Annotated in this window: 108 protein-coding genes, 3 tRNA genes and 2 pseudogenes (1 of these 113 only partly in view); 63 read left to right on the top strand and 50 right to left on the bottom strand. The window is 68.1% G+C overall.

The genetic code is table 11. The annotated features are described in order from the left end of the window. The 3 genes from AB0M36_RS18915 to eccB all read left to right on the top strand — a co-directional run. Nucleotides 1–970: the 3' portion of a PLP-dependent aminotransferase family protein gene (locus tag AB0M36_RS18915; RefSeq protein ID WP_364159071.1), read on the top strand. Its footprint begins 125 nt before the window's first position; 970 of the gene's 1,095 nt are visible here — the last part of the coding sequence; the start codon falls outside the window, past its left edge; its stop codon occupies nt 968–970. A 302-nt stretch (nt 971–1,272) separates the two neighbouring features. Then, nucleotides 1,273–2,415 carry a magnesium and cobalt transport protein CorA gene (locus tag AB0M36_RS18910; protein ID WP_364159068.1) on the top strand — a complete coding sequence of 381 codons (1,143 nt, stop codon included), beginning with the start codon at nt 1,273–1,275 and terminating at the stop codon, nt 2,413–2,415. 50 nt (nt 2,416–2,465) lie between these two features. After that, on the top strand, nt 2,466–3,914 hold the full coding sequence (eccB, locus tag AB0M36_RS18905; protein ID WP_364159065.1) for a type VII secretion protein EccB: 1,449 nt from the start codon (nt 2,466–2,468) through the stop codon (nt 3,912–3,914). A 70-nt stretch (nt 3,915–3,984) separates the two neighbouring features. On the opposite strand, the gene AB0M36_RS18900 is transcribed toward eccB, so the two are convergent. Further along, entirely contained in the window at nt 3,985–4,638 is a 654-nt protein-coding gene (locus AB0M36_RS18900) for a hypothetical protein (protein ID WP_364159062.1), read from the bottom strand. A gap of 162 nt (nt 4,639–4,800) precedes the next feature. On the opposite strand from AB0M36_RS18900, the gene AB0M36_RS18895 reads away from it, so the two are divergent. Together AB0M36_RS18895 and AB0M36_RS18890 are read left to right on the top strand one after the other, a co-directional pair. Continuing rightward, the gene (locus tag AB0M36_RS18895) at nt 4,801–5,331 is read left to right on the top strand and encodes a peptidylprolyl isomerase (RefSeq protein ID WP_364159059.1); all 531 of its coding nucleotides are present in this window, start codon (nt 4,801–4,803) and stop codon (nt 5,329–5,331) included. Between the two features lie 27 nt (nt 5,332–5,358). Then, nucleotides 5,359–6,273: a rhomboid family intramembrane serine protease gene (locus AB0M36_RS18890; RefSeq protein WP_364159056.1), complete on the top strand. Its 915-nt coding sequence runs from the start codon at nt 5,359–5,361 to the stop codon at nt 6,271–6,273. Here the strand turns inward: AB0M36_RS18890 and AB0M36_RS18885 are convergent. Continuing rightward, entirely contained in the window at nt 6,262–6,693 is a 432-nt protein-coding gene (locus AB0M36_RS18885; protein WP_364159053.1) for a PH domain-containing protein, read from the bottom strand. The genes AB0M36_RS18890 and AB0M36_RS18885 overlap by 12 nt on opposite strands. A 27-nt stretch (nt 6,694–6,720) precedes the next feature. Here AB0M36_RS18885 and AB0M36_RS18880 point away from each other — a divergent pair, with 27 nt between their 5' ends. Together AB0M36_RS18880 and AB0M36_RS18875 are read left to right on the top strand one after the other, a co-directional pair. Beyond that, nucleotides 6,721–7,851, top strand: coding sequence for an acetyl-CoA C-acyltransferase (locus tag AB0M36_RS18880; protein ID WP_364159050.1), 1,131 nt, complete (start codon nt 6,721–6,723; stop codon nt 7,849–7,851). A 57-nt stretch (nt 7,852–7,908) separates the two neighbouring features. Continuing rightward, complete coding sequence (locus AB0M36_RS18875; protein WP_364159048.1) at nt 7,909–8,355, top strand: hypothetical protein; 447 nt, start codon at nt 7,909–7,911, stop codon at nt 8,353–8,355. Between the two features lie 21 nt (nt 8,356–8,376). Here AB0M36_RS18875 and dgt read toward each other — a convergent pair whose 3' ends face one another. The 4 genes from dgt to AB0M36_RS18855 form a co-directional block, all read right to left on the bottom strand. Next, the gene (gene dgt, locus AB0M36_RS18870; RefSeq protein WP_364159046.1) at nt 8,377–9,807 is read right to left on the bottom strand and encodes a dGTP triphosphohydrolase; all 1,431 of its coding nucleotides are present in this window, start codon (nt 9,805–9,807) and stop codon (nt 8,377–8,379) included. Between the two features lie 11 nt (nt 9,808–9,818). Then, nucleotides 9,819–10,088, bottom strand: a complete 270-nt coding sequence (locus tag AB0M36_RS18865; RefSeq protein WP_364159044.1) for a hypothetical protein — start codon at nt 10,086–10,088, stop codon at nt 9,819–9,821. Nucleotides 10,089–10,236: 148 nt separating this feature from the next. Further along, on the bottom strand, nt 10,237–11,112 hold the full coding sequence (locus AB0M36_RS18860; protein WP_364159041.1) for a transketolase: 876 nt from the start codon (nt 11,110–11,112) through the stop codon (nt 10,237–10,239). A 2-nt stretch (nt 11,113–11,114) separates the two neighbouring features. Further along, nucleotides 11,115–11,801 carry a transketolase gene (locus tag AB0M36_RS18855; RefSeq protein WP_364159039.1) on the bottom strand — a complete coding sequence of 229 codons (687 nt, stop codon included), beginning with the start codon at nt 11,799–11,801 and terminating at the stop codon, nt 11,115–11,117. Between the two features lie 49 nt (nt 11,802–11,850). Between AB0M36_RS18855 and soxR the strand changes: the two genes are divergently transcribed. The 3 genes from soxR (at nt 11,851) to AB0M36_RS18840 (ending at nt 15,264) form a co-directional block, all read left to right on the top strand. Then, a complete protein-coding gene (gene soxR, locus AB0M36_RS18850) occupies nt 11,851–12,288 on the top strand; it encodes a redox-sensitive transcriptional activator SoxR (protein ID WP_364159037.1) in 438 nt (145 codons plus the stop codon). Nucleotides 12,289–12,582: 294 nt separating this feature from the next. Further along, complete coding sequence (locus AB0M36_RS18845; RefSeq protein WP_364159035.1) at nt 12,583–12,996, top strand: hypothetical protein; 414 nt, start codon at nt 12,583–12,585, stop codon at nt 12,994–12,996. A gap of 60 nt (nt 12,997–13,056) precedes the next feature. Further along, nucleotides 13,057–15,264, top strand: coding sequence for a molybdopterin oxidoreductase family protein (locus tag AB0M36_RS18840; RefSeq protein ID WP_364159032.1), 2,208 nt, complete (start codon nt 13,057–13,059; stop codon nt 15,262–15,264). A 103-nt stretch (nt 15,265–15,367) separates the two neighbouring features. On the opposite strand, the gene AB0M36_RS18835 is transcribed toward AB0M36_RS18840, so the two are convergent. Next, complete coding sequence (locus tag AB0M36_RS18835) at nt 15,368–15,571, bottom strand: cold-shock protein (RefSeq protein WP_360417608.1); 204 nt, start codon at nt 15,569–15,571, stop codon at nt 15,368–15,370. Between the two features lie 263 nt (nt 15,572–15,834). On the opposite strand from AB0M36_RS18835, the gene AB0M36_RS18830 reads away from it, so the two are divergent. After that, complete coding sequence (locus AB0M36_RS18830; RefSeq protein WP_364159030.1) at nt 15,835–17,409, top strand: hypothetical protein; 1,575 nt, start codon at nt 15,835–15,837, stop codon at nt 17,407–17,409. Between the two features lie 70 nt (nt 17,410–17,479). On the opposite strand, the gene AB0M36_RS18825 is transcribed toward AB0M36_RS18830, so the two are convergent. The 4 genes from AB0M36_RS18825 to AB0M36_RS18810 form a co-directional block, all read right to left on the bottom strand. Continuing rightward, nucleotides 17,480–17,989, bottom strand: coding sequence for a hypothetical protein (locus tag AB0M36_RS18825; RefSeq protein WP_364159027.1), 510 nt, complete (start codon nt 17,987–17,989; stop codon nt 17,480–17,482). A 307-nt stretch (nt 17,990–18,296) separates the two neighbouring features. Beyond that, a complete protein-coding gene (locus AB0M36_RS18820; RefSeq protein WP_364159024.1) occupies nt 18,297–18,716 on the bottom strand; it encodes a hypothetical protein in 420 nt (139 codons plus the stop codon). 130 nt (nt 18,717–18,846) lie between these two features. Then, nucleotides 18,847–19,395, bottom strand: a complete 549-nt coding sequence (locus tag AB0M36_RS18815; RefSeq protein WP_364159022.1) for a hypothetical protein — start codon at nt 19,393–19,395, stop codon at nt 18,847–18,849. Between the two features lie 26 nt (nt 19,396–19,421). Further along, nucleotides 19,422–22,790: a VWA domain-containing protein gene (locus AB0M36_RS18810; RefSeq protein WP_364159019.1), complete on the bottom strand. Its 3,369-nt coding sequence runs from the start codon at nt 22,788–22,790 to the stop codon at nt 19,422–19,424. Between the two features lie 235 nt (nt 22,791–23,025). Between AB0M36_RS18810 and AB0M36_RS18805 the strand changes: the two are divergent. The 3 genes and pseudogenes from AB0M36_RS18805 to AB0M36_RS18795 all read left to right on the top strand — a co-directional run. Then, nucleotides 23,026–23,214 (top strand): annotated as a pseudogene (locus AB0M36_RS18805) (integrase); the annotation flags it as partial. Between the two features lie 1,247 nt (nt 23,215–24,461). Next, entirely contained in the window at nt 24,462–25,448 is a 987-nt protein-coding gene (locus tag AB0M36_RS18800) for an ATP-binding protein (RefSeq protein ID WP_364159016.1), read from the top strand. A 62-nt stretch (nt 25,449–25,510) separates the two neighbouring features. Beyond that, nucleotides 25,511–25,885, top strand: a complete 375-nt coding sequence (locus AB0M36_RS18795) for an STAS domain-containing protein (protein WP_364159013.1) — start codon at nt 25,511–25,513, stop codon at nt 25,883–25,885. A 138-nt stretch (nt 25,886–26,023) separates the two neighbouring features. Here the strand turns inward: AB0M36_RS18795 and AB0M36_RS18790 are convergent, their stop codons facing one another. Both AB0M36_RS18790 and AB0M36_RS18785 read right to left on the bottom strand, forming a co-directional pair. After that, nucleotides 26,024–26,602, bottom strand: coding sequence for a hypothetical protein (locus AB0M36_RS18790; RefSeq protein WP_364159010.1), 579 nt, complete (start codon nt 26,600–26,602; stop codon nt 26,024–26,026). A 309-nt stretch (nt 26,603–26,911) separates the two neighbouring features. After that, complete coding sequence (locus AB0M36_RS18785; protein ID WP_364159007.1) at nt 26,912–27,148, bottom strand: hypothetical protein; 237 nt, start codon at nt 27,146–27,148, stop codon at nt 26,912–26,914. Nucleotides 27,149–27,241: 93 nt separating this feature from the next. Here AB0M36_RS18785 and AB0M36_RS18780 point away from each other — a divergent pair, with 93 nt between their 5' ends. After that, complete coding sequence (locus AB0M36_RS18780; protein ID WP_364159004.1) at nt 27,242–27,505, top strand: GntR family transcriptional regulator; 264 nt, start codon at nt 27,242–27,244, stop codon at nt 27,503–27,505. Here AB0M36_RS18780 and AB0M36_RS18775 read toward each other — a convergent pair. After that, nucleotides 27,491–28,213: an HAD family phosphatase gene (locus AB0M36_RS18775; protein WP_364159001.1), complete on the bottom strand. Its 723-nt coding sequence runs from the start codon at nt 28,211–28,213 to the stop codon at nt 27,491–27,493. The two genes, AB0M36_RS18780 and AB0M36_RS18775, sit on opposite strands and share 15 nt — an antisense overlap. Continuing rightward, nucleotides 28,210–29,076 (bottom strand): GntR family transcriptional regulator, encoded by an 867-nt coding sequence (locus tag AB0M36_RS18770; protein ID WP_364158998.1) that lies wholly within the window; start codon nt 29,074–29,076, stop codon nt 28,210–28,212. The genes AB0M36_RS18775 and AB0M36_RS18770 overlap by 4 nt, the downstream gene beginning before the upstream one ends. Before the next feature lie 344 nt (nt 29,077–29,420). Between AB0M36_RS18770 and AB0M36_RS18765 the strand changes: the two are divergent. The 11 genes and pseudogenes from AB0M36_RS18765 to AB0M36_RS18715 all read left to right on the top strand — a co-directional run. Next, nucleotides 29,421–29,639 (top strand): annotated as a pseudogene (locus AB0M36_RS18765) (DUF6284 family protein); the annotation flags it as partial. Between the two features lie 146 nt (nt 29,640–29,785). Next, on the top strand, nt 29,786–29,929 hold the full coding sequence (locus AB0M36_RS18760) for a hypothetical protein (protein ID WP_364159679.1): 144 nt from the start codon (nt 29,786–29,788) through the stop codon (nt 29,927–29,929). Nucleotides 29,930–29,937: 8 nt separating this feature from the next. Continuing rightward, nucleotides 29,938–30,693 carry a DUF2637 domain-containing protein gene (locus AB0M36_RS18755; RefSeq protein ID WP_364158995.1) on the top strand — a complete coding sequence of 252 codons (756 nt, stop codon included), beginning with the start codon at nt 29,938–29,940 and terminating at the stop codon, nt 30,691–30,693. A gap of 22 nt (nt 30,694–30,715) precedes the next feature. Beyond that, on the top strand, nt 30,716–30,988 hold the full coding sequence (locus tag AB0M36_RS18750; RefSeq protein WP_364158992.1) for a hypothetical protein: 273 nt from the start codon (nt 30,716–30,718) through the stop codon (nt 30,986–30,988). A gap of 101 nt (nt 30,989–31,089) precedes the next feature. After that, nucleotides 31,090–31,554, top strand: coding sequence for a DUF3307 domain-containing protein (locus tag AB0M36_RS18745; protein WP_364158989.1), 465 nt, complete (start codon nt 31,090–31,092; stop codon nt 31,552–31,554). An 18-nt stretch (nt 31,555–31,572) separates the two neighbouring features. Continuing rightward, complete coding sequence (locus tag AB0M36_RS18740) at nt 31,573–33,735, top strand: cell division protein FtsK (RefSeq protein ID WP_364158986.1); 2,163 nt, start codon at nt 31,573–31,575, stop codon at nt 33,733–33,735. A gap of 138 nt (nt 33,736–33,873) precedes the next feature. Further along, complete coding sequence (locus tag AB0M36_RS18735; protein ID WP_364158983.1) at nt 33,874–34,161, top strand: hypothetical protein; 288 nt, start codon at nt 33,874–33,876, stop codon at nt 34,159–34,161. An 11-nt stretch (nt 34,162–34,172) separates the two neighbouring features. Beyond that, entirely contained in the window at nt 34,173–34,499 is a 327-nt protein-coding gene (locus AB0M36_RS18730) for a hypothetical protein (RefSeq protein WP_364159625.1), read from the top strand. A gap of 36 nt (nt 34,500–34,535) precedes the next feature. Then, nucleotides 34,536–36,491, top strand: a complete 1,956-nt coding sequence (locus tag AB0M36_RS18725; protein WP_364158980.1) for a DUF3987 domain-containing protein — start codon at nt 34,536–34,538, stop codon at nt 36,489–36,491. A 315-nt stretch (nt 36,492–36,806) separates the two neighbouring features. Then, the gene (locus AB0M36_RS18720; protein WP_364158977.1) at nt 36,807–36,995 is read left to right on the top strand and encodes an excisionase; all 189 of its coding nucleotides are present in this window, start codon (nt 36,807–36,809) and stop codon (nt 36,993–36,995) included. Next, nucleotides 36,992–38,392: an integrase gene (locus AB0M36_RS18715; RefSeq protein WP_364158974.1), complete on the top strand. Its 1,401-nt coding sequence runs from the start codon at nt 36,992–36,994 to the stop codon at nt 38,390–38,392. The genes AB0M36_RS18720 and AB0M36_RS18715 overlap by 4 nt, the downstream gene beginning before the upstream one ends. Nucleotides 38,393–38,539: 147 nt before the next feature. Here the strand turns inward: AB0M36_RS18715 and AB0M36_RS18710 are convergent. Next, nucleotides 38,540–38,627: transfer RNA gene (locus AB0M36_RS18710), tRNA-Ser, on the bottom strand. Between the two features lie 130 nt (nt 38,628–38,757). Between AB0M36_RS18710 and AB0M36_RS18705 the strand changes: the two genes are divergently transcribed. Beyond that, complete coding sequence (locus AB0M36_RS18705; protein WP_364158971.1) at nt 38,758–39,732, top strand: NAD(P)H-quinone oxidoreductase; 975 nt, start codon at nt 38,758–38,760, stop codon at nt 39,730–39,732. A gap of 50 nt (nt 39,733–39,782) precedes the next feature. Here the strand turns inward: AB0M36_RS18705 and AB0M36_RS18700 are convergent, their stop codons facing one another. Next, a complete protein-coding gene (locus AB0M36_RS18700) occupies nt 39,783–40,484 on the bottom strand; it encodes a hypothetical protein (RefSeq protein WP_364158968.1) in 702 nt (233 codons plus the stop codon). Between the two features lie 472 nt (nt 40,485–40,956). On the opposite strand from AB0M36_RS18700, the gene AB0M36_RS18695 reads away from it, so the two are divergent. Beyond that, entirely contained in the window at nt 40,957–41,490 is a 534-nt protein-coding gene (locus AB0M36_RS18695) for an NAD(P)H-dependent oxidoreductase (protein WP_364158965.1), read from the top strand. A gap of 4 nt (nt 41,491–41,494) precedes the next feature. Here AB0M36_RS18695 and AB0M36_RS18690 read toward each other — a convergent pair whose 3' ends face one another. Next, nucleotides 41,495–42,598 carry an acyl-CoA dehydrogenase family protein gene (locus tag AB0M36_RS18690; protein ID WP_364158962.1) on the bottom strand — a complete coding sequence of 368 codons (1,104 nt, stop codon included), beginning with the start codon at nt 42,596–42,598 and terminating at the stop codon, nt 41,495–41,497. A 158-nt stretch (nt 42,599–42,756) separates the two neighbouring features. On the opposite strand from AB0M36_RS18690, the gene AB0M36_RS18685 reads away from it, so the two are divergent. Together AB0M36_RS18685 and AB0M36_RS18680 are read left to right on the top strand one after the other, a co-directional pair. Next, entirely contained in the window at nt 42,757–43,833 is a 1,077-nt protein-coding gene (locus AB0M36_RS18685) for an NlpC/P60 family protein (RefSeq protein WP_364158959.1), read from the top strand. 42 nt (nt 43,834–43,875) lie between these two features. Further along, nucleotides 43,876–44,532: a GNAT family protein gene (locus AB0M36_RS18680; protein ID WP_364158956.1), complete on the top strand. Its 657-nt coding sequence runs from the start codon at nt 43,876–43,878 to the stop codon at nt 44,530–44,532. Nucleotides 44,533–44,540: 8 nt separating this feature from the next. On the opposite strand, the gene AB0M36_RS18675 is transcribed toward AB0M36_RS18680, so the two are convergent. Further along, a complete protein-coding gene (locus AB0M36_RS18675; RefSeq protein ID WP_364158953.1) occupies nt 44,541–45,701 on the bottom strand; it encodes an ATP-binding protein in 1,161 nt (386 codons plus the stop codon). Between the two features lie 336 nt (nt 45,702–46,037). On the opposite strand from AB0M36_RS18675, the gene AB0M36_RS18670 reads away from it, so the two are divergent. Next, nucleotides 46,038–46,568, top strand: a complete 531-nt coding sequence (locus AB0M36_RS18670; protein WP_364158950.1) for a YbhB/YbcL family Raf kinase inhibitor-like protein — start codon at nt 46,038–46,040, stop codon at nt 46,566–46,568. A 75-nt stretch (nt 46,569–46,643) separates the two neighbouring features. Here AB0M36_RS18670 and AB0M36_RS18665 read toward each other — a convergent pair whose 3' ends face one another. After that, nucleotides 46,644–47,357: a class I SAM-dependent methyltransferase gene (locus AB0M36_RS18665; RefSeq protein ID WP_364158947.1), complete on the bottom strand. Its 714-nt coding sequence runs from the start codon at nt 47,355–47,357 to the stop codon at nt 46,644–46,646. A gap of 665 nt (nt 47,358–48,022) precedes the next feature. Between AB0M36_RS18665 and AB0M36_RS18660 the strand changes: the two genes are divergently transcribed. Further along, nucleotides 48,023–49,588 carry a hypothetical protein gene (locus AB0M36_RS18660; RefSeq protein ID WP_364158944.1) on the top strand — a complete coding sequence of 522 codons (1,566 nt, stop codon included), beginning with the start codon at nt 48,023–48,025 and terminating at the stop codon, nt 49,586–49,588. A gap of 55 nt (nt 49,589–49,643) precedes the next feature. On the opposite strand, the gene AB0M36_RS18655 is transcribed toward AB0M36_RS18660, so the two are convergent. Beyond that, nucleotides 49,644–50,366, bottom strand: a complete 723-nt coding sequence (locus AB0M36_RS18655) for a hypothetical protein (protein WP_364158941.1) — start codon at nt 50,364–50,366, stop codon at nt 49,644–49,646. A gap of 374 nt (nt 50,367–50,740) precedes the next feature. Here AB0M36_RS18655 and AB0M36_RS18650 point away from each other — a divergent pair, with 374 nt between their 5' ends. Beyond that, on the top strand, nt 50,741–52,798 hold the full coding sequence (locus AB0M36_RS18650; protein ID WP_364158938.1) for a peptide deformylase: 2,058 nt from the start codon (nt 50,741–50,743) through the stop codon (nt 52,796–52,798). Between the two features lie 2 nt (nt 52,799–52,800). On the opposite strand, the gene AB0M36_RS18645 is transcribed toward AB0M36_RS18650, so the two are convergent. After that, entirely contained in the window at nt 52,801–53,913 is a 1,113-nt protein-coding gene (locus tag AB0M36_RS18645) for a globin domain-containing protein (protein WP_364158935.1), read from the bottom strand. A gap of 856 nt (nt 53,914–54,769) precedes the next feature. After that, nucleotides 54,770–56,998 carry a hypothetical protein gene (locus tag AB0M36_RS18640; protein ID WP_364158932.1) on the bottom strand — a complete coding sequence of 743 codons (2,229 nt, stop codon included), beginning with the start codon at nt 56,996–56,998 and terminating at the stop codon, nt 54,770–54,772. Between the two features lie 140 nt (nt 56,999–57,138). On the opposite strand from AB0M36_RS18640, the gene AB0M36_RS18635 reads away from it, so the two are divergent. Together AB0M36_RS18635 and AB0M36_RS18630 are read left to right on the top strand one after the other, a co-directional pair. Continuing rightward, nucleotides 57,139–57,229 (top strand) — tRNA-Ser (locus AB0M36_RS18635). A gap of 36 nt (nt 57,230–57,265) precedes the next feature. After that, nucleotides 57,266–57,338 (top strand) — tRNA-Arg (locus AB0M36_RS18630). Between the two features lie 907 nt (nt 57,339–58,245). Here the strand turns inward: AB0M36_RS18630 and AB0M36_RS18625 are convergent. From AB0M36_RS18625 to AB0M36_RS18605, 5 genes are all read right to left on the bottom strand, one after another. Beyond that, nucleotides 58,246–58,386: a hypothetical protein gene (locus tag AB0M36_RS18625; RefSeq protein WP_364159677.1), complete on the bottom strand. Its 141-nt coding sequence runs from the start codon at nt 58,384–58,386 to the stop codon at nt 58,246–58,248. After that, the gene (locus AB0M36_RS18620; RefSeq protein ID WP_364158930.1) at nt 58,349–58,699 is read right to left on the bottom strand and encodes an NUDIX domain-containing protein; all 351 of its coding nucleotides are present in this window, start codon (nt 58,697–58,699) and stop codon (nt 58,349–58,351) included. The genes AB0M36_RS18625 and AB0M36_RS18620 overlap by 38 nt, the downstream gene beginning before the upstream one ends. A gap of 90 nt (nt 58,700–58,789) precedes the next feature. Beyond that, nucleotides 58,790–59,437: a hypothetical protein gene (locus tag AB0M36_RS18615; RefSeq protein ID WP_364158927.1), complete on the bottom strand. Its 648-nt coding sequence runs from the start codon at nt 59,435–59,437 to the stop codon at nt 58,790–58,792. 1 nt (nt 59,438) lies between these two features. Next, nucleotides 59,439–60,137, bottom strand: coding sequence for a hypothetical protein (locus tag AB0M36_RS18610; RefSeq protein WP_364158924.1), 699 nt, complete (start codon nt 60,135–60,137; stop codon nt 59,439–59,441). A 66-nt stretch (nt 60,138–60,203) separates the two neighbouring features. Beyond that, on the bottom strand, nt 60,204–61,013 hold the full coding sequence (locus tag AB0M36_RS18605; protein WP_364158922.1) for a GAF domain-containing protein: 810 nt from the start codon (nt 61,011–61,013) through the stop codon (nt 60,204–60,206). 142 nt (nt 61,014–61,155) lie between these two features. Between AB0M36_RS18605 and AB0M36_RS18600 the strand changes: the two genes are divergently transcribed. Beyond that, nucleotides 61,156–61,443: a hypothetical protein gene (locus tag AB0M36_RS18600; protein WP_364158919.1), complete on the top strand. Its 288-nt coding sequence runs from the start codon at nt 61,156–61,158 to the stop codon at nt 61,441–61,443. A gap of 9 nt (nt 61,444–61,452) precedes the next feature. Further along, nucleotides 61,453–62,097 (top strand): carbonic anhydrase, encoded by a 645-nt coding sequence (locus AB0M36_RS18595; RefSeq protein WP_364158917.1) that lies wholly within the window; start codon nt 61,453–61,455, stop codon nt 62,095–62,097. A 130-nt stretch (nt 62,098–62,227) separates the two neighbouring features. Here AB0M36_RS18595 and AB0M36_RS18590 read toward each other — a convergent pair whose 3' ends face one another. Further along, nucleotides 62,228–62,503: a histone-like nucleoid-structuring protein Lsr2 gene (locus tag AB0M36_RS18590; protein WP_364158915.1), complete on the bottom strand. Its 276-nt coding sequence runs from the start codon at nt 62,501–62,503 to the stop codon at nt 62,228–62,230. Here AB0M36_RS18590 and AB0M36_RS18585 point away from each other — a divergent pair. Next, a complete protein-coding gene (locus tag AB0M36_RS18585; RefSeq protein ID WP_364159675.1) occupies nt 62,460–62,648 on the top strand; it encodes a hypothetical protein in 189 nt (62 codons plus the stop codon). The two genes, AB0M36_RS18590 and AB0M36_RS18585, sit on opposite strands and share 44 nt — an antisense overlap. Before the next feature lie 134 nt (nt 62,649–62,782). Here the strand turns inward: AB0M36_RS18585 and AB0M36_RS18580 are convergent, their stop codons facing one another. Further along, a complete protein-coding gene (locus AB0M36_RS18580; protein ID WP_364158913.1) occupies nt 62,783–64,321 on the bottom strand; it encodes a GGDEF domain-containing protein in 1,539 nt (512 codons plus the stop codon). 579 nt (nt 64,322–64,900) lie between these two features. Beyond that, nucleotides 64,901–65,278 carry a response regulator gene (locus AB0M36_RS18575; protein ID WP_364158910.1) on the bottom strand — a complete coding sequence of 126 codons (378 nt, stop codon included), beginning with the start codon at nt 65,276–65,278 and terminating at the stop codon, nt 64,901–64,903. Between the two features lie 461 nt (nt 65,279–65,739). Between AB0M36_RS18575 and AB0M36_RS18570 the strand changes: the two genes are divergently transcribed. Further along, nucleotides 65,740–67,356, top strand: a complete 1,617-nt coding sequence (locus AB0M36_RS18570) for a methyl-accepting chemotaxis protein (protein WP_364158907.1) — start codon at nt 65,740–65,742, stop codon at nt 67,354–67,356. 163 nt (nt 67,357–67,519) lie between these two features. Here AB0M36_RS18570 and AB0M36_RS18565 read toward each other — a convergent pair whose 3' ends face one another. Together AB0M36_RS18565 and AB0M36_RS18560 are read right to left on the bottom strand one after the other, a co-directional pair. Further along, nucleotides 67,520–67,837 carry an ATP-binding protein gene (locus AB0M36_RS18565; protein WP_364159624.1) on the bottom strand — a complete coding sequence of 106 codons (318 nt, stop codon included), beginning with the start codon at nt 67,835–67,837 and terminating at the stop codon, nt 67,520–67,522. Then, on the bottom strand, nt 67,731–69,152 hold the full coding sequence (locus AB0M36_RS18560) for a histidine kinase dimerization/phospho-acceptor domain-containing protein (protein WP_364158904.1): 1,422 nt from the start codon (nt 69,150–69,152) through the stop codon (nt 67,731–67,733). The genes AB0M36_RS18565 and AB0M36_RS18560 overlap by 107 nt, the downstream gene beginning before the upstream one ends. A gap of 566 nt (nt 69,153–69,718) precedes the next feature. On the opposite strand from AB0M36_RS18560, the gene AB0M36_RS18555 reads away from it, so the two are divergent. Both AB0M36_RS18555 and AB0M36_RS18550 read left to right on the top strand, forming a co-directional pair. Then, nucleotides 69,719–70,174, top strand: a complete 456-nt coding sequence (locus AB0M36_RS18555) for a response regulator (protein WP_364158902.1) — start codon at nt 69,719–69,721, stop codon at nt 70,172–70,174. Nucleotides 70,175–70,723: 549 nt separating this feature from the next. Next, the gene (locus AB0M36_RS18550; protein WP_364158899.1) at nt 70,724–70,996 is read left to right on the top strand and encodes a hypothetical protein; all 273 of its coding nucleotides are present in this window, start codon (nt 70,724–70,726) and stop codon (nt 70,994–70,996) included. A 405-nt stretch (nt 70,997–71,401) separates the two neighbouring features. Here AB0M36_RS18550 and AB0M36_RS18545 read toward each other — a convergent pair whose 3' ends face one another. Continuing rightward, entirely contained in the window at nt 71,402–71,836 is a 435-nt protein-coding gene (locus AB0M36_RS18545; RefSeq protein WP_364158896.1) for an ATP-binding protein, read from the bottom strand. 265 nt (nt 71,837–72,101) lie between these two features. Here AB0M36_RS18545 and AB0M36_RS18540 point away from each other — a divergent pair, with 265 nt between their 5' ends. Then, nucleotides 72,102–74,120, top strand: coding sequence for a SpoIIE family protein phosphatase (locus tag AB0M36_RS18540; RefSeq protein WP_364158894.1), 2,019 nt, complete (start codon nt 72,102–72,104; stop codon nt 74,118–74,120). Nucleotides 74,121–74,589: 469 nt separating this feature from the next. On the opposite strand, the gene AB0M36_RS18535 is transcribed toward AB0M36_RS18540, so the two are convergent. The 3 genes from AB0M36_RS18535 to AB0M36_RS18525 form a co-directional block, all read right to left on the bottom strand. Further along, complete coding sequence (locus AB0M36_RS18535) at nt 74,590–75,594, bottom strand: anti-sigma factor RsbA family regulatory protein (RefSeq protein WP_364158892.1); 1,005 nt, start codon at nt 75,592–75,594, stop codon at nt 74,590–74,592. Then, entirely contained in the window at nt 75,591–76,442 is an 852-nt protein-coding gene (locus AB0M36_RS18530) for an MEDS domain-containing protein (protein ID WP_364158889.1), read from the bottom strand. The genes AB0M36_RS18535 and AB0M36_RS18530 overlap by 4 nt, the downstream gene beginning before the upstream one ends. 641 nt (nt 76,443–77,083) lie before the next feature. Further along, nucleotides 77,084–79,378 carry a bifunctional diguanylate cyclase/phosphodiesterase gene (locus AB0M36_RS18525; RefSeq protein WP_364158886.1) on the bottom strand — a complete coding sequence of 765 codons (2,295 nt, stop codon included), beginning with the start codon at nt 79,376–79,378 and terminating at the stop codon, nt 77,084–77,086. Nucleotides 79,379–79,627: 249 nt separating this feature from the next. Here AB0M36_RS18525 and AB0M36_RS18520 point away from each other — a divergent pair, with 249 nt between their 5' ends. From AB0M36_RS18520 to AB0M36_RS18505, 4 genes are all read left to right on the top strand, one after another. After that, nucleotides 79,628–79,825 carry a hypothetical protein gene (locus AB0M36_RS18520; RefSeq protein ID WP_364158885.1) on the top strand — a complete coding sequence of 66 codons (198 nt, stop codon included), beginning with the start codon at nt 79,628–79,630 and terminating at the stop codon, nt 79,823–79,825. 697 nt (nt 79,826–80,522) lie between these two features. Beyond that, on the top strand, nt 80,523–80,711 hold the full coding sequence (locus AB0M36_RS18515; RefSeq protein WP_364158883.1) for a hypothetical protein: 189 nt from the start codon (nt 80,523–80,525) through the stop codon (nt 80,709–80,711). A 268-nt stretch (nt 80,712–80,979) separates the two neighbouring features. Continuing rightward, nucleotides 80,980–81,882: an MEDS domain-containing protein gene (locus tag AB0M36_RS18510; RefSeq protein ID WP_364158882.1), complete on the top strand. Its 903-nt coding sequence runs from the start codon at nt 80,980–80,982 to the stop codon at nt 81,880–81,882. Further along, the gene (locus AB0M36_RS18505) at nt 81,879–82,853 is read left to right on the top strand and encodes a sensor histidine kinase (protein WP_364158880.1); all 975 of its coding nucleotides are present in this window, start codon (nt 81,879–81,881) and stop codon (nt 82,851–82,853) included. Before AB0M36_RS18510 ends, AB0M36_RS18505 begins: the two co-directional genes overlap by 4 nt. A 14-nt stretch (nt 82,854–82,867) precedes the next feature. Here AB0M36_RS18505 and AB0M36_RS18500 read toward each other — a convergent pair whose 3' ends face one another. From AB0M36_RS18500 to AB0M36_RS18475, 6 genes are all read right to left on the bottom strand, one after another. After that, nucleotides 82,868–83,734, bottom strand: coding sequence for an aminoglycoside phosphotransferase family protein (locus AB0M36_RS18500; protein WP_364158877.1), 867 nt, complete (start codon nt 83,732–83,734; stop codon nt 82,868–82,870). Nucleotides 83,735–83,818: 84 nt separating this feature from the next. Beyond that, nucleotides 83,819–84,097 (bottom strand): hypothetical protein, encoded by a 279-nt coding sequence (locus AB0M36_RS18495; RefSeq protein WP_364158874.1) that lies wholly within the window; start codon nt 84,095–84,097, stop codon nt 83,819–83,821. A 248-nt stretch (nt 84,098–84,345) separates the two neighbouring features. Continuing rightward, a complete protein-coding gene (locus tag AB0M36_RS18490; protein ID WP_364159622.1) occupies nt 84,346–84,930 on the bottom strand; it encodes a 2'-5' RNA ligase family protein in 585 nt (194 codons plus the stop codon). Nucleotides 84,931–85,100: 170 nt separating this feature from the next. After that, the gene (locus AB0M36_RS18485) at nt 85,101–86,540 is read right to left on the bottom strand and encodes a helix-turn-helix transcriptional regulator (RefSeq protein ID WP_364158871.1); all 1,440 of its coding nucleotides are present in this window, start codon (nt 86,538–86,540) and stop codon (nt 85,101–85,103) included. 1 nt (nt 86,541) lies between these two features. Further along, nucleotides 86,542–87,465 carry an SUMF1/EgtB/PvdO family nonheme iron enzyme gene (locus tag AB0M36_RS18480; RefSeq protein WP_364158868.1) on the bottom strand — a complete coding sequence of 308 codons (924 nt, stop codon included), beginning with the start codon at nt 87,463–87,465 and terminating at the stop codon, nt 86,542–86,544. A gap of 46 nt (nt 87,466–87,511) precedes the next feature. Then, the gene (locus tag AB0M36_RS18475) at nt 87,512–88,282 is read right to left on the bottom strand and encodes an aminotransferase class IV family protein (protein ID WP_364158865.1); all 771 of its coding nucleotides are present in this window, start codon (nt 88,280–88,282) and stop codon (nt 87,512–87,514) included. A 386-nt stretch (nt 88,283–88,668) separates the two neighbouring features. On the opposite strand from AB0M36_RS18475, the gene AB0M36_RS18470 reads away from it, so the two are divergent. Both AB0M36_RS18470 and AB0M36_RS18465 read left to right on the top strand, forming a co-directional pair. After that, complete coding sequence (locus AB0M36_RS18470; protein WP_364158862.1) at nt 88,669–90,117, top strand: APC family permease; 1,449 nt, start codon at nt 88,669–88,671, stop codon at nt 90,115–90,117. Next, entirely contained in the window at nt 90,110–90,433 is a 324-nt protein-coding gene (locus AB0M36_RS18465; protein WP_364158859.1) for a hypothetical protein, read from the top strand. The genes AB0M36_RS18470 and AB0M36_RS18465 overlap by 8 nt, the downstream gene beginning before the upstream one ends. Before the next feature lies 1 nt (nt 90,434). Here AB0M36_RS18465 and AB0M36_RS18460 read toward each other — a convergent pair whose 3' ends face one another. Genes AB0M36_RS18460 through AB0M36_RS18450 form a run of 3 tightly spaced genes read right to left on the bottom strand, consistent with a single transcriptional unit; the run spans nt 90,435 to nt 94,550 of the window. Beyond that, nucleotides 90,435–90,983: a hypothetical protein gene (locus AB0M36_RS18460; RefSeq protein WP_364158856.1), complete on the bottom strand. Its 549-nt coding sequence runs from the start codon at nt 90,981–90,983 to the stop codon at nt 90,435–90,437. Between the two features lie 7 nt (nt 90,984–90,990). Beyond that, the gene (locus AB0M36_RS18455) at nt 90,991–93,417 is read right to left on the bottom strand and encodes a site-specific integrase (protein ID WP_364158853.1); all 2,427 of its coding nucleotides are present in this window, start codon (nt 93,415–93,417) and stop codon (nt 90,991–90,993) included. After that, nucleotides 93,414–94,550: a tyrosine-type recombinase/integrase gene (locus tag AB0M36_RS18450; protein WP_364158850.1), complete on the bottom strand. Its 1,137-nt coding sequence runs from the start codon at nt 94,548–94,550 to the stop codon at nt 93,414–93,416. The genes AB0M36_RS18455 and AB0M36_RS18450 overlap by 4 nt, the downstream gene beginning before the upstream one ends. A gap of 54 nt (nt 94,551–94,604) precedes the next feature. Between AB0M36_RS18450 and AB0M36_RS18445 the strand changes: the two genes are divergently transcribed. The 14 genes from AB0M36_RS18445 to AB0M36_RS18380 all read left to right on the top strand — a co-directional run bounded on the left by AB0M36_RS18445 (nt 94,605) and on the right by AB0M36_RS18380 (nt 107,098). Then, nucleotides 94,605–95,513: an acetamidase/formamidase family protein gene (locus AB0M36_RS18445; protein ID WP_364158847.1), complete on the top strand. Its 909-nt coding sequence runs from the start codon at nt 94,605–94,607 to the stop codon at nt 95,511–95,513. Next, entirely contained in the window at nt 95,513–96,175 is a 663-nt protein-coding gene (locus tag AB0M36_RS18440; RefSeq protein ID WP_364158844.1) for a GPP34 family phosphoprotein, read from the top strand. The genes AB0M36_RS18445 and AB0M36_RS18440 overlap by 1 nt, the downstream gene beginning before the upstream one ends. A gap of 107 nt (nt 96,176–96,282) precedes the next feature. Continuing rightward, nucleotides 96,283–97,395: a hypothetical protein gene (locus tag AB0M36_RS18435; RefSeq protein WP_364158841.1), complete on the top strand. Its 1,113-nt coding sequence runs from the start codon at nt 96,283–96,285 to the stop codon at nt 97,393–97,395. Then, nucleotides 97,392–99,479: a hypothetical protein gene (locus AB0M36_RS18430; RefSeq protein ID WP_364158839.1), complete on the top strand. Its 2,088-nt coding sequence runs from the start codon at nt 97,392–97,394 to the stop codon at nt 99,477–99,479. The genes AB0M36_RS18435 and AB0M36_RS18430 overlap by 4 nt, the downstream gene beginning before the upstream one ends. Next, nucleotides 99,472–100,518 (top strand): enolase C-terminal domain-like protein, encoded by a 1,047-nt coding sequence (locus AB0M36_RS18425; RefSeq protein WP_364158836.1) that lies wholly within the window; start codon nt 99,472–99,474, stop codon nt 100,516–100,518. Before AB0M36_RS18430 ends, AB0M36_RS18425 begins: the two co-directional genes overlap by 8 nt. Further along, complete coding sequence (locus tag AB0M36_RS18420; RefSeq protein WP_364158833.1) at nt 100,518–100,973, top strand: hypothetical protein; 456 nt, start codon at nt 100,518–100,520, stop codon at nt 100,971–100,973. The genes AB0M36_RS18425 and AB0M36_RS18420 overlap by 1 nt, the downstream gene beginning before the upstream one ends. After that, the gene (locus tag AB0M36_RS18415) at nt 100,970–101,650 is read left to right on the top strand and encodes an HAD-IA family hydrolase (protein ID WP_364158831.1); all 681 of its coding nucleotides are present in this window, start codon (nt 100,970–100,972) and stop codon (nt 101,648–101,650) included. The genes AB0M36_RS18420 and AB0M36_RS18415 overlap by 4 nt, the downstream gene beginning before the upstream one ends. After that, nucleotides 101,647–102,432: a class I SAM-dependent methyltransferase gene (locus AB0M36_RS18410; protein ID WP_364158828.1), complete on the top strand. Its 786-nt coding sequence runs from the start codon at nt 101,647–101,649 to the stop codon at nt 102,430–102,432. Before AB0M36_RS18415 ends, AB0M36_RS18410 begins: the two co-directional genes overlap by 4 nt. After that, nucleotides 102,429–103,208, top strand: a complete 780-nt coding sequence (locus tag AB0M36_RS18405) for a creatininase family protein (protein WP_364158825.1) — start codon at nt 102,429–102,431, stop codon at nt 103,206–103,208. Before AB0M36_RS18410 ends, AB0M36_RS18405 begins: the two co-directional genes overlap by 4 nt. Nucleotides 103,209–103,231: 23 nt before the next feature. Then, a complete protein-coding gene (locus tag AB0M36_RS18400; protein ID WP_364158823.1) occupies nt 103,232–103,987 on the top strand; it encodes a phytanoyl-CoA dioxygenase family protein in 756 nt (251 codons plus the stop codon). 44 nt (nt 103,988–104,031) lie between these two features. After that, nucleotides 104,032–104,661 carry a Sua5/YciO/YrdC/YwlC family protein gene (locus AB0M36_RS18395; RefSeq protein ID WP_364158820.1) on the top strand — a complete coding sequence of 210 codons (630 nt, stop codon included), beginning with the start codon at nt 104,032–104,034 and terminating at the stop codon, nt 104,659–104,661. Nucleotides 104,662–105,251: 590 nt separating this feature from the next. After that, entirely contained in the window at nt 105,252–105,500 is a 249-nt protein-coding gene (locus AB0M36_RS18390; protein WP_364158817.1) for a hypothetical protein, read from the top strand. A gap of 12 nt (nt 105,501–105,512) precedes the next feature. Continuing rightward, a complete protein-coding gene (gene fxlM / locus AB0M36_RS18385; protein WP_364158814.1) occupies nt 105,513–106,502 on the top strand; it encodes a methyltransferase, FxLD system in 990 nt (329 codons plus the stop codon). Continuing rightward, the gene (locus tag AB0M36_RS18380; protein ID WP_364158811.1) at nt 106,499–107,098 is read left to right on the top strand and encodes an AAA family ATPase; all 600 of its coding nucleotides are present in this window, start codon (nt 106,499–106,501) and stop codon (nt 107,096–107,098) included. The genes fxlM and AB0M36_RS18380 overlap by 4 nt, the downstream gene beginning before the upstream one ends. Before the next feature lie 314 nt (nt 107,099–107,412). On the opposite strand, the gene AB0M36_RS18375 is transcribed toward AB0M36_RS18380, so the two are convergent. Then, entirely contained in the window at nt 107,413–107,748 is a 336-nt protein-coding gene (locus AB0M36_RS18375) for a hypothetical protein (RefSeq protein WP_364158809.1), read from the bottom strand. A gap of 378 nt (nt 107,749–108,126) precedes the next feature. On the opposite strand from AB0M36_RS18375, the gene AB0M36_RS18370 reads away from it, so the two are divergent. Then, nucleotides 108,127–108,468: a pyrophosphatase gene (locus AB0M36_RS18370; RefSeq protein WP_364158807.1), complete on the top strand. Its 342-nt coding sequence runs from the start codon at nt 108,127–108,129 to the stop codon at nt 108,466–108,468. A 33-nt stretch (nt 108,469–108,501) separates the two neighbouring features. Here AB0M36_RS18370 and AB0M36_RS18365 read toward each other — a convergent pair whose 3' ends face one another. The 3 genes from AB0M36_RS18365 to AB0M36_RS18355 all read right to left on the bottom strand — a co-directional run bounded on the left by AB0M36_RS18365 (nt 108,502) and on the right by AB0M36_RS18355 (nt 112,335). Then, a complete protein-coding gene (locus tag AB0M36_RS18365; RefSeq protein WP_364158804.1) occupies nt 108,502–108,939 on the bottom strand; it encodes a hypothetical protein in 438 nt (145 codons plus the stop codon). After that, nucleotides 108,923–110,977 (bottom strand): site-specific integrase, encoded by a 2,055-nt coding sequence (locus AB0M36_RS18360; RefSeq protein ID WP_364158801.1) that lies wholly within the window; start codon nt 110,975–110,977, stop codon nt 108,923–108,925. Before AB0M36_RS18360 ends, AB0M36_RS18365 begins: the two co-directional genes overlap by 17 nt. 260 nt (nt 110,978–111,237) lie before the next feature. Beyond that, complete coding sequence (locus tag AB0M36_RS18355) at nt 111,238–112,335, bottom strand: tyrosine-type recombinase/integrase (protein WP_364158798.1); 1,098 nt, start codon at nt 112,333–112,335, stop codon at nt 111,238–111,240. Between the last annotated feature and the right edge of the window lie 261 nt (nt 112,336–112,596).

Genomic DNA, 112,596 nt, shown 5'->3' with positions numbered 1-112,596 from the left:
CGGCACGTCCGTCGGTTACGTTCCGCTGCGCAAGTGGATCGCGGAGAAGCACGGTGTCTCCCCCGAGCAGGTCATTGTCACCAACGGTTCGTTGCAGGCGGACGCGTTCCTCTTCAACCACCTGGTCCAGGCCGGCGACGACGTGATCGTCGAGAAGCCCACGTACGACCGCACTCTGCTGAACCTGCAGAACCTGGGTGGCAAGGTGCACCAGGTGACCATCCAGCCGGACGGCATCGACGTGGACGAGCTGCGCGGCCTGCTGGAGAACGGCCTGCGCCCGAAGCTCGCGCACATCATCCCGAACTACCAAAACCCGGCGGGTGTCACTCTTTCGCTGGAAAAGCGGCGGGCGCTGCTCGCTCTCGCCGCCGAGTACGGCTTCGTGATCTTCGAGGACGACCCGTACGTCGACATCCGCTTCCGGGGCGAGGCGCTGCCGTCGATGCTGTCGATGGACGAGAACGCCTTGGTCGTGCACGCGTCGAGCTTCACCAAGACCGTGTGCCCGGGCGTCCGCGTCGGCTACCTCGTCGGTCCGGCCGCGCTCATCGACGCGATCGCCAAGAAGGCCACCAACCTCTACATCTCCCCCGGCATGGTGTCCGAGGCGATCGTGCACCAGTTCTGCGTCTCGGGCGACATCGACCGCTCGGTCCAGACCGTGAGCGCGGCTCTCGCGGAGCGGGCGCAGGTGCTGGCCGCCTCGATCCGTACGCACATCCCCGGCGCGACCTTCACCGAGCCGGACGGCGGCTACTTCCTCTGGGTGGATCTGCCGGAGGACGTGGACGTGGACAAGCTGTTCCCGGCGGCCATGAAGAAGGGTGTGGCCATCGTCAAGGGCAGCGACTTCCTGCTCGACGGCGGTAAGCACTCGGTGCGCCTGGCCTTCTCCGCGGTGACCGTCGACCAGATCGATGAGGGTGTCCGGCGACTGGCCGAGGCGATCGCCGCGGTCCGCGCCTGATACCTGCCCGACTGTCGGATTTCTGACAGTTGGGGGTTCACGCCGGTTCCGGGTTTCCCCCGGGACCGGCGTTCGGCTCACAATGCTTGCGGCGTCAAGCTCGTGAGCCTGCGATGCGACGCGATGACCTCAACCCCGCCCCCCGGTGCCGGGCGGGCCGCTCGCACCCTCACCCCCCGGAATGCGGCCGGTCCGCCCGGCGCCACCTTGCCCCTGCCCCCGGGGGATGTGCGCCCCCTGCGGCGTAACCTCGGGCGGGCCCGCCACCGAGGTGCGGGCAAGGCACCCTGGGGGAGGCAGTCATGAGCGAGAGCAACCTGCGCCGTACTCGGACGAACGGCGGGAACAGGTCGCTGTCGCGGGCGTGGGCCGCACCCGTCAGGGCGATGAACCGGTTCCTCGGCACCGCCGACGAGCCGATTTCGACCCCCGGCGAGCAATTTCACGGCAGCGCGGTGGTCGACTGCGGCGTCTACGTCGACGGCCGGCGGGAGCCCGGCGAGTTCAGCCCGGACGAGGCTCTGCGCGAGGCGTGCGACCGCGACAACGCCTTCGTCTGGCTCGGGCTGCACGAGCCCTCACAGGCCGAGATGTCCGCGATCGCCCGCACCTACAACCTGCACGAGCTCGCCGTCGAAGACGCGGTCAAGGCCGAGCAGCGGCCCAAGCTGGAGCAGTTCGGCTCCGTGCACTTCCTCGTGCTGCGCACCGCGCGCTACGTGCCGCACGGCGAGCTCACCGAGACGTCGCAGGTCGTGGAGACCGGCCAGATGATGATCTTCGTCGGGGACCGCTTCGTGATCACTGTCCGCCATGGCGACGCCACGCGGCTCGCGCCGGTCCGTGCCGACATGGAGGCGCGGGGTGACCTGCTCGCTCAGGGGCCTTGGGCGGTCGCGTACGCGGTCACCGACCGGGTCGTGGACGCGTACGTCGCGGTCGCCGACCAGGTGGAGGCGGACCTCGACACCCTCGAGGAGGGCGCGTTCTCGCGGGACGCGGGCAGCCCGGTGCAGGCGATCTACCAGATGAAGCGCGAGATCGTGGAGTTCCGCCGGGCGGTGGTTCCGCTGCAGCGCCCGCTCGCGACCATCACCGCGCCGCAGAGCCGGCTGGTGCCCAAGGAGATCCGGCGCTACTTCCGGGACGTTCAGGACCATCTGACGCGTACGGTCGAACAGGTCTCCTCCTATGACGACCTGCTGAACTCGATTCTTCAGGCGCGCCTGGCACAGGTGACCGTCGACCAGAACAACGACATGCGCAAGATCGCCGCCTGGGCCGGTATGTCCGCCATCTGGACCGCGTTCGCCGGCATCTACGGGATGAACTTCGAGCACATGCCCGAGCTGACCTGGCAGTACGGCTATCCGGCCGTGATCTCGCTGATGTTGCTGATCTCCGTCCTGCTCTACCGGGCCTTCCGCCGCAACGGTTGGTTGTAGGCGGTGCCCGGCCTCTAGAGTGGCGAGGTCACCGCGGGGAGGGAAGTCGCGTGCCGTCTCGGCAGGATCAGCTGCACTCGTACCAGTACACGCAGCAGCGGGTGGTGGCGGCGCTGGTCACCCACGACCCCGATCCGCACCGCTCACCGCTGCGCCGGGCCGGCACCACCGTGCTGGTCGGCATCGTCGTGGCCGCGCTCGCGCTCGGTGGCGCCGCCGTCTACGGCCTGGTCACGGGGCGCAGCACGGTCGAGCCGAGGGACGAGTCCGTGGTCTTCCTCGAGAAGGGCACCGGCGCGCGCTACGTCTATCTCAAGTCCGACGACAAGCTGCATCCGGTGCTCAACTACACGTCCGGGCTGCTGATCGCCAATTCCCAGACCCCCGCGCTGACGAACGCCTCCCGAGCGAGCCTCGCCAAGGTCCCCCTCGGGGAACCGCTGGGCATTCCGGACGCGCCCGACTCCCTGCCGCCCGCCAAGGACGGCCTGCTCAAGAGCCTCTGGACGGTGTGTTCCCAGGCGCCGCAGCCGGCGACGGGCGCTGTGCCGCAGAGCGTGCTCTCGATCGGAGCGGGCGTCGCCGGCGGCACCGAGCTGCCCGTGCCCCGGGCCGACACCCCGCCCGACGAGTTGCGCGGCCTGCTGGTCACCGACCCCTCCGACCGCACGTTCCTGGTCTACAACAACAAGCGCTTCCTCGTCCCGGCCGAGCGGCTCCAGCAGACGCGGGTCTGGTTCCGCTGGAACCAGGCGGCCCTGTCGGTCGCCCCGGCCTGGATCAACGCCGTCCCGATCGGGCCCGACCTCAGGCCGCCGGCGATCGCCAACCTCGGCGACCGCTCCGGGACGTTGCCCGATTTCCGGGTCGGACAGGTACTGCGCATCGGGAGCGAGGACAACGCTGTCGCCCAGTGGGGCGTGGTGCTCGCCGACGGCGTGGCCGACCTCACCGACGTGCAGGCCAGCCTGATGCAGGCCGAGCCCGGAGCGCCCGCCGCCCGCGAGGTATCCACCACCGACTACGGCAACATGGCCCGTTCCCGGACCCAGCTCGTCCCGGCCGCGAACGCGGCCGGGCTGCCGCCCGCCGTGCCGGTGCTGCTCAACGGCCCGGACAGCGTCTGCCTGACCTACGACGGCGCCGCGAACGGCAGCGTCGGTATTCGGATCGGCCCGACTCTGCCCCCGGGCGCCGCGGTCGCGGGTGAGCCCGCTGTGCCGGGCGGCGTCCGGGTCGATCGGGTGCACGTGCCGCGCGGCAAGGGCGCGGTGGTTGCCTCCGCCGCCTCGCCGAGCGCTCCGGCCGGCAGTGGCACGGTCAGCATCATCACCGACACCGGCCGTAGTTACCCGCTGGCCGGTCGCGACGTGCTGGCCAAGCTCGGGTACGGCGGGGTCCAGCCGCAGACGGTTCCGGGCCAGCTGGTCGCCCTGCTGCCGCAGGGTCCCTCCCTCGATCCGGTCCGCGCCCGTGAGGCCAACGCCGAGAACCCCTGATCGCCACGAAGAACGGCGGGCGAACTCCCGTGCCGGGGAGTCCGCCCGCCGTACGTAGCGAACCGAGGGGTCAGTTCTTGCTGTTGGGCAACGGGTCGCCGCCGGCCGCCGGCGACGGCTTCGCACCCACGCCACCCACGGCCGGGGTCGAGCTGCCGGCCGGTGTCACGAAGCCGGACGGGCCGGCCAGGTCGCCGGGCTCGAACGCCGCGTCGTCGGCGCCGGTCGTGCTGCTCATCGGGCGGGTCGGGTCGTACTCGTCCCACTGGTCGGTGCGGCGCTTACGCATCACGTAGGCACCCGCCGCGCCGATCGCCGCGCCGGCCAGCGCGAGCTTCACGAGCCTGCCGCCCGTGCTGCTCTTCTTGCGGCCGACCGCCTTGCTGGCACGCTTCTCCAGCTTCTTGGCGTTCTTCCTGCTCGACTTGGCGGCCTTCTTGTTGGCCTTGGCCGACTTCTTGCCCACCTGCTTGGCGTTGTCGCTCGCGGCGGCCACCAGCGGCCCGAGCGTCGCGATAGCGCTGTCCCAGCCGCTGGTCGCCGCGCCCTTCGCCTTGCTGGCCGCGGGCTGCACGCGGTCACGCGCGGCCGCGATCCTGGGCCCCACGGTTGCGCTGGTCTCCTGGGCGGCGAGCGAGGCCGCACGCTTGAAGTGATCAACGCTCTGGCCGAGCTCGCTCTTCATCTTCGCGTTGCGGTTCTTCCGTCGCATCGTTGCGAACACCAGTGCACCTCCTGTGGTTCCATCCCGGGTCCATGCTGCCCTCTTGGGTACCCCCGCGCACCCGGTTCTGACACATGCGGCAGGATCCGAACTGCAAAGAACTGTCCAGCGCCGGTCCCTACGACAGCGGACCGGCGACCGCGACACCCGTTAGGAGTACCCGTGGCTGAGAAGCTTTACGCCACCCTGCACACCAACCACGGCCCGATCCGGCTCCAGCTCTTCCCGGACCACGCGCCGGCCACCGTGCGCAACTTCGTGGAGCTCGCGGAGGGCACCAAGGAGTACACGGACCCGCGTACCGGCCAGAAGGGCAGCGGCCCGTACTACGACGGGACCATCTCGCACCGGGTCATCGCCAACTTCATGGTCCAGATGGGCGACCCGACCGGCACCGGCCGCGGCGGCCCCGGCTTCCAGTTCGCCGACGAGTTCCACCCGGAGCTGCGGTTCGACCGCCCGTACCTGCTCGCGATGGCGAACGCCGGCCCGGGTACGAACGGCTCGCAGTTCTTCATCACGGTCAGCCCGACCCCCCACCTCGACCGGCGGCACACCATCTTCGGCCAGGTCGCCGACGACGAGTCCGCCAAGGTCGTGGACTCGATCGCGACCACCCCGACCGGCCCCGGCGACCGCCCCCGCGAGGACGTCGTCATCGAGCGCGTCGAGATCAATCGCGTCGAGGGCTGATAGCCCCTCCCGGGTACCTTTGAGCTCATGAGTGAGTCTCCGGTGACGGTTCCGGTCTGCTACCGACACCCGTCAAAGGAGACGTACGTCCGGTGCACCCGCTGTGAGCGGCCGATCTGCCCGGACTGCATGACCGAGGCCTCGGTAGGCCACCAGTGCCCGGAGTGCGTCGCCCAGGGGCGGCGCACCCAGCGGTCGGCCCGCACCGCCTTCGGCGGCAGCGTGGCCGGCCGCGACGGCACGGCCACCAAGGTCCTCATCGGCATCAACGTCTTCGTGATGATCGCCTCCATCGCGACCGGAGGCGCGAGCGCCATCGCCGGCGGCGCCTGGGGTGGACTCCTCGGCAGCGGCACCCCGCTGACGGTCTTCGGCGCGGTGCTCGGTGTGGACGCCTATGGCCCGGCCGGTGAGGTCGCCCTGCACGGCATCGCCGGCAACGGCGAGTGGTATCGCCTGGTCACGGCCATGTTCCTGCACTACGGCGTGCTGCACCTGCTGCTCAACATGGCCGCGTTGTGGACCCTCGGCGGCCTCCTCGAAGAGCAGCTCGGCCGGTTGCGCTTCGTCGGTCTCTACCTACTCGCCGGTCTGGGCGGCAACGTCGCGGCCTACGTCTTCTCGTTGCCCTACGCGCAGACGGCGGGCGCGTCCACCGCGGTCTTCGGCCTGATGGCGGCCACCTTCGTGCTGTTCAAGCGGCTCAACCGGAGCTTGAATTCGATCCTTCCGGTGATCGTCATCAACGTGATCTTCACGTTCACGGTCAGCAATGTCTCGATCCCGGGCCACCTCGGCGGCATGCTGGTGGGCGGTCTCGTCGCGGCGATCCTCGCGTACGCCCCGCGGGAGAAGCGCAATCTCATCCAGGGCGTGGGCCTCGGCGCGGTGTTCGTGCTGCTGTTGGCGATCGCGATCCTCCGCACGCTGTCACTGGTGTAGCGAGGCCCGCAGGTCGTCGAGGGCCTGTGCCACTTCCTCGGGATCCGTGCCCAACTCCCGCGCGCTGAACAGAAGCAGGCTCTCGCCCGCGTCGATCTCCAGCAGCTCGTTGCGGATGCCGCGGCGTTCGCGGCGGTCCACCCGTACCCGTTCGATCCGCGCCCAGGGCAGGTGACGCCGCGTCGCGAAGCCGGTGACCACGGTGATGCCGGCCGCGTCCGCCGCCAGGCGGACCGGGCGGACCAGGTCCCGGACCGCCCAGGTGATCAGGCCGAGCGCGGCCAGACCCGCCAGCACCCACTGCACCGGATCGTGGCGGCCGAAGGCGATCGCCAGGACGATCACCGCCGTCGCGGCGAGCAGCTTGGTGGCGGGCAGGGCGGGCTTCATGCGCCACTCGAGAGGTGCCATGGTCACCATATTGCAGTGTCGCGTAACGTCGGCGGTATGCGAGATGCGGTGATCGTCGGAGCGGTGCGGACGCCGGTGGGTCGACGAAACGGCGGGCTTTCCGCCGTCCATCCGGTCGATCTCTCGGCGGGGGTGTTGCGGTCGCTCGGCGAGCGGTCGGGCCTCGACCCGGCGGACGTCGAGGACGTGTTCTGGGGATGCGTTTCCCAGTCCGGCGAGCAGTCGTGGAACATCGGGCGCAACGCCGTGCTCGCGGCCGGCTGGCCCGAGTCCGTGCCCGCCACGACCATGGACCGGCAGTGCGGCTCGAGCCAGCAGGCGCTGCACTTCGCGGCCGCGACCGTGCTGTCCGGGCAGGCCGACCTGGTCGTCGCCGGCGGTGTCGAGTCGATGAGCCGGGTGCCGATGGGTTCGAGCGCCGCGGGTGCGGACCCCTACGGCGAGGCGCTCAAGGAGCGTTACGGCAACGCCGGCTTCAACCAGGGCGTCGGCGCCGAGATGATGGCCGAGCGCTGGGGCCTCTCCCGGCAGCAGCTCGACGAGTACGCGATGGCCAGCCACGCCGCCGCGGCCAAGGCGCAGGACGCGGGCCTGTTCGACGCCGAGGTCACCGCCGTCGGTGACGCGACGCGTGACGAGGGCATCCGTCGCGACACCACGCTCGAGAAGCTCGCCGGGCTGAAGACCCCGTTCAAGGCCGACGGGGTCGTCACGGCCGGGTCCTCCTCGCAGATCTCCGACGGCGCCGCCGCGCTCGCCGTCACCACCTCACGGTGGGCGGCCGCGCACGGCCTGCGGCCGCTGGCGCGGATCCACACCGCCGTCGTCGCCGCCGCCGATCCGGTGATCATGCTGACGGCGCCCATCCCGGCCACCGCGAAGGCGCTCGCCAAGTCGGGGCTCACCCTCGCCGAGATCGGTGTGTACGAGGTGAACGAGGCGTTCGCCCCCGTGCCCCTGGCCTGGCTGGCGGAGACCGGCGCCGACGCGTCGCGGCTCAACCCGCGCGGCGGGGCGATCGCCCTCGGCCATCCGCTCGGCGCGTCCGGCGCCCGGATCATGACGACGATGCTGCACCACATGCGGGAGAACGGCGTCCGCTACGGCCTGCAGACCATGTGCGAGGGCGGCGGAATGGCGAACGCCACGGTGGTCGAGATTCTGTAATTAGATATTCATCGTGACGGCCCCGCGCCTTCCCCCTCCCGTCACCGTTAAACGCACATGGACGTGTTTTCCCGTACGTTCCTTCCCGCGGCGGCCGAGGCCGGAGTCGCCATCCCCACCGTGAGCCGGCACATGCCGATCTTCCGCCGTTGTGTGGAGCCGGACGACGCCACGGTGCTGGTCACCCGGTGCGTCAACCCGGACCGGCCGCTGGCCGGCGACTTCCTGCTCCTGCTGACCTACCGCCGGCTGGTGATCACCCAGGAGACCCGGGTCCTGCACCGGCTGCGGCTGCACCTCAACGCGAACCTGCGCCACCTGAGCGACGTGACCTGGAACCCGGACCTGCGGCAGTCCGCCGTCGAGGTCGCCGCGACCGCGGTGGACGGCGTCCGCGAACGGTTCCGGATGCGCCTCGGCGAACCGGACCGGGTCTGGCACTTCGACGCGCTGCTCAAGCACGTCTTCCGCGAGCGCCGCCCGGGTCTCCCCGCGGCAGCTTGACGTGGACCTCGGCCTGTCTCGTCAGGTGGCCGCACCGGCTCCGACAACCGCGGACGAATAAGACTGGCTCAGTGTTCGCGCCTGTTTGTCGGTGAGCGTGCAGATGTAGTCGATGATCCGCCGTAAACGCTCTTTCGGTGCATCGTCGATGACGGGAATGCTGCTCACCATGCGCTGCAGTCTCTTGGGAGGCGGGATCGGGCCGCCCTCGAGGGCCTCCCTCAGCTTCCTGGCGAGAATCTTGACGCATTCGGCACCCTGGGCACCGTCGTCCTGGACGAGAGGAGTGTCGATCACTTCTTTCTTGGTGATGGCCTTCAGGATCTGGATGATCGTCCAAGGTTTCACATCCAGCCCGATCAGGGGCCCACCCGGCCAGTACGGTTGCTCGGGGTTGTTCACGGGGAAGTCGACGTCCGCGATGAATTTGCCGATGTGGCCCGCGCAGGCATGTTTGGTCTTGCCGACCCGCGCGGGATCGCTGACGTCGGCCCGCGTGACGCGCTGGATGATCCCTTCGGCCTCGATGACGGCCTCGTCGAAGTCCGCGCTGAACGGGAACTCGCCGTACTTGTTCCCCAGGTCGGTCCTGACCTCTGCCAGGAAGTCGGAACCGTCCGCGAGAAGCGCCAGAATCCTATCCTGCGGGAGCAGGCCCGCCAGATGGAAGTCCTCCAGATCATGGAAGGCGTAGGAGATGTCGTCGGCGATATCCATGATGGATGCTTCGAGCGTCTGCTGCTCTGGCGGATAGTCATCCGGCAGGAACCCACGGCTGAAATCGAGAACGTCCTCTTCGGAGTTGTAGGCGTTGAACTTCTTCCACTGCTTGCCGCTGCCACGGCGAATCCACGGATATTTGATGATCGCCGCGAGCGTTGCCCGGGTGAGATCCATCCCAGGCTTGCTGGAAACCGCCTCCATCCGGCTCACGATGCGCAACGACTGCGCGTTTCCCTCGAACCCGTCGGTCAATCCGAACTCGGTGCGGGCCAACTCGTCGAGGGCCGTCTCGGCCGCATGCCCGAAAGGGGGGTGCCCCAGGTCGTGCGCCAGGCCCGCCACGGCGGCGACGTCGGCATCCAGGCCGCCGAACCGGAGGATGAGCTCGTGGCGCCTGCCGAAATTATCGCCCTCGGGCGAGATGAGGCGGATAGCGATGGACCTGGCGACCTGGGCCACTCGCAGGGAATGGGTCATGCGGTTGTTGACGAGACTGTCGGGATCCAGGTAGCTGTGCGGATCCTCCCGATCGGGGCTGATGACCTGGGTAACCCCACCGAGCCTCATCCAGCACTCCGCGCTCAACATCCTCTCCAGGTCCAGTCGTGCACCCCGTCTGAACGGGTCGCGACCATCGCCGGCGGAATGATGTTGGCGTTCCTCGCGCCGGATGCGCTGCGGATCGGATGGGATCAGCTGAGTGGGCGTCGCCCAGCTGTACTCGCTCACAGCCGGGCCCGTCACGACCGCCGAAGGGTCACCCAGGCGCCGCCGCCAGGCTCGATCTTGCCGTCCTGCTCCAGGACGCTGATGCCGTCAGCGGTCTCGTCCGGGAAGAAGCCGAGTTTCTTCATGGCGTCGCTGAGATCTCGCACCATGACTCTTCCCGCCGCATCGCGGACAAACGTCAGTATCGCGTCGGAAAGGTCGGTGCCTGTCGCCGTAGCCATGTCGTTCCCCCCGCGGATGTTCCGCACGATGGCGGAGAAGCTGGAATCCTCGTCGACCACCAGATCCTCTTCCTATGCTTGCACCGAGCTCCACGGCTATCTGCCTTATCGACACCTGTACGTTTACGGTGCTCCGCGCCGGTAGCGATACGGTGGCAACGCGGTGGCCATCAGGTCGTGACGCCTTGCGCCGGCGTCAGGCGAGCACTCAGCGCCGACCGAGGAAGGCGTTGATCGACGCGCGCAGGCCCGCCGGGTCGAGGCCGTGCCAGCGGGCGTGGTCGGCCGGCGTGCCGTAGCGCCGCTCCTCGGTCCGGCTCACCCCCAGATGCAATTCCCGATGGGGTACGGCGGACAGCGCCGCCGAAACGACCCGGCTGGACGTCCCGGCGAGGTACGGCTCCACGACGACGATCTCCTCCGTGACCAGTTCCCGCAGCCGGTTGGTGTCGAGCGGTCGCGGCGTGTTGGTGTAGGCGATCGTCACGTCGAGCCCGGTGTCGAGGACGGCGTCGAGCATCGGTCCGACCGCCAGCACCACCGCGCCGCCCGCCGGACCGCGCCGGATCACCTTGAGGTCCGTCCCCGGGTATGCGAGCCGGTTCTGCTGCGACGACAGCCGGACATACACCCGGTCGTCATGTCGCGCCGCGGCCTGGAGCAGGCCCGGCACCTCGTCCGGGTGACCGGGTACGTGCACCGTCCAGTCCTCGAGGGTGTCGAGCAGCGCGACGTCGCCCGGCGACTGATGGGTGTAGCCCTCGGCCGACGCGTCGTACGAGGCGCCGATGCTGACCAGCACCGCACCGACGTCCTGGTGGCCGAGGTCGAGCTTGATCTGCTCGTACGCCCGGTCGACGACGAACGGCGCGTACGAGTGCACGTACGGCCGCATGCCGGTGAGCGCGAGCCCGCCCGCGACGCCGGTCATCAGCTGCTCTCGAATCCCCACGTTGATCACCCGGTCGGGATGCCGCCGCATCGCCGGTGCGAAGGCGCTGGCGGAGATGTCGGCCAGGACGACGGCGGTCCGGGGGTCCGCCTCGAGGAGTGCGGTCGTGGTGGCGACGAACGTCTCGCGCATGGTCAGTTTCCCTTCGGCTCGACGGAGGCGATGACGACGTGCGGTCGGTGCCGCCGTGCGGCCCAACGCAGCGCGACCTCCAACGCGTCGCGGTCGTGTCCGTCCACGGCGGACACCTCCCAGCCGACGAAGTGGCTCGCGATGCCGCCCGGCCAGCCGTGGGTGGCGGACCGGTTGTCGATGACGATCGCGGTCAGGCTCAGCCCGATCGCCGCCGCGTACGCGATGGCCTCGTGGTTGGATCCCTCGTCCAGTTCGGCGTCGCCGAGGAGCACGAACGTGCGCGCTTCGTCGTACCCCTGAGCTCGCAGGCCCAGCGCGGTGCCGACGGCGAGCCCGAGACCGTGACCCAGCGACCCGGTCCCGATCTCCACTCCCGGGATCAGCACCCGGTCGGGGTGGTGGCCGAGCCGGCTCGTGCTGCTGGCGAGGTCGTCGAGCCATTCGACGGGGATGAAACCCTTGGCGGCGAGGACGGCGTAGTAGGCGGCGGGGCCGTGGCCCTTGGAGAGCAGGAAGCGGTCGCGGTCGGGCTCGTCGGCGGTCTCGGGTGAGATGCGCAGGACGCGGTCGTAGAGCACCCACAGCACGTCGAGCGTCGAGTACGCGCTGGGTGCGTGCTTGCGGTCGCCGGTGATTCTCGTCAGCAGCGGTCCGAGCGGATCTGGCCTTACGGCTGTCGCGGTCATACCCCGTACCCTGCAACTTGAAGTTGACTTGAACTCAAGGAAGGTGTCTGTGGAGCTGCTCACCATCGGCGACATGGCGGCCCGCAGCGGCGTGGCTCCGTCGGCCCTGCGCTACTACGAGCGGGAGGGCCTGATCCGCTCGACCCGCACGGGCGGCAACCAGCGGCGGTACGAACGCCACGAACTGCGCCGGGTGGCGTTCATCAAGATCGCGCAGCAGGTGGGTGTTTCCCTCGAGGAGATCCGCGGGGCGCTGGCCGCGCTGCCGGAGAACCGGACGCCCACCAAGGCGGACTGGGCACGGCTGTCCGCGCGATGGCGACGCAAGCTCGAGGACCGCATCGCGGTGATGCAACGGCTACGCGACGAGCTCACCGGGTGCATCGGGTGTGGCTGCCTGTCGTTGCAGCGCTGCAAACTCATCAATCCACAGGACCAACTCGCCGAGCGCGGCGAAGGGCCCCAAATGATCATCAATCCGCCCTGACCGCGGGCCATTCGGGCACCCTTGGCCGGGCATCCGGACCTCAAACACCCTCCAACCAACCTCCCCTTGGCGTGGCGAACCACCATGCACCCGAGGCCGGCGGGCGCGCCGCCCGGGTCAAAGGAGAGGCCAATGCACCACGCCGGACGCCCGGCAGGCAGCTGTGCGGCGTTCGTGGGAGTCCTGCTCGCCCTGCAAGCCTGCGATGGGCGAGCGCCTCTCACCGCGCCTTCATCCTCGCCGTCTCCCATCTCCTTGGAAGGGGGGTCGGACGTCTTCCGTGGCGACCGTGAGGTGCGGTTGCTCCCCGTCGGGAGTTCGAACACGCTGGCGGTCGGCGAATCCGGCTGGATCGAACTCTCCGATACCTTCGACGACCGCACCCTGTTCGTCCTCACCAAGACCCGAGACGACCGCTACCGGATCCGGACGGCACGCCCCCACACGGGCGGCGAAGCGTCGTGCGTCGAGGTGGGTAAGGCCGGGGCCGTCAAGGCGGTGACCTGCGACTCCGCCAAGAACAACCAGGAATTCGAGATCCGCCGGTCAGGCCCGGCCGCATACACCATCCGTACGGGCAAAGACCTGTTCCTGACGCAGAGCCTGGCGAGCGGGGTGCGGGCGATCCCGGTGCGCACCGGCGAGCCGGGCAAAGAGGCATTGTTCCTATTGCCCGATCAAGGCAGGGCATCCGCGCCCGGTCCGTGATGTGATACTCCGGTTGGCAACCGAGGGCCGCCCGGCGGCGGCCGAAAGGCGGGTGGCTCCGTGACCGACGACCCGACCCGAACGGCGTACCGGACCTGCCCGCTGTGTGAGGCCGCCTGCGGCCTGGAACTCACCGTGACCGACGACCGGATCGTCTCCGCGCGCGGCGACCAGCAGCACGTCTTCAGCCACGGCTTCATCTGTCCCAAAGGAGCCACCCTCGGGCAGCTGCTCGCCGACCCGGACCGGTTGCGCCGTCCCCTGGTGCGGCGCGGCGGCCGCCACGTCGAGGTCGACTGGGACGAGGCGTTCGAGGCGGTCGAGGCGGGGCTGCGCCCGATCCTCGAGCGGCACGGCCGCGACGCCGTCGCGCTGTACCTCGGCAATCCCAACGTCCACACCATGGCGGGTGGCCTCTACCTCACGCCGCTGCTGCGTGCCGTCGGCAGCCGCAACATCTTCTCCGCCAGCACCGTCGACCAGATGCCCAAACACGTGTCGAGCGGATACCTCTTCGGCAGCCCGTTCGCGATACCGGTGCCCGACCTCGACCGCACGGACCTGCTGCTGATGCTCGGGGCCAACCCGTGGGAATCCAACGGCAGCCTCGCCACCGCGGCCGACTTCCCCGGCCGGCTCAAGGCGATCCAGGCCCGCGGTGGCCGGTTCGTGGTGGTCGACCCCCGGCGTACGCGGACGGCCGAGCACGCCGACGAGCACCTCTTCATCCGGCCGGGCACCGACGCATACCTGCTCTTCGGGATCGTCCACACGCTGTTCGCCGAGGGGCTGACCGACCTCGGCCGGCTCGCCGACCACGTGACGGGGGTCGAGGAGGTGCGTGAGCTGGCCCGCCCCTTCTCCCCCGAGGAGGTGACCGCCGCCTGCGCCGTACCGGCGGACCGCATCCGTGGCCTCGCGCGGGAGCTCGCGGCCGCGCCCACGGCGGCGGTGTACGGCCGGATCGGCACCTGCACGGTCGAGTTCGGCACGCTCACCAGCTGGCTCGTCGACGTCGTCAACGTGCTCACCGGCAACCTCGACCGCCCGGGCGGGGCCATGTTCCCGCTCGCCGCCCACCTGCGCGCGGCCAGAGGGCCGGGCGGCAAGGGCTTCAGAACCGGGCGATGGCACAGCCGGGTCCGCGGCCTGCCCGAGGTCAGGGGCGAGCTGCCGGTCGCCACCCTCGCCGACGAGATCGAGACGCCCGGCGACGGGCAGGTCCGGGCGTTCGTCACCGTGGCCGGCAACCCCGTGCTGTCGACGCCGAACAGCGGCCGGCTCGACCGCGCGCTCGGCGCACTCGACTTCATGGTGAGCGTCGACCCGTACCTCAACGAGACGACCCGGCACGCCGACGTCGTACTGCCGCCCACCGACGCCGCCCGCAAGGGCCACTACGACTTCTCGTTCCTGGGACTCGCGGTGCGCAACTTCGCGGCGTACTCGCCGCCGGTGCTCCCACCCGATCCGGCCGACATGGACGAGTGCGACATCCTTGCCCGGCTCACGCTCATCTTCTCCGACGGCAAAACCGCTGATCTTGCCGAATTTCACGAACGGCTGCTGGGGGAGGCGCTGCGCAAGGCGGCATCCACAGACCTCCGCGAGCTTGTGGACGGAGACCACCCGGCCGAGCGCCTGCTGGACGTCGCGCTCCGCACCGGCGCGTACGGAGACCAGTTCGGTGCCCGGCCCGACGGCCTGTCACTCGCCCGGCTCCTGGCCAACCCGCACGGCATCGACCTGGGCCCCCTCCAGCCGAGAATCCCGGAACTGCTCCAAACCCCGAGCGGCACGATCGAGCTGTGCGCCCCACCCATCGCCGCCGACGTGGAACGCCTCCGCACCGCCCTGCACCGCCAGCCCGAAGACCTAGTCCTCGTCGGCCGCCGCCACCTGCGCTCCAACAACAGCTGGATGCACAACGTCCCGGCACTGGTGAAAGGCCGGGACAGGTGCACGCTCCACATGCACCCGCGGGACGCGCTCCGGCTCGACATCAACAACGGCGACCAGGCGACGGTGATGTCGAAAGCCGGCACGGTGGCGGCCAGCGTCGAGGTCACCGACAAGGTGATGCCGGGAGTCGTGAGCCTGCCGCACGGCTGGGGACACGGGGTGGCGGGCACCCGCCTCTCGGTCGCGGCGGAGCGGCCGGGGGTGAACAGCAACGTGCTGACCGACGAGTTCGCGACCGATCCCCTCTCGGGAAACAGCGTGCTGAACGGCATCCCGGTCGAGGTCAAGGCGGCCCCGCGAGCCTGACGGCCGATCGCGCCTTCGATCAGCCAGCCAGCTTCACGACTGCCCGGAGAACGCCGAACGGCGGCCCGCTGAATCAGTCGGGCCGCCGTTGGCAGAGCGTGGATCAGAGCGGGCGGATGTTCTCCGCCTGCGGGCCCTTCTGGCCCTGGGTGATGTCGAACTCCACCTTCTGGTTCTCGTCGAGGCTGCGGAAGCCGCTCGTCGCGATCGCCGAGAAGTGGGCGAAGACGTCAGCGCCGCCGTCGTCCGGAGTGATGAAGCCGAAGCCCTTGTCGGCGTTGAACCACTTCACGGTGCCTGTAGTCATGTCTGCTCCTTCGCAGGCTGTCGGAGACCGCACTGTGCGGACCCCTTACGCCGCCGCGTTGATCACCCGCGTCGGAACCGACACGTACAAACGAAAAAGCGCCTGTATGGGTTTCAGATAACCCATCAGGCGCCAAAAACGTCTACGGAAATCAAAACTGCAACGAGGACTACAGTAGCACGGCGTCGAGGGACCGCGCGAACGTCCCCCCTGTGGCAAGATCACCGGCGTTCTCGTCACCCCTCCCATCAAGGGGACACTCCTTGCACTCGCGCCTCAACCGGGACCGCCTCGGCCGATACCTCCTCGCCGCCGCCCTGGCCCCCGCCCTGATCCTCAGCACCGGCACCCCCGCCGTCGCCGCGACCAACACGCTCACGCTGACGGTCCTGAACCGCTCCGGCGCCAAGGTCTCGGTCACGGCCACCGTGGTCAGCCTCGACACCAACCAGACCTACAGGGTCCGCAGCGGCACGAAGAAGAAGCTGCCCAACGGCTCTTACGCCGTGCTCACCTCGGTCGCGACCGGCGGGACGACCACCCTCGGCGGCAAGACCCTCAAGGTTTCCGGTTCCACCAAGCTGACTGTCGACTCCCGCAAGGGCAAGCGGGTCAACCTCGCGGTGAGCCCGGCGCCGGTTGACGGCCACCGAAACCTCAGCGTCCGGATCTGCGCCAATCCCGACACGTTCGCCGACGTCGAGGCGTACGGCGACGACATCTACGTCATCCCGACCACCTCCAAGAAGGTCACGTACGCGGCCCTCGGCTCGTGGAGCGACGACTCTAGCTTGACCGACGCCTACGCCGTCGTGCACCGGACGGCCGGTGTGCCCAGCAAGCCGACCCGGACGTTCAGTCGCTCCTCGCTCGGCTCGGTCTCCGTCATGTCCCGCCGTGGCCCGGCCGGCTCGAACACCGCCCAGGTGCGGGCCCAACCAGTCAAGACCACCTGCGCCGCAGGCATGAGCGCCGGCCTGTGGAACACCGACCGGCCCACCACCACGAAGGTGTGGCTCTCGCCCGGTTCCTGGGAGATGGAGTCAAACACCTGGGGAGCCGGCAGGAACGGCCAGAGCCCGTCCATCGGCCACCACACGGCCAAGCGCAAGATCGCCGCCGGCAAGGGCACCACGGTCAGGTTCCACAACGCCGTCTGGGGCCCGGGCTCCGAACTGCCGGGCATCCGCAACGGCTGGATGCAGTTCATGATGAACGAGATGTTCAACGACCCGTACTTCCCCACCGGCAGCAGCGAGGGTGGTGACAAGGCGACCGCGACCGTGTCCTTCAAGGGCAAGACGGTCAAGACGAAGAAGGACCGGGGCTGGGAGCCCGAGATGACGGTCCTCGAGTACAAGGTGAAGAAGGCCGGTTGGTACACGCTCACCAACAAGGCCACCCGGCACTACCCGGAGATCACCTACCCGGCCGGCATGCTCTCCACCGCGAGCACGGTCAGCTACCGCTTCCACACGAAGCCGAACAGCACCGCGCTGGCCCAGGTCTACTCCCTTGCGATGTTCCCGATCGGCCTGAACAGCTGGAACCGCGCCAAGGCCGGCAGCACCACCAACGTCGCGCTCAAGCTGAACCGCATCTCCCACGACCCGGACTACAAGCGCGGCAAGGACCCGAAGGTCAAGTCGGTCACCGCGAAGATGTCCCCGGACGGCGGTCGCACCTGGCGTACGGTCAAGGTCAAGAAGATCAAAGGCACCTGGACTCTCCTCGTCCCCAACCCCGCCTCGGGCGCCGTGTCTCTGCGCACCCGCGCCACTTACACCAGCGGCGGGTACACGGACGTGACGGTCTACCGCGCGTACGGGATCGCCTAGCAGCTGGTAACCGCACGAGGCCCCGCTGATCTGCGTTCTCGCAGGTCTGCGGGGCCTTTGTCGTGATCGGTCACCCAGGGCCTGGCACTCCATCGTCGAGCATGCCAAGCAATGCGAGCAGCATGAACTGGGCTCCGGTGCCGAAGGCGGCAGAGACGGCGTAGCCGACGGCCGCGTCGGTCGCCCGCACCTCGGCGTCGTCGTGCCAGGTCACCCTGACGTCGCCGTCGCTGCCGCCGCGAAGTTCGAAGTCGCCCAACCTGACCCCGTCGCGGGTCAGCCGACTCGTGTCGGGACTCTTGGGCCGCAAGAGATACGTCACCCCGCCATGGACCACCCTGACCTTGTACGAGCCGCGCGACCAACGTCCCGGCCCCGGCCTCAAGCGGGCGGTCTCGCCGTCGATGACGATCTCCAGATGCTCACGCCTACGCGTACCGATCGGCACGTGCTTGGCGACTTCGACCTCCCCGATCCGACGTATTACCACGGTGCTTGCCGCATCGGCGCCGCGAACAGTGACGCCGACGTGCCCGTCGGCCAGGTCGAATGACACCGGCAGCTGCTCGATCTGCTTCACCTCGCAAACCTCGCCTCTCCCAGGTCGTCTCGCATCAGCATGAGCCGATTCTCTCAGTCCCGGTCCACGGGCCGCCGTCGAGAAACGTTCCGGTGCGAGCCTGCGGTGCGGCGTCTCGCGCGCAGCGCTCTCCTGCCACTGGAACACGCACCTGAAGCTTGGGGCGTTCTTCGCTTGCGTGAGGATCGGCAGCTGAAAACGCCGCGCGAAAACAGGCGTGCAGCCATGAACGCACAGCACGTCCACAAGCTCCCGGTCGGCACCGACTGTCCGGAGACTGCACCTGATCCACTTCAGGCGCACGCCATCACAAAGCTTCGGCGGTCGCAGCGACGGTGTCAGGGGTGATTAGTTCTCCCGTGTCGTCGTCCCAGACGACCGCGCCCAGCGCATCGGCGGCTGGTAGGAGCCTATTCAGCATGGTCAGGTAGGCGGTAACCGCTGTTCCCTCGCGGCCGTCGGCGTTGGCGGTGGCTTCTAGTTCGAATCCTGCGACGCCATCGGGATGTTCCACGATGGTGACCTCGACGAAAAGGTGGTCGCTTTGGGCGACCATCTCATCGAACGGCTCCGTGTCGGCGTCCTCAGGGGCTCCCACGACGATATCCAGGCCGGCGCATCGCAGGGCGTCGGCCACGGCGATGGCGGCGGCCGGCGCGGGCAGGGGCGGCCGCAGATGGTAATCGCGGGTCCACACTCCGGCGAAGATCTGGACGGAGTGGCCCATCGTGCCTCCCTTCGAGAACGCGGCGGCCTCGGCGCCACCCCTGCCGATCAGGCAATCGGGCCTAGATCGGGACGGGGTCTTCTCGGGCGCACGCGATGCTGATCATGATTCGGGCGCGGCTCCCGAGTCGTCACCCTTGCGCGGAGGCGAGGCCGAGCCAGGTGCGGTGCAGTTCTTCCAGACGGTTGTCGCCTGCTGTGCCGTTGAGTGCCTGACTCACCAATGAACCGATGATCGAGATCGGAGGCAGGTCGTTGACGAATCCCAACAGAACCGGGTGATTCTGATCGAGGTAACCCTTGACTCTGGAGTGGCCCGTTCCCCAACGAGCCTTAGATGGTCCCTCCGCGAGTAGGACCTGCGCCCAGTAGCGCGCGATGGCATCGATGAGCCAGATCGTCGCGTCGCTGAAGCGTTCGAATCCGACCCCCCTGGGCTCCGGAAACCACGCGGGCAGGGCTTCTTCGTCGACCGGCTCGCCCGGCTCACGCCAGGCGAGTCTGGTCCGAGCCCAGGTCCACAGCGGGCCGAGGCTGGAACCGGTACCGTCAAGCTCGTCAGGGCCTCCGCTAGTCGCGGCGGCCTGACGGAGCCAGTCAAGACGGCCCGGGCCTTCCTCCAACCAGCTCTGGAGGAAGGCCCGGGCCTCGGCCTTGGTCATCGCGTGAAAATCGGGCATGCCCCGTACTTTACGAGGCTGGTACCTCAGCCGACGTGAATAGTGAAGGGAATGTTGTTCTTGAGCAGGAGGTCAAGCATCTTGGCGTCCGGCCCGGCAGTTCCGGAAACGCCACTGACGAAGAAGTGCCAGTGCAGATCGACGTTGTACGTCCGCTTCAGCCAGAGGTCCTTCTGGATCTGCAACTCGAACCTTTTTTCGTAGTGGAGCATTCCCACCTTTGATTCATGCGCAACGTTGTTCTTGAACACGTCCCAGCGGCGTCCACCACGTTTACCAGTAAACGCCTTGGTCGACCGGTAGACCTCCATGTCGACTCCTCGGTTCGTGGCGTTGAAGTGGCCCGCCAAGAACCTCTCACCGTCCTTGCCCGTGTCCATCACGCCCGCCGGCGAGCCGCCGAACTTCGTAGACTTGCGGACCACGTTGGCGAAATGCTTGAGATCCTGCTTGTGGTCCATCATGAAAAGGAGGGTGTCCTCGCTGAAGCCGTGCTTGACCAGGTCGTCCCAGTCCTGCTTCAGGACCTGCTTCGCCGCCTTGATCAGCGCGTCGCGAGGAATTCCGTCGATCTTCGATACTGCGGCCAGGGCCTCGTCGGCCTTGTCGAGGTTGCGCTCGACGAACTTGCCGACCTTGCCGGGGATGGCGACGGCGTCGCCGCCGTACGGGATGAGTCCGGCGGCGGAGAAGCCGGCACCGACCCAGTCGCCGCGGACGGCCGAGGCGATGGCGTCGCGCAGGTCGGCGATGCCGCCGAGGACCCAGCCGGCGACGGGGATGAAGCTCAGCGCGCCCGAGCAGACGCTGCCGATGAGCCAGGCGATGCTGTCGATGCGGTTGGCGTCGCCGAGGAAGAAGCCGGCCGCGACGTCGCGGGCGTAGGTCCACTTGCTGACCCGCTCGTCGAAGAAGAGCGGGCTGAGGTCCTCGTCATCTTCGTGGTCGACCTCGTAGGTGTCGTCCCAGTGGTCGCCGTCGGTGTTCTTGTTCTCCGGGTCGGTGTTGGCTTCCAGGACCTCGTAGCCGTCGATGAGCTGGTCGCCGTCGCTGTCCTTGACCCACGGCGACAATTCCAGGTCGAGCTCGTCAGCGTCGTTGAGCCGGTCGTGGTCGGTGTCGTCGGTGGTGGGGTCGGAGTACAGGCGGTAGGTGATCGGGGCACCGTCGGCGAGCTTCTTGGCCCAGGCGGTGGGGTTACGGGTGTAGAGCTCGTTGAAGTCGATCGGCTCGCCGGCCTCGTCGCCGTCGGTGAGGCCGTCGCCGTCGGTGTCGGCCTGGGTGGGGTCGGTGACGTACGTGCGGCCGCCGTCGCCGCGGAAACCCCGGAGCTCGATGCAGTCGAACAGGCCGTCGCCGTCGGTGTCGGTCGTGGTCGACGGGTCGCCGCCGCCGGTCTCCTCGCTGATGCGGCGGAAGACCTGGGGCAGGTCGGCGGCGGTGGCGACGTTGTAGTACTTGCCGCCGGTGTTGGTGGCGATCGAGGTGAGCAGGTTGGTGTCGACGTAACGGCCCAGACCGATGGTGTAGATGCTGATCGCATGGGCCTTGGCCCGCGCGGTCAGGGAGGAGTCGTAGTAGCCCTCGCCGTCGGTGAGCAGGATCGCGATGCGGGCGCGCTTGGGGTCACCGTTGTTGATCAGCAGGTCGGTGCCGGCGCGGACGCCGGCGCCGATGTTGGTGCCGCCGGAGTCGTCCACCCGGTCGATCGCGGTCTTGACCGCGGTCTTGTCGGTGGTCAGCGGCTGGAGCACCTTGGCGTAGTCGTCGAAGTCGACGACGGCTGCGCGGTCCTCGGGCAGCAGTGCGTCGACGAAGTTCTTCGCCGAGCTGCGCCGCAGACCGGCGGGGTCGTTGCTGCTCATCGAGCCGGAGCTGTCCAGAATCAGGCTCAGGTCGAGCAGGACGACGTCGGCGGCGGGACCATCGAAGCGACTACGGCACGGGTTGGTCGACGCGGACCAGGTCTGCTGCCAGTTGACGATGTCGAAGACGGCGTAGGTGGAGAAATGGCCGACGGTGGCACGCACGGTGTGCGTGGCGATGTCGACGGACTGTTCTTCGGTCGCCGGGTACCACATGCCGGCCTGCGGGTCGTGGTAGAAGACCCGCAGGTCGGCCGGGTCGGCGGTGCCGAGCCTGGCCGGGTCGTACGGCAGGGTCAGGTCGGCCTGGGCCATCCGCTGGCGGGCGTCGTCGCTGAGGTTGAAGTCGTACGCGTCGCCGACCAGGCCGGGCATGGTGGCGTCGGCGAAGCGGGCGTCGACCTTGGTGATGCTAAGGCTGGAGACCAGGTCGCCGGTGCCGTGCAGGGTGACCTTCACTCCGTCCGGGCCGTCGGCAGGCACGGCGACGGTGTCGGCGGCGTCGAGGATGCCGTCGCCGTCGGTGTCAGCCTTCGTCGGGTCGAACCCGAGCCGCGGCTCGGCGCCGTCGAGCAGGGTATCGCCGTCGGTGTCGGCCTTGGCCGGGTCGGTGCCGGCCTCGGCCTCGGCGCCGTCGTTGCTGGCGTCGCGGTCGGCGTCCGGCTCGGTCGGTGAAGTGCCGCGCTTCTGCTCGGCCAGGTTGCTCGAGCCGTCCCCGTCGGTGTCCTCGGCGGCGTCGCCGACCCCGTCACCGTCGCTGTCGGCCTGGGCGGGGTACGTCCAGCCGATCAGCGTCTCGACCTCGAACTTGTCGGTCAGGCCGTCACCGTCGGTGTCGACCCGCAGCGGGCTTGCCCCGATCCGCAGTTCCATCAGGTCGGTAAGGCCGTCGGCGTCGCGGTCACCGGTGTAGGTGACGCCCAGGTGGACCAGGGCGTGGAAGGCGTGGCGCCAGGCGAGGCCGTCAAGGACGGCGGCGCTGACCGGTTCGCCGGCCCGCATGGCCTCGTCGGCGCGCGCGAAGTCGGTACGTGCCTGGGCGAGTTCCTCGATCGCTCCGGCGCGCCCCTTCGCGGTGGTGACGGCCGGCGCTCCGGCCATGGTGTCGGTGTTGTCGCTGAGCTGGTATGCGCCGGCCGGCTTGGCCGGCTTCATCGCCGAGGGCGTGGGGTCGCCCGGCTGCGCCGAGCTCAGCGCGGCGGCCGCGTCCTGGATCGCCGCGTCCGCGGTCAGCCGGCCTGCGGCCAGGCTTCCAGAAAGGCCGGCGACCTGACCGATCGTGGCGGCGGTGTCCTGCTTCTTGCCGGACTGCAGCCGCGAGTGCAGGTAGGAGACCAGGTGCTGACGGTCCTTGTACGCCTCCTGCCCGTCGGCCTCGGAGCGGTACCGCGCCCCGTCGAGGTAACCGCCTGAGTCGGCACGTACGTCGTCGAGGCGACGCACACCCAGCTTGTCCGCGTACGGACGAGCGGCGTCATCGGCCGCACCCGCGTACCCACGGGCGTCGACCGTGTATCGCTGACCAGGCACCGCGGCGACCGCGGTGCGCCAATCGGCGCGCGGATCAGCCGCTGACGCCGGAACTGAAAGAACCGTTTGACCCAACACGGCGGTCGCGACCACGGCAGCAAGCCGGGCACCAACCGACCGGGGCCGGAACACAGAAATCCCCATGTGTGTCCACGGTCGGAAACACCTCTCAAGCCCCGTTCCAGAAAACCTCAAGAATGCGTGTGTCATGACCTGGCTGGGGGTCGGCAAGGTGCCCTATCAACTGCGGCACGCCGTGTCGCTCTGGCTCAACGCCGGGGTCCCCGCTACCCAGGTAGCGGAGTGGGCGGGCCACAGCGTGCACGTGCTCCTAAAGGTCTACGCCAAGTGCATCGACGGCCAGGACGAGGCTGCGCGTCGCCGGATCGCGCAGGCCCTGGAGGTGCAGGAGGACGCGGCGTAGGCCCGCCGAAACTTTGCCGCGTATTTGCCGTGACCAGTGAGCTGTAACTAGATCACCTGAGAGTCAGTGAGACTCGTCCCATCGATGAAGAAGGCCCCGCCGTCCTGCTTAACCGCAGGTCAGCGGGGCCTCTTCCGTGCTCTGTGCGGAGGGCGTGGGATTCGAACCCACGGAGACGCGTAACGCCTCACCGGTTTTCAAGACCGTGCTCTGCGAGGCCGTGACCAGCGCAGACGCTCGAAACCCGCAGCGCGTTGGGCAGTATGTGGGCAGCAGCGGTGCGCACCGTCAGCCGCAAGGCACCCCAGTTTCGCCGAGGCGCCTGTTTCGATGAACCCCCGCCCACACGCTTTCCAAGTCTGTTGACCATCGTCCGGTGACGATCGAAACCGTTCATGACCTGCGCCTGTGGCTGGACGCGGACGTAGCTGAACGGCTTTGGTCGGCGCCGAATGAGACCAAACGTAGGGTCTCATTAGATCTTGCGCTGTCTCACCAGACTTGCCGCCTATAAGTCGCCTGCGACAGATCGGTGAGACAGATTGCGGCGTGTCATCGACACGGTAAACCGGTACGCGGCTGGAAACTCGACGGCCCGCCGCCGCACCACACAGGCGAGTTCGATCTCGCCTACGTGAAACTGCGATTGAGACGTCGCGCGGGACATCTGGGCGACGCGGCGTTCGACCCGGAGGCCCAGTCCTTCACCGGCGGTCGCTTCGTTTCTGACGAGCCCGTCGACCTTCGTCAGAGCAGCTAACCGAGCAGGTCCGACCTCCGGCCGCGACGGCGCGTTGTTGAAAGCGCTCGTCATGGGCAGCGACGGATGTCAACACTTCAAGGTTGATCTCGCGCAAGTCGATCTCGTCGGTCCGGTCGCGTCGAACGCTCCGTTCTCCGAGGCCAGCTCTCCTCGGTCTGCACTGGTTGCTCACCGCAGACCAGATCGGAGGCTTCCTCGCAGTGCTTCACCGACCGACGCTCGATCAGCCAGGCATGTCACTGCTCGTAGTGGTTGGTCCACGGATTGCGGGGTACCTTGATGGGTGAATCCGTCGGTAGGCGGAGGACCCCCTGTCTCGGTGAGATGCCGGCGCACGCGTTTCCGGATCTGAAGTCGTCACGGCGGTACGAGGGCAGGAACATGAGGTTCCTCTGCCATGACCAATGAACAGTTTCCCGCGCACTCGTCCGGACCAGACGGAAGCGGCGGGCAAAATCGGCCAGCCCAGGACCGGGTGTGGAGCATGGTCCGCACCTATGGCCCGGACCCGGCCGCCCTGTGCCAGGCCGGCACCGCGTTGATGCCGGACATCGCCGGGCTCGGCCTGTCCGCTGGCCGGTTCGCCGGTGGCCCACCGGCCGGGTCCACGCCACACACCCGGTTCAGCAGTGACGCGACCGGCTCCCTGCTGGAAGCGGCGCAGTACACCCTCGACGAAGGACCGTGCCGCGACGCCGCCGCTACCCGGGCTCCGGTGCTGGCCGCCGACCTGACCGGCGCCTCATGGACGCGGCGCTGGCCCCGATTCACCCCGGCCGCCCTACGCGCCGGAATCAAAGCGGTGCACGCGCTGCCGCTCCGCGCCGGCGCGGTCCGCCACGACGGCGCCATCGACCTCTACCACCAAGCGCCGGGCCAGCTCGACAGCCCGACTGCGGAGCGCACGGCGGTAGCGTTCGCCGCAGCGGTCACCGAACTGCTCACCCTAGAACGCCTCAACCTGGACTTCACCGAAGCGTTCGCCGCCGGGCGCCTCGGCGACACCCTCCTCGACCTGGCCGCCGGCAAGCCGATCAACGGCCCAGCCGCCCTGGTCTCGGACACTCCCGGGCTGCCGCTGGCCCGCTGGTTCAACCGCACCACACTACCGATCGTGCGGCGACAGGTCGCCGTCCTCAGCTTCGGCCACGGCCTGACCCAGACCGCCGGGAGCCGCTGGGTACTGGCCGTGCACGAGGCGATGACCAACGCCGTATGGCACGGCGGCGGCCAGGGTCAACTCCTGATGTGGCGCCGCGACGGCCGCCTCTGGTGCGAGATCAGCGACCACGGCCCCGGCATCGGCCACACCACCGAGCCTGGCTGCCGCCCCGATCCGAGAAGCAGGCAACCAGAGCGCCGTGGCCTGTGGCTCATCGAGCAGGCGTGCACCAGCCTGGACATCACCACCGACACCACCGGCAGCCGGCTGCTACTCAGCCACCGGCTCGACCGCCACCAGTCGGCGTGACCTCCGGAAGCAACCAACCCGACCATACCGACCCGGTCGCGGACCCCGGTACCGTTAACAAGATGGAAACAGAGTGGAAGCGGGTCATAGACCAACCCGCAGAACACCTCACCATCACGAACGCGCGGTCACCCGCGGGCACCCTCACGATCACCGTGACCGGCGACCTCGACCGCGAAACCATGACAAAGTTTCGCCGCCACCTGGCCGGCGTCGTCGACGGCCACCGGGACGGCGACCTTGACCTGAACCTGTCCGCCGTCGACTTCTGCGACCTCGCCGGCCTGCGTACCCTGCAAGCCCTGGACCAAGCCACCGACGGCCATCACCAGGTTCGGATCACCGCCGCCAGCCCCGCCGTCGACGCCCTACTCCAGCTCTGCCGCATCCCCACCCTCCTTGCCTACACCCCATCCACAAGCCCCCACGAGCACTGACCGCCGACCGGGCGAATGGCCGAGCTCCCCCCTTAACCGGGCGAGCCGCCGCCGTTGTGTCATGTCCGCAGGCTGCCGGGCGATCACACCAGAAGTCTCAGGGGCCCCGTCATGATGGGCTGTCTCGCCGTACCGGCATCACGATCGGCTCGGCACTGGCCCGGATGGTGGCGGGCAGGAGTGCCGCGCCCGGAATGGATCGCGTGGCCCGCATCGAAGCATGTCGCGGGGATTCTGCAGCAGATCATCGGACGGCGACGGGGACGGGTAAGTGCTGGCCGAAGGGGCTGCCTCGCCTGGACACCTCGCGACGTATCCACCGCACCACGAGGGTGCTTCGACCCTGGCGACCTGCCACTTGCCGTCTTCGTCGCGGGCCTCGAACCGCCACGTCTTCGCGTCGCTTTGATAGCTCAGGGCACTCCCGCCGGAAGTCCACCAGACCGCCGTCACGTCGACCGTCACGGCGGCCCGGCCGCCCCGGATCGGCTCGACCGTTAACGTCCCGAAGCTCAGGCGACTCGCCTCACTGCGGGTCATCGCGTTACGGTAGCCCCGCCAGCCGGTGAGCAGCTCGTCCTCACGCTCGTCGTCAAGCACCGTGATCAGGCCCGCCTCCTCGCCGTAGCTGAGTGCCTGGAGGTACTGACTCGCCGCGACATCCGGCGCCGTTGCACCCTGGCTCGCTTCGGCAGTCAGCCGCCACGCCCACGCCACCGGTACGGCGACTGCGGTCCCGCCGCAACACACGATCAGGGTCGGAAGGAGCACCAAGGCCACCCACCGGCGACGCGTCGACCATCCCGCGAAGCGCTGTCCGCGCGGCTGATCCGACCATCGCCGCAGCGCTTCGACCAGCCGCGTGATCCGGTCTCGCCCTTCCGTGATCATGCCGGCACGATAAGCGATTTTGTCGACCTGCGTCGATCGCGTTGTAGCTAGCGTCGATGGTGCGGCGGCTACGTCCGGCGTGACACCTGTGCGTAGGTCGCCGCACCCCTTTCCGGTGCGGGCTGAGCGCGAAGGTCATGGGCGGTCCTCCCGGGCCCATCCCACGAAACGCTCGTGAAGGTCAGATGGAACGGCGCCGGCTGTCGCGAAGTCCTCGAAGGCGTCCCATTTGCGCAGGCTGAGGAAGATCAGCAGGGCCGTCTGGTTCCCGACGTACGCAAGGGTCAGGTCGGCTTTGGCGTTGGCGCATGGCCATGCTTGCCCGCAATTCGCGCAGTCCCACAGCGGTCGCAGCGGGAAATGGTCGTCCATGTTTCCTCTTCCACTCCGGCTCGGAGAGCCTTGGATTAACTCGTACAAGCTCGTTCTTGCTCGTACAAGAATGTAGTTAGCAGTATCCGCTCGATGAAGAGCGTTTACGTTGAGACGGTGATTGAGCCAGATGGGCCAGTACCGCCTTACCTTCAACTCGCCGAGATCCTCGCCGAGCGGATCGAACGCGGCGACTTGCAGCCGAACCGGCCCATCCCCAGCGAATCGCAATTGGTCCAAGAGTTCGGCATCGCGCGGGGGACAGTCCGCCGTGCGGTTGCAGTTCTCCGTGAGCGGGGTGTCGTCTTCACCGTGCCGCAGCGAGGCACGTACGTTGCGCCGTCACCGGCCGAGTGAATCCTGTTCCTCTACTTGTTCGCACCTCCTCGTGAGTACGTCCGCGATCGGCTTCATGCTCGTGATCACTACGTCGGAGCCGGCCCGGCGGAAGGCATCGACCTTCGCTGGTCGGTTGGCGTATCCGATGACGCGAACACCCGCCGATCTGGCTCCATCGATATCCGACAGTGAATCGCCGACCAGAACACTTCGACTTGCCGAGGCGCCGAGCGCCCGAACGGCATGCAGGATCGGTTCGGGATTGGGTTTCATACGGCTCGGATCGGCATACGCTCGACCGATTACGGGCGCCACGTGCCCCATGAGCCGGTGCGCCGCGAGGTACGCGGTGACCGCGCCGGCCGAGTTGTTGCTTACCACCGCGACCGGAAGGCCAGCCTGGCGAGCAGCCACGATGACCTCACGGCCGTAAGGCGTAGGTGCGGCAGTCTGAACCGCACGTTCCTCCGCCTCGCAAAGGGCGTCTTCGACCATGCGCGTCGTCTCCAAGACGCCAGTGGATCCAGTCCATCTCAGTACCTCAAGAGGATCCGACTCAGTCGCCAGGTGTGATGGCAGATCGACCCCGTGGCTCCGCAACATGCCCACCAGCTCGGCGGCAACATCACGCGCCGGGTGTCCGGCGAAGATGCTGCACACGGGACCGTCGAAGTCGAGAAGAACGGCGTCTATCTCGGCGAAGAGCCGAGTGACATCGGCGCTCATCCCTCGTACCGGTAGGCGATCGTCGACCACAACGAGTCGAACCACTGGCGCGATGCTTCGACGAACTGAGTGCCGTGGGAGGAGTCGTCGTCGGTCACGGCGTAGTGGAACAGCGGTACGTCTTTGCCCATCAGGTCGTAGATGGCCATGGGCTCACCCTTGATCGAGACTGTGCGCTCGATGACGGGATAGAAGCCGTAGAAGACCTCCTCACCGTTGAGGATGTAGAGCTTGAACAGCGGTGATGCCCGGTGCATCCGGACTTCGGCGGTAGCGGAGCGGACTAGGCCCAAGTCGCCAAGTTCGGCGACCTGGTCGATGATGCCGTCTGCGGCACGGCGCGTGATCCGCTCGGCGCGCTCTCGGATAGCCGGATCGTCGGCCTGAGTCTCGGCACGTGCGGGCAAGGCCATGGGAGCCGTCATGTCGGAGATGAGCACCCGCACTGCGATCGTCTCCGGAGCCAGCCGACCGACCCGGACCTTGTCGAGGGCCTCGGCGATCGCGTCGCGCAGAGTCTCGCCAGAGAAACCCGCGAAGTCGATGGAGACGTGCGGGCGATCGAACGCGGCTTCGATATGGGGGCGTAGCTCGACCGCGCGTTGGGTTTGGGCACGCACGAAGGCGCCGCTCCCTTGACGAGTGACGATCAGCCGTTCGGTGCGGAGCATTTCGAGCGCGCGCTTTACGGTCTCCCGGGCAACGCCGTAGCGGGCTGCGAGGTCGGGTTGCGACGGCAGCTTGTCACCCGGCTCTAGCCGCCGGGTGAGGATGGCCGCCCGCAACTTGTTGGCGATCTGCTGGGAAGCCTGTTTCGGGTCGTCGGGATCAAGACGGCCAAGGAAGTCAAGGTTCTCGGTCACCGCTCCACCGTAGCGCTGACTAGCCAAGCAAGGGAAGTTGGCGAAGAAGTCTTGACCTGACTAGCCATGTGCGCCTACCTTGATCTCAGCGAACCTGGCTAGCCAGGCAAGCCAAGAGGGTTAGCAAGGACGGGTACGGCGGCACCGGTTGCCGCGCGCCATGACACCGCTAGGTCCCACTCGTTTTGTGACAACTCCAACGGGCCGCGCCTCCCAGATCAAGAAAAGGTCGCCGCCGCACGGCAGAGGTAATCGTGCGCAACTCATGCCCTTGAATCCCAGGTCGGCGTGGGTGGTGAGCCTAGCGCTCGTTGCCGCGCCGACCCCGTCCCTGGAGGACTGCTGTGAACAAGCTTCTCCCCACTACCGCCGGACCGTCGGTCGCCGACCTCGACGCGATCGAGGGTGAGTGGCCGCTGATCGCTGCCGACCTCGATGTCCTCGACGCGGAGATCGCCATCATCAACGCCGCCGACCAGGGCGGTCCGTCGCCGCTGGACTGGCGTCGTCTACGCCGGGCCGAGGCCCGTGTTACCCGCGTTGCCGCCGAGCTGGCCGCGCGTCCGGCCCGTCGCAAGGCAGCGCCGATGAAGCGCAACCCGCTGGTGGACGCGCTGCCGTCGGCTGCCGACCTGGCCGCGATTGAGGCTCGGTGGCCGCTCATCGCCACCGAGCTGGACGCGCCTACCGCCGCCCGGAAGGCGGTGGCGTGATGAACCTGCGCAAGTTCGGCGGCCTGGCCGTCGGTGCCCTCCTCGTCTTCTACGCGATCAGCAATCCCACCGACTCAGCCGGCTTTGTTCGTGACGTCGCTGCGGGCGTCGGGGCGTTCGCTTCGGCCCTGGTGAAGTGAGGCCTCCCATGACCAAGCCTGTGATGTCCGGCCTCGTGTGGGCCTACATCGGCGCTGTCTTGGGCGGCGCGGTGTCCATCGCGGCGAATGTCGCGCACTCCTACGTCCCTCCGGCCGACGCTGCGGCCGACTGGTCGCCGCCCGCCGGTGCGGTCGTCGGCGCGATCTTCTGGCCGGTCGCGTTGTTCGTCGCCGTGGAGATCCTGGCCCGGATCGAGTGGCCGTCCGGGCTCCGCTGGGATGTGCTCCGCTTCGGGGGCCTGGTCCCCGTCGCCGGGGTCGCCGCGTTCGTGTCCTACCGGCACCTGTCCGGGCTGCTCACCTTCTACGGCGAAGACGGCCTGACCGCGATCCTCGGCCCCCTTGCGGTTGACGGGCTGATGGTGATGGCGACCGGCGCCCTGTTGGCCACCGCGCGCCGCACCACCAAGGACGTCGCGGTGGCGAAGTCGCCCGCCCCGGCGGCCGCCGAAGCGAGGAACGAGGAGCCTCCCGGCGGGGCGACGCCCGACGCCAAGCCCGCTCCGGCTCCGGCTCCGGTGGTCAAGAAGACGCCCGCGAAGCGCGTCACGCCGCGTCCGGCGTCGGCCGTGAAGGTCGCCAAGGTCGCCGCGAAGATGCCCGGCGCGCCGGTCGCGCAGATCGCCGCGAAGGCCGGGGTGTCCCCGTCGACCGCCCGGCGCCACCTCGCCGCTCTGAGCGCCACCGACGCGTCACCATCCGCCCCGGTTCCTGCGGAAACACCCACCCTCGCCGCCGCCTGACCACCTAAGGAGAGGCACCCCGATGAAAGCCAAGTTGCTTGCTCCAGTCGCCGCCGCTGCGCTGCTGGTCCTGCCCGCGCTGACCGCGTGCCGCGCCGAGCCTGGTTCGTCCGGAGCGGCCGGCGTGGTGATCGACCACAACCGGTGGAAGTGCTCGGTGCGTAACGCCGACAAGTGCCGCCGCCACTCGGTCACCATCCGCGAAACCAGCGGCAAGACCGACAAGGGATGGGTGTCGCGCGAGGTGTACGACGCCTGCCAGATCGGCGCCACCTGGCCCGCCTGTAAGCCCTGATCCGCCCGGCGGCACGGCCCCTGGCCTCGACAACCGATGCCGTGCCGCCGGTCTCCACCCCGCAAGCCCGCATCGCTACAAGCTCACGGGAGAGACCCCTGATGTTGCCAGACACCACCGCCCGCCTCGCCGTCTTCGCCGCCGTCTTCGTCGCCCTGTTCGTCGCGCACCAGGTTGCCGACCACTGGATCCAGACCGACCACCAAGCCCTGCACAAGGGCGACCCGGGCCTTGCCGGACGGCTGGCCTGCGCCGCTCACGTGGCCACCTACACGACGACCGCGGGCATCGCGCTGTACGCCGTGCGGATCGTGCTCGACCTGCCGGTGAGCCCTTCGCAGGCCGCCGCCGGACTGACCGTCTCAGCGGTCACGCACTACCTCGCCGACCGGCGCACACCCCTGGCAGCGCTGGCCCGCCTTGCCCGCCTGGACGCCTTCTACGCCCTCGGAAAACCCCGCCCGGGCCGGGACGACAAGCCGTGCATCGGCACCGGCGCCTACGCGCTGGATCAGTCCTTTCACTACCTGTTCCTGTTCGTCGCCGCGCTCGTGATCGCCGCCTGAGACCGGAGGACAGACATCATGAACAACCCCACCCCGGACCCGGACCACGTCGACTGGCGCGCCGCTGAAGCCGACCCGAGCGCCCCGGCGGACGTCGTGGACCTGGCCGCCGCCCGCACCCGCCGCACCCGCCCCGACGACACCGCCACCGACACGCACTTCGACGCGGCGATCGATGAGGAGCCGCAGCCCGGTGGGATGCCGGTCGACCCGCCGGCGGCCGACGACAAGGGCCGTCAGCCGATCGTTCCGCTCGGCCTGTCCACCCTCGGCGCGATCAAGTCCACCATCAAGTACGGCTGCGGCCTGGCCGCCTACCACGCGGGATTCCACGGCCTGCGCGCCCCGTGGTACGCCCTTCAGGCAGGGTTCTGGGGCACCGTCGGGGTGTTCAAACTGATCGGCCGCCAGCTCAGTTGGTGGTGGGTCACCGAACAGACCGGACTGCGGCAGAAAGCCGCCGACGACAAGGACTGGCAAGCCTGGCACAAGCTGCACCGCGAGGTGAAAGCCACCCGCGCCTGGCGGTTCTGCGTCCTAGCCGGCGAAGCCACCACCCTCGCCATCGGCGCCCCGATCCTGTGGACCACCGCGCCATGGTGGGCACTCTGCTTGATCGGGGTCCTGGCCGTGGCGGGACTCGCCCGCATGGGTCGCCCGAGCGACCGGCCGATCGTGACCTCGGCCGTGGTAACCGGACGGTTCCGGCGCATCAACCCCGACATCGTGCTGCGCGCCTACTACGCCGCGAACTTGGGACACCCGGACAAGCCCGGCCAGCAAGTCGCGTTCGGCGGCACGATGGCCCGCGACCGCTCCGACACCGGCTCCCAAGTCATCATCGACCTGCCGTATGGCAAGACCTGGGAACAAGTCCTCAACGCCAAGGGCGCCATCGCCTCAGGCCTGGACGTGTCCGTCAACCAGGTGTTCCTCACCCGCGACCCGTCCTCGCACCGCCGGCATCTGCTGTTCGTCGCCGACCGCGACCCCCTCGCCGTGGCGGCCGGGCGCACCCCGCTGCTCGACGGCAAGCCCCGTGACATCTGGACCGACGTCCCGCTCGGCCTGGACGAGCGCGGCAACAAGGTCGGCCTACTGCTGCTGTGGATTTCCGTTCTGATCGGGGCGCAGCCGCGCAAGGGCAAGACGTACTTCGCCCGCATGGTCGCCCTGTTCGCCGCCCTCGACCCCTACGTGCGCCTCACGGTGGTCGACGGGAAGCTGTCGCCCGACTGGGACAAGTTCCGCCTGGTCGCGCACCGCATCATCTTCGGCACCGTGCCCAACGCCCGCGACCACGACCCGATCACCCACCTGCTGGACGCGTTGCGGGAAATCAAGAAGCACATCGAGGACGCGAACGAGTTCCTGTCCACCCTCCCCACGTCGGAGTGCCCCGACGGCAAGCTCACCCGCGAGCTGTCCCGCAAGTACCCGCAGCTCCGCGTGTGGGTGCTGGTCATGGAGGAGTTCCAGACCTACTTCGAGACCGACGACCAGGCCGTCAACAAGGAGATCGCCTCGCTGCTGGCGTTCATCATGGCCGTCGGCCCGTCGGCCGGAGTCATCCTGATCTCCTGCACCCAGAAGCCGTCCGGCATCGGCGCCGGCGACGTCTCCCGGCTGTTCAACCGCTTCCGGGACAACCACACCGTGCGCTTCGGCCTCAAGTGCGGCAACCGGGACGTGTCCATGGCCGTGCTCGGCTCCGACGCCTACTCCGAGGGTTTCGACGCGTCGTCGCTGCCTTCCGGCTCCCAGTACCGGGGCGTCGGCATCCTCTACGGGGCCTCGGATGACACCCCGATCGTCCGGTCGTACCTGGCCGACGCCGGCGACGCCGAGAAGATCCTGCAAGCGGCCCGGGAACATCGGGAACGCCTCGGCCTGCTCACCGGCGAAGCCGCCGGAGAGAAGATCGCCCGCGCTGTGCGGGACAGCCTCGCCGACGTCCGCAGCGTGTTCGTCGCCGGGGAGACCGGACTGTGGTGGTCGACCGTCGCCGAGCGACTGGCCGGGAATCTGCCCGAGCACTACGCCGACCTCACCGCCGAAGCCACCTCGGCCCTGCTCCGCGAGCACGTACCGAGCGTGAGCGTCAAGGTGCGCGGCACCGTCAACCGCGGCTGCCGCCTCACCGACATCGACACCGCGATGAAGGGCCGCAAGACCGCCTGACGGGTAGCGGCGGCGCTGCTACCGGTAGCGCCGCCGCTACCCCTCCCCGCTACCACCCTGGCCAGCTACTACCCACGCCGGTAGCGGGTAGCGCCAGCACCCCTCTGCGCCCCAAAAACCGCCCCAGGAGGCCTTCTCGTGGTCCCGTACGCCGCTACCGCTACCCCCACCGGCACCGACCCCAGCACGATCTACGCCATCCTCGCCCTGACCACCGTGATCATCACAGTCGGTTACTTCCTCGGCTGCTGGCTCTGGCCGTTCGGCGCCTGCCGCCGCTGCAAAGGCACCGGCAAACGCCGCAGCCCGTTCGGCCGCGCGTTCGGTCTCTGCCGCCGCTGCGACGGCAGCGGCCGCACCCTGCGCATCGGCCGCGTCATCATCAACACACTGCGCGAGATGCACGACAAGGGCGGCAGCAAGTGAGCCGCCGCATCATGGCCCAGCATCGCCGGACGCCGAACGAGCACACCGCGTGGTGCGCCCGCGACCACCGCTGCAACCTCGGCGAGCACCGCTCCACCGAGATGATCGCCGACCTGCCCGGCGCGGGCCGCGCCGTCATCACCCGCGTCCGGGCCGCCGACGGCCGCGAACACGCCGAGATCCGCGCCCGGATTCCCTTGCACAGCACCGAAACCGGCGCCCGCTGGCAACTCGAAGCGCTGCTGTCCGGCCTCGGTCGGCTGCTGTCCGCCCTCGCTGTGCGGCCCGGCGTCGCCGACGACACCGCCCGTCCTGCCCTCGGCCGCCGCGTCGCCTGACCCCGCCCGTCCTGCCGAGTTGTGAAGGAGTAGACCGTGACCCACGCCGCCGCGTACGACCTGGCCGCCGAGCAGGCCGTCATCGGTGCCGCCCTGCTCGCCCCACACCTGATGGCCGACCTCGCCGCCGCTCTCGCCCCGGGCGACTTCTACCGGCCGTCGCACGCGGTGCTGTGGGAAGCGATGTGCATCATGCACGCCGCCACCATCCCGACCGACCCGATCACCGTCACCGCCCACCTCGCCGAAACGGGGGACCTCGGCAGGGTGGGCGGGGCACCCTACCTGCACACCCTCACCGCCGAAGTCCCCAGCGCGGCGAACGCCGGGCACTACGCCGCCCGCGTCGCCGAGCTAGCGAAGCGGCGCAAGGTCGCCGACCTCGGCACCCAACTCGCCACCCTCGCCGCCTCCGGCGCCGACCCGGCCGAAGTTGTCGCGACCGGGCGGGCGCTGCTGGACGACGCCGACACCCCGGGCGGGTGGTCGCCGCTAATCCCGCTCGGCCGAGGCCGCCACCTTCCCGCCTTTCCGGCCGAGTTGTTCCCCGGCTGGCTGGCTGAGCAGGTGTTCGCCGTCGCCGAGTTCACCCAGACCCCGATCGACCTCGCCGGGAGCCTCGCCCTGGCCTGCCTGTCCACGGCCGCCGGGGGACGCGCCGAGGTCGAGGTACGCGGCTCCTGGCGCGAACCCACCAACCTCTACACCGTCGTCGTCCTACCGCCGGGCTCGCGCAAGTCTGCCGTGTTCGCCGCGATGATCGCCCCGATCATGCTTGCCGAGAAAGCCCTGATCGAGCGGACCGCACCCGCGATCATCGAGGCCGACCTGTCGGCCAAGGTCGCCACCAAAGCCGCCGAGAAAGCCGCCCTCGCGGCCGCGAACGCCGACGGGTCGGGGCGGGACACGCTGATCGCGGAGGCGACCGCCGCCGCGATGAGCGCCGAGGCCATCACCGTGCCGGCCAAACCGCAGTTGGTAGCCGACGACGTCACCAGCGAGAAAGCGCAATCCCTGCTCGCGGAGCAGGGCGGGCGCCTCGCTGTCCTGTCGCCTGAGGGCGGGATCTTCGCCACCATTGCCGGGCGGTACTCCGGCACCCCGAACCTTGAGGTCTTCCTCAAGGGCCACGCCGGGGACATGATGCGCGTCGACCGCCGTTCGCGTGACGCCGAGCACGTCGACAAGCCCTCACTGACCATGGGCCTCGCCGTGCAGCCGGAGATCCTGCGCGACATCGCGAACATGCCCGGCTTCCGAGGCCTCGGCCTACTCGCCCGCATCCTGTACGCCCTGCCGGAAAACACCGTCGGCCGCCGCAAGGTCGGCGCCGACCCGATCCCCGATCAGGTGGCCGCCGACTACACCGCCAACCTGCACGCCCTGGTCCTCACCCTCGCTGAGTGGACCGACCCCGCCGTCCTGCCGCTCACCCCCGACGCCAACGACCTGGTCCTCGACATCGAACGCGCCGTGGAACCGAGGCTCGCCCCCGGCGGGGCATGGGCGCACATCGTTGACTGGGGCTCGAAATACACCGGCGCCGTCGTCCGCGTTGCCGGGCTCCTGCACCTCGCCGAACATCTGCGCGACGGATGGGGCATGCCCATCACCGCCGACACTCTCGAACGCGCCGCGATGATCGGCGACTACTACGCCGCTCACGCCCTAGCCGCGTTCGACGACATGGGCGCCGACCAGTCCACCCGCAATGCTCGGGCGATCCTGGCGTGGATCGAACGCACCGGATCGAGCGCGTTTACCAAACGCGAGGTGTTCCGGGCGCTCAAGTCGTCGCAGCTTCCCACCGCCGCCGACTTCGACCCGCCGCTGTCTGTGCTCGAAGCACACGGCTACCTGCGGCAGCTCGACCCGCCCGCGCCGAAACGCGTCGGGGGACGGCCGCCGTCGCCGAGCTATCTCGTGCATCCCGAGGTTCATCGGCCCGCCGCGACCGTGCACGCCATCGACACCATCCGGCGGTCGGCGTGATGGCCCTGCCAGAACTGCCACAACCGCCACAACCCCCGAACCCGAGAGGTTCTGGCAGTTCTGGCAGTTCTGGCACGCCCCGACCGGCGGCCTGCACCCCCGCAGCCGCCGACGAACCGACCCGCTCAGAGCCACATAGAGGCTTTGGCCTATCCCTTTTCCGGATCGTGGCTCTACGGCGCTCTCAGCGGCCCGGCAGGAGCCCGCCTCCCAATCGGAAGCCTCCACCCTCGACTGAGGACACCAAAGCGCTGAAAGTCCGTCACGGTAACACTCACAGCCCCGCAATACCCCCGCCAAGGGAGGCCGGACCCGATGGCACGCACCTTTCTGACCCTGGACGAATTCCTTGAAGAGATGGACGTGGCCAGGTCAACGTTCTTTCGTTGGAAGGCACTCGGCCACGCACCCCGCCACTACAAGATGCCCAATCGTCAAATTCGTATCCGCTGCACCGACTTCGAGACCTGGCTGTCGAGCTATGAGGAGCCACAGGCCGCATGAGCACATACGACGTTCGAATTCAGAGCATCGAGGAACACGAGGGCAGGAATCCGAAGACCGGCAAGCCGCGCAGCACCTATCGGGTGCGATGGGTTGTGGCGGGCAAGCGGCGCGGCGACAGCTTCCAGACTAAGGCGCTCGCGGAGAGCTTCCGCTCGAAGCTGATCACCGCCCAACGGGAGGGGGTCATCTTCGACGAGGTGACGGGCCTGCCCGAGCCAATGGCCCGAGAGCTGAACAGCCGTACGTGGTATGAGCACGCGGTTGCATTCGTGGATATGAAGTGGGCTCGATCGGCAGCCAAGCACCGAAAGAGCATCGCGGAAGCGCTCGCCAACGTCACCGTAGCGTTGCTCTCGACTGACCGGGGAGCGCCGTCCGATGAGGAGATCCGTCGTGCGTTGTATTCCTGGTCCTTCAACAAGACGCGGCGGGATGCGGGTCCGCCGCCGGACGACATTGCTTCCACGGTGCGGTGGTTGACCAGTAACACCGTTAAGCTCACGGAGTTGACCGACGCGGCTTTGGTGCGGAAGGCGCTCGATGTGTTGGCGCTGCGCATCAATGGAAATGCCGCTGCCGCGACGACGGTCGCTCGCAAACGCGGCGTCTTCTACGGCGCGCTCCGGTACGCCGTTGAGCTTCGCCTGTTGACCTCACACCCGATGGATCACGTCCAATGGATAGCGCCGAAGTCCACTGATGAGGTGGACCGCCGATCGGTCGTCAATCCCGAACAGGCCATCGTTCTGCTGTCGGCCGTGCACGACCGGGCTCCGAAGCTCGTGGCGTTCTTCGCCTGTATGTACTACGCCGCGTTGCGCCCGGCTGAGGCTCTACACCTACGCGTCGACGAGTGCGAGTTGCCCGAGTCGGGATGGGGCACGCTTCGGTTGACGGGGTCGACGCAATACGTTGGGCAGGACTGGGGAGACGACGGCGGCTCAGTCCGTGAGGACCGGGAGCTGAAACACCGCGCGAAGACAGCGACCAGGCCGGTGCCCGCGCCACCAATCCTGGTTCGTGCCCTCCGGTGGCATATCGCAGCCCACGGTCACGCCCCGGACGGCCGGCTATTCGTCGCCCAGGGCTACGGGCGTGGCTCGGTCTCGAAGGAGACCTACGCACGGGTCTGGCGGGCGGCTCGAAAGGACGCGTTGACCCCGGAACAGCACCGCACCCCGCTCGGCAAGGTGCCGTACCAACTGCGGCACGCTGCCGTGTCGCTCTGGCTCAACGCGGGGGTGCCAGCGACCCAGGTTGCAGAGTGGGCGGGGCACAGCGTGCACGTGCTGCTGAAGGTCTACGCGAAGTGCATCGAGGGGCAGGACGAGGCAGCGCGACGGCGGATTGAGGAGGCGCTCGGCGACGTCGACGACCAGGGCGACGCAGCCTGACCCGGTCACCAAACTTTGGGCCGTATTTGGGCAGGGGTGTCAGCCCGAGCGAGATCTTGTGGGACTGAGTGAGATCGACACCGGTAGGCGAGGGGCCCCTCTGACGAGCGTTCGCGCTGGTCAGAGGGGCCTTTCTCGTGCTCGGAGCGGAGGGCGTGGGATTCGAACCCACGGAGACGCGTAACGCCTCACCGGTTTTCAAGACCGGCGCCATCGGCCACTAGGCGAGCCCTCCTGGCGATAACGGCACTCAGTCTGCCAGATCGCCGTGCGGACGGCCGAATGGATACCGGGAACGCCCGGCGCCCCGGCGTGGCCGGCACCGGTCCGGTTTCTTGTCGGACCTCTCGGGCAAGCTGTCAGGCATGCACGCCATCGTGATCGAGAGGCCCGGTGGGCCCGAGGCGCTCGTCTGGGCCGAGGTTCCGGATCCCGAGCCTGGCCCGGGTGAAGTCGTCGTCGAGGTCATGGCCGCGGCGGTCAACCGTGCCGATGTGATGCAGAGGCAGGGCCACTATCCGCCGCCTCCGGGCGCCGCGCCTTATCCGGGGCTTGAGTGTGCCGGTGTGATTGTCGCGGTCGGGGCGGAGGTGGGCGGGCACCATGTGGGCGAGCGGGTCTGTGCCCTGCTGGCCGGTGGCGGTTACGCCGAGCGGGTCGTGGTGCCGGCTGGTCAGCTGCTGCCGGTTCCGAAGGGCCTGTCTGTGCAGGAGGCCGCGGCGTTGCCGGAGGTCGCCTGCACGGTCTGGTCCAATGTGGTCGATGTGGCCCGGTTGCGTAAGGGGCAGACGCTGCTCGTGCACGGCGGCGGTGGGGGCATCGGCACGTTCGCGATCCAGTTGGGCAAGGCGCTGGGAGCCACGGTCATCGTGACCGCCCGGGAGTCGAAGCATGAGCGGCTGCTGGCGCTCGGCGCTGATCTCGCCGTCGACTATCCGAGCACCGATTTCGTCGAGGCGACCCGCGACTTCACCGAGGGGCACGGCGCCGACGTGATTCTCGACATTATCGGTGCGAAGTATCTGTCTCGGAATATTGCCGCGCTTGCCAGTGGGGGTCACATCGTGACCATCGGCTTGCAGGGCGGTCGCAAGGGTGAGCTCGACTTTGGGGCGTTGATGGCGAAGCGCGGCTCCATCGCGGCGACGACGCTGCGTGCCCGTTCCGTCAAGGACAAGTCGCGCATCGTCCGGGGGGTTCGTGACCAGGTGTGGCCCCTGGTCGACGCGGGGTCGATCCGCCCGATCATCGACCGTACGGTCGCGATGAGCGAGGCTGCCGAGGCGCATCGCCTGATGGAGGCCAGTGATCACCTCGGCAAAATTGTCCTGATCCCATGATCTGCGGCGGCGACGGCACACCGGGCCGCCGCCTGCCACGGACCGGCGTTTCAGACCTGGACGGTGGTGGTGCCGGAGAAGACGCGCAGCGTCCAGGAGCAGCCGGAGGCGCTGCTGATCTCGAAGAAGCCGAGCCGACCGCCCTCGTGGCCGTTCAGCGTGAGCGACCCCGACTGCCTCTCCGACCCGACGTACTCGTAGCCGCTGGTCCGGCCTTCCCACGTCAGGTAGAGGAAGGGGAAGTCCGGGTTGGCGCAGTTCCAGGAGGCGATGGCCTTGTAGTCCACGGTCGGCACCTTGATCGTCCGGCTCTTCCAGGGCGTCGCCGTGCCGTGCCAGTTGGCGATCTCCTTGGACCGGGTCTGGATCACCCGCACCGCGTCGAGCCGGGCGGCGTTCCTGCGGGCGGCCGTGCCGGCGAAGACCGCCTTCCACGTGCCCGTGGTCTCGGCGGTGAAGCGGCGGGTGAAGTTCCCCGCGTTGGTCGCGGTCGCGAAGCCTTTGTAGACGTACGCGTTCGCGGCGGTGCCGGCCTTGCGGAAGTAGAAGCTGACCCGGCTCCGGTTGCCGGTGGCGCCCACCCAGACGCGCCCGGTCAGGGTCACGGTCCTGCCCTTGACCACCGGCTCGGGGGCGGCGTTGAAGGTCATCTTCACCGCAGCGGGGGCGGCCTGCGCGGGCATCCCTGGCGTGGCGATAAATGCTGTCGCCGCGGTCAGCAGGGCGAGGAACAGGGAGGGCGTGCGACGCATCGGCGATCGACCTTTCGACCTAAAAGCGGCTTATGCCCGAAGTTTGGCAGCTCCGTGGTCCCCGGTCGAGGCCAGGGCAAAAGACCACTGAGTCCGGTTCGTCCGAATGGTGAGCCGGCCGAACCCAGTCGGACCGGCCGCTCATCCTCCAACGGCCAGTCGACAGTGCAGCCATTGGACAGTGCAGCCGGGGCCGTAGTGCAGCCGGGGCCATAGTGCAGCCGGGCCGCAGTGCAGCAGCCGGGCCGCAGTGCAGCAGCCGGGCCGCAGTGCAGCAGCCGGGCCGCAGTGCAGCAGCCGGGCCGCAGTGCAGCAGCCGGGCCGCAATGCGGGCGCCGCTGACCGGGCTCGGGTGCGGACGATCGGCGCCCCAGACAACGCCGCCATCCGGCTGCACCGTCGCCGGGGGCGTCGTGTGCGCTGGTGCCGGGAAGATTGACTTCAACCGCGGTGCAAGTTTTAGCGTCCCGGCATGGATAACACGCCACTCCGCATCGCAGTCATCGTCGGTAGTGCCAGGGAGGGCCGATTCGGTCCGACGGTGGCCGCGTGGGTAGCCGCCGAGATCGGCCCGCGTCCCGACCTCGAAGCCGAGATCGTCGACGCGGCGGATTTCGGCAGCGAAACCGTCACGAAGCAGCTGGGGCTGGCCGATGCCTTTGTCGTCGTCACCCCGGAGTACAACCACAGCTACCCGGCCCCGCTCAAGGCCCTGATCGACGCACACAACGCCGAGTGGCGGGCCAAGGCCGTCGCCTTCGTCTCATATGGCGGGTTGTCGGGTGGCCTGCGCGCGGTGGAACACCTCCGGCCCGTCCTCGCCGAGCTCCACGCGACCACAGTCCGCGACACCGTGAGCTTCCACGGGGGGCGGCGCTGCTTTGATGTGGACGGTCGTCCCTTGGATCCGGAGAGCAGCGCCGCCGCCGGGCGGATGCTCGAGGGGCTCGTCTGGTGGGCACACGCGTTGCGCGATGCCCGCGCGAAGAGTCCCTACCCGAGCTGAGCCTTCACAGCCGGGCGAGCGCCGCCGGGTCGGTGAGGCCGAGAAGGACAGCGCCGGCCATTTCGGTCACGTCGCCGGAGACCATGGCGTGCTGGGTAGCGACGTGGACGTCCCGGAAGTGCCGTTGCAGTGGGCTGGTGTCGTACACGGCGCCTCCGCCGGCGGCGTTGTAGACCAGGTCGACCGCTCGCGCCGCGTTGCGGGTCGCGGTGGAAATCGCGAGCCGCAGCGCCGCCCGACGCCGGACGTCCGCGCCCGCCCCGTCGTCGGTGAACGAGTGCCGCAGGTATGCGAGCCCGGCCCCGTGCAGCGCCGTCGCCTCCGCGATGGCGACCCGTACGGCGGGCTTCGCCGCGATCGTCTCGCCGGTGAGCGGGTTGCGCTTGCTCCGGGCCAGCTCGCCGAATTCCTCGATGGAGGCGCGTGCGATGCCCAAGGCCACCGCTCCGATGCCGAGGGCCAGCAGTGACAGGGCCGGCAAGGCGTACAGCGGGCCGGTCTGGCGCGGCGGTTCGGCCAGGGAGAACGTACGGTCGGCGGGCACGAACACGTCGTCGGCCGAGAAGTCGTGACTGCCGGTCCCGCGCAGACCGGCGACCTCCCACGTGTCGTGGATGGTCAGCTGCGCGGGGTCGAACACGGCCAGGCGTGGGCCCTTGGGCGTGAGCATGCCGCCGACCAGCAGGGTCGCGTGCTGGCAGGCGCTCGCGAACGACCACCGCCCGCTCACCCGGTATCCATCCTGGACCGGAGTCGCCCGGCCCATCGGTGCGGCAACGCCGGCGATGAGAAGTCGGGGGTCGCGCAACAGGTCCGCCGCCGTGGCGGCAGGCAGGTATGCCATCGCCATCCCGGTCGCGGCGCCGACCATCGCGCACCAGCCCGTCGATCCGTCGGCCCGTCCCAGTTCCTCGAGGACGTCCACGAGCAGGCCCGGTTCCGCCTCGAGACCGCCGTGCTCCTTCGGCGCCGCGAGCTTGAAAACGCCGAGGTCGGCGAGCTGCTCGATGAGTGCTGTGGGGACGGCCCGGTCCTGTTCGATCTGGGGTGCCAGCTTGCGGATGGTCGGAGTCAGCGCGCGGATGTCGTCGAGGAGTGAGATCGCCATGACGCCGAGTATCGCCGATGATCGATGTTGTGGGCACAGTCAAGGTGGACAAATGTCGGCCCGGCCAGGACGGCGGGGTGAAGGCGGGAAGCACAGGTGACGGCAGGTGGAATTGAGCCCTAAGGGTCCGGCGGAGACGGCCGCTAAGGCGCGTACGGATGATGGAATTTTTCCTGTTTTACCTATCACCGGGTCGAATGTGTGTTGGCATGGTCGGCGGATTACCAATAATGCCCGGGTTCCCATTGTCGCCGGTCAAACGGCTGACACCGGCACGGCGGACCTTCCGCCGCGCCTTGAAATGGGATTCGCGTGAGTGCCTCGGGCCGAGTTCGGAGGCTCTGCTGTCCCGTCCGTCCACCGGCCGTGTGCTGGCCGCCGGCGCCCTGGCGCTGGCCGTGAGCGCACCGGCGCTCGAACCCGCCGCGCCTGCTGAAGCACAGAATTTCCTCACCCCGATCGCGGCCGCCGCCGCCGAACTCACGCCGTTCCTAGAGGCTAGGCAGCGCGACCGGGCGGCCTCGCGGTCCGCGGTCCGCGGCCAATTCCCGACGGTACGGAGTGACGACGAGCCCAGCCCCTTCGCGGAGATGACGGACATAGCCCAGCGCATGGCCGAGGCGGAACGCCGCCTCAACGTCGAGCGCGCGGCAGCTCAGCTCCGGGCCGTGGCCGAGCGCCGCGTCGCCGTTCAGCGCCGGGCCGTGGCGGCCCACCGCGCTGTCACCCAGCGCGCCGCCGCCCAGCGTGCCACCACCCCGCGTGCCACCACCCCGCGCGCCGCCGCCCAGCGTGCCGTCGCCCCGCGTGCCGCCAACCGGCGCGCTGTCACCCCACGTGCCACCGTCCGGCCTCGCGCGCTCCAGCGGGCAGCGACCGGCCGGCAGCGCGCCCTGGGCTCGCGCGCGCGGATGGCGTCGGTCGTCGCCTTCGCACGGTCCCAGGTCGGCAAGCGCTACTCCCGCGGCGGCGAGGGCCCGCACACGTTCGACTGCTCCGGCTTCACGAAGCGTGCGTACGCTGAGGCCGGCTTGCGGTTGCCGCACTCCTCGGGCGGTCAGGCAGCCCGCGCACGCATTGTCTCGCGCGCGGCGGCGCGCCCCGGCGATCTGGTTGTCGGAGCCGGTCATGTGGGTGTGTACATGGGCCGCGGAATGATGATCGACGCCGGAAACCGGCGGACCGGGGTGGTATATCGCCGGCTCTACGCGGGGCTGCACATCGAGCGGTTCTAAATCGGTCGTCCGATTCCGGCCCGGACCGTGAGAATCGTGGGCATGATTGCCGACCACTGGCCACTGTTCGGGCTGGCGCTGACGACGCCCCGGCTCGAACTGCGCCTGCCGGACCTCGACGATCTCGCCCAACTCGCCGACGTGGCGGCGGCGGGGGTGCACGACCCCGCGGTGATGCCCTTCGTGACGCCCTGGACCGACGCCACCAGCGAGCAGCGGGCCCGCAGCGTGATCCAGTGGGCGTGGAGCCAGTGGGCGCGGTGGTCGCCCACCGACTGGTCGCTGCAGCTGGTGGCGGTCGCCGACGGGCAGATCATCGGTACGCAGGACATCGGCGCCAAGGACTTCGCCACCGTACGGGTGGTGGGCACCGGATCGTGGCTCGGCCGCGAATACCAGGGCCGCGGATTCGGTACGGAGATGCGCGCCGCCGTGCTCGACCTGGCGTTCGCCGGGCTCGGCGCGGAGGCGGCCACCTCGGAGGCGTTCGAGGACAACGCCGCCTCGTACGGCGTCTCCCGCAAGCTCGGTTACGTCGACGACGGCGACGCGTGGCACGCGGTCCGGGGCCGGCGGGTCCGCGGTCGCCGGCTCATCCTGGACCGGCCGCGCTGGTCGGCGGCGCGCACGACGGCGGTGGAGATCACCGGACTGAAGCCCTGCCTGCCGATGTTCGGGCTCGACGAGACCCGCACCTGACGCCGGCGTCAGGGCTTGGGCAGCGTCAGCCGCACTGTCGTCCCGATGCCGGGTTCGCTGTCCACGTGGATGCTGCCGTGGTGGGCATCGATGATCGAGCGGACGATGGCGAGGCCGAGGCCCGGCCCGGGAGTGGCCATCGTGTCCGCCGTCGCGCTGCGGAAGAAGCGGTCGAAGACGTGCGGTAGCTCGTCCGGCGGTATGCCCACTCCGGTATCGGTGATCACCAGCTCGGGCTCCGCGCCGGAGGTGCTGGTCACCGAGATCTCGCCCCCGGCAGCGGTGAACTTGATCGCGTTCACCACCAGATGGTTCAGGGCCTGCTGCAGGCGCTTCGCGTCGCCTAGGGCGGGTACCGGGCTCGACGTGCGGTCGCGCAACTTCACCTCCCGATGCTCGGCGAGCGGGCGGCAGGAGGAGGTGACCTGGTGGGCGATCTCGGCCAGGTCCACCTCGGCGATGTCCAGCTTCAGGCCCTCGTCGCTGAGCCGCGCCACCGTGAGCAGGTCGTCTATCAGGCGCAGCAACCGGTCCGAGTTGCGCTGCATGATCGCGAGGAAGCGCTGTGACGTCTCCGCGTCGAGGTCGTCCTCGAGCAGCATCTCCAGATATCCGCGGATCGACGAGAGCGGGGTACGCAGCTCGTGGCTGACGCTGGACAGGAACGAATCCTTCATCCGGTCGAGCTGGCGTAGCCGATCGGAGATCTCGCCGGCGTGCCGGGCGTAGCGGCGCAGTTCCAACTGCACCGACGCGTGCCGGGCGAGGCTGCGCAGCGCCCGCCGGTGGGAGGGGTTCAGCTCGCGGAGCTCGTTGTCGATGACGCACACGGTGCCCGCCGGGTGCGTTCCGTCCAGCACCACCGGGGCTCCCGCATAGAACCGGAGGCCGTCGGCACCGGCGTGGGGACCTTCGAACAGCTCCTGACCGCGTACGACCTGAGTGCAGTAGGTGATGTCGCGGCGCAGGTGGGCAGAGTCGATGCCGACCTGGGCGCACCAGTGCCGATCGCCGTCGATCAGCGTCACCAGGGCCATCGGCGTACCACAGATCTCGGAGGCGAGCAGGGCGATGTCGTCGAAGTCGGGTTCGGGACCGGCGTCGAGTATCAGGGAGTCCCGCAACGCGGTCGGGTGCCTCGCCTCGTCCTCCGGTAGTGGTGCACGCACGATCCGATGGTCTCACCGGCTTCGGGACCAGGATGGCGGTTCGGCCCTACACAGCAGTCGGCACCTGTCCTGTGGACAGGTGCCGACTTGCTGGCCACCGGCTGCGCTCGACGACCGATCACCACCGGGCACGGGGATCTCTGCCGCTCGAACCCGGTCGGATGTCTGACACAACTATCGCCCGCGTCAACCCCGCGACCGCGCACTAGCTGTGCGTTTTCCCGCGGCGGGTGACAGCGTGAGTGACAGAACCGAAAGCTGTGCGACACGTCACTCGGATACCTTGAGGTCGTTCGGGCAGTGTGAACCCATCCGCAGTCGGAAGGACGATCGAGCATGAGCTTGGAGCGCGCCGAAGCACCGGATCCGTACGACATCCTCCCGCAGGTTCCTTCCTTCGCGGTCGCCAGCTCGGACGTCGCCGACGGGCAGCCGCTCGACGAGCTGTACGCACATCCCAGCGTCGGAGGCAAGAACCTCTCACCGCAGCTCTCCTGGTCGGGTTTTCCGACCGAGACCCGCGGTTTCGTGGTGACCTGCTTCGACCCTGACGCACCCACCGGCAGCGGGTTCTGGCACTGGGTGGCGGTCAACCTGCCGGTCTCGGTGACCGAGTTGCCGCGCGGCGTCGACCCGCTGCCCGACGGGGCGTTCTCCATCCGCAACGACTACGGCGAGACGGGTTACGGCGGCGCGGCCCCCCCGCCGGGGGATCGGCCCCACCGGTACGTCTTCGCGGTGCACGCAATAGACGTCGATCGACTCGAGGTGGGCGAGGACGCGACGCCGGCGTACGTGGGCTTCAACCTCGCGTTCCACACGCTGGCGCGCGGGACCCTCCGCCCGACGTTTGGGGTCGCCGGCTGACGCCGTACACATCAAGAAGCCCGCGGGGTCGCAGGACCCGGCGGGCTTCTCGTGTTGCTGTGGTGACGCCTGAGGTCAGCCGGGGACCTTCGCCACGACGAAGACCGACTGGCCGAACGGCGGCCGGACGATGCTCTCGGCGGCCTTGGTGACCGGCAGCACGACGCTGTCGTAGATCTTCACCATCGGCCCCTCCTTCGGGGCCAGCTTGAAGATGCTCGTCGCGGTGTAGTAGCCGATGAGGCCCAGCGCGTTCGCGTAGTGCAGCTTCTCGATGGTCAGGCCCGCCTCGGTCATCGCGGCCCGCATCGTCTTCTTGGTGTAGCGACGGATGTGGCCGGTCGCGATGTCGACCTGGCTCATCGCGAACATGAACGCCGGGACGATCAGGATGACCCGGCCGCCCGGGCGGACCAGCTCCGCCATGCTGCGCAGCGCCCCGACGTGGTCCTCGATGTGCTCGAGCACGTTGTAGGACACGGCGGCGCTGTATTCACCCGCGGCGTCGGACGCTGGGAGCAGCATCTGCCGCACGTCGATGTTGGTGTGGTCGGCCAGGCGCTCCTTGAGTTGCACCAGCCGGTCCGGGTCCGCCTCGGTGGCGGTGAAGCGGGGGACGTGCTCCGCCCACTCCAGGGCGTAGTCGCCGAGACCGCTGCCGATCTCGATAGGGTTCTCGCCCAGGTAGGGGAGAGCCAGCTCGACGAACCAACGACGGTGGTTCACGGCCATGGCGAGGCCCTCGAGCACTTCGGACTGGATCCTCTGGTCTCCAGTGATGTCTGCCATAAGTAAGGTTCCCTCGTCTTGCCGATCCGAGCTGACAGCGGGACCGGAAGAGTTAAGCATCCGCTGCGCGCAACCGAAAGTTGAGCGGGGGGTGGACCGCTCTATTTTTGCCTGATTGAGATGTAGCCACGGGGGTGCCCGGGGCCGTTGCCCATCATGCACCACCCAGGTCAAGGATAGGTAAAACGCGGGCGCATATCGGGTGCGTCACGCCTGGGTCCGCCGTCACAACACCGTTACCAAGCTCCGTTAGGCTCGCCGATGCTATGACGATTACGGGTATTGACTCGACAGGCCACTCGCCCGGCGGGAACGTTCTGCCGCCGGATCCCGGGGTCGCCGCCGACGACCTGGATGCGGAGCTGATCCTCCTCGAAACAGAGGTCGCCGCCGCGCCGATCGCAGTCATACCCGCAGATCAGAACGTGATCGAGGCGGAGCCCGAGGTCGCACCGCGACCGCGTTGGTGGCGCTCTCTCACTAGGCGAGATGTGCTCGCGATTACCACCTTCATTGGGGTAGCGCTCTTCATCACATCTTCGTTGTGGCTCAATCTTGATCATGAGTTGCGCGATGATCCACAAGATCACGCATTCTTTGAGTGGATGCTGGCGCACGGTGCCCGGGTAGTCACGGATGGCGTTTATCCGTTCTTCTCGGATCGCATGAATTACCCCGATGGGGTGAACATGATGGCCAACACCTCGGTGCTGGCCGTTTCCCTGCCGATGACGCCTGTCACTGTGCTGTTCGGTCCGCATGTGGCGTTCAACGCGTTTCTCACGCTGGCCTTGGCGTTCACCGGCATCTCGTGGTATCTCGTGCTCTCGCGCCAGTTCGTGACCTCGCGGCTGGCCGCCTGGGTCGGCGCCCTGTTCGCCGCCTTCGCGCCGAGCATGATCTCGCACGCCGGCGGGCACCCCAACATCGTCTCGCAGTTCCTGGTGCCGCTGATCATCTGGCGCACCTTGGCGCTGCGCGCGCCCGGCCGCGCCGTACGCAACGGAATGATCCTCTCGGGCCTGCTGGTCTGGCAGGCGTTCATCAACCTCGAGATCCTCTTCATGACGGCGGTCGGCCTGGGCATCTTCTGCGCGGTCATGGCCCTCGCCCGGCGGCGCCGGACCGAGGTGATCCCGTTCCTGCGCGGGCTCGGTGTCACGGCCGCCGTGACGCTGGCCGTGCTGGCATACCCGCTCAGGGTCCAGTTCTTCGGACCGCAGAGCTACCAGGGCCTCTCCGAGCTCATCCGGTCCTTCGGCGCCGACCTCGGCTCCTTCACCGCGTACGCGCAGCGCTCCATCGCCGGCAACAGTCTGACCGCCTCCAAGCTCGCGCAGAACGCCGCCGAGGAGAACTCGTTCTTCGGCTGGGGCCTGGTCATCCTCTTCTTCGGCCTGGTGGCGTGGATGCGTCGCAGCGTCGCGGTGGTCAGCCTGGCCGGCATCGCCCTCTTCTTCGGCGCGATGTCCCTCGGCCCGCGCATCCAGCTCAACGGCGTACCCACCGAGGTCCCCGGTCTCTGGGCCATGCTGCACAGCGTGCCGATCCTGAACTCGGCCGTGCCCACCCGCTGGGCCATGGCGATCGCCCCGATGATCGCCATCGTGCTAGCGCTCGGCTGCCAGAAGGCCTCGGACCTGATGAAGGCGCAGCCCTCGGCCCGCGGTCCGGTCCGGGCCGCCATGATCACCGCGGTCGCGATGGCCCTGGTGCCGCTGGCGCCGACCCCGCTGCGGACCGCCCACATGGAGCCGGTGCCGGAGTTCGTCACATCGGGCGCCTGGCGGCAGTACATCGACGACAACCACACGTTGGTGTCGCTTCCGCTGACGGAACCCAGCTATACCGATCCGCTGCGGTGGAGCGCGTACACCGGGCATGACATGCGAATCGCCAGCGCGTACGCCCTGCTGCCCAACCAGAATCCGCTCGACCCGACGGACCGCACGGCGTTGTTCGCGCCGCCGTGGCGGCCGACGAGCGGCCTGATGAGCTCCATCAAGCAGGGCAACCCGACCCCGGAGATCACGGCGACCCGCCGCGAAATGACGCTGGCCGACCTGCGCTTCTGGAAGGCCGGGGCGATCGTGCTCACGCCTCAGGAGCGCGACATCGAGATGTTGCGCGCCATGACGCAGCTGCTCGGCTTCCAGCCCACCTGGACCGGGGGCGCATGGGTCTGGGACGTTCGTAATCTCGTGGACGACCCCAAGGCGATGCTCGGCTGAGCCGCCTCCGCGGGCTGATCTTCGCTCGCTGGTCTGATGCCGGGCTGAGCTGCCTTCAGTGCTGCTGGATGCAGCAGCCCATGCAGACCTTGGGCTGGGGCAGGGTGAACGCCAGGCAGCAGGTCTTGCGCTGCACGTCCAGCCGTCCCGCGTGACCCGGCACCAGCTCGATGAGATCCTCGACGCCGAGCGTGTCGAGCAGGGTGCCGATGTTCTCCGCCGACGAGCCCGGCAGGACATCCGTCGCGCGCAGGACCGCGTAGGCGATCCCGGAGGCCAGCGAGCCCAGCAGCGTGCGCTTACCCAGCCGGACCTTGGCGTGGATGGCGTCGAGCAGGGGAGTCAGGTGCTCGTCCAACAGTGAGCGGCGCAGCTCCTCGAGCAGGGCCGCCTCGGTCGGGACCACTCGCACCCGCGGGGGGCCGCTCAGGGCCAGCGGGTCCGAGGGCAGCACCGCCACCGTGATGTCCTGGTGCAGTCCCAGCGTCACCAGCGGGCGGGGATCGTCGAAGTGCATCAGCACGTCGGCGCCGGTCAGCAGCGGCACCCGCCGGGCCGAGGCCCAGCCCAGCACCGCCGGCAGCGCCAACCAGTAGGTGTACGCCTTCCACGCCAGGGCGGCGGCCGCGTGCGGCTGGGCCTGCCAGCGCTGCCGGGCGGAATCCAGCATGGTGTCCAGGGCGTGGCCGGTCAGCTCGGCGGCGGGCCGCCAGCCGGTCGGGTCGCTCACGAGCAGATCGGGAGCCAGGCCCGGTAGCTCCGTGGAGGTGCCGAACATCGCCTGCAGAGTGGCGGTGACCGGCGCGAGGGGACTCCCAGCTAGCGCACGGTCGACGGCGGTGGTCACGGGCGGCCGCCAGTCCGGTGGTAGCAGAGCATCTGCTGGATCACCGCTGTCACCTCGCCCGTTGCTGCCCGTCAGAAGATCCCACCGTACCCGGTTAAGGCTAGCCTAACCATGCCTCGAGGCACCCAGGTTCGTGGGTCACAGACAGGTGTTGTTCGGACGAATACCCCTAGCGAGGGTGACCTAACGGAGCGTTGTGACGTTGCCGGTTTCGTCAAGGCATCTGTCGGCAACGCGCTACTAGCCCCATGCGGACACCGGAAGACGTGGACACTGAAATTCCTGTCGCAAAGGGGACATCCGTGATGACCACCTCGCCAGTCGAGAGGGCCGCCGACCAGTTCGTCTCGGCGCTTGCGCAATGGCGGGTCGAACGCGGGATGACAAAGAAGCAGCTCGCCGCCCGGATGGGCTTCGACCCCTCCTACGTCAGCCACGTCGAAGGACGCCGACACAAACCCACCGAGGACTTCGCCCGCCGCGCGGAGGCGGTCCTGGCCGCGGGTGGCGCGATCTGGCAAAGATTCCAGGAGTACGACGAACTGCGTCACGCCCGCGGCGCGGCCCTGCACCGCGACCCTCCGGTACCCGTCCAGTGGATGCCCCCCGGCACCGGACTCATCGTCGAGCAGGAGATCGCCGAGCTCACGTACACGACAGGGGCGTACCGCTGCCGGATCCGCCGCGCCCTCTACAACGCCGGCGTCGAGCCGGTCACCCGATACCTGGTCAAGATCGCGGTGGACCGCTACCCGCACGACCCGGCCGGCTCCAACCAGCACCACCGACAGCACCCCCTCAGCTTCGAAGAGATGGACCTGAGGGCCGTCGCCGGCGAGGGCGACGCGGCCGAACCGATGCACTGGCGGCTCAAGCTTGACCGGGACGCGGCCAAGGAGGTCTGGCTGCTCTTCGCCAACGACCACGGCCAGTTCCCCCTCTACCCGGGCGAGCGGACAACGATCGATTACGCCTACACGGTCGGCGAGGAGAAATGGGGGCAGTGGTTCCAGCGGGCCGTGCGTCTACCTACGCGCAATCTCACGGTACGGCTGGACTTCCCGGTCGAGTTCGAGCCACAGGTGTGGGGGGTGGAGACGTCCCTGGCCGCTGAGGTGCCCGTGCGTACGCCACTCGAACGTCACAACGACGCCGAGCGTGCCGTTTTCGAGTGGTCGACCGATGCGCCGCTGCTCAACGCACGGTATCGGCTGGAGTGGCGGTTCCGGGGGCAGTCGGCGCCTGGGGGAGGGGAGGGTGCCGGCGTGGGCGGCGAGGTGCCGTTTGCGCGAGGTGCGGTGCCGTCGTCGTCCGTTCACGACGGCCTGCGCGGGTTGTCCATTCAGTCTCCCTCTTACGACGGGGCGCGGGCTTCGGCTGCTCAGTCCGCTTCTGGCGGGGCGCGGGCTTCGGTGGCTCAGGAGAGGGCGCGCGCTTCGTCGCTTTGCGATGGGGCGCAGGTTTCGACCGGGAACGGTGTTGCTCCGGCGGTGACGCCGCACGTTCCGAGTCAGGTCGTGACGGCGCCTCCTGTCTCGGGTCAGTTGGCGGCGGCGAATGGGTCGGCTCGGATGCCTGCGGCTCGTGGTCTCGTGCGGACCCACGCTGACGGACAGTCTCGGGCTGACCAGTCTCGGGCTGACCAGTCTCGGGTTGAGCAGTCTCGGGTTGAGCAGTCCCGGGTTGAGCAGTCCCGGGTTGAGCAGTCCCGGGTTGAGCAGTCCCGGGTTGAGCAGTCCCGGGTTGAGCAGTCCCGGGTTGAGCAGTCCCGGGGAGAACAGTCACGGGGGGAACAGAACAGCCACGAGCTGAGAGCGAGTCAGCGGATGCGCGGACTAGGCATCGTGCAGCGCGGCGCGGACCTGTTGCGCCAGCGTGCCCGCCACTTCCAGCTACCTCGCGAGGCGGCGGATGCCCGCGAGGCGATCGCCGCACTGCGGGCGACCTTGGACCGGCTCGAGGCGGTCCACGACTTCAGTAAGGGGGTGGGACTGGCCGCACCACAGATCGGCGTGCCCGTCGCCGCCGCCGTGGTGCGTCCCGCCGAGCGTGGCGCCGAGCCCATGATCCTGCTGAACCCCCGCGTCGTCGACGAATCCGGCGATGCCGACGAGCAGTACGAAGGGTGCTTGTCCTTCTTTGACTACCGAGGCCTGGTCGTCCGTCCGCTGCGGGTCGATGTGGAGCACGCCCGATACGACGGTACGCGGGTGATCACCTCCTTCGACCGGGCGATGGCCCGGCTGGTCAGCCACGAGATAGATCATCTGGAGGGCCGGCTGTACGTGGACCGGATGGCCGCGGACGCGACGCTGGTGCCAGTGGAGGAGTACGGCCAGAGCGGCCGGCCGTGGAGCTATTAGGTCTATGCGTCCGAGAAGCTGTCGTACCTGATGCGGATCGAGGGAACCTGCAGCTCGGCAAGGGTTTTCAGGGTCGATTTGACCATCGGGCCCGAGCCGGAGACGAAGAAGTCGTGCTCATTCCAGGGGCCGTACCGTCCGACGACGTCGGAGATGTTGCCCTGCTCGCCGGGGAAGGTGGGGTCCTCGCTGCACGCGGTGACCACCGAGAGCCACGGATAGCGTGCGGCCAGGCGGTTCAGCTCGGCCAGGTCATAGAGGTCGTCGCGGTTGCGGGCGCCGAAGAAGACGTGTACCCAGCGGGTGCGGTTATAGCGGGTGAGTTCCTCGAGCAGGGACTTGATCGGAGCCAGTCCGGTGCCGCCGGCTACGAACACGGCGTCCCGGGTCGAGCGCCGATCCAGATTCATGGAGCCCATCGGCGCGGCGAGCCGGATCATGTCGCCGACCTCGAGCCGGCGGACCAGGGCGCTGGAAACCCAGCCGGCGCCGATCGCGCGTACGTGGAACTCCAGGGTGTTGTCGCGCCGAGGCGCGTTGGCGGGTGAATAGGTGCGCCACAGTCGAGGCTGGAAGCGCGGACACTCCAGGCTGAGGTACTGGCCCGCGCGAAACTCCAGCGGCTGCAACGGCATCACCGTGAAGACGGCGATGTCATTGCCGCGGCGCTCGTGGGAGATGACCTCGGCGTGCCAGTAGGCCGGATTGGTGTCGGCTTCCGCGCCGGCCAGCATCTTGGAGGCGATGACCGCGTACGCGTCGGCCCACGCCTGGTCGTACTCGACGCCCCACTGCTCGCCAGCGAAATGCCGCATGGCCTCGATCAACGCGCCTCCGACGACCTCGTAGTGCTCCGGTTCCACGTGGAACTTCCGGTGATCACGGCCCAGGGCCCGCAGGTAGTCGTCGAACTTCTCCGGATCCTCGAGCGTCTGCACCGCCGTGACGATGGCCCCGAGCAGGCGCGCACGCTGAACATCCATGTGGACCGGGAACAGGTCCCGCAGATTCGGGTGCGACAGGAAGATGCGCGCATAGAAATAGCCGGCGACCTTGTCCTGATGCTCCTCGACGAGGCTCCAGCTCTCCTTGAGCAAACGTGCGAGGTCTCCCATGCCCATAGGGTGGGCAGCGCGAAAGGTAACGCATCGCACCCGAAGTGCGACTTAGACCGCACAATTGCCGACAGTCGGCGCGTCGCTTGCCCCGAAAGGTCCGCATGTGCCTTGGGTTGAGCTCACCCGTATGGGTTAGGCCATCCGTCGGTTCCTTTTCATTTCACTGTCGGTATGGCTTCCGGCTGGCTGCTTGAGGTGTCGGCAGGGTGGCGGGGCCTTGCGCACGCGGGGGATAGGTAGGCGCGCAGCTGAACGACCTGGGCCTCGACGGCGCCGCGCATGCGGGGGGACCCACCGAAACCCACTCGGTAGGTGCCCCGGCGGCCCGCGCGCGTGAGGGGGCCCGCCATCGGCCCCTTTACAACCAGCATCTTCGGCGCCCCCCGCGCGCGTGCGGGGGGATTTTGGTCAGCCTGGTTGGCTGTCTGGCCAATGGCCCACTCGTTGAGGGCTTCCCCGGGCGGCTCGCCGGCTTCAGCGGCCCTTGCCGGGATCTGCGGCCCGGCGAGAAAGGCAATCGGAATCGATTCCGGACTATGGACTGGTTGTCGGCGGCCTTGCGAATGCCGACCCTGGGATTGTCCGTGGCTTGTCCACCCGCCGTTGTGGCGGCGGGGCGGCTTCGGATCGGTTACCGAGCACACCGGTGTCCACGGCCCGAGGACGCCGGTGTGCTGTGCTGTCAGCGGGCGAGCGACCGGCGCTGGCGTGCTGTGCTCGCAGCTAGGACCGGCGCTGGCGTTGTGCTATCAGCTAGGGACCGGCGTTGGTGTGCTGTGCTGTCGGTGGGCGACCGGCGTTGGTGTGCTGTGCTGTCAGCGAGGGGCCGGCGTTGGCGTGTTGCGTTGTGCTGTCAGCGAGCGACCACGGTCCGGTAGAAGAGGATCGCGCGAGTGCCGATGGTGCTGGCGGCCGCGCGGCTGGTCAGCACCGCGGCGAGAAGGCTGGTGCCGGGGAAGAGCCGACTCACGGCGCGCAACGCCGCCCAGCCGCCGGCCTGGGCGGCGATCATCCGACCCAACCGCCAAGCGGCGGCGCTCAGGCCGGTGCCCTCATGGCTGTGCTCCCGCGCCGAAGCCAGAGCCGCTTCGGCGTCTTCCCGATCCGGATGCACCCGCGCGATCACCAGCAGATCCACGGCCCGCTCCGGGTCGGTCGGATCGATTCCGTACGCGGCGGCCACATGCAAGGTCAGCTCGGCGTGGGTCAGGGCCGCGGCCCCGAGCAGGGCCACCGGGGCGTACGTGCCGGCCACGGCGGCGAAGATGCTGTTCACGCTGCCGAACCGGGTGAACTGAGCGACAGCGAGGCGGGCAACCCCGTCGGGGGTCGCCGCGGGGTAAGCCTCCCGGGTACGCCGCGCCCACTCCGCGGCGCGCGGACCGATCGTCTGTACGGCGGCGAGCGCGAGCAACTCGGGGGAGTGACCGGGGTCGGCCAGGAGCCGCGTCCACGCCTCGGTCCGCAGCGTCGCGGGCTCGGCTTGCCGGGTTGCCTGCTCGGTTCGTGGTGTCGCGGGTTCGGCTTGCCGGCTTGGTTGCTCGGTTCGAGGGGTCGCGGGCTCGGCCCGCCGGGTTGCTTGCTCAGTCTGCGGTGTTGCCGGTCGGTTCTGTCCTGCCGGCTGCTCGGTCGGTTCCGCTGATCGAGTTTCTGCGGCCTTCTGCCCGGCCCGCTTGGTTGTCGCCTGCTGCTCCACCTGCTGGGACACCTCGGACTGGACATTTCGGGTGGCGGTTGGCGGATGGTCGCCCGCGCGCCTGACGGACTCACTGTCCGTCGCTTCTGTCGGCCGCGGCGAGAAGGTCGATCCCACGGGGGCGACAGCCCCCGGCTGCCCCGGGGCCGTAGCCGGGGGCTCGGCAGCCGGGGTTGTCCCCCCGGCCACCTCCCGCGACGCGGCGCGCGTCGTCGACGCGGCCTGCTCCTCGGCCGACGGAGTGGGCTCGTCCGGGACCGTAGTCATGTCCGGCTCGACGAGGGCCGGTACGACCTCGGACGCCGCTGCCTTCACAGCCCGCTTGACCGGTGCGGCCTTCTTGGCGCCGGACCGCTTGGCGGGCGCGGCCTTCTTGGCGGTGCCCGTCTTACGCGGTGCGGTGTCCTCGGCGCCGGCCTTGACTGGCACTGCCGCCTGGGCGCCGGCCGCTTTGCTGGGTGCGGCGCTTTCGTCGATGCTCGGTGCGGTCTCCTGAGCGTTGGCAGCGCGTGCGTCAACGGCCTTGCTTGGTAGCGCCTCCTGAGTGTTGGCAGCTCTCTCGGCTCCCGCCTTGCGCGGCGCCGCCTCCTGCGTGTTGGCAGCCTGCGCATCTGTGCCCTTGCGCGTTGCTGCCCGCTGAGCATCGGCGGCGCTGAGCGGTGCGGCGCGTTCGTTGCCGGCCTTGCGTGGTGCCGCCCCCTCAACGGTGGCGGCCGGCGCGTTAGCGGGCTGGCGTGGTGCCGCCTTCTGAGCGTTGGCGGTGCCTGCGTCAGCGGCTTGGCGTGGTGCCGTCCCCTCAGCCGTGGCGGCCGGCGCGTTAGCTGCCTTGCGTGGTGCCGCCCCTGGGGTGTTGGCGGTGCCTGCGTCAGCGGCCTGGCGTGGTGTCGACTTCTGGGCGTCGGGCGTCCCCTGGTTTCCGGCTTTGCTCGGCGTCGCCTTCTGGGCGTCAGCTGCGAGCGGCGCGGCTTCCTGGGCTACTGCCTTGCGCGGTGGCGTTTCCCGGGCGGCGGCGACCTTCTTTGTGGGCGCCTTCGCTGCGGGAGTGGCCTTCGTCACTGTCGGGTCGGCCGGGGCGGGGGCCGGCTTCTTGGCGGGTGCCTTCTTGGCCGGGGTGCGTTTGCGGGTGGCCCCGGGCTGCTGGCCGGCTGGGCGGGACCGGGATGGGGTTGGACCCTGGGGGCTAGGAGGCGCGTCTGCTTCTGGGGGTCGTGCGCCCGTACCTGAAGAATCTTGGGGTTTGTCGGCAGCCGGCGGCCGAAAGGTCACCGAGGGCGGCGATTTGCGGGGTTTGTGGGCAGGCGGCGTGGAGGACTCGTCCTGCTCAGGCGTGCTGAACGCGGGCCGAGACGTCCGCGCGTGGCGCGAGGGCGGCTGGTTCTCCTCCATGCCGTGGCAGCCTATCCTGGGCGCGCCGGTTTCACCGGATGAAGGACTGCGAGGCCGGCGCGGCGCGCGGAGGGGAACCTCTTTGCCGGGGGCTCGGGCCGTCCGGTATCCTCGACGATCAGTGGCCTCAAGGCCGCCAGGGAGACTTCGCCTAGTCTGGTCTATGGCGCCGCACTGCTAATGCGGTTGGGGGCTTATACCCCCTCCCGGGTTCGAATCCCGGAGTCTCCGCGTGTTGAACCGGTGTGTATGCTGGCGAAGCACCGAGCGCCCGTAGCTCAATGGATAGAGCATCTGACTACGGATCAGAAGGTTAGGGGTTCGAGTCCCTTCGGGCGCACTTCATAGAAAAGGCCGTGACCTGCGGAAACGCGCGTCACGGCCTTTTTGGTTTCCCACTTCTCGGCGCGATCGTCCCACGATGTGGATCGTGGTGCTCGCGTGGTGATCGCGTGTTGCGAAGCTGTCGGTGGCACCAATCGGCGACATTGAGGTGGCCGCGTCGGCGGTTCCCTGAACGCCGTGCGTGCCGCAGAAAGGACGAGCTCGAATGCCTCCGTCCGTGTCGTCGGGCTCACCGTGCGTCCGTACGACATGGGTGATTCGCTCGGGGTCCTGAACTCATCAACACCGATCGGCCGGTCGGTCAACCGGTGGCTGATGCGGACATGCTGGCCGAGGCGGTGGCCCGGCCGGTCTCTCGTGGACGCTGCCTGGTGGCAGGAGCTGAGCGAGCGGCACACCGACGTGGTCATCGATGCCGCCGGCACGGTGGTCAGGGCGAGGGGCTACGCCACCCGCCCTCGGACCCGGGCCGGGGCCCGCGCATCATCCGCAGGACGACGGCCAGGTGATGCCAAGCGATCCGCTCGTGGTCCTGGACGTGTCGATTGCGGCGACGCTCATCCGCACCGCCGCGTCCGCGCACGCCGCCAACCAGCGTGATCGGCGTCGACTTCTCCCGAGCCGGCCACCGCCGCGGCCCAACACCGAGCAGGACAGCGCGCGTTTCGCGGTAGCCAACAAGACAGTCACTCATAGCCATGGGATTTGTCCGAGGTTGTGTGACTTGCGCCGGGATCGGCCGGCGCCCGTTGCCTAGGTGACGGTGTGGGCCGGGTGTCAGGATGTTGATCGCGTGTTGCGGTCAGGCGACCGCCAGTCTCCAAATCACACGATCCCCCGGTTAGTCATCGTGGTTGAGGGATGGCACTTCCTCGTTGGAGGAGCCGAGTCTCTCAGAGGGGTTAGGCGACGGGGTCGAGGAGCGCGATGAACTTCTCCTGCCGATGCCAGCTTGTCCGGAGGAGTTTCGCCGCCTCGGGCAGCGTGACGAATCGGCAGGCGACTTCAAGTCCGGTGTCCCATGCGTCCTTGTCGCCGATCATGGTGTGTGTCCATGTGTCCCGGCGTTCGTCGCTGACGAGGTGGAAGTAGACGCTGATGCGCGGAAGGCCCGGTGTCGTAGGTGCCTTGCTGGATCCCGACGACTCCGCGCAGGTCGAGGCGTCCCGCGATTCCCGTCTCCTCCGTGGCCTCTCGGAAGGCTGCCGTGTCCGGACGTTCACCGGCTTCGACACCGCCTCCTGGCAAGTGGGTGCCGGCTTCCGGCGCAGCGGGGTAGTTGAATACGAGGAGTTCGAGGCCGCTCGGGGCAGTTCGGGTGATGTATGACGTTGCGCGTACGCGTGCTCTGGTCATGGCGGTCCTAACGCTGCGCGCTCTGCTGGGAGGTGTCGGCGACTGCGCGTATACGGACCACGGCAGGGCGGCGGCCTGGGACGCGCGGGTTCACGGCTTCGTGGGGAACAGCATCGAGGCGACGACGGCGGATACGCGCTCAAGATTGCCCTGTAGCGTGTCATTGACTGCCAAGCTGGTCGATGGAATTCCGGGCCAAGCAGGGCTGGAGATCATTTGCCGCAGGAACGCGTTCAGGTACGTCTGATACGGCCGTGATATCGATTGGAGCGCTTCCAGGCGCCGCCACAGGATGTCTGCGTCTTCCAGTTCGGCTCGGATTTCGACGGCTTGGCAGCGGGTCGTGCCGGCAAGGTCGGCGATCGCGTCTGTCATGCGGCCTACGGCTGGGCCGAGTCGTCCCGCTGTGACCTGCGGGCCGCTGAGGTGCGCGACGGCCGAGGCGTGAACCGTCTTGGGGCCACGGTCGACCAGGTAGAAGGAGTGATCCTGGGTCGCCTCATGCTGAAGGTGTCGCACTCGTCGGGTCATGGCCTCCAGCATTTTAATGGCGACATCGGCGCCGTCGGCGGTGGTGACCCACGGCTCGAACTGATCTGGCGTGGTGATCGTGGACAGGTATCGCCAAAGGGCGGGAGTGATGTGGACGTCCTCGCCGATGCAGGTGAGTGTCTTGGCCAGGTGTCGGATGAGGGTGGTTTTTCCGCTGCCGTCCACTCCGTCGACGAAGATGATCACGTCAACCTCTGGTGGTGCACTTGTCGATGCACCGTATTGCAGCATGGGCCTGGCGGGCGAGGCGTTCGGCGGTGTCGAGGTTCCTAGCGCCGGTGCGGCGGAAGGTGTCGTAGTCGCGCAGTAGTGCGGTGGCGTTGCAGGCGGGCCAGTGCTGTTGCAGGGCGTCGGCGACGGTAGGCAGTCGCAGTGACATGTCTGGTTCTCGGGTGCTTACGGTTTGGCGGGCGGCGCTGCTGAGGACGGACAGTACCCGCCGGGCGGCGTCCTTGCGCTCTGTATCGCTGCCGGCCGGAGCTTGCAGACGGGTGGTGGCGAAGTCGTGCAGCAGGTGGATCTGTGCGCCCAGGTCTGTGGCCGTGGGAGCGTCGGCCATCGCCGTTGGCCCGGTTCCGGCGATGACGGGGACGTCGATGCCGACTCGGCGCATGACCGCGCGCATCTTCATGTCGTACAGCGGTCCCAGTCGGCGGGCATTGCCACCGGTTTCGTCGGCGAGGTGCAGCGACGCGTGTAGGCCGTGGCGTTGGGCTGTCTGGGTCACGAGGGAGGTAAGCGCTTCAGCAGTCTTGGAGCCGTCTGGCAGGTTCCAGGCGATGAAGTCGACGTCGCTCCAGCCGTCGACGAAGTCACCGCGGGCGGCCGACCCGCACAGCCCCACTCCGGCGCTGGGCCGCCCGGTGAGGAGGGGCAACGACCCCATCGACAAGCAGAACCTGAAAGGCGTATCTGCGCGAGTCAGTCGTAACGTCCACGCCCAGTACCCGAGTCAGCGGTTGAGGTAGGCGGCCAGGCCTCCGAGTTCTTCGCTGGCAATGTACACCGAGGTGACGTTGATGATGGCTTCCTCGACGTGGGCGGTGCAGCCCCACGCGGAGTCGCCCCACGAGTCGGCGACCTTGATCTCAGCCGGTGCGGTGCATCCCGCGGTGCCGCCGAGTTCGCAGCGCTCGGGGTGGGGCGTGGCGGCCTGCTTCGCCGCGGCGGTGCGCATCTGGTCGGCGAGTTCCGCGGCGGCGGCGGCGCGCTTCTCGGCCTCGGTGCGCAACTCGCGTTCGGCGCGGACCGCTTGGATGGTGGCCAGGCGCAGTTCCAGGTGCTGGGCGACCTGGTCGGCGAGATGGGAGAGTACCGTCTTCTGCGCGTCGGTCAGCTCCCGCGGCGTGGCGTCGATCGCGGTGACCGTGCCGAGGTGGTGTCCGTCGGCGGTCACGATCGGGGCGGCGGCGTAGAACCGCAGTCCCAGTTCGCCACGCACCAGCGGATGGTCGAGGGTGCGCGGATCTGCCACCGCGTCGTTGACCACGTACGGGCCGTCGGCGCAGAACGCCGACGCGCACAGTCCGGGTTCGGTGCCGACCTGCGCCACGCCGTCCAGGCCGCGGGTGGCGGCGAACCAGACCCGGTCGGCGTCGACGATGCTGACCGTGGCGATCGGGGTGCCGCACACCGCCGCAGCGGCGGCGGCGATCGTGTCGAACTGGCCGTCGGTGGGGGCGTCGAGAATTTCGTAGCGGCGTACCGCGGCGAGCCGGGCCGGATCGGTGAGGGCGATGGCGCTGTCAGTGGTGATCGACACGGTGCGGTGCTCGCTTTCCAAAAAGAGGTGCTCAAGCCGACGGGGTGCAGTTGGTCGGGTCGCCGGTGGGCCCGTCGTAGCGGGTGGCGTCGAAGAGGCGCAGGGGAAGGGTAACGGTGCGCCGGAGAAGGTGCTCGCCGTCATGGTCGCACTGGCGAGCAGCCCGCTCAACGCCGACGAGCTGGCGACAACACTGACCTGGACCCTCGACCGGACTGCGGCGGCCCCGAACCACGCCGCCGACAACCCGCACCTCGGGCGGTCCCGTCGCGCTGCGCCGCGTTCGCCGCCGGCCGCTGCACCACCACCGCGCTGGCTCGAGGTGATCCGCGGCTGGCGGTTCGTGACCCTGCCCGCGTCCGGCGAACTGCGCTGGCCCCTGGGCAAGTGCTCGTGCCTCGTCGAGGCACGCGGGCAGGCCGGCGGATAGGCTGCGGCAATGACGGAGATCAACCCCCGGACTCCCGAGGAAGCGTTCGAGCTGCTGCTGGCCGGTAACCAGCGCTTCGTTGCGGGCACTCCGGAGCACCCGAACCAGGACGCCGCGCGCCGCGCCGAGATCGCCCCGGGCCAGCGGCCGTTCGCCGTGCTGTTCGGGTGCTCCGACTCCCGGCTGTCGGCAGAGATCATCTTTGATCGTGGGCTGGGTGACCTGTTCGTGGTGCGCACCGCGGGCCACGTGATGGGCGCGGAGGTGCTAGGCAGCATCGAGTACGGGGTGGGTGTGCTGAACTGCCCTCTGGTGGTGGTTCTCGGCCATGACTCCTGCGGCGCGGTGAGCGCTGCGTGCGCCGCATTGGAGGACGGGATGACGCCGGTCGGGTACGTCCGGGACGTCATCGAGCGGGTGACGCCCAGCGTCCTCGCGGCGCGGGCCGCCGGTCGGGTGGAGGCTGACGAGATCCTGGCTGAGCACGTCAGGCACACCGTTGACCTGCTGTTGGACCGCTCTCGCGTGCTCGCCGAACGGGTCGATGCCGGCCGGGCCGCCGTCGTGGGTCTGTGTTACCGCTTGGCCGACGGCAGCGCCCAGATGGTCGCCGCCCACGGCCTCGCAATGACCGCTGCCGGCGGAGCGGAGTGACGCGACACCGAGCGGCCCCGCACCGACAAGTCGGGAGCCTCGTCACGCTGATACTTAAGCGGAGCCCGCCCCTTTCCGCGCGGCACCTCCGCGCTTAGCGCTTAGTTCCCCGCGAACTGGTCGCCGGGATCTACTTCCGCGGTACCGTCTTGACGGCCTTTGCCGGCTTGGTGACCGCCGCTTTCGGCGCGCGGGCGGGCTTGGCCGGCGTTGCCATCGGAGCCTTCTGCGCCGCCTCGTACGCCTGCGTCACGTGCTGCGGAATGCGGCCTCGTTCGGAGAGCCGGTGGCCGTTGTTCGCCGCCCACTCGCGGATGGCCTTGTTGTGATCCTTCGTGGTCTGCCGGATCCTCGACGGCGTAATGCCTGGCCGAGACGTCGAGGACTCCGACGAGGAATATCTCATCCTAAGCTGGCCCGCCGACCCCGCACCACAGCTCATCATCAAAGCCACCGACCAGACCGGCTACGGCATGCGACTGTCCGCTCTCGCCAGACCCGTCCAGACCCACCCCGACCGCCAACCCCGGAACAGCAACGACAAGCCGTAATCAAAGCCGAACGCCAAAAGGCCCTTGAGGACAACAGCTGAGTGCTACCAGCAGCGGGCCGAACGGCCGTGCCGTAGCCTCGCCATCCTGGCGCCCTACTTCACGAGACGCCTCGGCAGATCCTGGCATGGCTCTCAGCGGTGCAGGGAGGCGGCGAGCGGCTCCGGGGAGACGGTGTAGCGTCCCTTGCCGTCGACCTTCGCTTCGTACATGGCGTGGTCGGCGCGGCGCAGCAGCTCGTCGGCGTTCGCCTCACCCGGGCGGCCGATGGCGATGCCGACGCTGCCGCCGATGACCGCCGGGTGGCCGTCGAGGTCGAACGGTTGGCGCAGCGCCTCGACGATGCGGTGGGCGATGTGCTCGGCGTCTGCGGGCATGCTGATCGGGTCGGCGAGGACAGCGAACTCGTCGCCGCCGAGGCGAGCGAGGGTGTCGCACGCGCGTACACAATGGCGCAGCCGGTTGGCGACGGCGGTCAGCAGCACGTCACCGGCGGCGTGGCCGAGCCGGTCGTTGACCTGTTTGAAGCCGTCGAGGTCGACGTAGACCACGGCGAGGAGCTCGCCGGTACGGTTCTGCCGGGCCACCGCCAGCTCGGAGTGGTCGCGAAACAGCGCCCGGTTGGCCAGGCCGGTCAGTGGGTCGTGGAATGCCAGATGCTGCAGCTGGCGGGTGAGCGCGAGGTTGTCTCGGACGCTGACCAGCTGCCGGACGACGACCAGCAGCAGCACCGCGACCCCGAGCAGGTACAGGAACGTGCCGATCCAGCCGTGCAGGAGCGTCAGGGTGATCGAGGTGGAGACGGCGATGGCCAGCGGCACGTACGGCAGCGCCACCCACAGCGGCGCGTGGAGGTCGGTGTCGCCGCGGGCCTCGCCCGCGCGAGCCCGTAGCGCACCCAGCCCGATGAGGATGAATCCGCCGAACCAGCCGAGGTCGATCAGGCCGCCGGCGGTGTACGCGTCGATGTTGACGAGGTATGCGAAGAAGCTGTCCCCGATGGCGAGGCCGAGCGCCCCGACGCCGATCAACGCGACCGCGCCGCGCTCCCGGGCATGGACGTGCCCGAGCAGGATGAGCGCCATGCTGGCCATGGCGACGTCGCCGATCGGGTAGGCCAGCACGACCACCCACTCCAGCGGCGTGTTGCCGCCGGTGTGAACGATGGGCCCGAGCACGAAGGCCCAGCTGACGACCAGCAGCGAGCCGCTGATGATCATCCCGTCGAGGAGCGTGCGCAGGGCGCCCCGCCGGGCCGTGATGAGGGCGGCCATCCCGCCCAGCACGAGCGGCACGGTCACCAGGTAGCCGAGATCGGCCACGGACGGGAACGGCGACTCGACCTGCAGCACCACCTCGTAGTAGCTCCAGGCCAGCTGCCCGAGTGTCCAGGACACCATGCCGGCACCGATCAGCGTCCAACCGCGCCGGGCCGCCCCGCGGGTCCGGGCCCGGACGACGAACGACGCCACGGCGGCGAACAACGACGCCACGGCCAACGACAGGTCACCGAAGGCGGTCATTCCCCGTTCGCCGAACGGCTGCACGGTGACGACGAGGAGGTACACCGCCACGATCACCCCGGCTCCGACGAACGCACGCGGCCCGGCAACTGCGCCGGGCTCCGCGATGAACGCCTGCCGCACCGAACCGTCTCTCGCCACCGCCGCCATGCGCACCGTCTCCTCATCCTGTCGCCCGTCCAGGCCCCACGGGGACCATCGGCTGTAACCCCCTCACGCTAGGCGTGAACGGTTGCAGACCGGATCGCTACGGGGTGCCGCTCCGCAGGCATTTGAGAGACAGATGCGGCCCCGGTGGTAGGCCAACTCGTATGACTGCGGGGACGACAACATCGCGAGTGTGGGAAAACACCGTCGAAGCTAATTACTTGGCCCGTCAACGTGGCACTTCGGGGCTTCCAGTCGCCAGCGCGCCATCCAAGGCAATGCCTCAGCGGCTTCGCGGAAAGCCGTTCCGGGATCCGTGCTGTGAGCCACAATGATCACTTCGTGCGACAGGACCAGGTCCGCGCGCAGGCCCGCGTCCAGCTCGCGCATCGCCTCGGTGTCGACCCGGAGGATATTGGCCCCGCGTCAGTTGGCCCGGCATTTGCGCACCGATGAGATCACGATCGTCTGCACTCCCGTCAGCATCATCCTCGACACCGGACTCGGGGAGGAGCCGGAACCGAACGAGGCATCCTCAGACCAAGAGCGGGTGTGTCGTCGCGAACCCGGGCCGCCGAGCGGTCATGCCGTCGCGAGAGCGGCGGTCTGTGCCAAGACGGCGCTGATTTCGCTGCGTAACTGCCGAGGCGAGAACGGCTTGGACAGCCACCGGGTGATCAGCCCGTCCCGGTCGAGGTCCGGGTCAGCCGCCGCGCTGAGCACCACGATCGGCGTGGCTGCCGTGGCCGAGGCCCCGCGCAGATGTTCGGCCAGCTGCATGCCGGTCATCTGCGGCATGTGGAAGTCGGTGATGACCAGGTCGGGTCGCTGTCCTGCCGCGATCAGCAGTGCGGCCGGCCCGTCGGCTGCGGCCAGGACGGTATGACCGTCCGCTTTCAAAATGTGGGTCAGCAGGTCGAGCAGGTCAGGCTCGTCGTCGACCACGAGAAGCAGCGCCACCGTCAAACCTCCGACCGTCGTTGCAGATCTGCTGTCAGCATCGGGGCATCCGGGTGCCATCCGGTGGCGGCGCGGCGCCTTGCTGGGTGCACCCGCCGTAGCGTCAGCTCGCCAGGCCGGGGCCTCGCCGCCAGCCGTCGACGGTTCTGCGACCGCGCGCCCGGCCGATCACCGGTTTTCGCGCAATCGCCGCGGCCGGGTACGGATCCGAACCGCGGCGGCGGCCCAAGTGAGCTGCGATGTCGGCCATGGGCACACTCCACGCCCCGCGGACAGCGCCCCCACTGGTGACTTCCGGGGCTCGAGTCCGCTCACCTGGCGCTGCGCCGCGGAAAACGGATAGTCGGGCCGAGAACGGTCGACCCGGAAGTCACGCCTTTGCAGGGCGACATCCGTGCCGATCAGACAGACAGGCAGACAGATCCCTCGAGGAGATCGTCCGAGATGATCCGGAGTTGGTCATGCGGTACTTCCGTGACATGAGCGTCGGCAAGCGGCTGGCATTGTCGTTCTGCGTCCTGACCGTGCTCATCCTGGCGGCTGCGGGTGCCGGCTGGTGGGGCCTGCGTCAGCAGGACAACGCTCAGCGGCGGCTGGCCGCCCTGGAACAGGTCCGCGACGACGTGCAGCTGATGAAGTACTACGCGGCGGACGTCACCGGCTGGCAGGGCCTCGTGGTCGCCGACGCCGGCGCGTTCGGGTACGCCTACGCCACCGGCGCCGACGGCTACAACCGCCAGGGCGAGATGAAGTCCAAGGACGCCATCTACGCTACGTACGCGGCGGCGCACACCAGCGACATGACCGCCGCGGAGCGGGCCAAGTTCGCCGAACTCAAGCCCGCCTGGGACGACTTCTTCACGTGGGACGCCACGCTCATGCAGTGGCTGCAGCCAGACACCCAGCAGGCCCGCGCCAAGGTGATGAAGAGCATCAACGGTGGCGAGGCGGCCGACTCCTACGGCGTGGTCCTGGACATCACCGCCGATCTGGAGAAGTCAGTCGAAGCCCGGGTCGCGTCCCTGCGGACAGAGGCGGCCGGGGCGCGGATCGCCAGCCTGACGGTGCTCGGCGTCGCGCTGGCGGTGGCGTTGGTACTCGCGGTCCTGTTGAGCATCCTGGTCACTCGTTCCGTCGTACGCCCGCTGGCGGTGGTCGTCTCGGCGCTGCACCGGCTCGCCCAGCGTGACCTGACTACCCGGGCCGAGGTCCGCTCCAAGGACGAGATGGGCCGGCTCGGTGAGGCGCTCAACACCACCGCCGCCGCCCTGCGCGAGACCGTGTCGAGCATCGCCGGGCACTCCGTCACCCTGTCGGCCGCCTCGGAGGAGTTGTCCGTCGTGTCCACGCAGATCGCCGCCTCCGCGGAGGAGGCCGACGCCCAGGCCAACGTGGTGACCGGCGCCGCATCACAGGTATCTGGCAACGTCAGCACCCTGGCCGCGGGCAGCGAGGAGATGGGCCTGGCGATCCAAGAGATCGCGCGCAACGCCGGCGAGGCGGCCCGCATCGCCGCCGAGGCGGTGACGGCCGCCCGGGACACCACCACGACGGTCGGTAAGCTGGGCACGTCCTCGGCGGAGATCGGCGACGTGGTCAAGGTGATCACCTCGATCGCGGAGCAGACCAACCTGCTGGCGCTCAACGCCACCATCGAGGCGGCCCGCGCCGGGGAGCTGGGCAAGGGCTTCGCGGTGGTCGCCGGTGAGGTCAAGGACCTGGCCCAGGAGACCGCGAAGGCCACCGAGGACATCGCCCGCCGGGTGCAGTCCATCCAGGCCGACACCGACAGCGCGGTGGACGCGATCGGGCGCATCAGCGACGTGATCGGCCGGATCAGCGACTCGCAGAACCTCATCGCGGCCGCCGTGGAGGAGCAGACGGCGACGGCCTCCGAGATGGGCCGCAACGTTGCGGAGGCGGCGTCCGGCAGCCGGGAGATCGCCGACAACATGGCCGGTGTCGCCGTCGCCGTGCGCACCACCGCGGCCGGTGTCACCCAGGCTCAGCAGGCCTCGACCGACCTGGCGCACATGAGCAACGAGTTGCAGAAGCTCGTCGCCGGCTTCCAGGTCTAGCCACGTCGACCTGAAGAAGTGGACGGTCGCGGTGGCTTGCCGAGGCTGGTAGGCCGTCGAGGAAGTCGCGGATCGGCTCGGTCACCAGGATCAGCATCTGCGGTACCAGGGACCAGGGCAGTCCCCAGCCACCACATCGCCGACCAGCACTGGCAGCGGCGCGCTAGCCCCTACGGTAGGCGGCGGTCACCGGCGTACTGACGGGCAGGCAGATCTTGAAGGTGGTGCCGGGGCCGGTGTGTGCGGCCAGTTCGATGCTGCCGTGGTGGCGTTCGACGATGGTGCGGGTGATGACCAGTCCGAGTCCGGTGCCGGGGATGCGTTTGTCCAGGGCGGTGGAGGCGCGGTAGAAGCGGCGGAACAGTCGGGGCCGTTCAGCGGCGGGGATGCCGATGCCGGTGTCGGACACCGTCCAGGTGATCGTTTCTTGCGTGCGGTCGGCGGTGATGGTGATGGTGCCGCCGGCCGGGGTGTATTTGATCGCGTTGGACAGCAGGTTGTCGGCGACTTGCCGCAGCCGGCCCGGGTCTGCGTGTAACTGCAGGTGCTGCGGCAGTCGCACGCTCACGGTGAGGTCCTTGGCAGTGCACTGCGCGGTCAGTGCCTGCACCGACTGGTCGATGATCGCGCACAGGTCGGTGTCGACCCGGGTCGATGGCCAGGTGCCCGGACTCGAGACGGGCCAGGTCGAGCAGGTCCTCGGCCATCACCGAGAGCCGTTGCGCGCTGCGGGTGATCACCTGCAGATAATGCCGCTGCTGATCGGTCGACAATTCCTCGAGCTCATCACCGAACAACGCCGCCGTGCTCGTGATCACCGACAGCGGATTGCGCAGCTCGTGGGTGACCATGGCGAGGAACTCGTCCTTGGTGCGGGCCAGCTCCACGGCCAACTCCTCGGCCCGGCGCCGTTCTAGGTACTGCCCGAGCTGGGCGGCGATCCCTCCGAGGAGCGCGGTGAGGGTGTCTTGCGGGTCTTCGACGCGATCACCGTAGACGCACAACGCGCCGGAGGTGTGTCGGCCGGTGCACAGCGGCACCCCGACGGCGACCCGCAGCCCGGCACGGGCCGCGGCGGGGCCGCGCAACGAGTGGGCGTCGGCGCCCAGGTCCGCAATCCAGTGCGGCCTGCCCTGCTGGCACACCCGCCCGGGTAGGCCCACGCCGGCTTCCAGCTCGTCGACGGCGAAGCCGTCCAGGCGCCGGCCCGGCTCGGCGTAGCGGGCGGCGCACGTCAAAAGCTGCCGGTCGTCGTCGACCAGCCACAACTCGACCACCCGCCAGTCCATTTTCACGCCCAACGCCTCCACCACCCGCGCCGCCGCGGCGGCACTGGAGGCGGCCTCGGCCAGCCCGCGGGCCACCGCCGTCTCCACCTCGGCGAACCGGCTCGCCCGCTGCGCGGCGGTGATGTCCTGGACCAGGGCATGAAACATCCACCCGGACGGCTCCTGGGTGGCTGTCAGGGTCATCTCAATGGGGAACTCGCAGCCGTCGCGGTGCACCGCGGTCAGCTGCAACCGCTGTCCCAGGACCCGGCCCGGTTCGCCCGCGGCCAGCCGGGCCAACCCGGCACGGTGCGCGTCGCGGTACCGCTGCGGGATGATCAGATCGCCGACGTCACGGCCGCATGCCTGCGCCTGTGTGAAGCCGAAGGTGGCCTCGGCGGCCGGGTTCCAACCCGCTATCAACCCGGCCGGGTCGATCGCAATGTAGGCCTGCAACGCGGCGGCAAGCACCCGCTGCGGCTCGTGCAGCACCCCATCACGGCAACTCACCCGGACCGTGTCGGACACCGGCTGCACCATTGGTCGGCCCCCGTTTACGCCAGAATCTGTGGACGGCGGTGCCCCTGGGGGCTGGGCGTGACACTGCTGCAAAAAGGCTAACGCCTTAGCCGCCTGGCCGATGCTCGAACGGACAACAGCTCTGAGCCTTGCGCCAGCGCCGATGGATACCTTCCAGTGACCGGTCACACCGAAGCCGCGACCCGCCACCGCGCTATGAGTCGCCGGACAACGCTCACCGACAACCGTCCGAGCCCCACACCACTACGCCGGCGTCCTCTACTCAAAATCCGATCAGAATCCGACGTGCGGCCACAGCACCCCGTCGGCGTACAGGGTCGAGGGCTCTGGTGCCAGATGCCGGGGTAATAGCAGTTGCCGGGTCGCGCGCGGCCCGTCGGACCGGTGCCGGGAGCCCGCACCGGCTGGTCATCCTGCGGTCCGCAACCGGATGACACCCGGGCGTCTCCCGCGACGGACACCCGGCCGACCGCATGATTCGGTGCAACGTGATGCACGGTACGGCTAGGGGCGCGCGACGCGGGTCGAACGGTCGTTGCTCGAAGGAGGCAGCCATGCCGCATTCACCGGACCACCTCGGTCGGCCGCATCTGCTGTTCGTCGACGACGAACCCCACGTCCTGGCCGGCCTGCGGCGCATGCTGCACCATCACGCAGACCGATGGCTGATGTCGTTCGCCAGCAACGCCAGCGATGCTGTCGAGATCCTCTCGGCCCGGCCCTGCCATGTGATCATCAGCGACTACCACATGCCCGGTACCGGCGGCGCCACCCTGTTGCAGTACGTCAGCGTCGCACACCCCCACACCGCCCGAGTGATCTTGTCGGCCGAGACGAACACGGACGACGTGCTCATCGCCATGTCCGTGGCCCAGCGCTTCCTCGCAAAGCCCTGCACCGAACAAGAGATCCTCGACGCCGTCGAGGCGTTGCTGGGCACCCCACCAGCACCACCCGACCCCTCGACCTGGCACAGTCCCGCCCTGGCCACCTCTGCCGTCCTCGCCTGAATCGCACCGACCGGCGGTCGCGCCGCCGTTCGCCTGCCGCCAAACGAGCCTCCCGCTCATGCATACTCGCGAGCCGCAGAAGGCCGGGAACCGCCTGGCCCAAGGCCGAGGTGCGGTCCCGGGACAGCCCGGTCGCGTTGATGTCCCCCCACACCCGGCCGACGTCCGCCGTGCTCGAGATCAGACCCTCGCCGCACGCTTTGGGAGCAACGCGTAGGCGCGCCGGTGAGGCGTCCCCTGTTGTGGGTCCTCCAAGCCGTCGCGCTCAAGGTGGCCAACAGGCCTCGCAGAACTGGCCACGTACCCGTCGCAAACGCACGGGTCGTAGCAGCTCACGTACCCGGTGGGTGGCCAACTAGCGGTCGCAGTCACAGTGGTGACGTTCAGCCACGGCTACACACCGTTGCCTTCAGCAGGGCTTGCAGGCGCAAATTGGGCCCGCGCCCGTCTGCCGATGACCGGACGCCGCGAGTTGCGAAACAAGCTCTCGTCGGCACCTTCGGAGGTAGGGTGATTGCCGTTCGATTTGGCTATGAGTAGGGGGAACTCATGATCAGCAACGCTCTGGCCCGTTCGATGGTGGTGGCGACGATAGGACTCAGCTTTGTCGGTGTCTCCACCGCCGCGACCGCTGCTCCTATCGGTGGCAGCAACACGACCGCAGTTGCCCAGCAGCAGCCGGTCGCTTGTTCAGTCGTCCAGGCGATCGCTGGCCCCCTGCTAGGCGCCGGGCTACCAGTTGACCAGGTCGTTGATACCGTCTTCCGCCGCCTTGGCGGTCTCGTTCCGGTCGCCGACATCCGCGCTTGCCTGGGTGTCTAGCCACAGACGAGCGAACGGTAAGCTCGGAACCCTCCGCAGGGGTTCCGGGCGCTTCATTCCCTGTGTCCATGTCTTTGTTCCCACGCGCCGAAGTGGAGACTGTCAATCACGCACATACACCTCGCCGGCAGGTGATAGAAGCACAGTCATCGGGCTCGGGCGCATTTACGCTCGATAGATACGAACCTTTCCTCGTCCCGCGATAACGCTCGAACGCTTCCTGGTGCAGTTTAGGCGACCGCGCACTACCCTTACGCTCCGTGGTTGAGCGCCGCGGACGTGCCGCGCAGGCGGGCTGGCCTCGAGGGCGGCGAGCCGCACCCAGGCCCCCGTCCAAGTGACAACTACCGCTGAAGTTGGCGGGAGCGCGGCGGAGGCCACACCAGTGCGGGGATTCATCCCCGGTCAGTCTGCGGAAATGGTGAATTGCGCCCAGACGTGTTTGTCTGTGTCGCTCGCGTACCAGCCGACTTCTTGGGCGAGGCGTTGCGTCAGGGTCAGGCCGAGCCCGCCGCTGCCGGGTGGGCGGTCAGGGTCGACGGTAGGCCTGGTGGTGGGGTCGTTGTCGGTCACATCGATGATCAGGTGCCCGTCGGCGCGCAGCAACGCGACGACGGTCGGCGGCCGACCGTGCCGCAGGGCGTTGCCGGCCAACTCTGTCGCGGCGATCATGAGACGCTCGGTGAGGTCGGTCAGGTCGACGGCATGCTCCGGCGCGTAGGCGCTGACCGCGCGTTGCAGTCCGGCGCGTAAGGCTTCCAGTGCCGGTGGCTGGTCCAGGGTCCACCGTGCTACCTCCTCGTCGGGCGGCAGTGGATGCCGATTCGTCCATCCCGTCATGGCCTCCTTAATGCCCACCAGCCGCGCCAAGATACCGATCCGACTCCCCATGATTGCCCATCCGCCTTCATCGGACCGCGCGCCGGACGGTCCCGCCTCGGGAGCGATGCACAAACTGTGAGCGGGACGGCACCACATATGTCACTTCCGGCTACAGCACCGCGGCACCGGATCCGGGCGTGAGCCGTGAAACTTCACCCGGTCGGTGGCCGAGGTGGGCGGTTACGCTGATGGTCGATCGCGAGCGCCGACGAGTGGGGATCCCATGAGCGCATGGCCGCCGGCGGAGCTTGTGGGTCTGCTGGAAGGTGATCCGCACGGCTGCGCCCTGGCGACAGCGGTCCGTGCCCAGGACGGCGACATCATCGACTTCACCCTCACCTACCTGAACGAAGCCGGTAGCCGGTTCCTGCAACGACCCCGCGACGAGCTCATCGGCCGGACATATCGGCAGTTGTGGCCCGAGACCGTCACCGACGGGACGCTCCCGCTGTACCGGCAGGTGGTGCAAGAGCGGGTACCGGCAGTACGCACCGTCTACTACGACCGGGCGACCGTGAGCGGTCACTTCGAGATCAGGGTCATGCCGTTCGATGACGGGTTCGTGGCCCGGTTCGTCGATCTTTCCAAGCTCACCATGGGGTCCGAGAGCGAGGCCGGCGCCCGCCTCTACGACGCGCTCGATGCGGCCTTCGACGGGTTCGCGCTGCTGCGAGCCGTCCGCGACGACGCCGGCACGATCGTCGACTTCACCCGCGAGTACGTCAATCAGGTCGGTGCGAAACTCGCCGGCCGTTGCGTTGAGGATCTCATCGGGCAGCGGATCGTCGAGCGGCCGTCCGGCGCCGCGGAGGTCGACTTGGTGCAATACCTGCGCGCGGTCGCCGAGACCGGCGAGACGTGGCATCACCAGTTGACCTCGTCGAGCACCGCGCAAGCGTGGGAACTCAAGGCGGTCCGCATCGACACCGGCTTCGTTGCTGTGTCCTACCGCGATGTCACCGAGCAGGTCGATCACCAGCGGCAACTCGAGCACAGCGCCGCGCAGGCCCGCACTGCGGCGCAACGGACCACCGCCCTGCAGAGCGTCACCGCCGCTTTGGTCGCCGCCAACACCCCCGACGAGGTCTACCTGGCCATGGGCGCCGTCCTACGACCCTCCGCCGGTGGACACGGTCTCGCCGTGCTCCTCGTGGAGCAGGGCGGGCTGGCGTTGCGGTACTCCGCCGGCTACGAGGACCACGTCGTCGAACAGCTGCGGCAGGTGCCGATGTCGCACCCGTACCCCGCAGCCGGCGTCGCCCGCACCGGGCAACCCCGCTACCTCAGCTCACCGCAGCAATTCGCGGCTGCCCAACCCGACCCCGCCACCGCCATCTCCGGTGGCGGCCGCAACGCGTGGGCGTTCCTGCCGCTGACCACCGCCGGACAGGTCATCGGCACCCTGGTCATCGGCTACCAGCAGCCGCGGGACTTCGACGACGACGAACGCGCCAATCTGACGGCCTTCAGCCGGCTGGCCGCCCAAGCACTGCAACGTGCCTTGCTCTACCAATCCCAACTGTCCATTGCCGCAGACCTCCAACGGGCACTGCTACCCGCCGTACTGCCCAGCATCCCTGGCGCCCGGCACGCGGTGCGCTACCTACCCTGGAGCGACGGCGCCGACGTCGGCGGCGACTGGTACGACGTCATCCCGATCACCGCCGACCGGGCCGCCATCGTGATCGGTGACGTGGCCGGCCACAGCCCCCAGGCCGCGGCGACCATGGGGCAACTGCGTAGCGCGTTACGCGCCTACGCCGCCGACGGCAGCCCACCCGCCGCCGTGGTACGCCGCGCGAACGAGCACCTGCTGCGCTACGAACCGCAGGCCATGGCGACCTGCTGCTACCTCGAACTCCACCTGTCGAACGGCACCGCCACCACGGTCCTCGCCGGCCACCCCCCGCCCGTACTGCGCACCGGCGATCAATCCCGGCCACTGCACGTGCGACCTGGGCCACCGCTGGGCACCCGGCACGCCACCTACCGCGACCAGATACTCTCGCTGCCACCTGGATGCAGCATCGTGCTGTACACCGACGGACTCATCGAGGACCGCCGCTACACCGTCGACCGCGGCCTGACCGAACTCTGCGCAGCGATCCAGTCCGGACCCCCGGACGAACCCGCAGCTCTGGTCGAGCACATCTTGAACGCCGACGTAGGCCCCAAACCCCGCAGCGACGACGTCGCCATCCTCGCCCTCACCCTCCTCACCCCACCACCACGCCAACCCTGACCCACAACAGCGAAACCACTGTCAGCTTCCAAAGTCCCCCGCGGATCCGACGGCTCTCCCTTCAAAGCGTGGAGACGTCGCCTTAAGGGGTACGCCGAAGAGATCACCCTCCAGAAACCGGCGCCGTGACGTGATCAGTGCGCCGGCCGCCGCCTACGGGTCAGGTATAGCACCGTCGAGGCACACAGCCTTGACCGTGCGCCGAGGTAGCGGTAACCAACAAGGCCATACGTCAACGCGGGCGATCCGCTCATTCCGCGAGCTCTGAAGACTCCGGGAGGGGCAGGCCGAGAACAGCGGTACACCCGCCGCGCCGCACTGAGGGCAGACCGGGATCACCGTACCGGCCGGCGTCCTGCCCTGGCCGTAGCACGACAGCGACCCGGCGAGTGGGTCCCCGCTCTTCACCCGTGAAGATCAACAACGGCAAATGACCTTGACGGCGATGGCAAGCCGGGGCCGCCTGGAGCTATGTGTTGGCGGTCAGGGAGTCGCTCAGCAACGTCCCGAGTTCACCATGACAGGGCGGTTTCTTCGCGTAGTCGTGTGCGATGTGGACACGAGTGGTGGTGCTTTGGGTGCTGGTGTGGATGCGGACGAGGTCGACGACGTGGTTGATCAGCAGTAGGCCGCGGCCGCGGAGGCTGTCTGGTGTGACGGGGACCCGGCCGGCGAGAGGGTCTGTCAGATGCCCGCCGTCCTGTACTTGGCAGATGACGTATCGGTGGTCGGCCCACATGGTGATGGTGGCGGTCCCGCCGCCGTGCGTGACGGCGTTCGCGGCGAGTTCGGCGGCGGCCAGTTCCAGGTCTGCGATGCGCGCGTCCGGCAGCCGCAGCCGACGGGCCGTCTCGACGGCGAAGCGGCGGGCCCGCGCGGCGGTGATGAAGGTGAACCGGATCGATGCGGCGTGCGGTGGGGCGGGCAGGGGTGTGTTGTAGCCGTTGATGATCGCGTACGGGTCGTAGTGGTCGCTGTGCCGTTCGCCGTCGTCGTCGACGAGGACCGGATGGGTGACGGCAGCGTCGGCAAGCACCTGCGGGCTGAGCGATCCGGTGTGGTACGGGCACAGGATCGTAACGGCGCGTCCGGCGAACGCCAGGTTGATCAGCGCCTCGTGTTGGGCGCAGGCCGGGTATTCCGCGTCGTTGCGACCGGCCCAGATCGGTTCGCCGATGATGCGAACGGGGACGTCGCGGTGGGCGTCCGCGAACGCGCGGAGCACGCCGGGAATGATCCGGCCCGGGTTACGGCCGGCCACGGTCATGTCCAGCAGGCGGACACTGGCCGCGTCGACGCCGAGGCTGTCGCGCAGCAGCCGCAGGTTGTCCGGCGGGACGGCGACCGCGACGGGTTCACCGGCGGCCAGTCCGGCACGCACGAACGGCACGGTGCCGGCCAGGTATTCGGCGTCGTCGCGGTAGAACAGCGCCGGATGCACGAATCTGTCGTCGAGGGCGGATTGGCGGGTCACGGTGTCTCCTGCAGCTGGGTTGACAGCTTGGCGGCGACCACGGTGAGGCCGGCCACCGTGGCGGCGTCCAGGAGATTCAGGAGCCGGACCACTTTGGGACCGGCGACGATCGTGGTGGTGCGGTCGCCGCGGGCTTGCGCGAAGTGGAGCAGCGCACCGGCCCCGCCGGCGTCGATGAACGTGACGCCGGTGAGGTCGAGGGTGGTGTCGGCGTAAGGCAGGGTGGTGAGTAGTCCGTCGAGGGCCTGCCGGTTGCCGATGTCGATTTCTCCGGACAGGTTCAGGCCGGGGCGGGGTGGACGGGTGAAACGCATCGTGGCCATGCCGGGGGTGCTGGGGTGTGCGGCGCAGGCCTGGTTGATGGCGGCGGGGCTGAAGCGGCGTTCGTCGTAGGCGCACACGGCGGCCAGGCGGTGGTCGAGGAACAGGCGGTTGGCTTTGGCTTCGAAGTCGAACAGGTGCTCGACGCCCGGGACGGGTTGCAAGGCCCAGCTCATGTCGACGGTGACTCGCAGGCCCGGGTAGCCGTCGGCGTGTGCCTGCTCGGTCGCGTGCGCGAATCCGGTCATCATCCGGTCGGGCTCGAAGCAACCGCCGGCCAGGTGTACGTCGTCCGGTGAGTGGATCTGGAGCTGGCCGGTGTCCAGGGCCCGGGTGGACGCGCGGTGATGCCGCCTCAGCCAGCCGGTCATGGCGTCGACGGTGCTCGTCGGGGTGAACACCATGACGCGGTGACCGGCGTCGAGGCCGGCGGCGGTGAACGCGGCGACGTGCGCCCGCAGCGCGTCGTCGGTGTCGAACGGTAGGCAGACGTGGTCGCCGAGTCGCAGATCCGCGGCGTTGGTCATGGCTGGTCCTCGCAGGCGCCGGGCGTGGCCGACAGGGTCGGTGGCGTCCATCGTAGGCGCCGTTACCGGCGCCGAACGGGGTGACTTCTTTCGGGTGCACGCAAGCCGGGCGGCGGTCCCTGGGACGCCCGCGTGGCCATCGAGCTGATCTTGCGCCCGTTGGTCCTGATGGCACCGTTCGGCAGGTAGAACAATGTGCCACCTCACGCGCGGCCTGCGCACTCAGCGGCATCGACGCACCGACCTTTTCGCGGCGGCCCAATGCCGGCTTGGCGTGCTCGCCTCCGCGCGGCTTCGCGGTGAAGAGTGGATGCCCTCGCGGGTCGAGGATCTCCCATTCGATGGTCGGCCCCGGGGCGTCCTGGCTGGACCACCCGGTATCGCTTACTGGCCTGCCGATCAGCCTGGATGTCATCGACGGCTAGGCGCTTGACGCTAGCTCTTCCTCAAATCTGACCGTGCGTAGGACGGTCCGGGGTGAGCTGCCGTGATGGGATGCTGCACGAGTCGCAGCGGGTGCTCGCCGCCGCGACGGTGGTCGTTAGCATCTCTCTCCGGCAGTTGCCTGGCGGACACGACGGTGGAGACTACTTACCGGTCCGTCCTTGTCCTTCTGATGGCGTGTAGGTGAGCCGCTGGATTTAGGTTTCGTTGATCGTGGCGGCACTGGTAGCAGGCCGTGGTGCTGCTGTTGCCGGCCGGTGTTGGAGGAGGTCGTGCAGGGCCGTCACTGGTGCGGGCCGGGCGAAGTAGTAGCCCTGGGCGAGGTCGCAACCAAGGGTACGCAGACGCTGAGCCTGGGTGGCGGTTTCTACCGCCTCGGCCACCGTCAGAAGGTTCAGGCTGCGTCCCAGCTCCAGAATGGTGCGGATGAAGGCGAGTTCCCGGCTACCGCCCTTGTCGACCTGCTCGGCGGTGAACGAGCCGTCCATCTTGAGAATGTCCACGGGAAGCTCACGCAGGTACGCCAGCGACGAATAGCCGGTCCCGAAGTCGTCGATGGCGATGCGCACCCCGTGGCTTCGTAGCTGTTGCAGTTGCGAGACCACGGTCGCGGCGTCGGTGACGGAGGTGACCAACACGGTCTCGGTGATCTCGACGATCAGTGCGGAACCCGGCACGCCGGCGGTGTCGAGCAGGTGCAGCAGGCGGGCCGCGAACAGCGGGTCGCGCAGCTGCTGGGCGGAGACGTTCACGCTCACCGCCAGGTCGTGTTCGACCCACAAATGGTGCATGTCTTGACACACCTGTGCCAGGACCCAGTCACCGATGGCCATGATCACGCCACTCTGCTCGGCCAGCGGGATGAACCGCGCCGGAGGGACGGCGGTGCCGTCGGCCCGCGTCCACCGCAGCAACGCCTCCGCGGCGACGATCCGGTCGGTGGCGAGCTCGATGATCGGTTGGTAGTGCATGCTGAGCTCGCCGGCCTCGATCGCGTGGTGCAACTGTGCGACGAGCTCGGTGTTGGCCAGCCGTTCGGCGTGTGCGGCAGGGTCGAACAGCGCGACCTGGTCGCCGCCGAGCGCCTGCGCGGTCCGCAAGGCCAGGTCGGCGTCGCGCAGGCCCGGGGAGCCGTCCTGGTAACCCAGCAGTGGCACGGCGCCGATGCTCGCCGACAACCGCCGCACGGTCAGGCCGCGCACCCGGTACGGCTCGTGCACAGCGCTGAGGATGCGCTGCGCCAAGCCGGCGCCGCTGCGGTCGTCGCCGGCCGGGGCCAGCACCGCGAACTGATCGGCGTCGAGGCGTACCACGGTCGCGTCGGTGTGCACGATCGCCCGGATCCGCCCGGCCGTCTCCGTCAACAGGGCGTCACACGCCTGATGGCCGAACGTGTCGTTGAGGTCACGGAAGCCGTCGAGGTCCACCAAGAGCAGCACCCTGTGTCGATTGCTCACCCGGTCCAGGCGGTCCTGCAGCGCGGCCCGATTGCCCAGGCCGGTCAGCGGATCCAGGTGTACGCGGCGGTTCAGCAGCGTGGCGAGTTGGGAAAGGCGCAGGACCAGCAGTGCGGACAGCACGCCGCCCAGGGCCTCCAAGACGATGAGTTGCGTCGCCTGCGTGCCAGGCACCACAGCGGTGAGCCTGACGATGCTGAGCCCGCTGATACCGGCAGCAAGCGACACGTAGGTGATCAACCGCCGCCGCGATGCCGGTGACGGGTTACCCGGCATGCTGCCGGTGCTGCGCGCCATCGACGGGTGCAGGGCCGCGCCGCCGATCAGCAGGTAGCAGCCCAGCCAGCCCAGCGCGGTCACCGTGCTCAGATTCCGCCCGGCCAGCAACGCCGTGTAGTGCACGGTGTCGGTCGCCACGAGAAGGCTCGATGCGGTGACCATCAGGCGATACGCGGGCGTACGGACCCGCGATACCACCACGACGCGGACGGTCAGCACGAGGATCAGCAGGTCCATGCCCAAATAGAAGAGGTAGCTGCTCAGCCGCAGCCCCCCGAAACGCCCGTCGAGCAGTAACGGGCCGATGACCAGGGTCCACAGCACGGCGCCGCCGCCGATCGCCACGATGCTGGCGTCCACTGCGCCACCACGGCGGTGGTCCGGTCGTACCCACCGGTAGAGGCTCGATGCCAGGACCACGAGTGTCGCGGCGTAGCAGGCGTCGCCGACCGACGGAAAGCGGGGCGTGCCAGCCGGGGTCATCACCATCACCCAGCCGACGTTCGCCAGCAGGGACATGGCCACCGCGGCTGCCAGCAGCCACCAGGGTGTCTGCCACACCGGCCGGTGCCGGCGCACGCCCACGGCGACCGCCACGATGACCGAGCCGGCCACCGCGATGTACACCCCGAAGCGTGCCGCCGGAGGCAGCAGCGCGCCGACCAACAGCGCGAGCGCACTGATGACGAGGTACCACCGGTGCGGGCTGCCCCGCACAGCGATATGCCGGATGAACGCCAACCTGTTTCGGCCCACCCCCTATGGATACCGGTCCGGTGCGCAGCCGGGTTGCGAAACGCCAGCAACACCGGGGCCTCGGGTGACACCTCGGGCCGGGGTCGCCCTGGCTGAGATGCGGAATGCCGGTGCGTCAGCGTTTCGCCACTGGGGTGTACATCGGCAGCGCCCAGCGCGTTTCCTGGCCGGAATCCAATTGCCGATACTCGACTACGCCCGCTCAGACGATTCATCGGTGCCACGCTCACCGAGACCTACCTTGGCATGATGGCCGACGGTTCAATGTTCTGGCTGTACACACCAGCTACCTGCGCCGGCGATGTGTTGCGCCACGATCAAGCCCACCCGGTTCGCCGGGCCGCCACCGGCTCCGTCGCGGTGTTGACCTGCGCCAACAACCGGCTTATTGAACCAATTCGCGTGGGAGTCCCGGATGCGGTTGCCCTGATCAGCGTCGCCGACTAGCGGCGCTGACCGGAGTCCAGTGGCAGCCTTGACGTCGACGATGTCCGACACGCTGCCGAGCACCCTGCGCGGCTCTGGCGTTCGACATCACGCTCGGCGAGTGCGGCGGTGATCTGCTCTCGAGCGCGGCGATCCAATCGTTGATCGCTCGGAGTCCCGGACGACCTCGGTGATGATCTTCGCTGTGGTGCCTTCATCGGCTACCGCGGCACGTGGGAAGCCAGCAGCGGCTACGACTCTGGTGGCGCCAACGCGGCGGCGTTGGTGATATAGCGTGCGCAAAGCTCGTCGGTGAGCCGGGTGGGGGTGCCCGCGCAGCGCAGCGCGGAACGGTATGCCAACAAGCGAGCGATGGAGGTCGGATGCCGAGTTCTTCGGGCACAGAGATCGGGCAGACGTCCAGAACAGACAGCTTGTGACCTATGGTGCTGCCGGATGAGTCGTCGCCTCGGCCGTACGTCCCTCAATCGAGTGACGCCTGTGCCCGCCATGGGCCCACAAGGGTGACCGACCTGGACCCGTGCTTGATGGGCTTCGCCGCCTGCGGTAAGCCCAGGAGTGCAAATGTCGTGGCGGCCCAAGGGCGTGACTGTCGCAAGTCCGACATTGTGCCGACATTCGAGCGCTTCAGTATAGAGGGATGTCATGCACTCGGTCTTCGTCAGCCCAGACGTTCGCGGAGCTCCAGGTTGCTCGCATGACCGCCGCGCACGCCGCCGGCGACGCCGAGCTGGCAGCGCGGATCCACTGGCACCTGGTGGCGGAGGGCGCCGCAGACGCCGCCGAGGCTGCCTACTTCGACACGGCCTCGCACCCTACCTTGCCCACCGGGCACCTACTTGACGCCTCGGGCCCTGACGACCAGCCGACGGGCGCCGCCGGTTGACCGCCGGGTTCAACCGCGAAACCGTAACCTGGGGTTACGCGAGCACCCCGGTCAGCCAATCTGAGCGTCTGGTCGAGCGATGCAGCTCGCGGCGCGACGTGCCCGGCGGCGCATCCCTGCGCCTGGCGCACGTCCACGGCGACGATCTCGCCCGGTAACGAGGCGGCTGTGCCCAGCAAGCCGTACGAACCGCCGGACCCTGGGTGTGACCTTTTGGTGGTGCCCTCCCTCGGCGTACCGGGGATGCCTTTGGGCGCGGTCCGTGGCTATGGTGGTCGGCGTGCGGGATGCAGGCCACGTGGCGCAGTACGGCGAGCTGGACCGGTGGGGTCCGGGCTCGCACGTGTGCTGCGTGGTCGACTCGGCGGCCGAGTTCGAGGCATGGACTGCCGATTGCCTGGCCGACGGCGTAGTTCATGGCGAGAAGTTGTTCCGGTTCGCTCCTCACGCAAGTTTGAAAAGTGCACCAGCGGATGCGGCAGTGACCTGGGCCGACCCGCATGTGGCGTTTCTCGGCCGAGGACCGGTTGATCCGCAGGTCATGTACGCAATGTTTCGGCGCGAGACCGAGGCGGCGCGACGCGAGGGGTACCGCGGTTTGCGGTTGGTCGCGGACATGGACTGGTTGCTGTCCTGTCCGCCGAGCCGGGCGGAGCTGGCCGATTTCGAGCTGAGGTTGGACGAGGTCGTCCGAGAGCTGGGCGCGACGGTGGTCTGCGCCTACCGCACTGGACACTTCGATGCCGACACGATCGCGGAAATGGTGGCCGTTCACCCGGCAACCGTCGGTGCCGTGCCGGCCGATCCCGGCCTGCGGATGTGGAACGTGGCCGGCGGGGTGTGGGAGGTGACCGGCGAGATCGACACTTTGAATGTGGAGGTGTTCGAGCGGGCGCTGGCGAGCATGTCCCGTGGGGCTTCCCTCCTTCGGTTGCGAGCGTCCGGCCTACAGTTCATCGCGGTGGACGGGATCCAGGCCCTGGTTCGGCTGGTCCGCTCCCGGCCTGACCTGCGAGTGATCGTCGAAGACGCGAGTCTCGCCTTCCGGCGCTGCTGGACGCTGTTCGACCTGGACCTGCTGTTGCCTATGGTGGAGTTTCACCCCGAGCCCTCCGGTCATCACTCTGCGCGGGTCGGGTCGTCGGCCGCGCCGGTGCAGGAGGCGCGATGAGCGTCATCGAAACGCACCACGCCCGGGAGCACAGTCGCGCCTTTCGGCATGAGGCGCTGCTGTACGCAGGCCATCGCGAATTCCTCGACGGGACGGTGCCGTTCATCCGCGAAGGGCTGGCCTGCGACGAGCCGACCCTGGTCGTGGTCGACGCCGTCAAGATCACGGCGTTGCGCGCCGCGTTGGGCGGAGACGCCGACCGGGTGCACTTCGCCGACATGGCACACGTGGGCCGGAATCCGGCACGCATCATTCCCCGGTGGCGGCAGTTCGTCGACGAGCATCTGCACGCCGATCGGCCGGTGCGGGGTATCGGAGAGCCGATCTGGGCCGGCCGCGGTGCCGCCGAACTTGTCGAGTGTCAGGCGCACGAGACGTTGCTCAATGTCGCCTTCGCCGACAGTCACGCCTGGTCGCTGCTCTGCCCGTACGACATCGAGGCATTGGCGCCGGACGTGGTGGACGAGGCCCGCCGAAGCCATCCCGTCGTAGTGCGTCACGGCACGCGGCGGCGCAGTCGTGACTACCTGCATGCGCATCCGTCTCCCGCCCGGCTGGATCACCCGCTGCCGCCGGCGCCGGCGCACGCGGAGCCGACGGCGTTCGCGACGGGCACCCATGTGCTCCGGATGCTGCGCGCCCACGTCCAGCGCCACGCCGAGGATTACGGCCTGGACCGCGACGCCACCGACAATCTGATGCTCGCCGTAAACGAAGTGGCCACCAACAGTCTGCGTCACGGTGGCGGGCAGGGCACCATCCGACTGTGGTGTGAGGGCGACGCAGTGGTCTGCGAGATCAGTGATGCCGGCCAGCTGCGCGGCCATCCCCTGCTCGGCCGGCAACGCCCCACCCTCGACCAGGCCGGTGGGCGCGGGCTGTGGCTGGCCAACCAACTGTGCGACCTGGTCCAGATCCGCAGCACACCCGCCGGTACCACCGTGCGGCTACACGTCGCTACCGGCGCATGACACCCGGCGAGGCATCAAGGGATCCAAACGCAGCCGGTCCGAATTGCCGATGACCAGCGCACACCCGCCGTCGCGCAACTCGTCGTCCAGCACATCCACCACGGTCTGCGGCCCACCATCCGGTGCCTCGTCACGGACGTGCACCGCGACGGGCAAGGTGGCTCGCCGCGGTGGTCACGCCCTGCCGGGTGCACGTCGCGATGTCGCGGTCGGCGGTCACCGCCGAGCAGGTGCGGCTCGTCGATCTCGTCCACGACGGCGCTGTGCTGCTCGGCCAGCGCGGTGACCTTGCGCAGGTCTGCCGCGTCGACACCGACACTGTCGAGGTCGGTGGCGATGTCACGCAGGGACGCGAGCACTGCCTGACTCCAGGTGGCACGGCACGGGCCGGCGAGCGGACCGAAGGCCGCACCGGTTGTCGTGTGCACGGCGCGGGCGATCGCACCCGAGTGCCGGTAGAAGCCCGGCCACGTCGAGCGGGGGTAGTCACCGAGACGGTCGGGGGCCGGAACACCGTCCAGGAAGCTTTGCACCATGTGGTCGCGGCCCACCACGGTGTGGGACCAATCCGCGGCGATGACCTGGGGCATCAGCGGCGCCAGCACCGAGAGCCACGGAATGCTGGCGAACTCGTTGCGCATCAACTGGTGCTCGCTGCGGAACTGCCGATCCGGCGGCGGCGCGACCCGTAGGACCACCGGCTGCGGCCGTCCAGTCACCACCACAAGGTAGGTGTTGTTGTACCTGCCCCCGCCCAGCTCCATCGCGGATACGACCTCAGCATCGCCGCCGTAGACGCGCCGGCATATCGCCTGGATGTCCTCGCCTGCCAAGCCCTGCTGGAAGGACTGCGGCGGGCGCTCAATCGCTTGGAACTCCATGCGACTCCTTCGGGGCCGAGTTTGCCGCAGGTGCGATGTCATCTGCCCTCGGTGCTGTGTCGCCCGGCGTACTGGCGACGAGGTTCAGGCGCGATAGCCGTCGAACAGCGGGCCGCCGCTGCGGGCAAGAACCTCTGCGGCAATCGGCGCCGGATCGTCGCGGGCGGCCAGCCAACGGGTGGCCAGGCCGGGGTCGAGCTCTCGTAGCTCGCGCAGTAGCCACTTGCCGCCGCTGACCCAGTGCCCGGCGAATGCTAATGCTGCCTTCGCCGTGTGCCAGTGATCCGGGTGAACGGAGCGTGATCGCAGCCGCGCTGTGGACCGAGGCTTCGACGCCGCCTCCGGGCAGGTGGGTGCCGGCATCCGGCACGGAGGGGTAGCTGAAGACGAGGAGTTCGGGCCCAAGGCGAGTGGTTCGGGTGATGTACGACGTTGCGCGTATGCGGGCATTGGTCATATTGGTCCAATCGGTGCAGGTGCGCTTTGGGGGCGCTGAGCTCGCGAGTGGTTGCCCGTAGCCCCAGGCGTCGCCACGTTTCACACCGGGTGGGTCAGCTCTCGGGCAGGGAGCTAGGCAAACAGGACATCAGTCTTCGACCACGCGGGCTGAATCACGTATCGCCTACGCGACTCGTGTGCGCAGGGCGGTCTCCGTAGATCCCAGTGTCCTCGCGTAGCTCTGGTCCGAGGGCGCCCCTTAACCTCACGGGGGCGATTGGCTGCCAGGCGTACGACCCACGCTGGCGCTCGAGCAGAACAAGCTGGGCTTGGGTGACGGCAACTCTTACGGGCGGAATGGAATGTAGCCGTACCACAGCCTCTATCGCCGCAGCCGGATCGACTTCGGCATTGGCATAGGCGATTGCAACGTGGGCGTGGAAGGCTCCTTCTTTAGGCCTTACGTTTTCACCGCCGGACAATGTGGCCGAGCGAAGAACGTCACGCAACGCTGCGATCGGCTCCCGTGGAGAGACGCTGAACCCGACCGCTCCCGCAGTGCCTGTCAAAGATCCAATCGCCACCGAGAAGGGGGCGACCTGTTCACACATGGCATGCGCATTCTCTTGGATAGCGCTGAGCTGCGTCGGTGAGAGCTGATCCTCATCGCCTATTCGGTCGAGTGTCAGATGCAGCTCTTCGGCGACCACAAGATCGTAGTAGGGAAACCTCAAAGACTCTTGGCATAGTCGAGCCATATCGGCCAAGTGAGGTGATTTCTCGAAGGTCAGATACCAGTAATAGGTCCGTGGGGCGGACAGCCCGCCAAGGCGGGCCCAGTGGTCCGACAAGGAAGGTGTAGCACGAAATTTCCGCAGGTCCTCCGCCGCGCCGGGCTGCGCGTCATGCCCGTCCATGTGCTTACTACTCAAAACCGCTCCTGCAATTCCAGCGCTTGAACAATAGGTTGGAGCTCGGGCGTGAACCCCCATCGTGCCGTGGCGGCCTTGACAAAGTCGATGGTTCGCTGACGTACGGAGATAACGGGGCGGTCCGCCGAAACTTCGAGGGCTTGACTGACCAGAAAGGAGGCGCGATCGAGATCTGCCTCGTCGCTTGCGATGATCGCGGACGCGATGTCGAGGGTAACTAGGGTTTGACTCCAGGGGGAGCCGAACTCGACGATCTCCGGCAGCGCGATATTCGCATAGTGCTGAACTTCGTCGGGACGATGGACCGACAGGTATGCGGTGGCTGCGTTCGCGGCGATCTGACAGTCGCTGTACCTCCCGAATCCCACGCTGGAGGGAGCGCGCTGCGGCGTGCTGTGGCAAGAAGCGAGTCGGTAAGCGTCGTCCACGGCCCGACGGACACCATCTGGATCGCCGAGTTTGCCTCTGGCCCGGGCTTCGCCATTGATTGCAAGACGAACACCTTGTGCAGTAGTTCCTGCGAGCCGTCTGCCATCTTGCGCGTAGTCTAAAGCTAGCTTGTAGTTTCCCGCGTAATACTCACAGAAGCTTTGCATGCCCCGTACCCAGGCCTTGAGCTCATCATCGTGAGCGAAGTCAGCCAGGTAAGATGCTTCGATGCAGTAGGACCGGGCAAGCGGGAAGTCGCCTCTTCCGGTGCTTACGTAACCGAGAAGTCCCGCTGTTTTCGCGGACATCTGGTAGAGCTGCCGCTTGACGGCGCCTTGACACCTCTCGGTAATGCCGTCTATCCAACGGCGTTGTTTCACCAGCAGTTGAGTCAATTCACTATGTTTAGCGGATTCGTATTCCGAAATCAGGTTGTCTAGATTTTCTCCGACAGCGGCCACGATCTGAAAGTCGATCGCAGAGGTGAGCCGGTGGACGCGCGCGGCGACATCGATAATGTCCTCGCTTTCGCCCAAACGGAAGTTGCTGGCGAAGACGGATTCCTTACCTGCGAGCCTTCCCGTCGATAAGCGGCCATGCCGGCTATGCGCGTTTTCGAACTGCAGGCTGCCATTTCGACCTGGGCGGCGAACCAGGTCTCCTCTACGAGGATTTGGATTGAACTCGATGCCCGCAGCGGGAGGGTTGTTCGGCGTGCCACTCGGCTCGTCTGCCGTTCCGACATCATGGCAGAAGTCATCCAGCGTACACGTTCCCCCGACGAGGGCCCTGAAGCGCTCTTTCACGTCGGGAGCCGAGCCTCGAAGTGACGTGTCAAGGATTTCTTGGTTCGCTGCGCGTATTGCGCTTCCTAGCCCCTTGCGTTCCCATGTCGAGAGCGTGCGTTCGCTGATTCCCAGATGCGCGGCGAATGCCGCAATGCTCATCCGCTTCGCCAGGCGAAGCGCTTTCGACTCGTGTCCGGTCCAGCGGTCTACTAGGGCCATGTCAACCTCGACTTATGGTCCGGCTGGTGCATCTGAATCCGGTGTCATCGTCGAGCATCGTGGAGGATGCGTCGTTGAACAGGTGCGGCGCTGATCGCATGAAGGGGGACGTGTAGGCTCCGCCCTTCAATTCGTATCGGCTGGGCTCGGTTCTCGTGCTGCACCATTCCCAGATGTTGCCGCACAGGTCATAGACGCCGTACGGGCTTACGCCGCTGTGGTAGCGGTTTACTGGGGTGGTGGATCCGATGCCGCTCTCTCGAACGTTGCATTTTGCTGGTGTTTGCTGGTTGCCCCATGGATACGTGTCGCCACGTGTGCCCCTGGCCGCCTTTTCCCATTGCTGGCCTGTGGGGAGTTCCTTGCCAGCCCACAAGGCGTAGGAGCGGGCGTCGTGCCAGGTGACGTATGTGACGGGATGATCGAAGAGAGTGTCGGGGCACCTACCTCTGGGCCAGTGATCCGGTGGTTGGTGACCGGTCTCGGCAACGAACCGCACGTACTCGCCGTTGGTTACCGGGAAGACGTCGATGTAGAACGGTGGGAGCCACACGGGTTCACCTGCCTCGCCGGCGAGAAACGTACCCGCGTCGATGAGGACCATCATCTTGCCATCGACGGGATGCCGGTGCTGCGCCATCACCTCGATCTCGGCGGCAGGTTCCGTCGACTCCGGCAGAACGTCGACCGGTAGTCCGACGAACGATGCAAAGCGTGCTTGGACGTCGGGGCTCGAGACCTTCAGCGAGGTATCGAGAGCAGCTTGGTTCATCTCGCGGATGGTGATGTCGAGTCCTCTACGCTCCCACGTGGAGAGCGTGCGCTCACTGACTCCGAGGTGAGCCGCGAAGGCGTGCAAGCTCATTCGCTTCGCCAGACGCAGCGCCTTGGCCTCCACGCCTGTCCAACGCTCGACTGTGACCATCTCACTCCGCAGTTTGTCCAGGTGCCCCAGAGCTTTTGACTAGTCCTTACACGAATGTTGTCTCGGTGTTCAGGTACTCCTTGCGGAGGATGTCGAGGGCCGGGCTGTGCTCCGGCAACGTAACGTTGTTGATCCTCGTGATCGCCCGTACACCGATGGCCGCGTTGGTAGCGAAGGCGCCCTCCATGGAGTTGAGGTCCTCAAGGCGCACCGGCAGAACGCGGTGCGACGGGTCGTGGAGCAGCCGCATGGTGACGCCTGGTAAGCACGGCGCATCTGGCCAGATGATCTGGGTGCCATCGATGAAGCCTACGTTCCAGGTGCCCCCTTCGGAGATCAGGCCGGTGGCATCGGCGAACAAGGCATCGTCGAAGCCGTTCAACTGCGCGAGGCGCCTTTGACGAAGTGTTCCGAACAGGCCGACGCTTTTGACCTGCGGAGTGTCCCGAAGGAATGTGCAAGTTTGAACACTTAATGGCGACAAGGGCAGCGCTGCTGCCTGTCGGTGCGTCACCAATACGTGCGGATCACGTGCGGAGGCGGGACGGCCCAGATCGGTTGTGGGGTCGAACACGGTGACTCGGATGGTGGCCGCGCCCTGTTTGGGTGCGGCACTTCTGACCAGATCTCGCAAGTGGCCAGCGTCGAGGGATACTCCGAAGAGCGCCTGGCAGTCACGGTTAAGGCGTTCCAGGTGCAGCGGCAGCCCGCGCACCCGTCCGTCGTCGATGCGGAAGCTTGTGAAGTGCCCGTAGTTGGTCAGCGCGAGCGTCTGCAACTCGTCCAGGCTGACGGGGCGCCCGTTCAGTTCTGCCATGGTCCCAGCATGACAGTTGCGTGTGGATCCCCCGAGAGCTGAACGCTCGAGAGGCCGCGAACTTCCACAAAACTTCGGTGCTACTTCAGTGCGACGTCCTTCCGGTCGAGCCGCGTCACACGAGAGCCTGTAACGGCTAAACAACTCCCCGTCACGACTGGGCCGCTCGTGACGGTCGATCTCCTCGCCTGCCGTGTCTGCCCCGATGCGGCGCGGTGGGTGAGGTCTCACGTACCTGGCCTGTAGGTCTTGGCGGCCCGCCTTGGCCGGGTCCGGGGGCTGGGTGCGCCGGCTTCAGCGCCACACGCTTGTCGGCGCGCCCAGATCCACTTGTCCCTTGTTCTCTTGACCCGCTTGTATCCCTCATGAGAAAGGTGCGGACGGTCATGGCTGCACAGCCCTTGGACGGCTCGATAAGCCTGGAACGGTTCGGCTATCGCCAGGAGCTCAGGCGCACCCTGCGCTTCGGGCACCTGGTGGTCTACGGGCTGATCTACATGGTCGTGATCGCCCCCATGGGCATCTTCGGCTCGGTGTTCCAGGCTTCGGCCGGCATGGTCGCCCTCGCGTACGCGATCGGGATGGTGGCGATGATGGTCACTGCGTCGTCGTACGGCGTGATGGCACAGGCATACCCGATGGCCGGCAGTGTCTACACCTATGCGGGCCGAGCCGTCGCCCCCTGGGCCGGCTTCCTCGCCGGCTGGACGATCCTGCTCGACTACGTCCTGGTCCCGGGGTTGTTGTCGCTGATCGCGGCGGTGGCCATGAACTCCATCATGCCGGCGGTTGCGGTGTGGGGCTGGATCATCGTGTTTGTCGTGGTCAATGCCGGGGTGAACCTTCTCGGGATCAAGACCACCCGACTGTCCAACAACGTCTTCCTGATCGGGCAGCTAGTCATCCTGGCTATTTATGTGGCCTCGGCGCTGGTGGCGGTGGCCATGGGCCGCGGGCGCGGATTCTCCTGGGAGCCGATCTATACCAGCGGCCACTTCCAGCTCGGTGTGCTTGCGGCAGCGGCATCGGTCGCAACCCTGTCCTTCCTGGGCTTCGACGCCCTGTCCACGCTCGCGGAGGATGCCAAGGGCGGCGCCAGGCAGGTCAGCCGCGCGATGATCGCCGCGCTGGGTGTGACCGGCCTGGTATTCATCGCTCAAACGTTTCTGGCGGCGCTGCTGGTTGAAGATCCGGCAAGGCTTATCGCCGACGGCGACCCGGCCGGCACAGCGTTCTTTGATACCGCTCGGGTCGCGGCCGGGCCGTGGCTTGCCACCATGACCGCGCTGGCGACAGCGCTTGCGTGGGGGCTGGCGAACAACATGGTCGCTCAGGTCGCTACCTCACGCCTGTTGTACGCGATGGCCCGAGATCGGCAACTACCCGCGTTCCTGGCCAAGGTGTCCGTAGCCCGCTCGGTGCCGACCAACGGCATCCTGCTGACCGCCGCCATATCCCTGGCTCTAGGCCTGTACATGGCGTCTCGCACCGACGGCATCACCCTGATGGCGAGCCTGGTCAACTTCGGCGCGATCTTGAGCTTCATCGTCGTGCACCTGTCCGTACTCGCCCGCCGCCGACGCCTCGGGCCAGTGGCGGGACCCGCACTACGTCAGTGGATCCTTCCCCTCCTCGGCGTGATCATCCTGGTCGGGATCATCGTGCACGCGAACATCCTCGCCCAGCGCCTCGGCCTGGCCTGGCTCGCCCTGGGCGTGCTCGTGCTGCTCACCATGGTCGCGACCGGGCGACGCCCACGGCTCTCCGGCCTGGGACCCGACGCGGCGATCGTGGACGGAACCACCCCATTCGCACGGGTGGGTGGCCATGTCTGAGCTGGAGCTCATCGACGCCACCGCAGACACCGTCGGTTACACGTTCGGCGGTCGCGAACCAGTCGCGGCCCTCACGCCGGGCGTCCCGGTGCGCGTGCGTACCTGGGACTGCTTCGCCGGCAACGTGCGCACCGTGCAGGACTTGCCCAGCAAGGCTTGCCAGTTCCCCTACCTGAACCCGGTTACCGGCCCTTCTGTCGGGGCTGGCTTGGGATCTGGGTTGTTGGCGACGGCGTTCTTGCTGGTCAACGGCCTGCATGGTGGTAACTGTGGTGTGCGACAGGTGTCGCGCACGGGGTTGCGGTGTTCGGCGTGAGTCACCGCGATGCGGTTCTGTTGAGTTCGGCCATGAGGCGACGATTGGATTCGCGTGCTGCGGCGAGTTCTTCGTCGCGTTCCTCGAGGGCGCGGGTGAGATCGAGGATGTGCTGGCGGTGGGTCTCGTTGTCGGCTTCAAGCTGTTGGACGCGGGAGGGGCCGCCGAGGCCGGTGCGTTCGAATGCTTGGGCTCCGAGGATGTCGCTGAGGCGAGCTTCGAGGTCGTGGACTTGGTGCACGAGTCGGCGATTGCGGTCGCGCAGGTTGGCGTTGTCGGCCATCAGTGAGGTGCGGCTGACCGCGGTTGAGGCGGAGTGTGGGCTGCTCGTGGCGGGGTCGGCAGCCTGCAGGACGGCGGCGTGCAGGTCGGGGTGCCGGTGGATGAAGGAGCGGTGGACCTTCGCTCGGGCGGCGACGCTGGAGATGGTGATCTCTTCGGCTTTGGCGTGCATGTCGGCCAGGGCGTGTTGCACCCGTAGACGTCGGCGGGCGACGTCGTGGTGGCGGGCTTGGGTCAGTGGGCTGGTGCCGGCTGGTGGTGTCGTCATGATGGGTTCACGGCCCGGTGGTGGGTGGTCGGATGGCGGGCATGCCGAGGTTGACGTGCTGGCGTGCGGTGCGGATGACGGCGATCGCGGTGGTGATCTGCTCGCGGTCGGCGGGGCTGAGGTCGGCGAGGTCGACCTCGACGCGGCGGATGAGTGCGCGCAGCTGGGTGATCTCCTCGGTGCGGGGCATGAGTTGCTGCCGGGCCCAGTCGTCCAGGTCGTGTGCGGCGCGCAGGCGTTCCTGGTCGGCGAGCAGTTGCTGCAGATAGGACTTCAGTTCGGGCAGGTAGGACGCGTCGCTGCGGAAGTGGCCGCAGCCCAGGCAGGTGAACTTGTAGGGGCAGGCTTGTCCGCTGGCCTTGACGTTGGAAGGTTCGGTGCAGGTGCCGAATGGCACGGCGACCTGTCCGACGCGCAGGCGGGCGTGTTCGTCGGTCAGCAGCTTGGCGATGCTGTGGAAGACCCGGCGTCCGTGGCCGTCGAATTGGTGGCGGGCGACGCGGTCGACCGCGCCGCGCACCCGGGTCTCGGTGACGCGGTAGTAGCCGGCTGTGGTGCGCATGGTTTTGTGCCCGAGCAGATCTCGCAGCACGTCCGGGGGCACGCCCTGATCGGCGTGGCGTTGGGCGTAGGTGTGTCGATAGGCGTAGGCGGTGATCGTGGCGTGGTCGACGGGTCGCCCGTCGCGGTCGATGAGTTTGTCCGCGAGCGTGTCGATCCAGTGGCGGTGGGCTTCGGCGAAGCTGTCGTGCAGGGCGGGTTTGGTGCCGTCCGGGTTGGCTTTGTCGCGCGGGAACAGTACGAGCTGGCCGACGGGCGTGTGGGGAAAGAGTTCCTGGACCAGAGTTTTCTGGTCGACGATGAGCTGGGCGGTGGCTTCGGCGATGGGCAGACGAAGTCCGAGACGGTTGTTCTTGAAGTCGGTGTAGACCAGCACGGGGTTGCCGTCGGCGTCGCGGTCGAGGCAGTCCCACGGCAGCCGGCAGATCTCGGCGGGGCGCCGGCCGGTGTCGATGAGCAATTCGACGGTGCGCCGGTCGTTGATGCCGGAGCGCTCTTGCAGCAGGTGCAGGTGCTCACACAGGGTTTGCAGCACGGTGGGCGGCAGATCGCGGCAGCGGCCCGAGTCGGGTTCGCGGGGAACGTCGGCGGCGCGCACCATCACGTCGGCGGGCAGACCTTCCGCGGGCTCACCGAGGCCGGTCACACCGAGGCCACGGATGTCGTCGAGGAAACGACGGACCCGGCGGACGACGCCGACCCGGTTCTTCTCACTCAGCGTGCCGGTGTGTTGCTGGTGGGCGAGGCGGTTGAGCCAGGCCACGACGTCGCGGCGGCTCAACACGCGGGGGTCTTCGCCGGCGTCGTCTCGGGAGTGCCGCAGGGTCTGCGACAGCCGGTCCAGCGCGGCCAGGGTCGCGCGGGCGGTCGCACCGGCTTGGACGCCGCGGTGCAGAGGCAAGTCTTCCATTGCCCAGGTCTTCGCGGCTTCGCGCAGCCACCGCTGGGTCAAGGCGGTGAAGTCGAGGGTTCCTCGCAAGCCCCAGACGCGCAGATCCCACACATCGCTGGGTCGTTCGCGTTCCGGGGTGGACAGCGCCCGGCGCAACTCTCGGTCCATCGCCCGCAGCGTCGCCTGGACATCGTCGAAACGCGACGCGCGTCTCGACTTGGCGAGCAACTCGGCGATGCTGCCAGCGCGGCGGGTCTTCGCGTCAGCGACGATCCGGCGCAGCTTGGTTGGTCGGGTCTTCACACCGGCGTCGCAGCGCAGCTGCACCGCGAGCAGCAATTCCACCTGGAACCGTTCAGGCAACCCGGCCAGCGTCACCGTGTGACCACCCAGGATCGGTTCCCCGGCGCAGATCCAGGCACCCAGCCGAGCATCCGGATGCTGGCGTTGGTGCCGCAGCCACCGATCCAAATGCGGAGGGCACAATCCATCGCGCTGCGAGCTCAACCGCGGGCATCCGGTCACTCGGCACGAACCCCACGATGGCAGCGGACGGATCTGCGGCCGCGCAAGCCACTGCTGCAGCGTCAACTGCGCGAACCGCTGACGATTGCGGTAATGCGTGTTGCACAGGTGTTCCCGGGTTCGAGCAGGACGCTGGCAGCCGACCCGGCACGGTCGTTCGGCCTCATTGCGTTTGCCCGACACCGTTGCGGTGAACTGCGACAGCTCTGGCCTTCCGGCGTCGCGATACCGATCGAGGCAGACCCGGCAGAGGGCGCCGTTGGGCTGGTGGACCGCGCCCGCGCAGTCGACGACCTGACACTGCGCCAGCCCCAGCAGCCGATGCTGGCGAGGCGGTGCCAACACGCCGGTCTGCGGGTCCCAACCTGCCTCGAGCAGGAACGGTGCCCGCAGCAACGAGCGCAGCCTCGCCACCTCATCGACACGACGAGGCGCCCCTACGACGGCCGTGGTCACGGCGCGTCCATGCGGGGCACGCCGACACGGTCCACCGCCTGGCGTAACCGGTCAGGTGCGGGATGCAGGTAAACCTCGGAGGACGTGACAAACGCATGCCCGAGCAGATCCTTGATCTCATCCAATGTCGCGCCGGACGCGGCGACGTTCGACGCGAAGGAATGCCGCAAGGCATGGGGATGCATCCCACGCCCCAGACCGGCGCGTCGCGACAGCGCCGCCAGCAACTCGTTGACCGCCTGGGGGCGCATCGGCTGACCCACCGGTGCCTGGAACAGATTGACCAACAGGAAATCACAGGGAGCGGCGGCCTGGCACCTTTCCCGCACGGCGGCGTACTGGTCGTATGCCTGCACCACCAGCCAGTCCGCGGGCACAGCCCGAGCACGACGCGATTTCGCGACGGCACCGTTGCGGTTATCGCGCCGGCGCACATGCAGATGCGGACCCTGCACCCCGCACCCCAGCAGGGTCGCATCCGCAACGAAATGCACGTCCTCGCGGCGCACGCCGGTCAGCTCACCGCGGCGCAACCCCATCCGCCACAACGCCAGCACGATAAACCGGTCCCGCGCGTTACGGCACGCCCGCAGCAGCGCCAAGACCTCCGCGTCGGTCGCCGCAACGATCACCCGCTCCGGCTCACACAACCGATGCCGAGGACGCTCCCGCAGCCCTACCCGCTGCCCGCTGACCTCGACCGGCACATCCCAGTCGCGCACCACGTCATACAGCGCGTCCAGCAACACCGCCTCCGCCGCGCCTACCGACACGCAGTACTTCAAGAACTCACGGACCGCGGCCAGCACCGCGTTCACCCGCCCCGGTCCGCGCACCGGCGTCTCAAGCGCCGGACCCGTCGCCTGCGGATCGTAATGCTGCAGCCAGAACACGAACCGGCTCAGATGCCGGCCCGACGACCGCCAATCCACCTCGCTGACCGCGCACCACTGCAGGAACAACGCCAACGACGTCGCGTATGCCTGCGTCGTGCCCTCGGCTGCATCGCGACCCAGCCGGCACGCCAACAAGAACTCGTCGGCCACGTCCACCGGCCGATAGCGCTCGTCGATCACCGACCAGTACGTCACTCCCGACGGCAACCGCACCCGGAACGACCGGAATCGCGCCACGCCATGACCTCTCCACGACCAGCCCTCAACGGCCCGACCCTAGAGATCAATCCCATGCACACCATCCCCGACACACCGACAAATACTGTCGCGAACACGGCCGAAAGCCTGCCCATGCACCAGTCCCCGACACCTACGGCACCCCGACAAAACGGCCCCATCCATGTCGAGGGCGCCCGGCCGGGCGACACCCTCGCGGTGCACATCATCTCCCTGACTCCAGCCAGCACCGTCGGGTTCTCCTCGACGTTCCCGCACTTCGGGGCATTGACCGGCACGCACAGCACGGCCATGCTCCACCCGCCGCTGGAGGAGCGGGTGTGGCAGTACGCCATCGACAACAAGCGGGAAACGGTCCGGTACGCCGCCCGAGAGAGCGACTACACCGCAGATCTTCCCTTGCGACCGATGCTGGGCACTGTCGGAGTCGCTCCCGCTGCCGGTGAGGTCCGCGCGTCGATCGTCTGCGGCGCGCACGGCGGCAACCTCGACACCCCGCTCATGCAGGCGGCCACCACCCTGTATCTACCGGTGAATGTCGACGGTGCCCTACTCGCACTGGGCGACGGGCATGCCCGCCAAGGCGACGGCGAACTCTGCGGGGTGGCCGTCGAGGTGCCGATGGACATCGTCCTCGCCGTCGAGGTCGTCTCCGGCGCCGTCACCAACTGGCCGCGGCTGGAATCCGACACGAAGATCATGTCGATCGGCGTCGCCCGGCCCCTCGAAGACGCGTACCGGGCCGCGCACGCCGACCTGGTGCGCCTGGTCACCGACCTGACTGGCCTCGACCAGCTCGACGCCTACCAACTCGTATCCCAGGCCGGGCGCGCACACGTCGGCAACGTCGTCGACACCGACTACACCATCGCCGCCGCCATCGACAAGGACCTGCTCGACGGCGCCCAGCCCTACCGCGGCGCGCACCGGCGGCTACGCGCCCTCGTCCCGGAGGTGCGCTGATGCTGACCGACGTCGCCTCGCTTCGCGATCAGCTCTGGCTGCTCGGCCACGACGAGACCCGCGACCTGCAACCTCGAATCGACGCCCGCGCCCTGGCCGTCGGGCTGGCCGGCGCGACGGTGACTGAACTGCTCATCGACCAGCACATCGTGGTCAATCAAGGCTGCATCTATCCCAGCGGCCGGGGCAAGCCCACCGATCCGGTCGCAGCCGCCGTACTCGCGACGATCCGCAGCCTGTCACACGCGCCGCTGCTCGGCGACGTACTGCGCGAGCCGGTCCCACGGTTCGCCGAACGCGTGCACGCCCTGCTGGTCGCTACCGGAGTCCTCTACGAGGAACGCCGCACCCTGCGCGGCGCCCGGTACCGCCTCGTCAACGACAACAGCGTCACCTGGATTCGCTCAGAGTTCGTGCGGCGGCTGTACCGCTCGGACATCGACGATCCCGCCGTAGACACGCTGTGCGCGTTGATCTGGGCGCTCAACCTGCACACCACCCTGGTCCTGCCGTACAGCACCGGCGAGGCCGACGACATCCTGCGCACGATCACCGAACAGATTCCGGTGCGTGCTGGACCCATGTCACCGTTCTTCGCCATTCCGCACATCGCTCTGGGAGTGCGCGCCACCATCGGCGATCTCGCCACGGCGCCCTTCTGAGCGGCCAGCTCGACCTGGCCCGCTCGCGCCATCGCCTTGCCGCGCGCCGTCTTCTGGCGTGCGTCCCAACTGCACCCACGGTTCGCCGTCGAACGACAGGAGAAGTTGTGGCCGCCACCCCCGCCCTCGCGAGCCCCACGGTCTGCAGCACCGCAGACCTCGACAAGCTCGCCTTGCAACATCAAGTGCCGGTTGAAGATGCCCTGCTGCTCGCGATCAACCTGTACGGGATTTCATCCAGGCAGAACCGGCACCGAGCGCGGCTGGCGGTCCGCCTCGCCAGGCATCCCAGCGTCGCCTGGCACGTCATCGTCCCGCTCAACGCTGTGACCTCGCCTTTTCGCGTCCATCCCAGCGGGGATCTCGCCTTGGGTGACAGCATCGTGGGTCACGTCGAGCGCATCGACGCTGACGAAGCTGTCGGCGGGTACTTTCGCGACGACGGCCGCGCCGCCACCCTCAATCCCAACGCACGAAGCCGTTGCACCGGTTGCGCGTTCTGCCCGAACACGCTGGAGGCTGCGGCAGACCCTCGGCTCGCGGAGGAACGGGCGCTGGATGACCTGCTGACAGCCCTGGTCGAGCAGCATCCGCACCGGGACCTCGCCCGGCTGCGGGAAGTAACGGTGTCGACCGGATGTTTCGGCCGAGAATCGGCTGCGGTCGACCATGTGCTCGCCGTGCGCGCGGCGCTCCAGCGGCACAAGATCACCGCTCGTCTCGGGTTTCTGACCTCTGTTGTGCGCAGCGACGCCGCCTTCGCGCAGATCGCTGCCGAGGCGGCGCCGTTTGTGCTGCGTCTGACCGCTGAATGCTTCAGCCGGCGGGACTTGCTCTTGAAAGCCAGCAAGGCGAACCTGTGCAGCCACGACATGCCGAACCTCCTGGCGCGCGCCCGTACCGCTGGTCTGGACACCTCCTACACCTACATCGTCGGGCTGGACCGTATGGAAGAGCTCACCGCCGGGATCGGTGCGCTGAACCCGCACATCACCGAATTCCCGAACTTCCAGGTGTACCAGGCGCACAACTCGATCATGGCCGGGCTGCGGGCCTCCGGGGCGGCCGACCTGGGCCACTACCTGCGCGCTCGGCGCATCATCGAACGGATTGTCGGACCGACGGGACTGCGCCCTGTGGCGTGGGAGTGCTACCGCCCTCTGTGGTACTTCACCTTCGGCCGGGAATGCCTGGTTGACGCGGTAGCGGTAGCGGCATGACGACCGCGGATCCCAGCCGGCTCGCCGAGGCGCTGTGGCGCGCTGTCACCTACCTCAGCGTCGCTCAAGTGCACCTGCAAGCCAATCCGCTGCTCACCCTGCCGCTATCTGCTGAGCACGTGAAGCCGCGGCCGGCCGGCCACTGGGGTACGGTGCCCGGCACCGCGTTTGCCCTTAGCCACGTCGCCGTTGCTGGCGCCACCGCAGAACTCGACGTCATGCCGGTAATCGGTGCCGGTCACGCCGGCGTGGTGCAAAGCTCGCTGGCCTGGCTCACCGGCGCTCTAGCGAGGGTGCGGCCGGAGTTCAGTACGGACGTTGCGGGGCTGACGCGGCTGGTGCGCTCGTTCCCTCAGGTGAGCGGTCTCGGCGCGGAGGTGTCCCCGCTGCTGCCCGGCGGCGCGTACCTGGGTGGCCAATTAGGCGGGGCACTGGCATTCGCATTGGGTGCAGCCCTCGATGCCCCGGATCGGCTCGTCGTACCAATCCTCGGCGACGGGGAATGCGAGACCCCGACCACGGCCGCGGCATGGCTCGCCGCAAGGACCATCGCCGGCCGCAGCAAGGTGTTACCAATCATCCACGTCAACGGTCAGCGGATGGGCGGTCCATCTCTGCTCGGAACCATGGGCGACTACGAACTGCGCGCCTACGCCCGCGGCCTCGGTTGGCAGCCGATCATCACGCACGCGGAACAAGGCCAACTCGAGGCGCACCATGATTTTCACGACAGGTTCCTAACCGCTGCTACCAGCTTCGACAACGGCGGCCGACCCGTAATCTTCCTCCGCTGCGCCAAAGGCTTCACAGGCCCCACGACGCTGGCGGGAACCTCAATCGAAGGAACGTGGCGCTCCCACAAGACCCCGATCAATGATCCCCACGGTGCCTCGGGCCAGGTGACGGCTCTCGCGGACTGGCTGGCGTCGTACCGGCCAGAACAGCTGTTCACCAGCGCCGCAGCACCAGCTGGGCCGCTCGCAGACGCCGTCCACACAATCGGGAAGCGAGACCACCCGACCGCAGTCACCCCCGTGACAAATCCGCAGGTTCCTAACCATGAACTCTCCGGGGGGCACAAAAGCTTCGCACAAGCCGTGACAACCGTCCTGCGCGCTCACGCTCAAGCCGGCGACCTGCGCCTGTTCAGCCCTGACGAGCTCGCGTCCAACCGACTGGCCCATCTGGCCGAAGAGCCATGGAGCATCGAAGTCCTCGCCGAAGAAGTCCTTCTCCAGGCCCTCGCTGGCTGGACCGCGACGGGCCGCCGTGGCTTGCTCATCTCGTATGACGCGTTCGGCCCACTGCTAGGCGCCGGACTTATACAGCTGCTCAAACACCGCAGGCTCCTGCAGAACACGCCGCTGCCCAGCATCAATGTGCTGCTGACCTCCTACGGGTGGCACAACACCTACACCCATGGCGACCCGTCGTTGGCCACGACACTGCTAGGAACCCGCGACCCCGCTGTGCGAGTGTTGGTGCCCGCCGACCCGGCGCGACTCGCTGTCACGCTGGACGAGGCGCTGGGATCCACCGGACGCGTCAACGTGATCGTGGCTGGCAAACACGGCACTGCCTCACTCCCACCAGCCGCGACGTCACAAGAATTCGAGCAGGGTCTAGCCGTGTGGCCTGCGGTCAGTGACGCGAACCCTGACCTCGTCATCGTGGCCGCCGGCGACCTTCCCGCGCAGGTCGCCTGCCAAGCCGCCCCCGCCATTCGCCGACGACACCACATCCGAGTCAGCGTCATCGGGGTCAACGACCTCACCACCCTGGGCCACCCGGCGACCTGGCCCCGCGGAATGAGCGACGCAGATCTCGAGCGCTACCTTCCCGTCGGGGTGCCGGTCTTGATCGCCACGCTGGGCCATCCTGCCGCGATCTGGGGGCTCCTCGAAGGTCGGCTCCACCGGCCCGTTCAGGTGATCGGCTGGCAAGAGCCGCCTCATCCGCTGACCCAGCACGAACTCGCGGCGACAGCCGGGATGGACACCGCCGGGTTCACCGCAGCCGCCGACCGATTCGCCGCTGCGGGACTTCTGCGCCCGATCAGCCATCAAGGAGCCCACCTTGGCTGACTTGAAGATCGACGCCATAGAGCTGGTTGACTGCCGCGACCTGGCCGGTCCCGGCGACGATCCGTTCATCGTGGAGGTGCGCGCCGGGAGCGCCGCCGGCTGGTATGGACCGCTTTGCGCCGAGGTCGCGGCCAGTATCAACGCACTGCGGGAGCGCGCACTGGAGGCGCCGATCAACGACCATGCCGGCCTCGCCTCGCGGCTTCGCCCAGCTGGCGTCGGGCCAGTCGCTAGCAACATGTCCTGGGCAATCGGCGCGCTCGATTGTGCGGTATGGGACGTGCACGCCCGCGCCGAAGGCGTATCCGTCGCCGAGCTACTCGGTGCCGGCGGCCCACCGACGGAAGTGCCCGCGTACGCCTCCCTGCTCAGCCTCAACGTGCACGACGACCGCAACAGCGACACGATCACGGACATCGCTGCTGACGGCTGGCAGTTCACCAAGTGGAACCTGCGCCCGGGACTCGGCCTAGCTGCGGGTACGGACGCAGAACGGCTCGCGATGGCGATCCGGCGGGTTCAGGCCCTCGCCGGCACGGCGGCGGCCTTTGACGCTCTGTGGGCCTGGAGCGCATCTCTGACAAGGCACTTTGGTGCACTAGCCGAACCCGGCGACATCGTGTGGCTTGAAGAGCCGCACCCGCACCACGACGCTCCCGGCTACTCCACCGCATCCGCCCAGGTACCGCTCGGGCTGGGTGAACGGCTTCGCCTCAGTGAGGAACCTGTCCTGCTTGCGCTGCCCGCCCTCGCAGCGTTCACCGTAGATGTGGTCGGCTGCGGCGGTCTCACCGCCGCCGTCAATCTCGTTCGCCGAGCCCGCGACACAGGGGTGCCCGTCTACCCGCACGGTCGGTCCCTGCTGCCGGCACTACACCTCGCCGCTGCCTTCCCTGACGCTGTCCCCGCCGTGGAGTATCAAGTGCGCTGGCAGCCGCGCCGGAACCAGCTCGTCCACCATCCCGCCGACGTCAACACCGGCCGGATCACCATCGCCCGCCCCATGGGCTTGGGCCCCACGCCTAGGAGATGGTTGTGATGCCAGCGTCAACCCTCAGCATTCCCGTCACCGGCACCGTGCGGCACATCGACGGCGAAACTCAACTGGTCCTGAGCGAAAGGATCGCCGGCCACGACACTTTCCTCAGCGGCACCCTTGAGATCGCCAGCAAGTCGGTTCCGGTGCGAATCATCACCCTGGACAACGTCACCGTGCTGCGCCCGCTCAACCCAGCCGACGCCGCTGGCATCCAACCCGCCTGGACCGCGAAATTAGGACTGCCACACGGTGCCCGCCCGCACGCCATCCCCGCTGACCTCACTACGGCGGCCGAGCAGCAGCACCGGGCGCTGGACGCCCTGGATGAGGCCGAACTCCGCTACGCGCTCACCTTCCTCGAGGAAGCCACCACCACCGCGATCCGCCAATCCCGCATCGACGCGATCGTCGGCGCACTACCCCGGTCGGCGGCACAGCTGACCAACCCGCGATGACACGACCACTCGTGGCGTCCGAGCGTCCTGCACTCATCACCCTGGACGTCGGCGGCACCCTCGGAAAGTCGGATCGACCAGGCCTCACCTCAGCGCTGCTCGCAGCATCGCCCCTGGCTCGGCGAGACGCCACCGTGGCCCTACGCGACCGGCTCCACGTGGTGTCGTCGATCAACGACCAGGTCGTGACTGACGTCTGCCGGGCATTGCGAATCCCGATATCGGCCTTCCCCCGCCACCTCACCGCGGCACCGCTGCGGCTATACCCAGCAACGCGGCGAGCGCTCCCGCTGCTGCACGAACTTCTCCCTCTCGTCACGCTGTCCAACGTCACCTGCGTTGACACCGACCCCGAACAGCTCGATGAGCTGCTGCGACCCTGGGTAACCGGCCACTTTCCGTCCTACCGGATCGGCCACGCGAAGCCTGAGCCGCGGGCTTTCCACGCTGCCGCTCACCACGCTGGCGTCAACGTCGCCCAAATCATCCACATCGGCGACAATTGGGAATGCGACACCCTCGGCGCTGCTAACGCCGGGGCGTCCACCGTGTGGATCTCCGGTGGCCGACCCACTCCGCCGATCGCTCCACCACTGCGGCGCCACGTTGCAGTCGCCCACGACCTCACCGACGCCGTCACACACGTCCGCACTCTCTGCGCGAGGAGACCAGCATGAGCACCTTCGAGGGCACCGTCGAGCACTACCGCAAGTACCGGCCCGGCATCCCGGACGACGTGGCGACCATCCTGTCAGCAGCGGCACCGAGTCGGCGACCTCGGCGCCTGCTCGACGTCGGCACCGGCACCGGCCTCGTCGCGGAAGCCCTCATCGGAGACTTCGACGACATCATCGCCGCCGACACCGACGCCGAGATGCTCGCCGCCGCCGAAGCAGCTCTGCGTCCCGAGCTGCCCGCCACCAGTACCCTGCTCCTGTCCCACGCCTCAGCGGAGGAATTCGAGCCTCCGGCCGGGTGGCAACCCGACCTGGTCACCATCTGCCGCGCCTTCCACTGGCTTGACCAGGAAACCGTCCTGCAACGCCTGGACCAGTACGTCGCCCCGGACGGGTCGGTAGCGATCTTCGGCGACAACAGCTTCTGGACGGTCGTCAGCGACTGGAAGACCGCCATCCGAAGCCTCATCCAGCAATATCTAGGGGAACAGCGACGTGCTGGTGCGGGCGTGTTCCAACATCACAACCGGCCCTACAGCGAGATCCTCCAAGAGTCACCCTTTAGCGTGGTGGAGGAACACCGCGTCCCAGTCCACCGCGTCTGGTCTACCGAGAGCATCCTCGGCTACCTGTACTCCACCTCCTTCGCCGCACCACACCTGTTCGGTGAGCGTCTTACCGACTTTGAGCGCGAGGCCGCCGACACGCTGGCGAGGTTCAGCGACAACGACACCTTCGATGAGCACAACGAGTTCCTCATCCGCATCGGCCGCCGCCCATGACCACCGGCCACCGTCAACTCTCACGTCTCCCCGCCACCGAAATTCACGCCAAACTCAGCGCCAGCTCGGTGCTCTGCCTACCTATCGGCTCTCACGAGCAGCACGGCCCCCACCTGCCGTTGAACACCGACGCCGTGATCGCCGAGCAGTTCACACGACGCCTGATCGACCGCTACGGCGACAGCCATGACCTGTGGATGCTTCCGGCCATTCCGTACGGGCTGTCGCTGGAACATGCTTGGTCGCCTGGCACCGTAAGCCTGCAACTGCGGGTGTTCGCAGACCTGCTCGACGACATCTGCGGCCAATACTGCTTGGTCACACCCGCCCGAAGCGTGGCCATCATCAACGGCCACGGCGGCAATCGCGGAGTTCTGGAGGCGGCCGTCTACGAGCTTCGGCATCGCCACGACCTGCGGCTATGCGTCATTCACCCCACATCGCTCACCACGATCGGCAAGAACGACGACGTGCCAGATATCCACGCGGGGCTCCGAGAGACGGCTGTAATGCTTGCCGTTGCGCCCGATGACGTGCACCTGGACTGCCTGCCGGAAGATCACGAACCTCGGCCGCAGCTTTCCGAGCTGGCACGGCAAGCCGTCTACGACCGCGGCGTGACCTGGCCGTGGACTTCCCAGGACGAGATGGCCTCCAACGGCGTGATCGGCGGGAACCCCCACCACGGCACCGCCGACCTCGGCGAACGAATCCTCCTCGCCGCCCTCGATCGATGCGACAGCATCCTGCGTCGCCTCACCGAACCCATGCCCTGATTGACCGGAAGGGAGAGCCCCCCGTGGCCGCCCACCTCACCGCGCATGAGAAGGACACCTTCATCCGCGACGGCATCATCGTCCGACGCAACGCCATACCCCCCGAGCTGATAGTGACCGCACGCCAACTGATCGACCGGTGGCTCAGTCGCGACATGGATCTCACTCGCGTCGACGCCTACACCCAGCGCACGTTCGCTCCGGATCTGGGCGACCACCCAGACATCCTCGCCTTGTTTGACCAGTCCGGTGTCGCTGACCTCGTCGCGTCACTCATCCGGCGCACCGCGCCCGTCACTACCGCGCAAATCCAGATCCGCCTTCCCGCCGTCGCTGGCGGTACCCACCAACCGGTCAAAGCCATGCACGTCGACGGGGTGGCATGCCCCCACCACAACCCCGCTGAACTGCGCACCTTCACGCTGCTCGCCGGCGTGGTGCTCTCCCCAATCAGCGCCCCAGATGCTGGTGCCCTGCACTACGTCCCCGGTGGCCACCTAGCAATGGCCGAATGGTTCCGCTCCGAATGGTCGCTCGGCATGACCGAGCAGGTCCCGCCCCACATCGGCACCCAACACGGCGAACCTGTGCTGGCCCAGCCAGGCGACCTCCTGCTCATGCACCACCTCGTCCCGCACGCGGTCGGCCACAACGCCTCCAGCGAGCCGCGCGTCGTGGCCTACTTCCGCATCTCCCACGAACGACACCACCAACAGCGACTGGACGCTCTGCGAGATCCATGGCGCGAGTACGAACCGCTCCAGCCGCTGCTCGCTTGACCCGCCGGCCACCAGACCATCCCCTCATAGCGAAAAGGACATCCATGCGCCGCGTGCCGCCATCCGATGTCGCCATCGCCGCCCGCGCAATCGAGGCCGGTGAACTGGTGATCGTTCCCACCGACCGCTGGTACATGATCTGCTGCGATGCAGGCAACGCTCGCGCATGCGCAGCGATCTTCGCCGCCAAGAAGCGTCCCGCCGACAAGTCGCTGGCCTTGGTCGCGGACACGATCGACACCGTCAACCGTCACTTCGCCCTGACTCCGGACGCCCAGGCTCTGGCGGAGGAGTTCTGGCCTGGGCACCTCGCACTGCGCCTACCCTGGCGTGACGCCACCACGGCGCAGGCATACTCAGCCGTGGGTACGCCGGAAGCACTCGTCACCATCGCCCCCGATGTCCTGGGCGACCTCGCCGCCAACGCGACATGCTTGGTGGCCGCCACAACCGCCAACATTTCAGGCGACGGCGGAACAAGTCCCAGCATCAACATTCCCGAGGTCGCTCAATTCATCGCCGCGGCTGGCATCGGTGACCCATTGGTGATCGACGGGGGCGTCTGTTCAATCGCCAACCATCTCACCATCGTTCGCTGTACTCCAGAAGCGACCGTCGTGGTCCGGGAAGGCGTAGTCCACTCACGATCGGTCACGGCGGCGCTGCATCGGTGAGCTGCGCTGTGGTCGATGGTGGCGAGGTCGGGCTCGTGCGGAAGCTGTCCCCTTGAGCGAGGTTCCGCGCCGCATCCACCACTGATCTTCTTGGTTACTCGCGATCGCCGAGGAGGTGGATCAGAAGGCGCGTCCCGGCCAGTCGGCCCTCACGAGTGCTGCGGAGCAGGATCGCGGCGACGAGGACGGCGGTCGCCGGCACCTGACCCTGAAACATCCGACACAGGTGGGAGTCACTCGGGCCGATCGGTTCCAGGCGTAGCTCGCAGGTAGAACATCCGACCTCTTTCCACGCCGCCGTGTGGGGCTGGTGGAGGTCACCGGCGGCGGTTCGCAGCAAAAGGGTCCTACTACGCCGCTCGTGAGGAACACGCGCCCGAGGGCGGCGGCGCAACTCCCTTGAGGAATTCACCATCTGGTAGCCCCAAGTAGTGGGTGCTGCTCATCGGCCTTGGGGTGACCCAATCGGGTGATTAGCGTCGTCACGGGGACCCGGTTTTGTCACAGGTGGTCGGTACGGTTCGGGCCCTGTCGAGGCGGGACGTCCACGCCGGCGTTTCCCGAACCAAGCAACGATATCGGAGGTACGGATGGCCCTGGCCGAAACGGCGACCGCTGCCCACTCCCCGCAGGAGTACCGCGACCGGCTCGCCGACCACCTCCTCGTGCGGCCATGGGTCAGCCTCAGCTCGCCGGAGGTGGAGGCCGCGGTACGCACGGTGCCGCGACACCTGTTCGTGCCATCGGACGTGGACCTTGCCGCCGCGTACGCGGACGACGTGGTGATCACCAAACGCGACGCCCACGGCAAGCCCACCAGTTCGGTGTCGGCACCGTGACTACAGGCGTACATGATCGAAACAGCGCGGCTCCGGCCCGGCGCGCGGGTCTTGGAGATAGGCTCCGGCGGCTACAACGCAGCCCTGCTCGCCGAGGTCGTCGGCCCCGACGGCGAGGTCACCAGCATCGACATCGACGCGGACGTCGTCAACGCCGCCCGCGCCGCGTTAACCCGCGCCGGATACCCGCAGGTACGCGTCGCACACGCCGACGCCGAGGACGGCTTCCCCGATGCGGCGCCCTATGACGCGATCATCGTCACCGTCGAGGCCGCCGATATCCCACCCGCCTTCGGCGCCCAGCTCGCTCCCGACGGAGCTCTGGTCGTGCCGCTGCGCATGCGCGGTAACACCCGATGCCTCACCCTGACCAGGCGAGACGACCATTGGGAGGCGACCGCCGCGATCCTGTGCGGCTTCGTCGCGATGCAGGGCGCCGGCAGCCACCCCGCCCGACGGATACCTCTGCGCGGCGACGACATCGCCATCACCGTCGACGAGCCCACCGCCGTCGCGCTCGACACCGACGCGTACGCCGAAGCGTTCGCCCAGCCCCGCGTGCAGGCGTGGGCGCCGGTGTTCGTGGCGGCGCAGGAACCGTTCGAGTCGCTGCACCTGTGGCTGGCCAGCCAGCCACACCCGTACGGCCTACTCGCCGTCGACCGCGACCTCACCCCCGGACTGCTCGACCCGCAGAACCGGGTCGCCTGCCCCACCCTGCTCGCCACCGACTCGCTCGCCTACCTCGCCCTACGCAAGCTCGACGAGAATCGGTGGCAGTTCGGTGCCCACGGCGTTGGCACCGCCGGCAACGCCCTGGCCGCCACCATGGTCGACATGATCACCGCCTGGGACCGCGACCACCGGCACGGACCCGGACCACGCATCACCGTGCACCCGACACCCCCTCAGCCGCCACCGGCCGTCGGAACCCGACTGCTCGTCGAGCGCCGGCACACCACCATCGCCGTCACCTGGCCCGACCTGGCGACTCCCCGGTGACCCCCGCCGCGAGCTCGACCGCGCTCTTGGTGATTCGCGGCAACTCAGGCAGCGGCAAGAGCACGGTCGCCCGCGAGGTCCGCCGCCGCTACGGGCGCGGCTGCGCTCTGCTGGAGCAGGACTACCTGCGCCGGATCGTGCTGCGCGAGCACGACAGCAGCAACATCAACCCCGTCGCGCCCGGGTTCATCGCCGCGGTCACCCGTACCGCCCTCGACGCCGGCTATCACGCCGTACTCGAAGGGATCCTGCACGCCGACCGCTACGGCCCCGCACTGCGGGATCTGATCGCCGAGCATCCCGGGCCGTCGCACCTCTTCTACCTGGACGTGTCGTACGACGAGACCGTACGCCGCCACGCCGGCCGCGCCGCCGGCGTCGACTTCACCGCGGACGACATGCGCGATTGGTATGCAGCCAAGGACCTACTCGGCGTCGCCGGGGAGCACGTCATCGGTGAGGACTCGACGTTCGAGCAGACCGTCACCACGATTCTGCACACCAGCGGCCTTGCCGAAATCGGGCCGACGACGCCGTGCCCGAGCCGGTGCCCGCGCTGCTTCACCGAGCTAGAACACGCGCAGCCCACGTCATGAGTCGCGAACAGGCGACATCTCGCGCGCACGAGGCGGCTGCCGCTCCCCGCCTCCCGGCGAAAGGAACTCCGATGGCCGAGCGCCATCGCAGCATCGTGGACGTGCACCTCATCCTGCGCCGGAGCGGGAGGATCGTCATGCTGCGCAGGGCTCAATCGGGATACGCCGCTATCTGGACCGAATGTGCGGAGACGTAGCCTCTACGCTGCGACGATGCGTCGCTGACTGTGTCAGGACCACTGTAGAGCGCGCGATCTTGGATGGCAACCAGACGGTCACGCCCCCGTTCGCTACCTGTTGGAGCCAATGCACGGTCAGCCTGTTGGCAGGTCGTCGACGGAAGGGCCGTCCGGCGAAGTCATGACAAGCACGGTCATGTCCAGGAGCCGCTGGTAGTAGGTCGCCTCATCGCCGGTCAAACCCTCAAGGACGCGGATGAGCTGCTGCTCGCGTTGGGCAAGAAGGTCTCGACGCCGATCGTCGATACTTCCGCCGGTGGAGAGCCAAGAGCTGACCATCCCTGCGACGTCGGCGTCCAACATCACCATCTCGACACCGGATACGCTGGTGCCTCTCAAACCGCTGGGGAAGGGAGCACGCTTGTGCAGCTCCCAAAGTTCTCCGACGGCGCCCATGCGTTCATTTGCCATTCGAAAGATCTCCTACCGGAATCCGCCCGGCAGCGACCCGAGGGCCCACAAGGCGTAACCGCAAAAGCCACACAAAAACAAGATCATTAAGATGCCTGCCAGCAAACTCCACCTGGCCTTGCCCCTCGCCGCACCATCGCGAACCTTCACGTCTCGTAGTATCGCGGAACGCATACGGGCGGCGCGTTGTTCTCGGCTATGAACGCGGCCTTTGATGATGCGATGGCGCCCGGGGACTACAACTGCCCGACATCGGAGTCGGCGCTGTCCACCGCGCCCAAGGGCCAGCTGCAGCCGTCCGGGCCCAGGCGGCCCCGGTCGTGAACACTCCCGGGTGCCGGGATCGGCCCCGAGCTTACGGGCTCTTAGGGTGTAGATGTGGACCTGGTAAGACTTACCGACAATGCCGAAGAAATCTCACAGGCTTATGCCCGCCGGCATGACATCACACGGGATGCCGCCTGGTTCTTGCTCAAGCTGCAGGAGGAGGTTGGCGAATTGACTCAGGCGTTCCTCATGCGAACTGGTCAAGCCAGGCCCAAGGGACACTCGGCGCAGGAGATCGACGAACTCTTCCAGGGCGAACTGGCCGACGTGCTGTGTCATGTGTTGCTACTGGCGCGACACCACGGGGTCGACCTGGAGGAGGCAGTTGAGCGCAAATGGCTTGCGTGGCTCCCCGAGCAGGCGCCGTCGGCGACATCACAGCCGCTCGAATAGGTGGCACCAGGTGCGTCGTTGTTGTGGGGATCGTCATGATGACCCGGCCGAGTCGCGTCCAGGCGCTGTAAAAGCGCCGCGTCTAAGATCTCGGAGTTGGCCGAGTGCGACGGCGAGTTCCTCGCGGAGCTGCTTGTTCTCCCGGAGAAGGCGGTGGTTGCGATCACGAAGTGCCCGCATCATCTGTTCGTGTGAGGCCGTGCTGATGCGCTGAACGGCGGGAATCGGTGCTCGTCCAGTGCTGGGTTTGACGGCCGCGATGGTGCGCAGCCGGGTGAGCAGAGCTATCTGGGCCGGGTCGTAGAGGAACGTCCGAGAGACGTCTGCCGCGGCGGCAACCGCGGCGACGTTGACGCGGCCTGGGCCGTGCTCGAGGTCGTCCAGGACTGCGTGGACGCGAGCGGTGCATTCGGCGCGGCGGCGAGCTGCGGCGGCGATCAGGTATTGCCGGTTATCAGCCCGCATCAGCATTCAACTCTCGGTGTGGAGCGGCTGACTCCTTGGCGCTGGAGTGAGCCTCGGCTTCGTCCTGGTGGACGCGGTCAAGGAGATGGCGGATCGCTGTCGCCATACGCTCGTTGCGTTCCGCGACACGAACGCGGCCAGCGGCTGCGGCGGTCTGCTGAAGCTCGAGCGTGCGGGCGAGGGTGTCCTGGTGGATGTGGAGCAGGCCGGGTTCGGTTTGGAAGTCCTCGCAGAAGTAGCAGCCGTCGGCGGCGTTCTTGGGGCAGGCGCGGGCGATGTGCCGGCCGCACCAGCCGCCGGCGACGGCGTGTAGCCGCCGGCCAATCTTGTCGGCGAGCCATTCGACGCCGGACAGGTCGGCGGTGGCGCTGATCCGGACGGCTTGACCCTTGCGGTTGAACCGGACCTCGTACTTCGCTTCGTATTCGCGGCGCAGCGTGTCGTCGGCGATGCGGGAGTAGTGCTCCTGCATCGTCCAGGAGGTGTGGCCGAGGACTTCTCGGATGGTGCGGCCCGAGACTCCGGCGTTGGCCATGCGGGTGCCCAGCGTGTGCCGGAACTGGTGCCAATTGACGGTCGCGGGCTGGCCGTGGGCGTCGACCAGTCGAATGCGGGCCAGCCACGCGTCGAACCGCTTGGTCAGCGTGGTGTAGGAGATGAAGTAGTCCCCGTCGGGGTTGCGGCTGACGCCGGGGAACAGCCATCGGCAGCGGTCGCCGAAGCGTTCTCGGACGCGTTGGATCTGCCCGCCGATCGCGTCGACGACGGCGGCGCTGGCGGGGATGGCTCGGTAGCTCTTGTCCTTGCTCTTGTAGTGCACCAGCGCCCACCGGCCCGATGGCAGCCGCTTGAGGCAGTCGGTCTTCAGCGTGAGCGCCTCGCCGATGCGTAATCCTTCGTCTCGGCAGATCAGCACCATGGTCCGTGTCTCGGGTTCGAGAAGGGCGAGGTTCTCCTCGGCCTCGATCTGACTCATCAGGTACTCGTCGATGAAGTTGGCCTGAAGCCCGGAGGCGCGGGGCAGGTCATCGACGTAGATGTGGGCATTCTCCGGCAACGGTGGCGTAAATCCGTAGCGACGCCAGGCTTCGAGGAAGCCTTTCAGCTTGGACAGGTGCAGCTTGCGGGTGCGCGCGGTCAGCCGCCGGCCAGCCCATTTGCCGGGGCGGATGTCGGGGGCGTCGATCAGCCAGCCGCTGTAACGTTCGAGCGCTGCGCGGTCGAGCACGGCCGGCTCGTCCTGCTGGGCCGGGTAGCACTCGGTGAGGAACCGGGAGAACCAGTGGAACGATGACAGCTGCCCGGCGACGGTGCGCAGCTCGGTGGTGGCCAGCCGGAGCCGGAAGTAGCGCTTCACCAGTTCCCGCAGCCACTCTTGAGCGATCTTGTCGAAGTGCAGTGGTGGAACGCCGCGCCGGGCCTCCAGGTCGAAACCCAGATACTCCGGCCGCCACACGTCACGGTCCCACTCGACGCCCTGGTCATGCAGGTCGTGCAGGGCGATGAGCAGGGTGCGGAACAAGCCGCGGGCCACGCACCCGCGGTTGACTTGCTGCTGCCAGGAAGCGAGGCTCCGGTCGCGTACCGACTCGACGCCAGCCTCGATGACGAGCCGGACCGCGCGATTCCAGTCACCGATAGGAATATGGGTGCGGCGCTGTTCGGTGCGTAGCTGGAGCAGGTAGGCGAACTCCAACCGCAGCAGCGGAGACAGCTTGCTCAGATCGAAGCCGGGATTACGTAGCTGCTCCACCACGGCGGGAAACTCGGCCAGGGCCGGTCGGCCCAGCTTGACCCACCGATACCGGTGGCCGTCGCAGAGCTCGTCGCTGAGCACCGGGAACGGGCAGCCAGGGTAGCCGCAGCGTCCGACATCGCCGCGAATGATCACTGCGGGGCGGGTGGCCAGGTATTCGTCGGTGCTCGCTCCCGCCATTCCCATCGGGGTGAACCGGCGACGATGGTCTTCGCAGAGCCGGAACGGTCCCTGAGCGTGCGGGCAGCCGTCGACCGGACACCGCCGCACCGGCGCAAGCCAGCCCACCGTCGCATTGTCCGGATCTGCCACCCAGGTCGCATGGTCAGGCTGGCCAGATAGACGCCATGCGCGGCTATGGATGGAACACAGGTCGTTGGAGTGGCGCCCGCCCGGGCACTGGGGTATCGCGCAGTGTTTCGGGGCTAGGAAGTGCCCGGGGGCGGGCACGAACCGGTCCACACAGAACTCCGGACGCAGCACTGCGAGGATCGCCACGGCCCGCGGATCCGGATTCGGCAGCCCGCGCACAGCGGCCAGTCGACCGCTCACCGTCCGACCTCCTCGCGGGCCCAGAAGCCGGACCGGACCAGCTCGTCGGCCATGTCGTCGGTGTCCATGTGGATGTAGATCTCGTCGGTGGTGCGCGCGGAGGCGTGCGTGAGCAGCTCACTGACCACCTCCAGCCGGACTCCGGCACGCAGCAGCGCGGTGGCATGCGTGTGCCGGAACAGGTGCGGGTGGAAGTCCACGCCGGCGCGCCGTCGCAGCCGCTTGACTAGGCTCATCGCACCCCAGTAGGTCATTGCATGGCCGACCGGCGCCTCCCACAGGTTGACGAAGACGTAGTCACTGTCCAACTCGCCGTACTCGGCAAACAGATAGTCCACATAGAGGTCGCAAAGCGCCCGGCGCGCCGGAATCCGCTTCGGCTCGCGGTGCTTACCGCGCGCTCGATTGGCGTTGTCCCGCCGGGGCACTAGCGTGATCTCACGCCTGTCGGTGTCGATGTCTTCGTGGCGAAGTCCCAACGCCTGCCCGATCCGGCAACCGGTCTCGAACATCAGCGCCATCAACAGCCGGTCACGCAGTCTGGTGCATGCATCCAGCACCCCCTGCACTTGGTCATCAGTGAGCGTCGCCGGCCGGGCCTTGGGAGTCTTCAACCTCGTCGGGCGGACCTTCACCGGCCCGCCGGCGATCCCGGCCAGGAAACCCCGGTCTTCGCGCCCACGCCCGGGTCGATAGGTCACCAGCTGAGCGGCCACGCCAACGCCACGACGTGCCAGGAACTCGTACAACGCATACACGCTGTCACGAGCCCGATTCACCGTTGACGGCTGTCGCGCCGGCTCGATCTCCGCCGCGAGCGCCAACGTGCCGGGCTGCACCGGACGCCGAAGCCAACCCGCGAACTGATCCACGTGCTCAGCAGTCACATCTGTCAGGTCGACGCGCAACAGCGCGAGGAAACGCAGCCATAGCACCAGGTCATACGCTCGCGCTCGGATGGTGTTCGGCGAATACTCCCGGTCGGTGCACATCGCCAGGAAGTCATCAACGGGCTCGACGACCCGCCCATCCTCGCCGACGACTGTGTAGCTCTCCCGCTGGACTCCAGAGCCCCGCAACGCACGGACCCGCACGCCGCACCTCCTCGCAACCTCATCGCAGTCGTCGCGCACGGAGGTCACGAAAGTCCGTCAGCCACGCAAGCAGATGATCAATCTAGCCGCTCGTTGCTTACGTGCCTGACATCGCCCATCCCGGTCCAGATAGACGCCGACTCGCTGTTGCACTTCGTGTCGGGACGGGACTGTGGATCTTTCGGTGTTTCCGGTCTGACCCGCCGGGCGTAGCCCGGCGAGGAAGGCGCCGTGATGACCACGACACTGGATGATGTGACC

Source organism: Actinoplanes sp. NPDC051346, from assembly GCF_040682215.1.
Lineage (GTDB): Bacteria > Actinomycetota > Actinomycetes > Mycobacteriales > Micromonosporaceae > Actinoplanes.
This window is presented reverse-complemented; position numbering and strand designations above follow the sequence as displayed.

What these genes read in the sequence shown, in the direction of transcription:
- AB0M36_RS18750 (WP_364158992.1), top strand. Translation starts at nt 30,716, where the DNA reads ATGAAAGCCAAGTTGCTTGCTCCAGTCGCCGCCGCTGCGCTGCTGGTC.
- AB0M36_RS18530 (WP_364158889.1), bottom strand. Translation starts at nt 76,442, where the DNA reads ATGACCAACGCCGCGGATCTGCGACTCGGCGACCACGTCTGCCTACCG.
- AB0M36_RS18625 (WP_364159677.1), bottom strand. Translation starts at nt 58,386, where the DNA reads ATGATCGGCGACAAGGACGCATGGGACACCGGACTTGAAGTCGCCTGC.
- AB0M36_RS18520 (WP_364158885.1), top strand. Translation starts at nt 79,628, where the DNA reads ATGGCCGACGGTTCAATGTTCTGGCTGTACACACCAGCTACCTGCGCC.
- AB0M36_RS18800 (WP_364159016.1), top strand. Translation starts at nt 24,462, where the DNA reads ATGGTCCGCACCTATGGCCCGGACCCGGCCGCCCTGTGCCAGGCCGGC.
- AB0M36_RS18600 (WP_364158919.1), top strand. Translation starts at nt 61,156, where the DNA reads ATGGTCGCACTGGCGAGCAGCCCGCTCAACGCCGACGAGCTGGCGACA.
- AB0M36_RS18410 (WP_364158828.1), top strand. Translation starts at nt 101,647, where the DNA reads ATGAGCACCTTCGAGGGCACCGTCGAGCACTACCGCAAGTACCGGCCC.
- AB0M36_RS18395 (WP_364158820.1), top strand. Translation starts at nt 104,032, where the DNA reads ATGCGCCGCGTGCCGCCATCCGATGTCGCCATCGCCGCCCGCGCAATC.
- AB0M36_RS18470 (WP_364158862.1), top strand. Translation starts at nt 88,669, where the DNA reads ATGGCTGCACAGCCCTTGGACGGCTCGATAAGCCTGGAACGGTTCGGC.
- AB0M36_RS18885 (WP_364159053.1), bottom strand. Translation starts at nt 6,693, where the DNA reads ATGGTGACCATGGCACCTCTCGAGTGGCGCATGAAGCCCGCCCTGCCC.
- AB0M36_RS18860 (WP_364159041.1), bottom strand. Translation starts at nt 11,112, where the DNA reads ATGCGCGAGACGTTCGTCGCCACCACGACCGCACTCCTCGAGGCGGAC.
- AB0M36_RS18715 (WP_364158974.1), top strand. Translation starts at nt 36,992, where the DNA reads ATGAGCACATACGACGTTCGAATTCAGAGCATCGAGGAACACGAGGGC.
- AB0M36_RS18555 (WP_364158902.1), top strand. Translation starts at nt 69,719, where the DNA reads ATGCCGCATTCACCGGACCACCTCGGTCGGCCGCATCTGCTGTTCGTC.
- AB0M36_RS18670 (WP_364158950.1), top strand. Translation starts at nt 46,038, where the DNA reads ATGAGCTTGGAGCGCGCCGAAGCACCGGATCCGTACGACATCCTCCCG.
- AB0M36_RS18460 (WP_364158856.1), bottom strand. Translation starts at nt 90,983, where the DNA reads ATGACGACACCACCAGCCGGCACCAGCCCACTGACCCAAGCCCGCCAC.
- AB0M36_RS18685 (WP_364158959.1), top strand. Translation starts at nt 42,757, where the DNA reads ATGATGGAATTTTTCCTGTTTTACCTATCACCGGGTCGAATGTGTGTT.
- AB0M36_RS18755 (WP_364158995.1), top strand. Translation starts at nt 29,938, where the DNA reads ATGACCAAGCCTGTGATGTCCGGCCTCGTGTGGGCCTACATCGGCGCT.
- AB0M36_RS18835 (WP_360417608.1), bottom strand. Translation starts at nt 15,571, where the DNA reads ATGACTACAGGCACCGTGAAGTGGTTCAACGCCGACAAGGGCTTCGGC.
- AB0M36_RS18910 (WP_364159068.1), top strand. Translation starts at nt 1,273, where the DNA reads ATGAGCGAGAGCAACCTGCGCCGTACTCGGACGAACGGCGGGAACAGG.
- AB0M36_RS18890 (WP_364159056.1), top strand. Translation starts at nt 5,359, where the DNA reads ATGAGTGAGTCTCCGGTGACGGTTCCGGTCTGCTACCGACACCCGTCA.
- AB0M36_RS18640 (WP_364158932.1), bottom strand. Translation starts at nt 56,998, where the DNA reads ATGGAGGAGAACCAGCCGCCCTCGCGCCACGCGCGGACGTCTCGGCCC.
- AB0M36_RS18375 (WP_364158809.1), bottom strand. Translation starts at nt 107,748, where the DNA reads ATGGCAAATGAACGCATGGGCGCCGTCGGAGAACTTTGGGAGCTGCAC.
- AB0M36_RS18745 (WP_364158989.1), top strand. Translation starts at nt 31,090, where the DNA reads ATGTTGCCAGACACCACCGCCCGCCTCGCCGTCTTCGCCGCCGTCTTC.
- AB0M36_RS18445 (WP_364158847.1), top strand. Translation starts at nt 94,605, where the DNA reads ATGCACACCATCCCCGACACACCGACAAATACTGTCGCGAACACGGCC.
- AB0M36_RS18405 (WP_364158825.1), top strand. Translation starts at nt 102,429, where the DNA reads ATGACCACCGGCCACCGTCAACTCTCACGTCTCCCCGCCACCGAAATT.
- AB0M36_RS18510 (WP_364158882.1), top strand. Translation starts at nt 80,980, where the DNA reads ATGGTGGTCGGCGTGCGGGATGCAGGCCACGTGGCGCAGTACGGCGAG.
- AB0M36_RS18585 (WP_364159675.1), top strand. Translation starts at nt 62,460, where the DNA reads ATGCCTGGCCGAGACGTCGAGGACTCCGACGAGGAATATCTCATCCTA.
- AB0M36_RS18465 (WP_364158859.1), top strand. Translation starts at nt 90,110, where the DNA reads ATGTCTGAGCTGGAGCTCATCGACGCCACCGCAGACACCGTCGGTTAC.
- AB0M36_RS18655 (WP_364158941.1), bottom strand. Translation starts at nt 50,366, where the DNA reads ATGTTCGGCACCTCCACGGAGCTACCGGGCCTGGCTCCCGATCTGCTC.
- AB0M36_RS18515 (WP_364158883.1), top strand. Translation starts at nt 80,523, where the DNA reads ATGACCGCCGCGCACGCCGCCGGCGACGCCGAGCTGGCAGCGCGGATC.
- AB0M36_RS18785 (WP_364159007.1), bottom strand. Translation starts at nt 27,148, where the DNA reads ATGGACGACCATTTCCCGCTGCGACCGCTGTGGGACTGCGCGAATTGC.
- AB0M36_RS18660 (WP_364158944.1), top strand. Translation starts at nt 48,023, where the DNA reads ATGAATTACCCCGATGGGGTGAACATGATGGCCAACACCTCGGTGCTG.
- AB0M36_RS18540 (WP_364158894.1), top strand. Translation starts at nt 72,102, where the DNA reads ATGAGCGCATGGCCGCCGGCGGAGCTTGTGGGTCTGCTGGAAGGTGAT.
- AB0M36_RS18780 (WP_364159004.1), top strand. Translation starts at nt 27,242, where the DNA reads ATGAAGAGCGTTTACGTTGAGACGGTGATTGAGCCAGATGGGCCAGTA.
- AB0M36_RS18820 (WP_364159024.1), bottom strand. Translation starts at nt 18,716, where the DNA reads ATGGGCCACTCCGTCCAGATCTTCGCCGGAGTGTGGACCCGCGATTAC.
- AB0M36_RS18500 (WP_364158877.1), bottom strand. Translation starts at nt 83,734, where the DNA reads ATGGAGTTCCAAGCGATTGAGCGCCCGCCGCAGTCCTTCCAGCAGGGC.
- AB0M36_RS18645 (WP_364158935.1), bottom strand. Translation starts at nt 53,913, where the DNA reads ATGGGAGACCTCGCACGTTTGCTCAAGGAGAGCTGGAGCCTCGTCGAG.
- AB0M36_RS18700 (WP_364158968.1), bottom strand. Translation starts at nt 40,484, where the DNA reads ATGCGTCGCACGCCCTCCCTGTTCCTCGCCCTGCTGACCGCGGCGACA.
- AB0M36_RS18880 (WP_364159050.1), top strand. Translation starts at nt 6,721, where the DNA reads ATGCGAGATGCGGTGATCGTCGGAGCGGTGCGGACGCCGGTGGGTCGA.
- AB0M36_RS18665 (WP_364158947.1), bottom strand. Translation starts at nt 47,357, where the DNA reads ATGGCAGACATCACTGGAGACCAGAGGATCCAGTCCGAAGTGCTCGAG.
- AB0M36_RS18620 (WP_364158930.1), bottom strand. Translation starts at nt 58,699, where the DNA reads ATGACCAGAGCACGCGTACGCGCAACGTCATACATCACCCGAACTGCC.
- fxlM (WP_364158814.1), top strand. Translation starts at nt 105,513, where the DNA reads ATGATCGAAACAGCGCGGCTCCGGCCCGGCGCGCGGGTCTTGGAGATA.
- AB0M36_RS18545 (WP_364158896.1), bottom strand. Translation starts at nt 71,836, where the DNA reads ATGACGGGATGGACGAATCGGCATCCACTGCCGCCCGACGAGGAGGTA.
- AB0M36_RS18580 (WP_364158913.1), bottom strand. Translation starts at nt 64,321, where the DNA reads ATGGCGGCGGTGGCGAGAGACGGTTCGGTGCGGCAGGCGTTCATCGCG.
- AB0M36_RS18505 (WP_364158880.1), top strand. Translation starts at nt 81,879, where the DNA reads ATGAGCGTCATCGAAACGCACCACGCCCGGGAGCACAGTCGCGCCTTT.
- AB0M36_RS18570 (WP_364158907.1), top strand. Translation starts at nt 65,740, where the DNA reads ATGCGGTACTTCCGTGACATGAGCGTCGGCAAGCGGCTGGCATTGTCG.
- AB0M36_RS18875 (WP_364159048.1), top strand. Translation starts at nt 7,909, where the DNA reads ATGGACGTGTTTTCCCGTACGTTCCTTCCCGCGGCGGCCGAGGCCGGA.
- AB0M36_RS18430 (WP_364158839.1), top strand. Translation starts at nt 97,392, where the DNA reads ATGACGACCGCGGATCCCAGCCGGCTCGCCGAGGCGCTGTGGCGCGCT.
- AB0M36_RS18815 (WP_364159022.1), bottom strand. Translation starts at nt 19,395, where the DNA reads ATGCCCGATTTTCACGCGATGACCAAGGCCGAGGCCCGGGCCTTCCTC.
- AB0M36_RS18595 (WP_364158917.1), top strand. Translation starts at nt 61,453, where the DNA reads ATGACGGAGATCAACCCCCGGACTCCCGAGGAAGCGTTCGAGCTGCTG.
- AB0M36_RS18705 (WP_364158971.1), top strand. Translation starts at nt 38,758, where the DNA reads ATGCACGCCATCGTGATCGAGAGGCCCGGTGGGCCCGAGGCGCTCGTC.
- AB0M36_RS18650 (WP_364158938.1), top strand. Translation starts at nt 50,741, where the DNA reads ATGACCACCTCGCCAGTCGAGAGGGCCGCCGACCAGTTCGTCTCGGCG.
- AB0M36_RS18485 (WP_364158871.1), bottom strand. Translation starts at nt 86,540, where the DNA reads ATGGCCCTAGTAGACCGCTGGACCGGACACGAGTCGAAAGCGCTTCGC.
- AB0M36_RS18690 (WP_364158962.1), bottom strand. Translation starts at nt 42,598, where the DNA reads ATGGCGATCTCACTCCTCGACGACATCCGCGCGCTGACTCCGACCATC.
- AB0M36_RS18415 (WP_364158831.1), top strand. Translation starts at nt 100,970, where the DNA reads ATGACACGACCACTCGTGGCGTCCGAGCGTCCTGCACTCATCACCCTG.
- AB0M36_RS18680 (WP_364158956.1), top strand. Translation starts at nt 43,876, where the DNA reads ATGATTGCCGACCACTGGCCACTGTTCGGGCTGGCGCTGACGACGCCC.
- AB0M36_RS18720 (WP_364158977.1), top strand. Translation starts at nt 36,807, where the DNA reads ATGGCACGCACCTTTCTGACCCTGGACGAATTCCTTGAAGAGATGGAC.
- AB0M36_RS18420 (WP_364158833.1), top strand. Translation starts at nt 100,518, where the DNA reads ATGCCAGCGTCAACCCTCAGCATTCCCGTCACCGGCACCGTGCGGCAC.
- AB0M36_RS18365 (WP_364158804.1), bottom strand. Translation starts at nt 108,939, where the DNA reads ATGCTGATGCGGGCTGATAACCGGCAATACCTGATCGCCGCCGCAGCT.
- AB0M36_RS18775 (WP_364159001.1), bottom strand. Translation starts at nt 28,213, where the DNA reads ATGAGCGCCGATGTCACTCGGCTCTTCGCCGAGATAGACGCCGTTCTT.
- AB0M36_RS18550 (WP_364158899.1), top strand. Translation starts at nt 70,724, where the DNA reads ATGATCAGCAACGCTCTGGCCCGTTCGATGGTGGTGGCGACGATAGGA.
- AB0M36_RS18695 (WP_364158965.1), top strand. Translation starts at nt 40,957, where the DNA reads ATGGATAACACGCCACTCCGCATCGCAGTCATCGTCGGTAGTGCCAGG.
- AB0M36_RS18475 (WP_364158865.1), bottom strand. Translation starts at nt 88,282, where the DNA reads ATGGCAGAACTGAACGGGCGCCCCGTCAGCCTGGACGAGTTGCAGACG.
- AB0M36_RS18440 (WP_364158844.1), top strand. Translation starts at nt 95,513, where the DNA reads ATGCTGACCGACGTCGCCTCGCTTCGCGATCAGCTCTGGCTGCTCGGC.
- AB0M36_RS18855 (WP_364159039.1), bottom strand. Translation starts at nt 11,801, where the DNA reads ATGACCGCGACAGCCGTAAGGCCAGATCCGCTCGGACCGCTGCTGACG.
- AB0M36_RS18795 (WP_364159013.1), top strand. Translation starts at nt 25,511, where the DNA reads ATGGAAACAGAGTGGAAGCGGGTCATAGACCAACCCGCAGAACACCTC.
- AB0M36_RS18590 (WP_364158915.1), bottom strand. Translation starts at nt 62,503, where the DNA reads ATGAGATATTCCTCGTCGGAGTCCTCGACGTCTCGGCCAGGCATTACG.
- AB0M36_RS18480 (WP_364158868.1), bottom strand. Translation starts at nt 87,465, where the DNA reads ATGGTCACAGTCGAGCGTTGGACAGGCGTGGAGGCCAAGGCGCTGCGT.
- AB0M36_RS18490 (WP_364159622.1), bottom strand. Translation starts at nt 84,930, where the DNA reads ATGGCTCGACTATGCCAAGAGTCTTTGAGGTTTCCCTACTACGATCTT.
- AB0M36_RS18390 (WP_364158817.1), top strand. Translation starts at nt 105,252, where the DNA reads ATGGCCCTGGCCGAAACGGCGACCGCTGCCCACTCCCCGCAGGAGTAC.
- AB0M36_RS18610 (WP_364158924.1), bottom strand. Translation starts at nt 60,137, where the DNA reads ATGGGGTCGTTGCCCCTCCTCACCGGGCGGCCCAGCGCCGGAGTGGGG.
- AB0M36_RS18495 (WP_364158874.1), bottom strand. Translation starts at nt 84,097, where the DNA reads ATGCCGGCACCCACCTGCCCGGAGGCGGCGTCGAAGCCTCGGTCCACA.
- AB0M36_RS18740 (WP_364158986.1), top strand. Translation starts at nt 31,573, where the DNA reads ATGAACAACCCCACCCCGGACCCGGACCACGTCGACTGGCGCGCCGCT.
- AB0M36_RS18730 (WP_364159625.1), top strand. Translation starts at nt 34,173, where the DNA reads ATGGCCCAGCATCGCCGGACGCCGAACGAGCACACCGCGTGGTGCGCC.